This window comes from Mycobacterium lentiflavum, from assembly GCF_022374895.2.
Classification (GTDB): Bacteria; Actinomycetota; Actinomycetes; order Mycobacteriales; family Mycobacteriaceae; genus Mycobacterium; species Mycobacterium lentiflavum.
On sequence record NZ_CP092423.2, the window covers coordinates 1533608 to 1646785 of the forward strand.

A 113178-nucleotide genomic window follows, 5' to 3' on the forward strand; every position below is an offset into this window, starting at 1 on the left:
CGGCGTCGACGATGGGTGTCAACCGCTTGGTGAACCATGGCTTGAGCGCGTAGAGGCCAGACATTCGTGATCCCCGGCGCGTCGTCGACGGGGGTGGGGTGTGGGTGGCGACGTTCGTACTGATGGCTGGCTCCCTTCGCGTTGTGCCGTTTCCTGCGCATTTGGCCGCCTCAGCGGCGGCGTGATTGCGACGAGTAGATCGAGCTGGAGCGTCTACCGATCCCAACAACGGTCGACGAGACAGCGGCGCCGGCGTGTAGGAAGATGAAGCGATGCGAGGGGTTATCTTTTTTGCCAGTTTTGCTGCCGTCATCGCCGTTGCTGCACCGGCACAGGCCGATCCGGGGCCGGATACGGACTTTTTGACCGAGCTGAAGAACGCCGGCATCACCTACCAGACGCCGAGCGTCGCCATCGGGGTTGGCAAGGGCGAATGCAAATTAATGGATGAAGGCATGCCCGAGGCCGAGGTCATCAAGGACCTGGAGGAGAGCAATCCCGCATTCAAGGGGGACAGCCCCGTCCAGTTCACCACGATCGCGGTGAAGGCCTACTGCCCCCAACACGCAGGGGAACTGACTACCCAGCCGCCGGCGTCATCGTAAATCGATGGCCTGCGCGTCTCCCCGCAAAGCGACGGGTAGGCGTCTGAAGCCGTGCAAGGTGACCAGCTCGAGTGGTTCGGGCTGCTCGCGCAGGCTCAGGCTGGGGAATCGCTCGAATAGGGTGCGCAGGGCGATCACGCCCTCGATCCGTGCCAAGGCCGCGCCGAGGCAGCCGTGAATTCCTGAGCCGAATGCCACGTGGTCTCGCGCATTGGGTCTGGTGATGTCGAACTGATCGGGCTGGCTGAAAACCCGTGGGTCGCGGTTGGCGCCGCCCATCAGCAACACGAACATCGAGCCGGCGCGGATGTGCGTCCCGGCGATCTCAGCGTCGCGGCGTGCACTGCGCACCAGCATCTGGACCGGGCTTTCGAATCGCAGGATCTCTTCGATCGCCGCCGGCCAGAGCCCCGGGTCGTCGCGCAACAGGGCCAGCTGGTGCGGATGCTGAAGCAACAGGACGATTCCGTTGCCGATCAGGTTCACCGTCGTCTCGAACCCGGCTCCGACCAGAAGCGCGGCGTTGGCGGCGAATTCACGGTGGGTCAGTTCGCCGCCGGCGGCCACGCGGCCGAACGGGTCGTCGCGCGAGTCACCGTCACGTGCCCGCTGGATGAATTGGGCGGCGTAGCTGTCGACCTCCTGCAGACGCTCTACGGCGTGCCGAAACGTCGTCCAGCTGGTGCCGAAATCCAAAAGCGGGGCCAAGCCGTAGCCCCATTCGCGCACCTGCGGGCGCGCATCGGCTGGTAACCCCAGGATCTCGGTGATCACGGCGACCGGCAGTTCCGTCGCGAAGTCGGCCACCAGGTCGGGCCGCGGGTTGCGCTCCAACGCGTCCAGCAGTTCCGCCGTGATCTCTTCGACTCGCGTGCCGAGTCGGTCGATGGCTCGTGGTGTGAAGCTCTGCGCGAACAAGCGCCGATAGCGAGTGTGTTCCGGCGGATTGGACATCACCATCGCGGGGCGCTCCACCGGATTGGGCAGCCCCGGATCAGTGCGCTCCAGCAGTGCCGGAAATGGTTGTGGCAGAGGCGCATTCACGATGTTTGTGACCCCGAAGCGGTCATCGCGCAACACCGTCCGGCAGATTTCGTGGTCGGCGCTCACCCACACGAAGGGCCGGCGCACCAGACGGCCCTGTTGCCTGATGTCCTCGACCAGGCGATACATCTCGTCTCCACGGGCGCGGCCCAGCAGAAACCGAGCCAAGGGTTGTCCGCGGCGGGCCTGCACCGCCAAGAACGCGCGCGGCGCACCGTACCTCGCCATCCAGCGAATCCAGATGCTCGTCCGGATAACGATCCTCCTTGTGCGGCGGCGACGGCGTGGCCGGAACATATCACCGGGGTTCCGGTCACGCGCGGTTCAGGTAATTGATAGGCGCGACATAACCATTGCCCACGGTACGGCAGCGCTGGCCCGACCCGTGGCCGAGGACATTCGGCTATCACGCGGATCTTCCACGCGTGCACCGCGGTCGCGCCGATCTGCCAGTACGTCGCTATGTGGTTTCGTCTTCTAACAGGCGCTAGTAGCGCATGCGAAATCGCGCTTCAGATGTGCTCTACCCCAACCCTTTTTGGTGCTGATATGACGGGCGCTTGCGCGCAGATGTCGTTGGGCCCGGGAGGTCGTTAGGGTCCGCTGCCCACCAAGCTGCTGTTCTGCGGGCAGTAGGCGTGGACCGAGGTGGTCACATACGCTTCGGCATGGCTACCGAGCGCGGGGTTGCTCGACCGGAAGTCCGCGATGATCTGCTGCACCGTCATGCCCAGCCGGATGTTCTCGCACACCATCTTGCCGTTGTAGATGGCGGCATCCGGATTGGCGAAGGAGATTCCCTGGTCGTTGAGGTCCTGAACGTACTTATTGTCCTGACCGGGTGTCGAGACAATCGACGACGGCGCGGCGGTCGGCGCCGTTCCCGGAGCCGGGGCCGCTTTGGATGTCGGGGCGGCGGTCGGTGCGGGCGCTGCGGCCGTGGGATGCGAGGTCAGCAGCGCACGCCCAAGGACGATCGCACCGGCGACCACCAGCCCGGCCGCGAGCACGGCGGCGGCGATACGCCAGGTAGCACTCCATGATTGACGCGGATTCGCCGCGTCGCTAGGGGCATCGGCGTCGTCATCGTCGCGAGACCACGCCAGCCCGGCCGAGTTCGCCGAAGTGGACGCCTCGGGTTCCGCGGCAGTAGGCGCCGCAACCGTCTCGCCACCGTTGAGCTCGGCAGTCTTGTCGGTAGCTGGTCCCGGCTCGGACATGACGGCCATGGTACGGGCCGCGAACGACGAGTCGGGGTGTTAGTCGGGCGCCCGCGTGCCGAGCAGTGCACGCACCATCGGGCGGGGTCCCTCGGACCGAAGCAGGTAACTGGCCGGTCGCGGCCGCACCTTCAACGGCCACCAGAACCAGCGTCGCAGCAGCGCGGCAATCGATGGCGTCATGAACGCGCGCACGATCAGGGTGTCGAACAGTAGACCCAAACCGATCGTGGTCCCGATTTGGCCGATCACCGTCAGGTCGCTGACCACCATGGAGGCCATCGTGACGGCGAATACCAGGCCCGCGGCCGTGACGACCTTTCCGGTACCGCCCATCGCCCGAATAATGCCGGTGTTGATACCGGCGCCGACTTCTTCTTTCATTCGCGAGACGAGCAACAGGTTGTAATCGGACCCGACCGCCAACAGAATGATGACCGACATCGGCAACACGAGCCATTCCAACCCGAGCCCGATAATGTGCTGCCAGAGCAGCACGGACAATCCGATGGACGCCCCCAGCGAAGTCACCACGGTACCCACGATCACCATCGCAGCCACGAAACTCCGCGTGATCATCAGCATGATCGCGAAAATCAGGCAGAGCGAAGCAATTCCGGCGATCATCAGGTCGTATCGAGAACCGTCATGCAGGTCTTTGTACGTCGCAGAGACGCCGCCGACGTAAATGCTGGTGTTCTCCAGCGGGGTCGACTTCAGGGCCTCCTCGGCCGCGGTCTTAATCGCTTGGACGCGCGCGATGCCTTCGGGAGTTGCGGGATCGCCCCGGTCCGAAATGGTCATGCGTGCTGCTTTTCCATCCGGTGACATGAACAGTCCCATGACGCGCTGGAAGGTGGGGTTCCCGAAAACCTCCGGCGGGAGGTAGAACGTGTCGTCGTTTTTGGCCGCGTCGAAAGCCTCGCCCATCTCGGTCGAGATATTGCCCTGAGAGTCCGCCTGGCCGATGACCCCGCTCATGGTCGAATGCATGGTCAGCATCATGGTGCGCATGCTTCTCATGGTTTCGATCTGAATCGGAAGCTCGGCGGCCAGTTTCGGCATCAGCACATCGATCTTGTCGATGTTCACCACCAGTTCGCCCAGCTTGTCGTTGATCTCGTCGATACCGTCGAACGAATCGAAAAGCGACCTGATCGCGAAGCACACGGGAATGTCATAGCAGTGTTTTTCCCAGTAGAAGTAGCTGCGGATCGGCCTCAGGAAATCCTCGAAGTTCGATATCTGATCCCGTAGTTCGCCGGTGATGGTCTGAACGTCATGCGTTTTGCCGGCCAGGTCGTGGGTAACGGCGTTGAGCTGCAGAATCAGGTGATACAGCGTGGTCGTGATCCCGATCGTTTTGTTCAGCTCATCGGCCTGCGTGAGCATGTCGTTCATGCGAGCTTTTTGATATTCCATGTTGACCAGCTGGCTCGCGTTCATGACGCCGAACCTGAACGGAATCGTCGTATGGGCCATCGCGGTTCCCGAGGGCCGGGTGACTGATTGCACCCTGGAGACGCCCGGAACCGCGAGCACACCCTTGGCCAGTCGCTCCAATATCAGAAAATCGGACGGGTTGCGCATATCGTGATCGGCTTCGATCAATACGAATTCGGGCAACATCCGGCCGAGCGGGAAGTGTCGATTCGCGGCCGCGTAACCCTGGTTGGTCGGAAGGTCTTCAGGCAGATACACCCGGTCGTGGTAGTTGGTCGTGTACCCGGGCAGGGCGAGCAATCCGACGAGAGTGACCGCGCACGCCGCGGCGAAAATGGGCCCCGGCCAGCGGACGACCGCCGTGCCGATCCGTCGCCAGCGTCGGTCAGAGATCCTTCGGTGCGGCTCCAACAGGCCGAATCGGCCACCGATCGCGAGAACCGCCGGAACCAGCGTGAGCGCGATCGCCACCGCAACGAGCATGCCTATCGCGCAGGGAATACCGATCGTTTGGAAGTACGGCATTCGGGTGAAGCTGAGGCAGAAAACCGAGCCGGCGATCGTCAAACCGGAAGCCAAGACAACCTTCGCCGTGCTGCGGTAGGTCGTGTAGAAGGCCGCTTCCACATCGTCACCGGCCTGGCGGGCCTCTTGATACCGGCCGACGAAGAATATGCCGTAGTCGGTTCCGGCGGCCAGTGCGAGAGTGATCAGCAGATTGACGGCGAAAGTGGAAAGGCTGATGGCGCCGATATTGCCAAAAAATGCGACGATTTGGCGCGCCACCTGCAGTTCTATTCCGACCATCAGCAACAGCAGAATGACGGTGGTGAGCGACCGATAGACCATCAGCAGCATCAGGAAGATCACCGCCAGGCTCACCAGGGTGACCTTGAGGATTGTCTTCTGACCACTGTGATTCAGGTCCGAAATGAGCGGTGCCGGGCCGGTGACGTAAACCTTGACCCCGGGCGGTGGAGGAACCCGGTTGACGAGGTCGCGGACGGCGTCCGCTGATTCGTTCGCCAGGCTGGTGCCCTGGTTACCGGCCAGCTTGAGCTGTACGTACGCGGCCTTACCGTCCTCACTTTGCGCACCGCTGGCCGTGACCGGATTTCCCCACAGGTCCTGAATATGCTGAATATGCTCCGGTTCGCTTTCCAATTGCTTGAGCAACTGGTTGTAGTAATGGTGAGCATCGTCGCGCAGTGGCTGCTGACTCTCCAGGACGATCATCGCCAAGGCGTCGGAATTGGACTCCTTGAAGTCCTGGCCCAGGCGCTGCATGGCCTGGATTGACGGCGCATCTCTGGGGCTCAGCGACACCGCCCGCTGTTGCTCCACCTTCTCGAGCGAGGGGACGGCCATCGTCACGATGACGGTCAGGGCCAGCCACGCCAAGACGATGGGCACAGACAACACATGGATCGTCCGTGCGACGAAGGGCGTGCGGCGTTCGCCGGCCACGCGTGGATCGCTCATGCGGCCCTCGGGCAGCAGAAGTTGTCGGCGTTCACATCAGGCGTGGTCCCCCATGACCACCCCGTCCACCCCGGTGCGCCAGCAGCTGCTGTCACTATTGCTCGTCTCCTCTGGTGATGCGATCGACCCGCCGCGAGAGCAGGTGACTTCCAGGCAAGGCTTCCAAAGTCTCTCACTGATGCATCGGTGGCGACAGGAAACCTATTACAGGTGACGGTAGCGGCCCACCGACCCGGGCGCTCGCCGGGGCGATGAGCTGCGGTAACGGGTTCGATTTCGCGCATCAGATGGCGGTGCCCCTGATGGGCAAGTAAGTTCGCGAGGGGGTTAATCGGGCAGTTTCAGCGCGGAATTTCGCGCGAGGACGGGTGTCAATGCATTGGGCGATCACGGGCGCGACCGGTTTTCTCGGGATTCACATCCTGGGTGAACTCCTCCGCGGGGACGAAACGTTCACCCTGCTGACCCGGCCGCAGTCGGATCCCATCACGCGCATCAGCAAGGCCCTGCCGCTGGCGGTCATCGACGGGCGGCTGTGGACGGAGGAGGAGCTGCGCGACCGGCTCACCGTCGTGCCGGTGGACCTCACCGCGCCCCAACTGGGGTTATCCGATGACCGATTCCAGGAACTTGCCGACCGTGCTGATGCGATCTTGCACTGCGCCGGCAGCATCGAGCTGGACGCCGACCTTGCTGACCTTCGCCTGACCAACGTCGGTGGAACCACCCGGATCCTCGAACTCGCCGAGGCCGGGGCGCGGGAGCCGGACCTGTTCCACGTATCGACCGCGTTTGTCGCCGGGAAGCGGCGCTCGGGTCTGATCTACGAGACCGAGCTAAGCGGCGACCACGGCTTCGAGAACAACTACGAGCAGTCCAAATTCGAGTCCGAATCGCTGGTGCGGGACTGGGCGCACCGCACCGGACGCCGGGTAGTGGTGCTGCGGCCGAGCGCCCTGATCGTCGATCGCCCACCACATCCGGACTTCCCGCTGCATCCGCTCTCCTTTCTGTCGACGTCGGCGGACAGCGGCATGCGCCTGTTCTCGGTCTCCGGGCGGCCGATGCGCACCAAAATGTCGATCAGGCTCAGCGGCGACCCCAACGGTCATCTGAACTACATGCCAGCCGACGAGGCCGCCGACGAGATGGTCCGGCTGATGCGGCTGGCTCCCGAAGGCCTGAATACCTACCACGTCGTCCACCACCAGGACGTTGCGGTGCAGACGTTGGTGGACCTGTTCAATGCGCTCTCACCGATTCCCCTCACGCTGGTCGAGGGTCCGATCGAGGACCCGAATCTGCTGGAACGGCGGTTGCGGTGGGCCAGCGGATTCTTTCCCTACCTTGCGCACAGCCGGACGTACGACACGAGCGGTACGCGAGCGGTCATTGGCGAGCCGCATCGCCGCACCATCGTCGACTTCGACTATCTGCTGGGCAGCGTGGGACGGTACAAGCGCTACCTCACGTTCAAACCCGAGAAGCACGAACCTCGGGAGTCGGCGTCGACGGTCGCACCATTGGTCTCGGTCGAGGGTCCATTCGATGTCAGTGCCCGTAGCGCTGACGCGCCTCGCCCGGTGCGAGGGCTGATATTCATCGTCACGGTGGGACGAAGCGGATCGACCGCGCTGTCGAGAATCCTCACCGCTCACCCAGATGTGCTCAGCCTCAACGAGTTCTACCTATCGGTGCGCACGTCGTCGGCGGCCGACCAGGAGCTGTCGGGCGAGCAATTCTGGCGGATGCTCGCCGAACCCCACCCGATCTTCGACTCGATGGTCCGGGGTGGTTCGGCCATGCCGGAATTCATCTATCCGCGATTGCGGGGAACCCGTTTCGACGCGAGCACAACCGGGATCCCCGCGATTTCGATGATGACCCTGCCGCATCTGTCGTCGGACCCCGACGGAGTGTTCGATGCCCTTGCCGCGGAGGTTCCGACGTGGCCGGAGCAGACGCCGCGACTGCATTATGATCGGCTATTCGCTTGGCTTGCAAGGCATTTCGGCGGGACCGTCGTAGTGGAGCGCTCGGCCATGTCGTTGAGTAGTGTCCCGTGGCTGCGCGAGACGTTCCCGGACGCGAAGTTCGTGCACCTGTACCGCAACGGTCCGGATACGGCGGTCTCGATGAGTGAGCACACCGGATTTCGCTTGATGGCGCTGATTCAAGATGCGCTGGAGCTGCTCGATCTCGACCCGGAGCGTCGACACCCCGGCCTGCGGCTGGATCCGACGGCGATACCGATCGAGCTCGCGTCCCTGGTCGGTGACACCTGCGAGGTTGACACCTTGATGGGCCAGAACCTGCCCATCACCCGCTTCGGCCGGATGTGGAGCGAGCTGATCGTCACCGGTGAATCCGAGCTCGCCGGCCTGCCCGCAGACCGCTACCTCCCGTTGTCTTACGCGGACCTGGTCGCTGACACCCGCTCGTCGCTGGTGCGGTTGGCGAGTTTCCTCGAGGTCGAGGCGGATCCGAAGTGGCTGGAGCTCGGCACCGGCGTTATCGACCCGAAGTTCACCGGCGCCTCTGCTCGGTTGTCCGCCGACGAGCTGCAGGCAGTCATCGAAAGCTGTGCTCCCGGCGCGGCCTGCCTTGCCAAGCACGCCGTTGGTGCCGGAGCGGACGGGGTTATCGCGGCCCGCTGAGACAGGGATAGGCTGCGGCCATGCCGATCGATCGTGCCGCGCTCGTCGCGGGCAGTATCCGACTCGCCTCAGGCGTTCATTTTCTCGTCGATCCCCTCGGTGCGAACAAGCTCTGGGGCGACCCCGGGGAGCCGCCCCCGGCGGCGCGACTGCTGCTGCGATCGATGGGTTACCGCGACGCTTTGATCGGCGGACTGCTGTTGTCGGCGGCGTTGCGCGGCAAGAACACTCGCGGCTGGTTCCTGGCATCCGGGGGCGCCGACGCGGCGGATCTGCTGGGCGGGCTCAGTGTCCACAACGAGCTCAAGCGCTCACAGCAGCTGATCGGCCTCGGCGGCGCCGTCGTCGGAATCGGCGTCGGGTTGTGGGGCGCGGCGCGGCCCGGGCCTAAATCGGTGGAGGATCCGGCGGGCTGAGCCCCGGCATTGCGTTGGCGGCTCGAACCCGCGACCAACTGTCCCGTTCGCGCTCGGTCATGTCGTTTGATGTGATCGCACCGAAACAGGCGGCATCGCGGGTGAACCGCTCGGCCGCGTCGGGCAAGGCGTCGGGGCCCTCTAGACGGAAACAGCTCGGCGCCAGCGGACCGAACAGCAGCGCGCGGCGCAGCTGCGGCCAGTTATTCAGGTCGGGCTCGACCCCGGCGGCTCGGGCGAAGGTCATCGCCGCGAGGTCCATCCGGGTTTTCTGCGGCGTTCCTCGATTGGCGCGATACGCATCGATCGCTGACCGTTGGTCGCCGGCGCTGATTGGCGGGACCGCGCCGCCCCATGTATACGCGATCCACCTGGCCTGAAGTTCCAGCGGCACGAAGTATCCGCCTGACTGGTCCCACAGACCCATGAACGCCAGGCCGGGAAGGTCGGGATGAAAGGTGTAGCGGTCGGCATCCATGTGCACCGCGTCCAGGTCGAGGATCGCCCGGATGTCGTCACTGAGGAACGGCAGACACAGTCGGTAGCCGGTGCCGAACACGATTCCGTCGAAGTCCTCGGCACGCTCGTCGACGAAGGTGACGGTTGGGCCAGCGACAGATTTCATCCACGGGCGCACGGAGATTCGGCCCTCCGCCACGAGAGGCAGGTAGTGCTGACTCAGCGTCACACCGGCCACGGACAACGAGGGATCGGGCGCGGGCGCGCCGTACTGATCCGGGCTGCCCGCGGCGCCGACGACGATCTGCTTGAGGAATTGGTCGACGTCGGCCGGGGTGAGAGCCTCGGTTGCCAGGGCGCCGTACCGGGTATAGAGCCTGTTGTCGGACGGGACTCCGGCAGCGAACTTCGGCGCGATGTAACGTTGCCGCCGCTGAGTTACGACGACGCGTGCCGCGCCCAATTCAGCGACTTCTGAGGCGATTTCCAGGGCACTGATCGCGCAACCCGCGACCAGAACTCGCTTGCCGCGATACGTCAATCCGCCCCGGTAGTGATAAGTGGAGATGGCTCCCGCCGAGCCGGAGAAGGTCTCGAGTCCCGGCACGGCGGGGATGGCGGGGGCATGAAATCGTCCGCTGGCTACCACAATTCGGTCAAAACTTTCGTCGGTGCCAGCGTGGGTCACGATCCAGCCGACTCCGTTCCTCCTGACCAGTTCGACCCGGGTGCTTAGCCGGATGCGCGGCGTGAGCCCGAACGTGTGGGCGTAGCGGTGCAGGTAGTCGAGAACCTCGCGGTTGGACAGGTAGACGTGGTCGGTCGTGTGATCGAGGTCGCTGAAGGCCGTGACGGTGCGGCTGCTGTTGGTGTGCATGCTCGGCCACACACCACTACGGCCATCGAGGGCCGTCCATTGCCCGCCCAGCATTGGGCCTTGCTCGAAGATGGTCGGCTCAAATCCCTGCTGCGCCAGCCAACGCGCGGCGACCAGTCCGCTCGGTCCGGCGCCGATCACCGCAACGTTTTCCGTCATCGGAGAAACTGTCGCACGAGTGCGGCCCACCCGGGATCTGATCCGATGACATGCGAGCGTCCATGCGGTTGACTAGTAACGGTCAGTCGGGAAGGGAGCAAGACGTGGGGTTCGGTGTCCTGACTTTTGTGACCGACGAGGGAATCGGCCCCGTCGAGCTGGCCGGCGCACTCGAGGAGCGGGGCTTTGAGTCGCTGTATTTGGCCGAGCACTCGCACATCCCGGTCGACCCGCAAACCCCGTACCCGAGCGGTGGCCCGATTCCGCGAAAGTATTACCGCACGCTGGATCCGTTTGTGGCGCTGACGGCAGCGGCAGTCGCGACCCGGAATCTGCTGTTGGGCACCGGAATCGCGCTGGTGGTGCAACGCGATCCGATTCACACGGCCAAAGAAGTCGCATCGCTTGATCTGGTGTCGCAGGGGCGCGTCCGCTTCGGCGTCGGTGTGGGCTGGCTGCGCGAAGAGATTGCGAACCACGGCGTCGACCCCTCCGTGCGCGGCCGCGTCGTCGACGAACGACTGGACGCAATGATCCAAATCTGGACGCAGGAGAAAGCGGAATACCATGGAAAATTCGTCGACTTCGACCCGATCTACAGCTGGCCCAAGCCGATTCAGCAACCGTATCCGCCGCTATACCTGGGCGGGGGACCGGCGGGCTTCAAGCGGATGGCCCGGCTCAATGCGGGCTGGCTCTCGATGACGCCGTCCGCTAAGGAGCTCGCGCCCCAGCTCGACCAGTTGCGTGAGGTGGCGGGCCAGGACGTACCGATCGTCCACTTCCACGGCGGTGAGCCCACCGCGAAAGAGTTAGCCGGCTGCCGCGATCTCGGATTGGAGCACATCTTGCTGGACCTGCCCACCGCGCCGCGAGACGAGACGCTTCGGCTGTTGGATGGGCTGCGGGCCGAGATCGCCAAGCTAGCGTAAAGCTAAGTACCGCAGAAGGTTTGGTAGTTGCCGAAGTCCTCGGGGGCCGGACTGGTATAGCGCTCGAGGCCCGGCCGTTCGTCGTACGGGGCGGCGACGGCGTCCAGCAGCTGGCGCACCGGGCCGAGATCGCCCGCCGTCGCGGCAGTCAGGGCTTCCTCGACCAGATGGTTACGCGGAATATAGACCGGGTTGGCGCGATCCATCGATTCGGCGTCCGGGCCCAACCGGTGCCAGCGCGACATCCATGCGTCGAAGCCGGCGAGGTCGATGAAGAGGCCGCGTGCGGGTTCGGCATCCCCTCGGGCTGCTCGGCCCAGCTGGCGGAAGAAGGAGGTGTAGTCGACTCGGCTTTGCCTGAGCAGGCGCAGCAACTCGGCGACCAATGACGCGAGGGTCGCGGCGTCGACGTCGGCGGGCAAGCCGAGTTTGGTGCGCATGCCGGACGACCAGGTGGCGTCGTATTCGGTTTGAAATGCCCCGAATGCCTGCTCGGCGAACGCGATTCCCTCGTCGACGTCGTCGGCAAGTAAGGGAAGCAGGGCCTCGGCGAACCGGGCCAGATTCCACCCGACAATGGCGGCCTGATTGCCGTACGCGTAGCGGCCCCAGTGGTCGATCGAACTGAAGACAGTGTCGGGGTCGTAGGCTTCCATGAACGCGCACGGGCCATAGTCGATCGTCTCGCCGGAGATCGTGGTGTTGTCGGTGTTCATCACCCCATGGACGAATCCGATCAGCATCCATTGCGCGACCAGGGAGGCCTGGACACCGACCACCGATTCGAACAGCGCGCGATAAGGGTGTTCGGCGTCGGCTGCCGCGGGGTAGTGGCGCGCGATCGCATGGTCGGCGAGGCGGCGCAGCAAGTCAGCGTCGCGGGTCAAAGCGGCGTATTGGAAGCTGCCGACGCGGAGGTGACTACTGGCGACGCGAACGAGCACGGCGCCCGGCAGCAGTGTCTCGCGCTGCACCGGGCGCCCGGTGGCGACCACGGCCAGGGAGCGCGTCGTCGGCACGCCCAGCGCATGCATCGCTTCGCTGATCACGTACTCGCGCAGCATGGGGCCCACCGCCGCGAGGCCGTCGCCGCCGCGGGCGAACGGCGTCGGGCCCGAGCCTTTGAGGTGGAGGTCGCGAATTCGCCCAAGCTCGTCGGACAGCTCACCTAGCAGCAACGCACGTCCGTCGCCCAGCCGCGGCTGAAGGCCGCCGAATTGGTGCCCGGCGTAGGCCTGTGCCACCGGCACCGCGCCAGGCGGCAGCAGGTTGCCAACGAGGAATCGCAGGCCGTCGGGGCTGGCCAGCCACGACGCGTCGAGGCCGAGCCCGGCGGCCAGCGGCTCGTTGAGCACGAGCAGCTGCGGGTCCGGGATGGTCTCGGACTGCCAGCGGACACCCATCTCGGGCAGCTCGCGGGCGAAGCGGTCTTGCAGGGGGACGCGGATCTCCGATGCAACACTCACGTCGTCCACACTACGAGCATTGACTTAGCCGATGACTTGGCGGAGCGCATCGCGAGCGCGGTCGAGCATCGACGCGAATGGTCCGATCGCGAAATTCAACTTCGCCGACTCCACGCCGGGGTGCGGGTGCGTCGGGGCGATCGCCTGGGCTGCCTTAACCGCTGTGGTCATCCGCTTGAGATCATCTGCGTCAAGAACCATTTCCAGATAAGGGAATTCGTTGTTCTCCTCGTTCGCCGCATGATCGAGAACTGCCTCTCGCAGCTTGGTGAGTTCGTCGATGAACTCTTGCGAAGTAATGTCCAGCTTTTCGATTCGCGACAGCAGCTCTTTGGCTTCGTGCTCTTCTTCGAGTCGGGCGTCGACGACGGCGTCGCCCGCATCGGCCTCGCGCCGGACGCGAGGATGTACCACCATTTCCTCGGCGGTCTCATGAACGGCCAGCAATTGACGCAAGGCCGCGAACGGTTTCTCACGTGCTTGGGGGTCGGACGCGAACAGCACCTCGTCGAACATGTCCTCGATCAGGTTGTGTTGCGCTTTGAGAAATGCGACCACTTCGTCGGGGGATTCGATGATCATCTCGGTCACGGGTACCTCCGGAATCAGGGCGATAGAAAACTTTCGGCCGTCGGGCTGGGCGCCATCTGTTAACGCGTACCCGGGTTGGGCCTACGTAAACGCCCGCGCGCTGATCAGCAACCTTTTCTGGCCGGTAGCCATGCGCAGGTCTTGGTGGAGTTGCTCAGAGACCGCCGAAACTCGGCGTGAGACCATCGTGCGATGCAGCTCGGATTGCACGCACTGGGGATCGGGGCCGGCGCAGACCGGGCGGTAATCGATGCCGTCGCCTCGTGTGCGGACGAATGCGGCTTCGCCACGCTCTGGGCGGGCGAGCACGTCGTGATGGTGGACCGATCCGCCTCGCCCTACCCATACTCCGACGACGGTGTCATTGCCGTTCCGGCACAAGCGGATTGGCTTGACCCGATGATCGCCCTGGCGTTCGCCGCGGCGGCGTCTTCGCGGATCACGATCGCGACAGGCGTCTTACTGCTGCCCGAGCATAATCCGGTGGTAGTGGCCAAGCAGGCCGCGAGCCTGGATCGGCTGAGCGGTGGGCGGCTGACCCTCGGTGTGGGGATCGGGTGGTCCAAAGATGAATTCGCCGCTCTTGGAGTGCCTTTCGAGAATCGAGCGGCCCGCACGGCTGAATACGTTGCCGCGATGCGCGCGTTGTGGCGCGACGACGTGTCTACGTTCGACGGGAACTTCGTCGGCTTCGACTCGATCCGGGTGAATCCCAAACCGGTTCGTGATCGCAGTATCCCGATTGTGTTGGGGGGCAACAGCGACCCCGCACTACGACGGATCGCGAGCTGGGGCGACGGCTGGTACGGGTTCAACCTCGACGACGTGGCGGCGGTGCGTGAGTGCGTCGACAAGCTGAATCGATGGTGTGCCGAGGCAGGTCGCGACCGTGCCGAACTGCGGCTGGCGGTGGCGCTGCGCAGTCCGTGCGAGAACGACGTCGACGCGCTAGCTGAATTAGGCGTCGACGAACTGGTGCTGGTGGCAACCCCGCCCGAGCGCGCAGACGCGGTCGCCGGCTGGGTTGCCGCGCTTGCCGATCGGTGGATCAACAATCGCAGCTAGACCTGCGGCGATGGGGGTAGGCTGCGCGACAGACATGACAGAAGTGATCCTGCCCCGCCAGCTCACCGACATCAGCGCTGAGGTCCGCAATGTCGCGCCGCCGCCGATGCCGCAACTGCCGCAGCCATACGGCTTGCGACTCGTCGATGCGGACGCCGACGCCGAGATGATCTCGGAGTGGATGAACCGACCGCATCTGGCCGAATCGTGGGAGTATCCGTGGCCGGCCGAGCGCTGGCGTCGTTACCTGCGTGCGCAACTCGAGAGCAGCTTCTCTCGCCCCCTGTTGGCCAGCCTGGAGGGGATAGACCGCGGGTACCTCGAACTCTATAGGGCAGCAAAGGATTCCATTGCGGGCAGATATGAGTACGACCCCTACGATTTGGGCCTACACGTCGCGGTGGCCGATTTGGATCATATAAGCCGGGGACACGTCAGTTACTTGCTGCCGCACTTGGTGGTCAGCATCTTCAATCTCGAACCACAATGTCGCCGAATCATGTTCGATCCGGACCACCGCAACGTCGCGGCGCGCAAGTTCTGTGAGCGGGGCGGCTGCGCTTTTCTCGGCGAGCACGACATGTCCAACCGGCGGATGGCGCTGTACGTTTTGCCCCGCACGCCCGACGACGTGCCCCGGGCCCGCGAGCGCTGAGTTGTCTCTGCGAAAGTGAGTAGCGATGTGGGCTCGGCTTGTGGTGGCGCCATGGTGGGTGCTGTGGCTGGTGAATGCGGCAACGTTCACGATCACGCTGTCGGTGATCTGCGGCCTGGGGCTGCCCGGGTTTGCGGCATCCGGCTGGGCCTGGCCGTTGTTGTCGGTGCTGCTGTTCAGCGTGATCGTGACCGCGCTGCTGACGCGTGCCCGGCGGCCGATTCAGCAAAGCTACGCGCGGACCGTGACCGGACTGGACCTGGCGCAACGATCCCAAGCCGTCAAGGCGCTGCGTCGCGGTGAGGTTCCGACGGACCCGGCAGTTTTGGCGGCTGCCGTCCGCATCGGTGAGCTTTCGATGGCTTACCAGCGTCGGGTGCCGGTGTGGCAGCGCAGGGTGGCGTGGATCGTCCCCGTCCTCTGGGGGGTCGCCGCGGTGCTGGAATTCCTCGGCAACGACGCGAGGGCCGGGCTGACCTGGAGCGCGTTGGCGTCGCTGGTGGCGGCCCGAATGGCCTGGGCGACGCACAAAGCACGCCAGTTGCCAACACGTGTCGCGATCCTGCGCTCGGCGGCCGACTCCAGCCCCCAAACACTCTCGGTGCTGGCCGGGGCGCACGACTGCGCCGCGCCGCCGCCCGACCGGCGGTTTCGGCTGTCCTTTGCCGTCGTTGTCGTCATCGCGGTCGCGGGAGCAGTTTTCGCGGTGTATGAGCAGGGCGGGCCGAGCCGGGACTGCCGTACCGCCGACGCGGTCGTGGGGTTCATTCACGAACACCCCGGCATGCTCGATGCGTCTTTGATCACGCCCGGCGGCCCCGGCCTCGACAAGTACCAGGACTGGTCGGATCGGCTCGTCGCTTACTCGCAGCAGGCGTCAGCACCCGACATCGCACAACATCTGCAGCGCATCGCGAAGATCTCCACCGATGCGGTAGCGGTGGTGACCGAGGCGCGACGTGACTCGTTCGCGTCCCAGTCCACCGACGAAATGCTCGCTCGCCAAGCTACTTACCACGGCCTCGTCAGTCAGCTGGTCGATGAGGACAAAGCCCTCATCCCGCCGTGTCATCCGCACCGCTAAGGCGCTGTCCGTCAACAGATTTCGCATCAGTAATCGTGACTAGCCAACGAGATGTCGCCTAGCCGTTGCGTCTCGTCGAGTGACAGCACCGCCGGAACCATTTCGCTGGTGACCAACCCGTGGTGGTCGGTCAGCTCGTCGACGATATCGAAACTACGCGCGATCGATTCCGGCGTGTCGACGACGATGGTCGTAACCGGCACCCGTCGCGCGACCTGAAAAAACTTGTCCCCGTGCGGTTTATGGTCACCGTGAAATCCCCACATGCCGCGCAGCACCGTCGCCCCCCGCGCCGTTCCCGACCGCATCAGGCGTTGCACGAGGGCACGATGGATCGGCAGCGCGTCGTACCGGGTGGCTTCGGCGGTGTACACCATCAGCTTTTGCCACAGGGTGCGTCCCTGGTCGTCCGTCATCGGCAGCTGCTGTGGGCGGGCGAACATCTCACCGTCGCGTTTGCACAAGCGCACCCGTTCGACCGTCAACAGCGGTGCGGCCAGCACATCGGCCAATTCCGTTGCGGCAGCGCAAACCTGCTCAGTCGAGCCGATGCCGATGATCATCATCGGGACATTGACATTGCGGCCGAAGAAGTGCGCCCGGCGGCGTTGTCCGTGGACGGTGCCGTCGACGCCGAGAAGCGCTATGGCACCTGCGAATCCGTGCCGATACATCCGTTCGCAGACCGCGTAGTACGCTGCTCTCCCGGCGACGCGCTCTTGCCGGCCGACATACACCGTCAGTTTTGCGGCATCGCCGTTGTGCGTATCGAAGTCGCCGAGCGCGTCGATACCTCGTTGCCGGGTGACCAGTCGCGCCCGCTCCAGCGTCAGCAGTCCGCGCCCGGTCTGCGCGGCGACTTCGTCGACCAGGGAACGGATCTTCGGCTCGATGTCGACCGCGGCGATCGCGATCGCCGGATCCTCGGACAGGCTCAACGACACGTCGCTGCGCAGCTCATGGCTCGCCCCGAAACTGGCGATGCCGCGCAGCATCACGCTGGTCGCAACATCGTTGGCGCCGAACAGATCGAACATCGCGTCGGCCAGGAAGCGCCTCTCGTCGCCGACCGCGCGCTGGCGTTCGCCGAAGTACGCGGTCAACTTCAGGCAGGGTTGGTTCATAGCTGCTCCGCCAACCATTGTCCGAGTAGTGCCGCGGCGACGCCGAGCACGACGCTGACCACGATGTTGGCGATCGCAGCCCACGTGCGGCGCTCCTCGCCGAGTCGCTGAGTCTCTAGCATCCAGGTGGAAAAGGTGGTGTAGGCACCGACGAACGCGGTGCCGGCCAGCAACGCCGCATCCTTGCTCAACGCCAGGCCGCCGAGAAACCCGAGCAGCGCCGCGCCGCTGATGTTCACCGCCAGCGTGCCAACCGGAAAAGGTCGTGCCACCCGGCGGGTGACCGTGCGGTCCACCAGGAAGCGAGAGACCGAACCGATGCCGCCGATCAGCGCGACCCCGGCCCAGACCAAGAACGTCGTCACGAGCGCACCCGCACCCGGCGCACCAAAGCGGTCGCCAGGTGTGCGGCGAGCAACCCGAGCGCGATGCTGGTGACGGTGTAGGCCAGCGCCAGCAGCCAGTGCCCGTGTTCGAGCATCTTCAGCGTCTCGACTAGCATGGTCGAAAAAGTCGTTAAGCCGCCGCATAATCCGGTGCCCAGCAGCGGTCGTCGATAACTCGACAGCGGCAATCGTTCCAGCAGGCGGGTGGTGAAGTAACCCACCAGGAAGGCGCCAACGATGTTGACGACGAACGTCGGCCACGGCCACGTCGACGGGTCAGGATGAGCAAGAGTGCTGAGCGCCGCGCGGGCGACCGAGCCCACCGCTCCGCCGGCAAAAACCGCGCCCAACTCGCGATAGTCAGGTCGTGCCACCGGTTGGTTCCCTTTCGTTTGCCAATGCGCTACGCAGCGTAGAGCGACGTGCGCGTCCGACACGGGCACAATCTGTAGACATGGCCAACCCGCGAGCCGGTCAGCCGGCCCAGCCCGAAGACCTCGTCGACCTATCCCATTTAGTCACGGCGTACTACACCATCCAACCCGACCCCGACGACGTGGCGCAGCAGGTGGCCTTTGGGACGTCGGGTCACCGTGGCTCGGCCCTGGGTGGCGCGTTCAACGAGGCCCATATCTTGGCGATCACCCAGGCGATCGTCGAGTACCGGGCAGCGCACGGCACCACCGGTCCGTTGTTCATCGGCCGCGACACCCACGGCCTCTCCGAACCGGCGTGGGCGTCGGCGCTCGAGGTGCTGGCCGCCAACGACGTGGTCGCCATGATCGACTCGGCCGACCGCTACACGCCGACTCCCGCGGTCAGCCACGCCATCCTCAGCTACAACCGCGGCCGCTCCGATGCGCTGGCCGACGGGATCGTTGTGACGCCGTCGCACAACCCACCGTATGACGGGGGTTTCAAGTACAACCCACCCAACGGCGGCCCGGCGGATACCGATGCGACGAACGCAATTGCCAAGCGCGCCAACGAGATTCTTAGCAGCGGCGAGGGAGTCAAGCGGGTACCGCTAGCGCGCGCACTGCCGACCACCCAGCGCCACGACTATATGGACGCCTACGTCGCCGACCTGCCGAACGTGGTCGATCTCGACGTTATTCGTAAGGCGGGCATACGGATTGGGGCGGACCCGCTGGGCGGGGCCAGCGTGGATTACTGGGCCGCCATCGCCGAACGGCACAATCTCGACCTGACCGTGGTCAATCCGCTCGTCGACGCGACGTGGCGGTTCATGACGCTTGACCACGACGGCAAGATCCGGATGGACTGCAGTTCCCCGAATGCGATGGCCGGGCTGATCGCCAACCGGGACCGCTACCAGATCGCCACCGGAAATGACGCCGACTCGGACCGCCACGGCATCGTCACTCCCGACGCGGGGCTGATGAACCCCAACCACTATCTGGCCGCGGCCATCGACTACCTCTACACCCATCGGCCGTCCTGGCCGGCGGGCATCGCGGTCGGCAAGACCGCGGTCAGCTCGTCGATCATCGACCGGGTGGTCGCCGGCATCGAACGCAAACTCGTCGAAGTACCGGTCGGATTCAAGTGGTTCGTCGACGGCCTGATCGGCGGGACCATCGGCTTCGGCGGCGAGGAGTCGGCGGGGGCGTCGTTCCTGCGGCGCGACGGATCGGTGTGGACCACCGACAAGGACGGCATCACCCTGGCGCTGTTGGCTTCCGAGATCCTGGCCGTCACCGGATCCACGCCGTCGCAGCGGTACCAAGAGCTGGCCGACAAGTACGGCACTCCGTACTACGCGCGGGTCGACGCTCCCGCTGACCGCGAGCAAAAAGCCCAGCTTTCCAAGCTCTCGCCAGACCAGGTGACCGCGACGGAGTTGGCCGGAGAGCCGATCATCGCCAAGCTGACCACTGCGCCCGGCAATGGCGCCGCACTGGGCGGACTGAAAGTGACGACGGCCAATGCGTGGTTTGCTGCGCGGCCTTCGGGCACCGAGGACGTCTACAAAATCTACGCGGAGTCCTTCAACGGGCCCGAGCATTTGAGCCAGGTGCAAGAAAGTGCGCGCGAGGTAGTTAATAAAGTCATTGGGTGACCTTTACCCTCTGTCGTGTCCGCGCAGGGGGGCGCGGATCACGTTCTGTTCAGCTGCCGCGCGAAGTCTGGATTCTCAGCTGGGCGAATATCATGATCGCGCTGGGCTACGGCGTGGTTTCACCGGCGCTACCGACCTTCGCGCGAACTTTCGGGGTCAGCATCAACGCGGTGACTTTCCTGGTCACCGTGTTTTCGTTGAGTCGGCTGTGTTTCGCACCGGTAAGCGGGTTACTGGCACAGCGGTTGGGTGAGCGGCGCGTCTATATAGGCGGTTTGCTGATCGTGGCATTTTCCACCGCCGCGTGTGCCTATTCCCAGGCGTATTGGCAACTGCTGCTCTGCCGTGCCCTCAGCGGCATCGGGTCGACAATGTTTTATGTCTCGGCGCTGGGTTTGATGATCCACATCAGCCCGGCCGATGCGCGCGGGCGGATCGCGGGCCTGTTCACCACCTCGTTCATGATCGGGGCCGTCGGTGGGCCGGCGGTCGGCGGCCTGGCGGCGGGCTGGGGGCTGACGGCTCCGTTTGTCGTGTACGGCGTTGCATTACTAGGTGTGGCGGTGGTGCTGTTCTACAGCCTGCGGAACTCGGCGCTGGCCGCGCCCCCGCCCCCGACCCGATCGACGGTGACGATGCGAGAGGCGCTGCGGGTTCGCGCGTATCGGTCGGCCCTGCTGTCCAATTTCGCGACGGGCTGGTCGGCATTTGGGCTGCGCATCGCGCTGGTCCCGCTGTTCCTCTCGGACGTGATGCACTGCAGCGTCGGTGTCATCGGCTGGACGCTCGCCGCGTTCGCGGGCGGTAATGCGCTGGCCGTCGTACCCAGCGGCTACCTGTCGGACCGGATGGGACGGCGCACGCTGTTGATCATCGGCCTGACGACGTCCGGGGTGGCGACCGTGTGGCTCGGCCTGGTGTCGTCACTGCCGGCGTTCATGGTCGCGGCGTTTGTCAGCGGCGCGACGACGGGCATCTTCATGTCGCCGTTGCAGGCCGCGGTCGCCGACATCCTGGGCAGTGAGGCCCGCGCGGGCCTTCCCGTGGCTGCGGTGCAGATGGTGACGGATCTGGGCGCGATCGTCGGGTCTATGGCGGTTGGCTGGGTCGCCGAGCAGCTGAACTACGGGTGGGGCTTCACGATCAGCGGAATTGTGTTGGTGATCGCGGCCTTCGGTTGGGTGGTGTCGCCGGAAACGCGACCGGTGCTGGATCTCTTGCCGGCTGAGCCCGAGCTTGATGCTGCCTGACCAGCAACTTTGATGGACAGTGGCCAGTGGTGTAGCTTCGATTGGCACGACTTGGGGCTATGGCGCAGTTGGTAGCGCACCACACTGGCAGTGTGGGGGTCAGGGGTTCGAATCCCCTTAGCTCCACCAGTGTGATGAGTCGAGTCATCGGTGACAGATGAGTCGGGTCATGGGTTACAGATTCCCCGGCCATCGGCCGGGGTTTTTGTTTTGGTTGCGCCAGTAGTTTGCGGCGGGGTCGATGTGGTGGCTGCTGAGGACTCGGTGCTGGCTTTTGCTGATGACCGTGACGGTGTTGGTGGTCACCAAGATGAGCACGGCGATGCCGGCGTGGGTGCGGCCGATGCCCAGGTGGTGCAGGTGGCTGCCGTGGCGCAGGGTGAGTTTGCCGAATTGGTCGACGGTGTCGTGGCGGATGCGGAAGTGTCCGGTGGGACTGTGCGGTGGGCTGGCTTTGGGGCGAGCGGTGTAGGCCTGGGCGGGAGTGGTGGCCGCGGGTAAGGCGCGGTGCGTGCGTTGGGTGTTGTAGATGACGGTGAAGTCGTCGAGCAGGGTTTGCATGGCGGCTACGGTGGCTGGCCGGGGTCGAGGGGCTAGCCAGCGTTTGAGGGTTTGGTGGAAGCGTTCGATTTTGCCTTGGGTTTGGGGATGTCCGGGGTGACCGTTTTTCTGGGTGATGCCCAGGCTGGCCAGGAGGCGTTCGAAGTCGTTGTAGCCGTGGGTGAATCGTGAGGTGTAAACCGATCCGTTGTCGGTCAAGGTGGAGGCCGGCAGACCATAGTGTGTGGCGGTGGTGGTGAAGCTGGCCACGACGTCGGAGCCACCCACGCGCCGATAAGCGGTGGTCGCCAGCAGAAATCGGGAGTGATCATCGAGCCAGTTGAGGATTTCCACACCACTGCCATCGGCCAGGCTCCAATGGGTGAAATCCGATTGCCAGCATTCGTTGGGCTGCTCAGCGGCAAAGCGGTGATAGGAGCTTTTGGGGCGTTTACGCGGCGCCGGGACGATCAGGCCATGGTGATGCAGGATGCGTCGGATGGTCGAGGTCGACGGCGATGCAAAGCCCTGTTGCGTCAGATGCCACTGCAGAGTCAGCGGGCCGGCGTCGAGGCCTTCGATGGTGAGCTTTTCTCGCAGTAACACGATCGCCGCGATCACTTCATCAGACACGGCGCGAGGGTTGCTGGCCGGGCGTCGAGACCGCGGATCCACCGCTTCCAAACCGCCCCGCTGGTAGCGACCGACCAGCCGATAAATATGTTGCCGCGACATGCCATAGACCCGGGCTGCCGCGCTCACCGACAGATGACCACTAACGACTTCAAGGACGACCACACGCGCTTTGGACATCCACCATGACTGTCACCTATGACGCGACTCATCAGGTATCGACACAGGTGTAACCCATGACGCGACTCATCTGTCACCTATGTCGTGAACTCACACACCCTTAGTGGTCTCGCCCGTAAGTTCGTCGGGGGTTATGTCCAGGCGGTTGGGTCCCCGAGGTAGAGGCCGCAGGCGGTGTCGAGGGCATCTTCGGGGGCGCCGGCGAAGTCGCCGGTGGGCAGCACAGAATCTTGGTAGCCGTCCTTGGAGGCCAGATACATCGCGAAGCCCCAGCGGGCGGCGGATCCGCCGTAGCGCAGCCGCATCAGCGGCAGCGTGTCGCCGTCGACGGTGTGCCCGGTGACGTAGGCGAACGCGCCGCGAAAGCGCACATCGACACCGGCCAGTTGCGGCCATCGTTCGCAGGCGCGGGCGGACAGCCGCTGTTGCAGGGACGTTTTCGTCGACGTCGGCGGTGCGGCCATGCTCACCGATCCTGCCGGATCGGCGTGTCGTTGACCACCATTCATCCCGTGGCGGGTGAGGCTGAAGTGGCTAATGGGAACTCGTCATGGAGCGCCAGAATGTCACCGACCAGCACTGACCGGATCACGTTGACCGGTTCACAGCGCCGTGAACTGAACCGGATGACCCGGGCGGGGCGCACCGAGCAACGGCTCGTGACGCGGGCCAAGATCGTGCTCGCGGCTGCTGCGGGAGAGTCGAACGCACAGATCGCACGGCGCCTTCAGATATGTGAAGATACCGTCCGCAAGTGGCGTTGCCGCTGGTGCGCGGCACCGGGTGCGGCGTCACTGGCCGATGCGAAGCGATCGGGTCGCCGACCCAAGTTCACTGCTGTCCAAGTCGCCCGGGTCAAAGCGATGGCCTGCACACCACTGCGAGACAAGGGGATACCGCTGTCGCGGTGGTCGTGCCCGGAGCTGGCTCAACAGGCGATCACCGACGGGATTTGCGGGTCGATATCGCCAGCGACCATCCGCCGGTGGCTGTCGGAGGACGCGCTTAAACCGTGGCAGTACCGGTCGTGGATCTTCATCACCGACCCCGGCTTCGCTACCAAGGCGCAGCGGGTACTCGACCTCTACAACCGGACATGGGACGGCAAACCTCTGGGGGACAACGATTATGTGATCTCCGCCGACGAGAAGACCTCCATTCAGGCCCGCTGCCGCTGCCACCCCACCCTCGCGCCCGGTGTGTCTCGGGCGATGCGGGTCAACCACGACTACGACCGTGGCGGCGCCCTGGCCTACCTGGCCGCCTACGACGTGCACCACGCGCAGGTGTTCGGCCGCTGTGAGGACACCACCGGCATCGAACCCTTCGCTCGCCTCGTGACCCAGGTCATGACCCAGCAGCCCTACGCCTCCGCGGACCGGGTGTTCTGGATCGTCGACAACGGCTCCTCCCACCGCGGACAGGCTGCGATGGACCGGCTCGCCGCGCAGTTTCCCAACGCCATCATGGTGCACACCCCGGTGCATGCGTCCTGGCTGAACCAGATCGAGATCTACTTCTCCATCGTCCAACGAAAAGCGCTCTCGCCCAACGACTTCACCGATATCGAGGCCGTCTCCGACCGCCTGTCCGCGTTCGAGGACCGCTACAACGCCACCGCCCGACCGTTCAAGTGGAAGTTCACCACCAGCGACCTCGCTAACCTCCTGGACCGACTCGACCAGCATCAACCCATGCACGCCGGAAACCCCGCACAGCCATGCGCCGCCTGACCCCCGACGAACTTACGGGCGAGACCACTTAGCTCCACCAGGGGAGACGCGTCCAAGGCGTCACGCTAGGCGACGTACGTATGTCGGATCGGCCAGGAGTCGTCCAGACCATGCGGTAGTTATTAAAGTTGGCCATCACGACGACCGCTCAATACTGCCGCCACCGTCGCGAAGACTCCTGGACGCCGTCTCGATCTCGAAGTCGACATATTGCCGCGCTCTGGCCCCACCAGATGAGAACCGTCGTCGATTCGAATAAGCATTCGCAATGCCATCTCGCGACAACGATATCGTGCTTGACATCGAGAGAAATCGGCTCGCTGGCCGGGAAGTGGCCCAGAGTGGCGACTATCCGAGCATCTTTATGGCGCGATTGACTCCTCCAATGCGCTAATACGAAATCAGGTGTCCACAAACAACTTCGGGCACCGGTTCTCACTCACCGGTCTCGAAACGGTGGGTGCTGCCACACCCCAAGCTGGCTGGTCCGACAACCGAACCATAACTGACCTCTGGCATCGCTACGCTGCTGCCAGTCGTGGTGCCTACCTTCGTGAGATTCTCGCCCGAGTGGGCAACCAGTTCGATATCCCCGCGTCAAAATGCCCGGCGTTTCGGCGGTGCGATTCCTGGCCGCGATAAGTGCCGAGGCGGACCTGCCGAAAACGGTACGCGAGATCGCAATCCTCACCGTCGGAGCAGCTTTCACGTACGCTACGAACTCTATGCCCACGAAATCATGGGATGTCGCTACCTATGAGTACGCCTGACGACTTGGCAGTTGCGCGGATCGCATTCGAGCGCGGGGACTGGAATGTGAGTTACGCGGCGTTCGTCCGCGCCGACGCAGCGGGCAGCATGGCGCTCGACGACTTAGATGCCTACGCGACGGCGGCGTGGCGGCTCGGTCAAGGCCGGGAGGCGGTGCGGCTGGCGGAGCGAGTGTACGTCCTCATGGTGCGCTCCGATCCTCGCGCCGCGGCAATGAAGGCACTACATATCGCGTTGGAGTGGGTGGTCCGCGGCGATCCGAACATCGCCAACGGGTGGATGGCGCGGACCCGCCGCTTGATCGCGGAAACTCCCGGCAGCCCCACTCACGGATACCTTGCCTACCTCGATGCGATCATCGCGATGGCGATGCGCGATGCCGACGAGCTCTCCCGCCGCGCGGCGGCGATGCGCGATATCTGTGCCCGGCTGGATGATCCGGCGCTTGCGTCGTTGTCGCTCGTCGTTCAGGGGCTCGCGGCGATCTATGAAGCCCGGGTGAGCGATGGGTACACCCTCATCGACGAAGCGATCTTGTTTTTGTTGGCTGGGGAGGTAGGCCTGGAGTGGGCGGGCCACGTCTACTGCGTCGTTTTGCATGTGTGCCACAAGCTTGCCGACCGGCCCCGGATGCAGGCCTGGATCGATGCCATGGAGCGGTGGTGCGACGTGAATAGGATGACGCCCTATTACGGAGTGTGTGATGTGCATCGCCTCCAGTTGGCCGCTGCGGACGCCGACTACGGCCAACTGGAGGACCAATTGCTCACCGCCAGTGTGGCATTGGAGGGCATTAACTCGTGGGTGTGCGCTGCGGGTTACTACGAAACGGGCGAGGTGCGTCGGCTGCGCGGAAATTCCGACGGCGCGATGGTGGCCTTCGCCAAGACGCGGGGCCTGGGCGTGGACCCGCAACCCGGCGAGGCGCTGCTGAAATGCAAATTGGGTCAGCCCGAGGCGGCGTGGACGGACTTGCGCCTCGCCCTGTCGGGGGCGGACACATTGGATCGGATGCGGCTGCTGTGGGCCGCCGCTGGAGTAGCCCTGACCCGCGACACGCTCGACGAAGCCGAACAGCACTGCCGTGAGCTCGCCGACGGGGCTGTCGCGTTCGACACTCCCGGTTTCCGGGGATGGGCCGCCCATGCGCGCGGGGCAGTGCTGGTACGCCGCGGCGACGATGCCGCCGCCCTGGTGAGCCTGAAGACTGCCCTGCGCGAGTACCGCACCCAACAGTGGCGCTACGAGATGGCCGAGGTCTACGAGTGGATGGCACTCGCGCACCGCGGTCTCGGCCTCGACGACATGGCCGCCGCCGACATGTCGACGGCGGAGAATGTCTATCGCCAACTAGGCGTGAAACCCAGCGGCGTTTGCGACAGGGGGGCGCTGGGTGGATTGACCCGTCGCGAGCTCGAGGTCCTGCGGGCGATCGCGCGTGGCGCCACCAACCGGCAGGTGGCCCAGCAGATCTTCATCAGCGAGATGACGGTCCGCAGGCACCTAGCCAACATCTATGCGAAGTTGGGGGTCTCCTCGCGCACCGCAGCGGTGGCCTGGGCCTATCAGAACCACATCGTCGCTAACACGCACTGAACTACACCATTTGGATCATGAGGTCCTGGTGGAAACGCATCATTCGGTCGATGTCGGCCACCCCGTCTGCGACCTAACGTGGTGTCCCTGACCACTAAGGGAGACCGTTCATCGCGGCTCTTGCCACAGCCGGTGAGTTCGGCACGCGCGTCGTGGTTAGTGACGGGAGCGCACCGCGATGGCAGACATCATCCTGATTCATGGACTGTGGCTTTCACACAGGTCGTGGCTGCCCTGGATCGAACACTTCGCAGCCGCTGGGCACGATGCCATTGCACCGTGCTGGCCCGGTGAAGCCCAGACCCTCGCCGCGACGCGGGAGAACCCAGGCGCCCAAAACGGCATGGGCATCGCCGAGCTCACCGCCCACTTCGCCGACATCGCCGACTCATTCGACACACCCCCAATAGCCATCGGACATTCCTGCGGCGGGTTGATCGCTCAACGACTGCTTGGAGAGAACAAGCTAGCCGCCGCGGTAGCGATCGACCCTGCGCCGATCAAGGGCGTCAGAACACTGCCTTTTGAACAACTCCGCTCGGCCTTCCCGGTATTGGGTAATCCACTTAATCGCTGGCGCACAAAAGCCCTCACCCGGGCGCAGTTCCAGTACGGCTTCGGAAATGCCTTAGCCCAAGCCGAATCCGACGAGCTTTGGGAGCAATGGTCGATTCCCTCACCCGGTAAGCCGTTATTCGAAGGAGCATTTGCCGGCCTCTCACCGAACTCGCCCGCAAAGGTCGACACCGCCAACAACTCCCGTGGGCCACTCCTGATCACCGCAGGCACACTGGACCACACGGTGCCGCTGGTCAGCGCTCGAGCTGCGTACAACCGCTACTCAAAATCGTCTGCTACCACCGACTTCCACCAATTCGACGGGCGTGGGCATTCCCTGACGATCGACCACGGCTGGCGCGCCGTCGCCGACACAATACTGACCTGGCTTGTCAGCCGAACCGCCTGGGGCGTTCGCCGATAGCGTCCGAGGACCTCCCCGGTAGATCATCAAACCCACTGTCAGACAACCGATCTAGGAGAACCACATGAAGTTCAGTCACCAGGCCGTCATCCATGCCCCCGCTGACGAGGTGGACCTTGAGCAGTGGCTATTTTCGCTCTCGGACAGCGACTATCAGGCGGCCGCTCATGGTCACCGCGCGGCGGGAACCTTCACTGAGGGCGGTCGGCGTGGCAGCGTCAACGTCGAAGCGATCGGTTCCCTGTTGATGATTCAGCACTATCTGGAGCGTGAGGCCGGACCTGCGCGAGTCGAGATGCTGTCCGAGCGTTCGCAGGCGTACCTCTTTCATCTCATCCCTGTGCACGTCCTCGTCCGCTGGATTATGACTGCGACTCCGCAGACCGCGAACACGACGACTTTTGCCTGCGACGTGGAGATCGAGATGCCGTTCATTTTGCGGCTGGCCGGAGTGTTGATCGGCAACCCTTTCTTCGTGCGCAAGCACGTCGAGGAGGAGACCCCGGGCTTCGTCGCCGACATCGAACGCAAACTGTCCAACGCGCGCGCGAAGACCTCGGGAGGATCGGCATGACGGACCTTCCGGACTTGCGCGCCTACGTCAGTTGAATCATGGGAGAGAACAAATGTCGGCAGCATTCCGGCGGGTCGTCACCGGCCATGACGAAGCAGGCAGCGCGGTCATCGTCTCCGATGGGCCACCGACGCATGTGGTGCAGGTGGGCGGAACAATCGGTCCGACGTTCTATGAGGTATGGAATACCCGCCGAACCCCGGCGGTGATTGATCGGCAGTCGCGCGAACCCGAGGACGATGGTCTGGTGCTGGCTCCTCCGAAGGGAGGCACCAGGATTCGGGTTATCGACTTCCCACCCGAAGATTATGACATCCGACACCTCAGCGAGGCCGACGCGCGCGCGGGATTCAGAGCCATGGGGGGAGCCGACGCGTCGACACCGGGCGCCCGGCACCCGTTGATGCATCGCACGGAAACCGTCGACTACGGGATCGTGCTGCAGGGGGAAATCACGTTGATCACCGACGTGGACGAAACGACGATCCGCGCCGGCGACATCGTCATCCAGCGCGGCACGAACCACGCCTGGGCCAACAGGTCTGAGCGCAACTGCCGTGTCGTGTTCGTCCTGATCGACGGTGAATTCACCGATGGTCTCTGACCCACGTGAGAGGAACGCTGCTATGCGATTACCCCCGTTGCTGCCCGAAGACCTTAATCCCGAACTCCGCGAGGTGCACGACACCATCGTCGACCTGGTGGCGCGGAGCATGCCCCGTGTCGTTTCGCTCGACCAGCAGGCTGCGTTGGTCGGCCCGTACCCGGCCATGCTTCATTTCCCGACGTTCGGAGTTCCTGCGCTGCGCTTCCTGGCCGCGATCGGCTCGCAAGCGCAGTTGCCGAAAACGGTGCGCGAGACCACAATCCTGACTGTCGGAGCGGTATTCAATGCCCGCTATGAACTCTATGCCCACGAAATCATGGGGGAAGTCGCCGGCTTATCACCTGCGCAGATCGCGACGCTCGCTGCAGGAAATCGTCCCGCCGATCTGAGCGACGACGATGCGATCGCTCACGACATCGCCCGCACCTTGGCCACCGGTCACATCCTGCCCGACTCCACCTATCGCCGAGCAGTGGCAGCGTTCGGGCGCGACGGAGTCGGCGAGCTGGTGTTTCTGGTCGGCGGGTATTGCCTAATTTCGATGGTGCTCAACTGTTTTGACGTGCCGGTACCGGGTGTTGATCAATGAGGGTAGTGGGAGAGGTTGACCATCTCACAGTTGGCGCAAGCGCCTGGGCGGGTTATCAGCCGCGCAAGTTCCGGTTTCGGTGCGTTGCGACGTGCGTGGACAGCCTGCCGGACGTTCCTGGCTATTAGCCTGGATTTTGCGCGCAACTTGGGATGACACGGTGCGGGGTTAGCGAAAGTGCCTGTCCTGCAAGGGATAATGAGACTGCTGAAGGTCCATGATTCCGAGCGGGAGGGCACTTTCTAGGTGAAGGGTAGCGCAGCGGTTTCTCGGGTGAAAGTGTCGGCGGACGGGCACGGCGTGGTGTCGCATGCGGGGATGGGGTTGTTGCGTGAGTTGGCCGACCTGACCGGGTTGTCGTCGCAGGTCACGGCCTCATTAGCCGATACGTACCAGGGCCCATGGGTCTACGCACCGGGTGCGGTGTTCGCTGATTTGGCGGCGGCGGTGGCCGACGGCGCGGACTGTATCGACGGGATCGGGCAACTCTGCAGGGACCGCGAGCATGTATTCGGTGCGGCGGCCTCGACGACCACCATGTGGCGCCTGGTTGACCAGCGCGTCGATGCGGCGCACCTGGCGGGAGTGCGCGCTGCCCGCGCGGCGGCCAGAGCGGCGGCCTGGGCCGCAGGAGCCAACCCGCCACCTGGCAAGTGGCTGCATATCGATATTGACGCCACGTTGGTCATCGACCACTCCGACAACAAGGAGAGCGCGGCTTCTACCTGGAAAAAGTCGTTCGGACACCACCCGTTGTTAGCGTTTCTGGACCGCCCAGAGATCGCCGGCGGTGAGGCGCTGGCCGGGCTGCTGCGCAAAGGCAACGCGGGCAGCAACACTGCGGCCGACCACGTCACGGTCCTTGAGCAGGCATTGGCGTCGCTGCCGGCCGATTGGCGTCACGGCCCGCACAATCCCGAGGCGCCCAAGGTCGTGGTGCGCTCGGACTCGGCCGGTGCCACCCATGCCTTCGCCAACGCCTGCCGCGATCACGACGCCGGATTCTCCTTCGGCTTCCCGGTCGATGCCCGCGTGCAGGATGCCGTGGACACCCTCAATCTCGGTAATGCCTGGTACCCGGCGATCGAGGCCACCGGCGACATCCGCGACGGGGCCTGGGTGGCCGAGGCCACCGACCTGGTCAACCTGTCCGCGTGGCCTGCCGGAACCCGGTTGGTCCTGCGCAAGGAGCGCCCGCACCCCGGCGCCCAGCTGCGGTTCACCGATGCCGACGGCATGCGGGTGACCGCTTTTATCACCGACACACCCCCAGGTGTCATCCCGGGGCAGTTGGCCGGACTCGAGCTGCGACACCGCCAACATGCCCGCGTCGAGGACCGCATCCGCGAAGGCAAGGCCACCGGGCTGGCCAACCTGCCCTGCCACGGCTTCGACGCGAACGCCGCCTGGCTGGAAATCGTCTTGACTGCAAACGATCTCGTGACCTGGGCGAAACTACTCGGGTTCGCCGACCAACCCAAGATCGCCCGCTGCGAGATCGCCACGTTCCGCTACCGTGTGCTACACGTTGCCGCCCGCATCACCCGCGGCGCCCGACAACTGCGGCTCCGCATCGACTCCACCTGGCGCTGGGCCACAACGATCACCAACGCCTGGCACCGCATCCGCGCAGCCTTCCCCTGACCCGCCCAACCACCCCGTCCCAACGACCACGAAAGGCCCAAGGCCCTGGAAACCTCGCACACCCCGCGACACGGGGCGAGTAAACATGTCAAAACCCGAAAATACTGAATGCACAAGCCAATCCGCGGCCAACCCGCACCCCGGCCTACCGGTATGCAAAATCGAGGTTAGCGCTCAGTGGATCAGTGCGCCGGAGGACGAGCGCTTCGATAGTGTGATCGGGGAGGCTACCGGTGCAATGTCCGATCTCGACGAGATCTCAGCGCGATTGCGCAGTTGGGAGCTACCACGACGGCTGAGCTGCCGGGCGACGGGATATGCGCAGGCTTCGACCCCAAGAAAATCGCCGTTACTCAGCACCCACGACCACGCCTTTCGACCGGTGAGGGTGTAGGCTGAGCGTTGCTGGTACTCCCAGCCGATCCGGAACGGCTCAGCTTCTGACGCTGATCTGCCCGAGCATCCGCTCACGCCGGCCACATGTTTTCTAACCGCTCAGTCGGGATAATTTTGAATGCTCGATCGTTGTTTCAGCCATTGATCGCACCCTTTGGGATGCAGCACTTCTCGTACGTGCCGAGCTTTGGCGTCCTCGGCACCTACTCGCCGACGCCATGCGGCCTGGCGACCTTCAGCGCTGCCCTGGTGAACGGACTCACAGCCAGAGGCGCCGACGTCAATGTCGTGCGCATCGCCGACGGTGACGTCTGTGAGAACGCCCACGTCACAGGCGAACTCGTCAACGGCTCGGCGGCGTCGGTCGCGGCAACCGCCGAGCTCCTCAACCAGAGCGACGTCGCCGTCATCCAGCACGAGTACGGCATCTATGGCGGTCCCGACGGAGACGAGGTCGTCCAGATCATGGCCGGATTGCGTGTCCCGTCGATCGTCGTCGTTCACACGGTGCTCAAAAATCCTACACCACAACAACTTTCGGTGCTCGAATCGGTGATGGCTTTGGCCGATGAAGTGATCGTGATGTCGCAGGTCGCCCGCCAACGCCTGTACGCGGGCTTCGCCGTCGACCAGCACAAGGTCACCGTCATCCCGCACGGCGCAGCACTCCCCAGGACCAATGGCATGCAGCATCCTGACCGGCCGACCATGTTGACCTGGGGTCTGCTGGGGCCGGGCAAGGGCATCGAGCGGGTCATCGACGCCATGGCTTCGCTGACGGACCTGCCCAATCCGCCCCGGTACATCATTGCCGGCCGCACTCACCCCAAGGTCCTCGCCGCGCAGGGGGAAAGATATCGCGAAGCACTTGTCGCGCAGGCGAAACGCCTCGGCGTCACCGATTCGGTTTCCTTCGACGCCGTGTACCGCACCCCCGAAGAGCTCACCGCGCTCCTGCAGGCGGCTACCGTTGTAGTCCTGCCCTACGACTCGAAGGACCAGGTTACCTCCGGTGTGCTGGTCGACTCCGTCGCGAGTGGCCGCCCGATCGTCGCAACCGCTTTCCCGCACGCGGTCGAGCTTCTCAGCAGCGGCGCGGGCGCCGTCGTCGCTCACGACGAACCCGACGCACTCCTCGCAGCGCTGCGAGGAGTGCTGACCGACCCGGACGCCGCCGAGTCCATGGCCGCTAATGCCCGCGAACTGGCCCCGAGCATCGCCTGGCCCGTCGTCGCCAACACCTACCTCGGCGTGGCGCAACGGCTGCTTGCTAACCAGTCCGCGCTGACGTGACCGACACCGCTCCCACCCCGGTGTTCGCACACCTGCTGCACATGACGGACCATCGCGCCACCTTCGAGCACGCCTGCATGACCGAGCCCCGCCGTGAGCACGGATACTGCACCGACGACATGGCAAGAGTGCTCGTGGTCAGCACCCGCGAGCCCGACGCGCCGGGGGCCGTGAAGGGCCTCACCCGCAAGGCCCTGCAGTTCTTGAACGACGCCCAGTCCTACGACGGCTCCTGCCGCAACCGGATGGACCACGCCGGACGGTGGACGGACCAGCCCACCACCGACGACCACTGGGGCCGCTGCATCTGGGGGCTCGGCACCGCCGCCGGCCACAGCGGTGTCAATCTGGTGCGCCGAATGGCCGTGATTCAGTTCGAGCGCGCCGCCAAGGGCAGGTCACCGTGGCCGCGGGCGATGGCGTTCGCCGCCGTCGGCGCCGCCGAACTCCTCCGCTTCGAGCCCGGTAATTTTGCGGCCCTGCGACTCCTCACCGACTATGCCGCCACTGTCGCGAGACCCGAGACCACGTCCGACTGGCCATGGCCCGAGCCAAGGCTCACCTACGCGAATGCGATTCTCCCCGAGGCGATGATCGCTGCCGGCGTCGCGCTGGACGACCCGGACCTGAAACAGCGTGGCCTGGATCTGCTGGAATGGCTGCTCGACTACGAAACGGTTGACGGCCACCTGTCGCCCACCGCCGTGGGCGGCCGGGGACCGCAGGACAGCCTGCCCGCCTTCGACCAGCAGCCGATCGAGGTGGCCACTCTCGCCGATGCCTGCGCACGCGCCGTAGCCGCCGATCCGCGCGCCCTCTGGCCGGAAGGAATCCGGTCGGCCGTCGCCTGGTTCCAGGGCGCCAACGACTCCGGGTTGGTCATGTGGGACACGGAGACTGGCGGTGGCTTCGACGGATTGCTCGCCGGATGCGTCAACCTCAACCAGGGCGCCGAATCGACCCTTGCGGTGATCTCGACCCTGCAGCACGCACAGCGCTTTTCGCCGGTCCCACAATGACTTTGATGCGCACCGGGCTCGTCACCCGCAGCCCCGACCGCATTGCGGCCAACTCGGCGCGGGTGATCACCCGGCTCTTCGTCCCCGGCCAGGAGGGCTTCGAGCTTCAGGAGTCACGAGCAGGAGTGGTGCTCAAGCGCATTCTCGCGCTGACCGACGACGACGTTCGGTCGTCCCTGGACGACATCATGACCCGCTTCGACGGACGCCACCGTGACCTCGTGGGTACGTTCCGTCGGCACGCCCGCGAGCTCGCCGACCGCCTGGATCCCGATGCGCACCTCTCGGATGCGCGAATACTGTTGCTAGGAGCGGCCTTTACCAGCGAGTACGCCATCGAGGGGGCGGCGCTGTGCAATCCCAGCATTGTGGCCCACCCCGACCAGACCGACACCGCGGCAGGCAGCCTGAGATTCGTGATGAGCGTGCGGGGGATCGGGGAAGGACACCGCTCGTCAATCGGGTTCCGCACCGGTGTCGTCGACGCCGCGGGCCGGGCCACAATCGACGAGCCGGCTCACTTCGCCACTACCGGCGGCGTGTCGGACGCGCTGCTCGAGGCCGCGGTGTTCCGCGCCGAACTCGACTGCCTCGGCGATGCCGGGGAGGCCGCGAACTACGTCCTAGATGAGCTCGGCGACCGCTTCACGCGATCCGACCTCAACGCGCGACTCGACAATCTCCGGGCCCACCTGAGCACCCGCGGGCATGGGGAGCGCACCGTCGCCCTGATGCACGCTATCGCCGCTCGGTGCTATGCGATCGAATTCCCCAGCGAAGTACCGGTTTCCGAGCGCGTGCTGTGGCCGTCGATGGAGGCCGAGCAGGCCGGGATGGAAGACGCCCGCTTCGTTCGCTTCGTCGACGACGACGGCTCGGTCACCTACTACGCCACTTATACGGCCTATAGCGGGTCCCACATCAGCCAACAACTGCTCAAGACCAAGGACTTTCGGTCCTTCACGTCTGGGCCGCTCGTCGGGAAGGCCGCGGCCAACAAGGGTTTGGCATTGTTCCCCCGGCGAATACACGGTCGCTACGCCGCCATGTCACGATCGGACCGCGAGTCCAACACCGTCGCCTTCGCCGACCATCTTGCGGTCTGGACGAGCGCCTCGCCCTGCCAGCAACCGGCCGAGGCATGGGAAGCATTACAACTCGGAAATTGCGGCCCGCCAATCGAAACCGACGCTGGGTGGCTGGTGCTCACCCACGGCGTCGGACCCATGCGCACATATCGCATCGGCGCGATTCTGCTTGACCTCGACGACCCGACCCGGGTGCTCGGCCGGTTACGGCGCCCACTACTGGGCCCCGCTCACGACGAACAAAACGGCTACGTGCCCAACGTCGTCTACTCCTGCGGCGCGCTCGTTCACGCCGACACCCTGGTGCTCCCGTACGGGATTGCCGACGGCGCCATCGGCATTGCCACCGCGCAACTTCCGCAGCTGCTGGACACGATCGTTCAGCAGTCAGATCGCACGAGATGAGGTCACAATCAGCATGATGAAAAGGTCCACCGCCAAAGCGCGCAATCCGCTCGGCGAGTACGTCCTGCACATGGGTGCGGGATTCGTAGCCAAGGAACGTCCGCACGTCCTGGGGGCGTTGGCGACGCTCGAGCCGCATCTGGGCCGCTGGGACGCGCTTGACGTCAGCCTGGAAGTCTCGTTGCAGAACCGCGGCCGCAAGGAGCAGCGCGTCACGTTGCGAACGACGTTGCCTGGTCTCCCGCCGCTGGTGGCCGTCGCCGACAACCCCGACATCACGCGCGCCCTGCACGAAGCCAAGCATGAGTTGATCCGGCAGCTCGAACACCAGAAGTCGGCGCGCGAACCCATGCACAATCGCAAGCTCGGGCGCCATACGATCCGCCACCCGGGCTCCTCGCTGCAGGGGCATCGCATCCCGCCTATGCCGTAGTTACGTGAATCTCCTGCTGAGTGTGGGCAGAGTTATCGTCACGAATTGAAGGCAGTCGCACCCGGCGGATCCGGATCACCAATCCTGCTCACCCGCAACACTTTTGGTTAGGTCATAGCGGCCCTAAATGCTTGGACGCATATTGACCAAGGCTGGCTAACGTGCCCTGCCAGCCGGCCGCTAGGTGCCCAGATCTCCCGACGCGACAACTGAGCCGACCGAGAATACGACGCGACGTCCCACGCCGCCGTCGTCACCGTCGGCGCCGGGGCTGGTCCACTCCACCTCGGCGCTGCCGGACAGCTGCAGGCTGGCGCCGGTGGCGACGTCAACGAACAACAGCGCGGCCTCGTCGTCGACCGCCAGGTTGCCGAAGCTGTTGAACATGTTGTTGCCCGGGTAATCCGGCCACCACAGCCTGTTGGGGGAGTCGACCCGAACAAATCCGGGCGGACCTCCGCGATGTGATGCATCACTGCCCCGGGAAGGATGCGTGGTACCGAGGAAGAACGTGTTCGAGGCTTGTATGATCGCTCGATCCACTGCGCTCAAAGATGTTGTTTGCTGTGGAGTTTCGGAAGGGGCGGTGACGGCGGCGACGTTGATGTCGCGGCGGTGGATGTATTGGGGACAGTTCCCGTACGCCTGGTCGACGTGCACCAGCAGGCCGGCGCCGTCGCTTTCGGTGAGGCTGCCGTTGATGCGCATTCTGCGCCGGGCGGCGAAATCGATGGCGATCAGGCCCACCTGTTGGCCGGCCGGCATCCGGTGCAGGGGATCGCCCTCGCGCGGAACGGCCGAGATCTGCACGGTGTCTTCGGCGCCGCGCAGGAACCCCGGCTGCCCCGACAACGGGGAGACCCAGAGCACTCCCTCGCGGTCACGTCCGGTGATCGCGGCAAACCGCTGCGTTGCCAGGAATTGCGCAGCACCCCCGGATAAGCCATGCGCGCCGAGCATGTTTTCCAGGCGTTGTGCGGCCCTTTCGACGCCGGCCCGACGTTGGGTCGCAACCTCACCCTCATGGAAACCCGTTAACGCCACGGTTGGGTAACGTCGCCGGCGCTGCAGAACTTCCCGATGCTTCGTGCCAATCGGCTCGACGCGGTGCGCTGGCGGCTTTCGGTGTGCGCTGCGGGCAGGCCGCCCCGGCACGTCGTCGCCCTGGCGTCGTACTCAACGCCGTCACCGCGCACGAGTCTTAATCGGCAAGACGATGCGCGGTCATCAGTGCACGGTCGAAAATGGTTCGATCGACTATTGCGCTCGGCGCGGCTGCCCGCAAAGAAACACCGATTTTTTCGGCCAGGACGCGCAATTTGACGTTGCTTTTCTGGGACAGCCAACTGAGTAACTCGAACGCGGCGTTGTCGTCGAGGTTATAGACGAGCATGAGCATGCCTTTGACGTGCTCGATCGGCGCACGTTTGTCCGCAATCTCGCCCAACCGTGCGGTGATCGTGTCCTCCACTGAATGCATTGAATGATGCGTGGGGGTGACGTCGAGGTAGAAGCCGTGGGTGCCGATCGGTTTGCCGTGGTGATCCGAAAACTGATCGCCGACGACGATCACCCAGCGCACCACGCCGCCGGTGTCGATGATGCGGTGCCGGCCGGTCAATGCACCACGGGTGTGCGTGATCGCGTCGAGGGTCGCGGCGACTTGGTCGCGGTCATCCGGATGCTGATGCGAAAGCAGTAGCTCTGTCGTCGGGGTCACGGCTCCCGGCTCATACCCGTACAACCGTTGCGCCTGCTCAGACCACTCCCAGCGTTGATCATCGAAGTAGAAGCGGAACCATCCCACCCCCTGCGGAGAAAGTGCGGCGAGCCCGTCGACGTCGCCGGGGTCATCAGCCTTTCGGGGCGCCGGACGAAGGTCGACGCGACTGACGATTCGCCTGGTCATCGGCGAAGCCTCGCTTGCTGGTGCGCGTTGCCGGCGTCCTCGGGCTTCGCCACGCTGTCCGGGGTGCGGAGCGAGGACATCAACAACGCTGCGGATCTCGACTCGGCCATCTCTTCATCCGTGGGGGATCGGTGGCCGAACCAGTGGTCGCCGGGGAACCAAAAGTCCCGCACCGCCAGGTCGTCGGCGCGCTGCAGTTGACTCATACTTCGGTGTTCGGAGCCGATCACCCCACGGATGGGTGATTCAGGTCACGATCCGTGGGAGCCGACGTGGTATCGACTCAGTGCCGGTGGGGCTTGTGGCTGTTCACGGCGTCGTGAATCAGCAATCCCACCAAGGCCGCCACGCACAGGGGCACGTACAGCCTGAAGTTGGTTGAGGCTTGCTCGTAAAGCGCGATGTAGGCGATCGTTATGAGGGCCACCATCGTAAGCAAGATGCCGCGATTGACTTTGTCAGTGCTCATGCTTCGACCTAACTTTTCGGTCGGCACTACGCCGCGAGTACCAGCATAAACCTCTCAACGCCGATTCTCACCGCCCTAATTTCGCGCGTCGCGACATTGACGCGAATGGTGCGACGAAATCGCGGCATTTCACGATGCCGATCACGATGCCGATCACGATGCCGATCACGATGCCGACCGCCACCACTTTCTCGGGCAGCCAGCCAAGCGCTCTACGCTAACCGCATGGCACCGACGCCGCGCCCGCGCCGATCCGCTCTGTATCTCCCCGGCAACAAAGATCGAGCAATCGAAAAGGGGAAATCGCTCCCCGCCGATGTGCTGATTTTCGATCTCGAGGATGCGGTCGGCCCCGACGCCAAAGTTGGTTCCAGAGCGAAGGTGTGCGACGCGCTCTCGTCAGACGGCTATCGACCTCGCGAGGTTGTGGTGCGTATCAACGGCGCGGGAACCGATTGGCACGACGACGATCTCGCCGCTGTCGCCGGTTCGGCCGCCGATGGGGTGCTCGTGCCGAAGATTGAGACCGGAAAAGAAGTCCGAAGGCTGGCCGATGCGCTCGATGCGCTCGATGCGCCGCAGTCTTTGCAGCTGTGGGCGATGATCGAAACGCCGCGAGCCATCCTGCGGGCGGAGGAGATCGCGGCTGCCAGCGATCGGTTGACCGTGCTGGTGGTCGGTACCAACGACCTGGTCAACGACCTGCATGGCCTGCATGTACCTGGACGTGCACCGGTGGTACCCGCGTTGGCGCTTGCCGTGTTGGGCGCGCGAGCGGCGGGCAAGGCCATCTTGGACGGCGTATACAACACCATCGACGACGAAGCGGGGTTCCGGGCCGAGGCACAGCAGGGCCGCGAGATGGGTTTCGACGGCAAGACCTTGATCCATCCGTCCCAGGTTGCCCCCGCCAACGAATTGTTTGGGCCCTCGGACAAAGAGCTGGCCGATGCTCGCGAGATCGTTACGGCGTACGAGCAGGCCCAGGCCGCGGGGAACAGCGTTATCACCGTGAACGGCCGCATGATCGAAAACCTGCACGTGCGTGACGCGCAGCGGATCCTCGCTCTGGCCGACCTCATCTCCGAACTGGAATCCCAATGACGGTCCGCCCGAGCCCATTCCGGGTGGATCTGCTGCAAGGGAAGGCGGCGCTGGTTACCGGCGGGGCCACCGGACTGGGTTTGGAGATCGCCCGGGTACTGGGCAGCCATGGCGCTCGCGTGGCCATCTGCAGCCGAAAGGAACCCAATCTTCAGGCCGCGGTTAGGACGTTGCGGGAAGAGGGGATTGAGGCTGTGTACGGCGTCTGCGACGTCCGGAGCAGTGACGAGGTCACGGTCGTCGTCGAGGACGTGCTGGCCGCATTCGGTCGACTCGACATTGTCGTCAACAACGCCGCCGGGAATTTCCCGGTCCCGATCAGCGACCTGAGCGCGGGCGGATTCAAGGCGGTGGTCGACATCGATCTGCTGGGCACGTTCAACGTATCCAAAGCGGCGTACGACCTTTGGCTGCGTGAGCACGGTGGCGCCGTCGTGAACATCAGCGCGGCAATCCAGTACCGGGGCATGGCGCTGCAGGCGCACGTCGTGTCGGCCAAGGCGGGCGTTGACGCGTTCAGCCGTGCCTGTGCGATCGAATGGGGGCCCGATGGGGTTCGGGTCAATGTCATTGCCCCCGGGGCGATGTCGGGGACCGAGGGTGTCCGCAGAATCGCCGGCGACGACCAGCACCGAGCCATCCAGAATCCGTTGCGGCGCCCCGGCTCGACCACCGAGGTCGCCGAGACGGTGTTGTTCCTGGTCAGCGATGCCGCGTCCTATGTGACGGGTGCCGTGCTGGTGGTCGACGGCGGCGGCTGGCTGACGGCCAGCGGCGTACCGGATCTGCCGGGCTATCGCTGATTAACGGTCACACAACGGTGAGGTCACGGGTGAGGTCCCAGCTGGCCATGCCGATTAGGTGTTTGGCGCGGTTTCGCATTATTCTTGCGCGCGGCCCATTGTCGACTCAGGAAAAGCAGATGCTTATTCAGCCCACCCTGCGACGTGCGCAATCGCCGCGCAGCGCTGCGCGTGTGACCTTCCCAAAGGTCGGTCAGTGCTTCGACATCGAGATCACTCGCGACAGCGACGGGTGGATCGTCCGGGTCCCGGAGATCGCCGCGGTCGCGCGCGCTAGCCGCCGCTCCGCGGTCGATTCGGTGGCGCGCGAATGCATCGCCGCCCGTACCGGCATCCCGGTCGGTTACATCATCGTTTACGTCTCGAAAGAGACCCGCTAGCGCCGCAATCCGCGCTGCGACGCTAGCGGTCGAACGGCTTAGATCTTCACCGTCAGCGGCCAGACTTTCCAGATGTCGTCGCAGTACTCGGCGATGGCGCGATCCGACGAGAACTTGCCGCTGCGCGCGGTATTAAGGATCGACATCTTGGTCCACGACTCCCCATCCAGCCACGCGGCACTCACCCGGCCCTGGCACTCCACATAGGAGGCGTAGTCGGCGCACACCAGGAAGGGGTCGTCGTAACGCAGGTTGTCCACCAGCGGCTTGAACACCTCGGTGTCGCCGTGCGAGAACGTGCCGTCGGCAATCAGATTGAGCACCGCGGCCAGCTCGTCATTGCTGTCGATGTAATCCGACGGGCGGTAACCGCTTGCCTTGAGCGCCTCGACCTCGTCGACCGTCAGGCCGAACAGGAAGAAGTTCTCCGCTCCGGCCTCTTCGCGAATCTCGACGTTGGCTCCGTCGAGCGTGCCTACCGTCAGGGCGCCGTTGATCATGAACTTCATGTTGCCGGTGCCTGAAGCTTCCTTGCCTGCGGTGGAAATCTGCTCGGACACGTTGGCGGCCGGGTAGATCAGGTGCGCGTTCTGGACGTTGAAGTTCGGGATGAACGCGACCTTCAGGAACTTGTTGACCACCGGGTCGTTGTTGATTGTCTCCCCGACGGCGTTGATCAACTTGATGATCCGCTTGGCCAGGAAGTAGCCCGGCGCTGCCTTACCGCCAAAGATGAAGGCGCGCGGCGGAATCGAGAGCTCGGGGTTCTGCTTGAGCCGGTAGTACAGCGCAATGATGTGCAAGACATTGAGGTGCTGGCGCTTGTACTCGTGAATCCGCTTGACCTGGATGTCGAAAATCCACTGGGGGTTCAGTTCGACACCGGTCGTGTCGTGGATGAAGTTGGCCAGCCGCGCTTTGTTGGTGCGTTTGATGTCGCGCCATTGCTCCCGGAAGGACGAGTCGTCGATGAACGGTTCCAGCCCGCGCAGCTTGCCCAGGTCCTTCAGCCAGCCGTCCCCGATGGTGCGGTCGAGCAGCTCGCGCAGCCCGGGGTTGGACAGCGCGAGGAATCGCCGCGGCGTCACGCCATTCGTCTTGTTGCTAAACCGTTCTGGCCACATCTCGTAGAAGTCTTTGAGCACACTTTCTTTCAGCAGCTCCGAGTGCAGAGCGGCGACGCCGTTGATGGCGTGGCTGCCGACGGTGGCCAGGTGAGCCATCCGTACGTTCTTGCCGCCGTCCTCGCCGATGAGCGACATCCGGCGGACGCGGTCCGCGTCGCCGAGAAATCGGGTGCGTACCTCGTTGAGGAACCGCCGGTTGATCTCGTAAATGATCTCCAGGTGGCGCGGCAGCGAGTCGCCGAACATCTGCAGCGGCCAGGTCTCGAGCGCTTCGGGCAGCAGGGTGTGGTTGGTGTAGGCGAAGGTCGCGACGGTGATGTCCCACGCCTCTTCCCACTCCAGGTGTCGCTCGTCGATCAGCAGCCGCATCAACTCGGCGACGCCGATAGACGGGTGAGTGTCGTTGAGCTGCAGGGCGAATCGCTGGGGCAGCTCCCGGACGCCCGCGTCGGCGAGATCGTCCATGATGTGCAGCACGTGCTGCAGCGAGCAGGACACGAAGAAGTGCTGCTGTAGCAGACGAAGGCGCTTGCCGGCCTCCGGCTCGTCGTTGGGGTAGAGGACCTTGGTGACCGTTTCCGAGGTCACCTCGTCTTCGACCGCTTTGTAGTAGTCGCCAGTGTTGAAGGCATCCAGCGCAAAAGATTTGACCGCCCGCGCGCTCCACAACGTCAGCACGTTGCAGGTGTTGACGCCGTAGCCCTGGATGGGGGTGTCGTACGCGACGCCTTTGAGCATCAATCCGGGCACCCACCGGGCGCGCTCCCGCCCCGCCTCGTCGGTGTAGTGCTCGACGTGACCACCCCACTTGACGACATAGTTAACGTCGGGTTTGGCGATCTCCCAAGGGTTTCCGCGATCCAGCCAGTTGTCGGTCTGCTCGACCTGCCAGCCGTCGTGGATCTCCTGGTCGAAAATGCCGAATTCGTACCGGATTCCGTAGCCGATTGCCGGACGTTCGAGGGTGGCCAGCGAGTCCAGGTAGCAGGCCGCGAGCCGGCCGAGGCCGCCGTTGCCCAACCCCGGTTCTTCCTCGCAGGCCAGCACCTCGTCAAGCCGCTGTCCCATCGCGGCCAAGGCGGACTTCGCGGCGCCCTCCAGGCCCAGGTTCAGCAGGTTGTTGCCCAGCTGCGGGCCCATCAGGAATTCGGCCGACAGGTAGCAGGTCACCTTGCGTCCGAGGTCGAGCGAGGTCTGCGTCGACGCCACCCGGCGGTCCTGCATGCGGTCGCGCACGGCCAGCGCCAGCGCCCGATAGTAGTGCTCGGGCCGCAGGGCCGCGGCCGGACGGCCGATCGAGTAGCGCAGGTGGTCGGTGATCGCGCGCTGCAGCGCGGGGGCGCCCATCCCGGTGCGAGAGTGCTCGGCCAGGTCGGCGGGCCGGGAAGGGGCGGCAGACAATCCGTCCGAGGGGTTCTGATCGAGATCGGTCATCGTGATTCCTACTCCCTAGAGGTGGTGGCAGTATCGCACCGATCTGCCCAGCTTCGCGCAGTTCGTCAGTCTGGCAGCGGTGTTTGCACACCAGGCGCGAAACTGACGACCGTCACGTGAACGCAACCTCACGCACTGGCGACGAAACGGCGTTGGTGGCGCGCGGGAAGGTCAGCGGCTCGAAGTCCTCAGCTCAGCTGGATGTCGCTGACGTCGATCGACACCATGAGCTCGTCTGGCATCGGCTGGCCGTCCGCGTCGCAGCGATACGCCCGGCGCTTGGACGGCACCTTGATACCGTCAGCCTCAACCATGTCGTAGAGGTACTGGATCGCGGCGAATCCGCCGGCGACGTCCACTCGGTAGTCGTGGCGGCGCAGCAGGTGGTCATCGCCGAAGTAAAACTCTTGCTTGCTGCTGTGGCTGGCGAACTGCGCTGGGAAATGCACTTCTAATCCGGACCACCGCTCGTCGTCGTGCTCGACCGGATCGATTTCGTTGACGGCGAAGTCGGGCAGCGTCATGAAGAACGGCGTGGTCAGATAAGTCCACAGGGCGTAGCCGTTGAAGTAGGCGCGCTGCAATGGGTCCCACGGTGTGGTCAAGCTGTGGCCGTTGAATGAATCTCGCGGATTCGATCGCTCGGCGACCACGCGGCCGTCTAACTTCTCGATCGCGATGCGTTCTGGCGTGAAATCGGTTTTCTGGTCTGTGGCACCGAACGGCCGAATCGATGCCCATTCGCGGTGTAAAGCAATGGTCATCCGCCGCGGCGAAGGATCTTGCGGTTGGCCCTTGATCGCCCACAGCTTGCCGCCGCTGACGATGGTCACCTCCATAAAGCTGAATTTGCGCCAGCGGTCAACTCCTCCGTGCGCCGCGAGCACGGCTTTAAGCAGGCCAGACATCACTTGAGGATAGGCCGAGAATGACGACCTAAGGTGTCCCCGTCGGTACCACGTATCAGTTGGGAGTGGCTGCCGCTGGGTCGATTGGAATTTGCGAACACGTCCAGCGTGCTGATTGGCGTAGACGATGCAGCGATGCCGCGTCCAATGTCATCAAGAAAGGAATGTGTCATGTCTGTCATCCACTTTCACGCGTCGACAACATCGACTCCAGCGCAGTTCATAGCCGGGCTCACTGACTTCGGGCCCGGACGGTCGGAGATTTTTGTCAACAGTGCCGATGCCTATCTGACGGTGCACCACAAGGGATCTCGGGAGGCCGACGTCACGGAGGGCTCGAGCGGAATTTGGGAGAGACTGCATTACGATTGGTCTGACCCGAGCCATGTCAAGCTCACGACCGTTGATTCCAACGTGTTTGGCGGAGCTTCCGGCTACACCTACGCCCTTCAGCAGCGGCCCGACGGAACGACCGACGTGGACGTAGTCATCGTTCGAGAAGGCAAGAACTTCAAGGGGCGAGTGTTGTCGCGCGTGCTCGCAACCATCGCCAAGCGCTCGTTGGGCAAGGCGTTTTCCAGCAGCGTCAGGGCGATTGAAGCTCGCAGCGTGGCGAGCGCTCCTGGGGCTTGATCCCGCACAGCGCTACCAGCGCCTCGGCTGCAATCACTCGCAGCCGAGGCGCTGTCTCGGTCATCGGCGCCAAGCGGTTGGGCTCTGAATACCTCATGCCTCAAGCGTCTCTGCGCTTCGCGCATGAGGTATTCGCTTCTAGGCCAGCACGTTTCGAGGTTCTTGTGGGGCGCGGTGTACGGCTTTTCGCTCCCACGGCCAGGTCATCAGCGCCCAGATCGCACCAACAATGGCGACTTCGGCCAGCACGTAGAAGGGCCAGGGCCCTAGAAAGTCCAGGGCTGAGGCGTTGGCGGGTTTCCGGTTGAGAAAGCCGTAGTCGGTTCCCGCGATTGTGTTGAAGACCAAGGTGAACGCTCCCCACGCGAGGGTCGTGAGGATCGCGAAACGATAATTGCGCCAACCCGGCCGAATCCCGTAGCCCCAAGTCAGATAGATGGCCGCCCATACCACGAGCAGGTGCAGCGCAAAGAAGGTAAGGAAGCTATGGCTAGGGAAGTCCGCTGCGTTGAGATCCGGTGTGATCAACGCCTGTGAGCTCAGGGGGAGACCCCAGTAATAGACAAGTGTGGCGGCCCATGTGTGTTGCGACCACAGCGCGTAGGCCGCCGTGAGTTCGGCGATATCGCACAGTTGCAGCGGCACCGACTGGGCAATGGTTGGCTGGACGAGTTTGTACGCCAGGGCCACACCGAAAATCGCCATGATCGCGACACCCAGGACGCGGCCGAAATGCCGAGCCTGCGGTCCGGTCTGCCGGTGCCCAGTCCACACCAACGCGGCGGACCCGATCGCGAAGACCACGAGCACCGCCAAATGTGACGGGCCGTAGGCGCAGAACTGCTGCGTCGCAGGAATCGTGGCCAAATCTGCCGTCGCCACTATCGCCAAAGTTGCGATCAGACAAGCGACCACGCGCCTTCTGCCGGACTGGGACATAGTGATCGGGCTGAAGTTGAGTTCAGACATCACGTCTCTCCCTAGATCAGTGTTTCGGTGTCCACGCGGTTGCGTCTGTATCCACCATGAGGCCCGCGCCGGCCGCGCAGAAGGCTCTGTTAGGCCTGGGTACTGGCAGGGACAGGATTGGCCCTTCGAATCGCGGTCTGGGCCCGCGCTGGGCGATGATCTGCGCGCTCAGAGGTTGACGATCACTTGCGGTTCTCCGCTCGCAGCGGACAGAGCTTCGCTAGGGTTGGAACACCAGCAGCCGTTTGCCGTCGAGTCGCTCATGACGTCGGGAATGGGCAAGACCTGACCTACATCTGCGACGACATACTCCTGCCCCGTCCCGTTGCCCGACGGTCAAACCGTCTGTGTCGCTGCCTAGTTCGTCGATCACGGATTCGATTCCGGGTACGCGGGGAATTCCGGGACAAATCCATATCGGACCCGGGTGGTTGCAGATCACTGGCATGAACGGGCACAGCTGTTAAGCGAATCCCGGACCTGGCCGGGACGGGCCGGTGGTATCGGGCGGGTCTGCAGGTCATAGCGGGTCGGGGTATACAGCCTCAGCCCTACCTGCTGGCCCTAATCCATTGCGGGCTCGCGTCCCCGTTCGGCATCGGCCCCGATTTGCCTCCGGAAGGCAGGGACGCTGTAGCCGGTTACCACCGCGTCGGTGCGGGCGCGCACGGTGGCGGAGCGCGGCAGACCGAACAGCGGTCCGATCTCGCCGAAGTAGTCGCCGGACTTGGCGATTCGGAGTACTTCTTGGCTGCCGTCCGCCGGTTGGCGGATCATCTCGAGCTCTCCTTCAGAGACTGTGTAAATCAGATCGGATAGCGCGCCTTGGTCGAACAGCACTGTTCCCGCCTTGAGCTGAATCGTCTCGTGGGCGCGGTTGACCAAGGTCGTCGTCGGCACCATCTCGATCACACGGTCGGCCATCGGGAGTAACCGAGGGTCATGGGTGGCCACGACGACCATGCGATCGCCGGTCGCAAGTTCGCGAATCAGGCGGAGTATCTCCTCGACCTGGAGGTAGTCGAGATGTGCTGTCGGTTCGTCAGCCAGGATCAGCGGCGGATCGAGGGCGATCGCGCGCGCGACCGCTACCCGTTGTTGCTGGCCGCCGCTGAGATCGCCCGGTCGATGGGACATCCTGTCCCGCAACCCGACACGGGTCAGCAGCTCCTCGGCGCGCAGGCGCGCCTGGCCGCGTGACCTTCCTGCTGCGCGCAGCGGCACCATAACGTTCTCGAGCGCCGTCAAGCTTGGCACCAGGTTGAACGCCTGGAACACGATGCCGACGTCGCGCCGTCGGTATTGCGTCATCGCACGGCGGCTAAGCCCGGTCACTCCCACGTCACCGACGGTGATCCGGCCGGCCGTGGGTGTCAGGAGTCCACCGAGGCACGAGAGCAGTGTCGTTTTCCCGCAGCCGCTGGGGCCGAGCAGGATGGTCAACGAGCCGGCGTCCAGTTCAAGGTTCAGCCCGTCGATCGGGCGGATGGCATTGCCGCCGCTTGAGTATTCGACGACGAGGTCATCGATGCGTAAACCGACCATGATTAGGGACCTCCGAATGCGTGTGCGGGATCGACGGCGGCAGCCCGTCGGACTGCCGTGGCGCTGGCCAGCACGCCGACCCCGCCGGCGATGACCGCCAGTAGTGGGTAGGCCGCTGGGGGTTCGATGACGTTCATCGGGAACAGCGGTGCGAGCAAGCGGGCAAGCCCGGCGCCGAAGGCCGCAGCGAGGGTGGCGACGACGATCGCTTGCAGCACAAGGCCGGCCAGTACCGATCGCGTCGCGACGCCGATCGCCTTGAATACCGCGAAGTCACGCATGCGCTCAAGGGCGGACAGATAGACGACACCGCCCACAATCAACGCCGCCACGATCCACAGCAGAATGGCAACAATCCTGATTGCTTGGACGGCAATCCTGGTGGGCCGCATGAGGTCGTCGACCGCGACCGTCCGGTTGACAACCCGGTAGCCGTCGGGAACCTGCGAGAGTGTGCCCCGAACTCCGATCGAGGAGATGAGCGGCTGGCCGCCGAACTCCAGTTGTTGAACCCCCTCGGTCGTCACGAAGAGGTTGGGTGTCTTTGCGAGCGAGGTGGAATCGTTGACGATGCCGACGATCAGCAGCTTGCGCGAACCGACCTCGAGCTCTTCGCCAATCCGGCGGCCAATCGTGCTTGAAACCGCCAGTTCGTCGGGGCTTTCTGGTGCCCTGCCCTCGGACATCGCCGGCATACCCGGACCATATGCCGGTGCCCCGAACATGGCAGCTGGGTGCGTGGAGTCGCCATTCTTGAACGTCGCACCCTTGTACGTGAGGGGAGCCGCGGCAACGACTCCCGGCTCGCTGGCGACCATCTTCAGTTCCGCCTGCGGGAACGGTGCGGAACCCAGGAAGGGTCCGGTCGCACCGGATTTGATCAGGAACACGTCAACGCCCAGGGACTCGACGGTGCGCTCATCCTCCACTCGGAACCCGTTCGCGAGCCCGGTGAGGATGAGCGTCATCGCGAATACGAGCCCGGTAACGATGATCGCGATCACGAAGCGCCATTTGCGCCACTGCATGTCGCGCAATGCGGTGAATAGCATGGTTACCACCTTCCGTCGCGCATGCGGGCCTGAGCGGCAACATGTTTGGCATACAGCGCGATAAGCAAACCAAGGGTGATCAGTGCAGCCGCCGTCGTGGGTATGGGGTGAAACCAGAGCGATGCTTGGTTGTGAACTTGTGCCGTGCCTCGCGCGGCAAAGCGCATCACAAACGTAAGTGCGTCAACAGCATTCATCTCCGAATGCTTGAGCGCCCGTGTCGCGGTCAGCCGAGCGAGACCCGAACCGGTGGACACAATCCCATGCCGCCGGTCGGGCGCCTGCTCCGCACGGGGCCGTGCGCTCAACATCACTGTGGCAGTCACGGCATCCTCCCTCCCGTCTGATGTTCGAAAAAGGCCGCACTAAGGGCCGTGTGTCCACCATCGCCGCCCCGGCGATCGGCTGGGGATGCCGCATTTATCCCCAGTAGTGGCAGGGACAGGATCGGGTTTGTGGACAGATTTCGCTCTGGGCGAATCGGCGAAGTGGTTGTAGGCTCTGCAAACACACCGACTGGGTGGCAGCAACGGCGCTGGGACTACGGTGCTGGCCTAGCGCGGCACCTCGTCGGCGGTCATACCCGGGTCGAAAGGTATTGGCTGTGGAGACGAGGCGGCCCAAGCGGCGAAATATCGGCCAAATCTTCAGCAAGCTGTGGCTTCTAGCGGTCATCCTCGTTGTCGCCACCGTCGTCGTTTACGGCGTGAACATGGTTCGACGCTCGTCCGACGCGATCAGCAACCCGCCCGCCACACCCACCATTCCCGCGACCATCGTGCAGATCAACCCAAAGAACGTCACCTACGAGGTCTTTGGAGCCCTCGGCGGCGGCGGGAAAGTGACGTACGCGGATCTCGACAGTCGGCCGATCGAGGTGACGCTTGCGTCGCTGCCCTGGTCTCATTCGGAAACCACGATGGCGTCCTCGGCCACGTTGAGTCTTGTCGCACAGGTCGAGGGCGATTCGGTGGGTTGTCGGATTCTTGTCGACGGCCAGGTCCGCGATGAGCACTCGGTTGCCCATGACTCGGCGGCGGTCGCATGCACGGTGACCGCGGCATGAGCACCGCTGTGCCCCACCCGCGCCCGGATGCCGAAGAGGTGGAGCGGCCTCGCGTCGCGAAAGCACTTCGCGCGCTCGCAATTCCGATACTCGTCTTCTGGATACTGGCCGCCATCGTGACGAACGTGTTCGTACCGTCCATCGAAGTGAATACCGCAGCCAATGCCGAGGCCGAAGTCCCTCGCGATGCGCCGTCGTCGCAGGCGGCCATCCTGCAAGGCAGGGCATTTCACGAATCTGATTACACCAGCGCCGCCGTCATACTGTTCGAGACCAAGGGCCGCAAGCTCGGTGAACAAGACCACCAGTATTACAACGAAGTGGTCCGCCGGTTGCAGCAAGACAAACAGCACGTGCAGTCGCTGTTGAACCTATGGGGCAAGCCGGTGACGATGTCGGGGCAGCAAAGCGCCGATGCCGAAGCCGCGACGCTAACAGTGCGACCCACCGGCGATTTGGGCGATGCCAGCTCGAATCACTCGATTAACGCAATTCGAGACATCGTGGCCAAGGTTCCAAAACCAAGCGGACTCAATGTCTATGTCAGCGGCCCCTCTCCGCTCGCTTCAGATACTCTGCACGCCGCAGACGAGAGCCTGACCACGCTGACGATCGTGACGATCATCCTCATCATCGTGATGCTGCTCATCGCGTACCGCTCGGCTACGCGAGCATTGATACCCCTGGCCGGAGTCCTCATTACGTTGGCGACCGCACGAGGTGTCGTCTCGTTCTTCGTGGGGCTGCACGTACTTGGTATCTCGTCGTTCGCGACGAACATGGTCGTGGCTTTGGTGCTCGGTGTCAGTACCGACTACGGCATCTTTTATCTTGGTCGATACCACGAGGCACGGCGAGCAGGCTTCGACAAAGAAGCCGCCTACTACACGTCGGTCGCTAACACGTCGCATGTGGTCATGGGATCCGGCATGGCGATCTCAGGGGCGACGCTCTGCCTCAGCCTTACCAAGCTGAACTACTTCCGCACGCTGGGGCCGCCTTGCTTTGTGGCGATGGTGGTCGCCGTTGCCGGTGCGCTCACCCTCGGCCCCGCCCTGCTTACCTTGGGCAGCAAGATCAAATACTTAGAGGCACCGCGGCCGACGGGCCCCATGTGGCGCAGGCTGGGGACTGCTATCGCTCGGTGGCCGGCGGCGGTGCTGGCGATAGCGATCCTGGTGATCCCCTTAGCCATCCTCAATCTCGCGTCCTACAAGGTGAGTTACAACGACCGGGATTTCGCGCCCGCGACCGTCGAGTCGAGCAAAGGTTATGCCGCCTCCGACAGACACTTCCCCAAAAGTGAACTGTCCACCGACGTTCTCTACGTGCAAGCCGATCACGACATGCGCAACACCACCGACATGATCACCCTGGACCGAATCGCCAAGAGCCTCATCCGTCTTCCGGGTATCGCGCTGGTGCAAGGCATCACCAGACCCAACGGCCGAGCGATCGAACACGCGTCACTTCCGTATTCCTTGGGCGCCATGGGAACCAAACTCGGCGAGAATATCGGGTTCCTCCGTGATCGCGTAGCCGACATCGACACGTTGGCGGCCAAGACAGGCAGCGTGATCGAAATAACCAGGCGATTGGAAGACATCACCCAAGAGTTGAGCGTTGGCACCCACATATCGCGCGAATCCGCAGAGAGGCTAAAGTCTTTCAGCGAGGAGGCCCGCGATCACCTCGCCGATTACGACGACTTCTCCAGGCCTATGCGCAGCTACTTCTACTGGGAGAAACACTGCTTCGATGTCCCGATATGCTGGGCACTGCGTTCCCTGCTGGAGTCCGTCGACAGCGTCGACGAGATAACCAACGAGCTGGGGAATGAGGTGCACGGCCTCACGATCATCGACGCGGTCACCCCGCGGATCATCACCCAGATACACGCCGTGGCAACCAATCTGGAGTCAATACGGTCGTTGACTCTCACGTTGCAAAGCACGTTGCATGCACTCATTCCGCAGCTGGACGTTTTTATTAACCCCTTGGTCGACATGGCCCAGGCCTTCGATGCCGCAAAGAATGACGACTTTTTCTTCCTGCCGCCAGACGCGCTCACCACACCCGACTTCAAGGTCGGCATGGACTTCTTCATGACGCCCGATGGCAGGGGTGCCCGCACCATCGTCTATCACCAGGGTGAAGCGATGAGCCCGGAGGGAATCAAACAGATCAGGGACGTGTCCGCAGCAGCGCAAGAATCCATCAAGGGCACGCCGCTATCGAATGCACAGCTCTACGTAGCAGGTGCCTCGTCGAATTACCGTGACGTGGAAGACTTCTCGTACAACGACCTGATTATTATGATGCTTGCGACGTTCGGGCTGGTGTTCATCATCGTCTTGATGATCACCCGGGCGCTGGCTGGCTCAATCGTCGTGCTTATCACCGTAATCCTTTCTTTCGCAGGAAGTTTGGGATTGGCCACCTTTGTATGGGAGACACTCCTGGGCATACAACTGCATTGGCTGACGATTCCGATTTCTTTCATCGTCCTTGTCGGAGTGGGCTGCGACTACAACCTGCTGCTGTTGTCACGTTACAAAGAGGAGATTGACGCCGGATTCGGGACCGGCCTGATTCGGGCGATGGCGGGTTCGGGAAACGTCGTGGTGACCGCGGCCCTCGTCCTTGCCGGCACGATGCTTGCGCTGCTTTCCAGCGACGTCGTGAACATCGGCCAAGCGGGCTCTACGATCTGTATCGGGTTGATTTTCGACATGATGATCGTGCGTCTTTTCTTGGTGATGCCGCTTGCCCGGATACTCGGTCCGTGGTTCTGGTGGCCCCAAAAGATTCGAAGGAGCCCCGGCCTTGGCGTGGCGCGCTAGCCAGCCGGGGTCGACCGGCGCCGGAGTTCGTCGAGTGCCTGCGCCGAGACGCTGCCCGCCTCGGCGCGATACATCACCACGTGCTCACCCCCTGGATACGGAGCGTTCAACCTGCTCCGGTGCAGATAAAGCTCGCCGACGAGCGGATGACGGTAATGATGGATACCCAAGCGGTAACCCACATCCGCGCGTGGCCATAGTTCGCGGAAACGATCACTGGCAGAACATAATTCATCAACCAGAGCCCGCATGCGAGGTTCCTCCGGCCAGCGACCGCCAAGGTCGCGCAAACCAGAGACCGCACTTGCTGTTGCGTCGTCCCAATTGACATAGAGCTGCCGGGCGGCGGGGTCTAGCAGGCGCCAGCGCAGGAAATTCTGTCCGGGTGTGAACTCAGGCGACAGCGCGCGCGCCATCGGATTTGCCGCCATGACATCCAGGTACCTGTTGACCAGGGCGGCCGGTATCAAAAACTCGTTGATTACCTCTGGGAATGCGTAGGCCGGTGCTGCTTCCACATGACACAGATCCGACCCGGTCGGAGCGGCCAGGTACTGCAGATGCTGCCTGGCCAGGGGTTCGAGGCGCAACGCCTGGGCGAGCGCGTCGATAACCTGCTGCGATGGGTTCTTGTCGCGGCCCACTTCCAATCGCAAGTAGTACTCGGCACTGATTCCGGCCAGCATTGCCAGCTCTTCGCGGCGCAAACCCTCGACACGGCGCCGCGCCCCCGGCACCAGGCCGACGTCCTCGGGCCGCACCTGCTGGCGCCGGGCGCGCAGGTAATCACCCAGCGCGTTGGCTTTCGTCGCCACCGTTCGAGTCTAAACCTGCCCGCTGGTGAACTGTTGATACTTTGCTACCGACGCTTCAGCTCAGCCGATGGCGTCGGCCTGGTCGCGTCTCACCCGCCCGCGTCGAGGATGAGGCGGTTGCGGCGGTTGCACCCATTCCGCTCCGCTGGCTTCGAACAACCGTCCGATCTCGTCGATGTGCATGTCGGCGAGGTCCCACACATCGGGCACCAGGTCACGGTCGGCGATGAAGCCGAAATCGAGTCTGTCGAGGTAACTCACCACGGTGATATTGAGTCCCTGTCCGTCGGTGACGATTGACACCGGGAACTGATGGCAAAGTCGGGCGCCCGCGATATACCTGGGCTGGCGCGGCCCCGGCACGTTGGAGATCACCAGGTTGAACGGCTGTGCGAAACGATCAGCCAACCGCAGCCGCGACGCGAGTCGCACCGCCGAGGTGGTCAGCACCGGAGTGGAGAGCTGGGTCAGGTCGACCAGTTCATCGGCCGGCACCATGTCGAGGGTGCGCTTCGCGTTTTGCATCGCCTCGCGGCATCGAGCGATGCGTTCCAGCGGGTCGGCACAATTGGTCGGCAACTCGGCGACGAGGGCCGAGACACGGTTGGTCCATGGGTCGTCCTCGTCACCGGTGCGGGTCGACACCGGCACCATGGCGCGCAGCGGCCGCTCGGGCAGCGCGTCATGAGACAGCAGATACTGGCGGAGCCCGCCCGCGCAGATTGCCATCACGATGTCATTCACGGTGCCTCCGGTGGCGTTCTTGAGCGCCTTGACATTCGCCAAAGATGTTGTGCGCATCGCGAATCGGCGATGACTTGTGATCGACTTGTTCCACGGGGTCGGTGGCGCCTGCGTCGTCGGGAAGATGCGGGGCCCGTCGGGGCGACCGAGCCGGGCGACGGCCTTGACCGCTGCCCCGGCCTGCCCGGCCGCGCCGCTGACGCTGTTGACACCTGCGGCGTGGGCGACCTTGCCAACTAGACGTGCTTGAATCCGCATGGCCTTGAACGGATTTCGAGCAAGTTGGACCGCGGTGCGCCGCAACAGCTCCACGGTGCTCGGCACCGGCTCGGTCACCCAAAGGGGGCCACTGCCCGGCGCTGGCGCGTCGGCGTCGGGATCGGTGAGGATCTTCAGCATGAGCTGCCCGGCGGCCCCGTCGATGGTGGCGTGGTGATACTTGGTGAGCAGCGCCCACCGTCCGCTGTGCAGGCCGTCGACGACATAGACCTCCCACAGCGGACGCGTCCGATCCATGGGGCGACCGACAATCCGGGAAACCTGATCGGCCAGTTGATCGACCATGCCCGGATTGGCCAGATGGATTTCCCTGATATGGAAGTCGAGGTCGAGTTTAGGGTCGGTTACCCAGTACGGATGGTCCAGTCCGAATGGCACCTCGACAAGGCGGCGGCGCAGTGGCTCGAGCTGTCCGACGAGGGAGGCGTACTTGGCGTAGACAGCCGCGAATGGGTCGTAGTCTGCGCTGGGCCGCTCGAAGATCATCAATCCCGTGACGTGCCCGAAGGTCGTCGGCGTCTCCATGTACAGAAACGTCGCGTCCAGGCCGCTGAGTTGCTTCACGCATGGTTCCTTACGTGGTGAGCATTCCGCCTTCAACGGGCAGCGTGATTCCGGTGATGTAGCTGCTGGCGTCGCTGGCGAGGAACAGCAGTGCGGCGCTGAGTTCTTCGGGCTCACCGAGACGCCCGCATAGTGTGCGCGGCAGGATCGCTGAGTCGAAGTATTCGGTCTCGAATTGGTCGGTCATCTCGGATGCGAAATAGCCCGGCGCGATTGCGTTTACGCGGATACCCCGGCGCCCGGTCCATTGCTGGGCAAGGTCGCGGGTCAGGCCGATCAACCCGGCTTTGGACGACGCATAGGCGGCCTGCGGCAGCCCCGCGGTGGTCAAGCCGAGCACGCTGCTGACGTTGATGATCGAGCTGCCCGGTTGCATCACGCGACCACATTCCTGGGCCATCCAGTAGCAGCCGTTGAGATTGAGGTCGATGACCGATCGGAACTGGTCCGGAGTCTCGCGAGTCGCCGGCACTGCGGTTCCCACCCCGGCGTTGTTCACCAGAATGTCCACCCGCCCAAATTCATCCAGCGCGGCGCGCACCAAAGCGCGGCAGTCGCCGGGGTCGGTCACATCCGTTGGGACCGCCACAGCTTTTCCGCCGGCTGCCTCGACCCGCGCACGTGTCTGCTGCAACCGGTCGACGCGCCGGGCGCCGAGCGCCACATGGGCGCCCGCCTCGGCCAGGGCCTGCGCGAACGCAACTCCGAGGCCGCTGGACGCGCCGGTGACGACGGCCACCCGGTCGTCAATACGAAAGCGGTCAAGCACGGGCATCGCGACACTCCTCTAGGTCCGAACGGGGCCCACGCCCGTTCTCCAACACTATGCATCATATTTGTATCTGTTGCACACATGCATCTAATGCGACATCTATCACACTCCGGTGTTCCGGTCGACCGCCCCGCCTGAGTCCGAAGGCTCGCGTAATACGTTCGTAAATAACGGAGTTCGTGAACTCATACGTCGTCATGGCCACTATTTCACACTTGGTTGGCCCAACGGTGGGCAACATTTGGTAGTCTGGTGCATATGCCGCATGCCGAAACGCCCCTCTCCCGCATGTTGGCGGAGGAGCGCAAGCCTGATGCCTTGACCGCCTTCCGGGTTGCCCGGCGGTGGTTCACGGCCGGGCGCCGCATCGAGATGCAGGAACTGGCCCATGAACTCGGCGTAAACCGTGCCACCCTGTTTCGCTGGGTCGGCGGGCGCAATGACCTGCTCGGCGAGATTCTGTGGTCGCTGGCAGAGCCGGCGCTTACTGCCGCGGTCGAGGCCTCCGACGGCAACGGGGCGCAGCGCATCACCGGGGCGATCGGCCACTTTGCGGCCATGCTCGACCGAGCCGATTTCCTTCGCGAATTTCTGCGACGAGAGCCGGAACGTGCGCTGAGAATTCTCACCACCCGCGCCGGCCCAGTGCAGGGGGGCCTGGTGGCCGCCATCGAGACCCTACTGAAGGACGAGGTCTCACAGGGCAACCTGCATTCAAGACTTCCGCTGCATGATTTGGCCTACCTCATCCTCCGGATCGTCGAGTCGTTCCTGTACGCCGAATACATCACCGGCGAGGAACCTGATATCGCAATGGCGGAATTAGCGGTTGGGGCACTTCTCGGACACCACGACTCCGATACCAATTGACCCTCTCGCTGCGGTTAACGCTCACTGCCACAACACTTGTGCAAATTCGGCGTCTGCGTACGCGCCCCGATTGTGGCCGGTGCGCAGATCTGATGAAGCGGCGTAGTAAGAACCAGCCCGCCTGGTAATGCCTCGCCGCGCGACCAGCGCGTAAGCCTGTCCCTGTCAGTACCGGGGATAAAGGCGGCATCCCCAGCTCATTCGCAGAGCGCGGATGGTGAACGTATGGGCTAGTGGCCAGCAAGCAAATCGGCCGGACCCACGCAAACACCAAGCGAGAGAGGATGCCATGACCACCACAGTGACGCTGCCTTCGACTCCCCAGCCGTATCTGGAGCGCGGACTGCTGCCGGCCGATTTTTACTCCTACGAGGAGCTGCTGTCAGATGCGGAGCGGGAGAAGGTCGCCCGCATCCGCGAATTCTTCCGCACGGAGGCCGCCCCGATCGTCGAAAGCTACTGGGCGCGGGCCGAGTTCCCGCACGAGCTGGTCAAGGGGTTCGCGAAGCTGGGCCTACTGGACTGGGCCGATCCTAATTCCTCGGATCCCGCGCCGAGCAACCTGATGACGGGCATCACCGCGATGGAGATGGCGCACGCAGACCCATCGCTCTCGGTGTTCTTCGGGGTGCACTCGGGGCTGGCGATAGGCTCCATCCTCACCTGCGGATCCGACGAACAGAAGCGTCGCTGGCTGCCCGCAATGAGTCGTTTCGAGAAGATCGGCGCGTTCGCGTTGACCGAGCCACACGGCGGCTCCGACGTGGCGGGCGGGATGGAGACTACCGCCCGCCGCGACGGTGACGAATGGGTGCTCAACGGCGCCAAGCGCTGGATCGGCAACGCCACCTTCGCCGATCTGGTGGTGGTGTGGGCCCGCGACGTCGAGACCAGCAAGGTGTTGGGCTTCGTGGTGGAGAAGGGCACTCCCGGTTTCACCGCGACGAAGATCGAAAACAAGTTCGCGCTGCGCATCGTGCAGAACGCCGACATCGTGCTCGACGAGTGCCGGGTTCCCGAAGCCAACCGGATGCCGAACGCGAAATCGTTCCGCGACACCGCAGAAATCCTGCGCCGCACGCGCAGCGGTGTGGCGTGGCAGGCGGTCGGAGTCCAGTTCGCGGCCTATGAGCTCGCATTGGCCTACGCCACGAAACGCACCCAATTCGGTCGCCCGATCGGCAAATTCCAGATGGTCCAGGACCTGTTGGTCAAGATGCTCGGTAACGCCACGGCGTGCGCCGGGATGATGGTGCGCCTGGCCCAGCTCCAGCACGAGGGTGTGTACCGCGATGAGCAGTCCGCGCTGGCCAAGGCCTACTGCACGACGCGCATGCGCGAGACCGTGCATTGGGCGCGGGAGTTGTTTGGCGGCAACGGCATTGTGCTCGACTACAACATCGGCCGGTTCGTTGCGGACTCCGAGGCCCTCTACTCCTATGAGGGCACCCGCGAGATGCAGACGCTGATCGTCGGCAAGTCGGTCACCGGCCTGAGCGCGTTCGTTTAAGGAGACGACAAAATGACAACGCAACCAACGCAATCCGTCTTTTCTGGTCTGAAAGTTGTTGAACTGGCGAGCTTTATCGCAGCGCCAGCCGCAGCAACGATGCTGTCAGATTTCGGGGCAGACGTCATCAAGGTCGAGGCTCCGGGGATGGGTGACCCGCAGCGCCTGCTGAGCTCGGTCCCGCCGAGCCCGGCGGCACTGGGGAACTACAGCTGGCACTTGGCCAACCGCAACAAGCGCGGAATGTCGATCAACCTGAAGTCCGAGGGCGGGACGCAAATCCTCAAGCGTCTCGTCGAATGGGCTGACGTGCTGATCACCAACTTCCCGCACGGCACTCGCGAGGGCCTGCACCTGGGCTACGACGAGGTGTCGTCCTGGAACCCGCGGATCATCTACGCCGACATCACCGGGTTCGGCGATGCCGGCCCGGACGCCAAGCTGCCTGGGTTCGACCTGACCGCGTTCTGGTCACGCAGTGGGCTGCTCGCCGCGACCCGCGATGCCGGTGCACCGCCGACGTCTCCACCTTGGGGCAGCGGCGATTACACCACCGCCGTCGCGATTTACGCAGCGATCACCACCGCGCTGTATCACCGTGAACGCACGGGCCGGGGCGCCAACGTCGGCACCTCGCTGCTGGCCACCGGGGTGTGGGCGACCGGAACGCTGGTATCGGCGGCCCTAGCCGGCGGTAAGCCCTACGAACTGAATGACCGCAACAAGCCGGTGAACGCGCTGACGAATCCGTATGAGTGCGGTGACGGCCGCTGGATCATGCTGGCCGCCAAGCGATCAGCGTTTTCAGTATTGGCCAGCGCCATCGGGCGCTCGGACCTACAGTCCGATCCGCGCTTCAGCGACGTTCAGGCTATCAGCAAGCACGCCGGTGAATTGGCGGCTCTGCTCGACACCGAATTCCGTGCCCAACCCCTGGCGCATTGGAAAGAGGTCCTCGACAAGGCTCGCGTTCCCTACGGCATCATCCAGACGCCCGAGGAAGCGGCCGGGGACCCGCAGCTGCGTGCCGCCGAGATCGTCGTGCCGATCGAGGGTGCGGCGGACCTGGAGTACACCGTCAACAACCCGATCACACTCCGCGGGCTGCCCAGAGTTCGTTCCCGGCGAGCACCCGAGCACGCAGAGCACAACGCCGAAATCCTCGCACAGCTGGGATTCAGTGCGGATGACATCAGCCAACTGCAAGTTGCGGGAGCGATTCCCGTTGCCTCAGAACAGGAGACAGTGAAATGACCACCATAGAGCGGGCGACGGAGCTGGTGCTTACCGAGCGTCGAGACGGCGTCCTGACGATCACCGTCAACCGTCCTGCACAACGCAACGCGATCAGCCGTGAGGTCGCCGTCCAACTGGCATCCGCGCTTGACCTGCTGGATTCCGATCCGTCGCTGTCGGTCGGCGTGCTCACCGGCGCCGGCGCGACATTCAGCGCGGGCATGGACCTAAAGGCATTCGCAAACGGGCAGACTCCGATCCTTCCTGGCCGTGGCTTCGGCGGAATCACCCGAGCCGAGGTGCGCAAGCCGCTGATCGCCGCGGTCGAAGGATGGGCGCTGGGCGGTGGCTTCGAAATGGCCCTGGCCTGCGATCTGATCGTCGCGGCGCGGGACGCCAAATTCGGCCTACCTGAGGTGAAACGGGGACTCATCGCCGGCGAAGGTGGCGTGATACGGCTGCCGCGGCGTATCCCTTACCACGTTGCGGTCAAGGTGCTGCTCACCGGCGAGCCGATTTGGGCGGTCGAAGCCAAGGCGTACGGGCTGGTCAGCGAGCTGACCGAATCCGGGGCCGCATTGGCCGGGGCGCAATCACTCGCGGCGCGCGTCGCCGTCAACGCGCCGCTCGCGTTGGCGAGGGTCAAGAAGGTCCTGCGAGAAACCCAAGGCCTCGATGACGCCGCAGCTTTCAAGCGACAGGACATAGATGCCCACGGCCTGCTCGCCACCGAGGACGCCCACGAAGGAGCGCTGGCGTTCGCCGAAAAACGTGCACCCGTATGGCGCGGGCGCTGAGACCAACAGCAGTTGAGGAGCAGCAATCATGAGTTCGCAAAAGCCTGTGCAACACATCGCAATTGTCGGTACCGGCACCATCGGTGCAAGTTGGGCGACGCACTACCTCGCCCGCGGCTTCGATGTCACGGCCACCGATCCGGCGCCGGGCGCAGAGACCGCGCTTCGGTCCTACGTGGCGGGTGCTTGGGAGGGTGCCCAGATTTTGGGAGTGTCGCCCGGTGCCTCACCGGACCGGCTGAAGTTCACCTCCGACCTGAAGTCTGCCCTTGCGGACGCCGACTTCGTGCAGGAGAACGCGCCAGAGCGCCCGGAGCTGAAGGTCAAGCTGTTCGCCGACATCGACGAGGCTACCCCGCCCGAGTCGATCATCGCCTCGAGCTCGTCGGGCATCACGATGACCGTCATGCAGGCCGAATGCCGGCGCCCAGAGCGCACGGTGATAGGTCACCCGTTCAACCCACCGCACATCATCCCGCTGGTAGAGGTCGTTGGTGGTACAAAGACGGCTCCCCAAACCATCCAGGACGCAATGGTTTTCTACGCCTCGATTGGCAAGAAGCCCATTCACCTGAAGAAGGAGCTGCCCGGTCACGTCGCCAACCGGCTGCAATCCGCGCTCTACCGGGAGGTGGTCTACCTGATCAGCCAAGGTGTCCTCGACGTCAACGACGCCGACGACGCGGTGTCGTGGGGTCCCGGCCTGCGCTGGGGCGTGATGGGACCCAACCTGCTGTGGCACCTCGGCGGCGGCGAAGGCGGCATCGAACACTTCATGGAACACCTGATGCCGCGCATGGCCGCCGGCTGGCCCGGGCTCGGTAATCCCGAACTCACCCCGGAGCTGGCCCACCAGATCGTCAAAGGCGTCCTCGAAGAAGCCGACGGCCGATCAATCGACGAACTGGCCGCTGAACGCGACGACATGCTGTTCGGGCTGCTCGCGGTGCGCGCCGAATGCGGGTCATCTCCCGTCCAGAAATCATGAAAAGTACTGTGCTGTAAGGAGACAACGATGTTGAGCGCGATGTGTGAGGTGTCGGCGATGATACCGATAACCTTCGGTCTCGCGGGTTACGCGTTGGTGTCGCGAGACGGCGCTAAGCCGGACCGCAGCATCACGCAGCAGCGTCCAACGACAACGGGATATGCCGAATAGTGCGCCAAAGACATTGACAGGCACTCAGATTGAAAGGACAAATCATGACTGCGAACGGAAAATTGTTCGTGCTGGAAGCCAGCGGTGACGGACGGCTGTTCTGCATCAACCCCGACGGCTCCGACAAGACGTTTATCGTCACCGGGTGCCCCATCCCCGATGGTGTCGCGGTCGATGTGCAGGCCGGCCACATCTATTGGACCAACATGGGGGCCCCGTCGGCCAACGACGGGTCGATCGAACGTGTCGATCTCGATGGAGGCAACCGCATCACGATCGTTCCCCGCGGCGGAACTTACACCCCCAAGCAGCTCCATCTCGACGCCGCCGACCGCAAGCTGTACTGGTCGGATCGGGAAGGTATGCGGGTGATGCGCTGCGACCTCGATGGTTCCAACGTTGAGACTCTGGTGCAGTCCGGGCACGGCGACGAAGACCGTCGCGATGAAACTAACTGGTGCGTCGGGGTCGCAGTCGATCACGTCGGCGGCCATCTGTACTGGACGCAGAAGGGCCCCAGCGACGCCGGCCTCGGCAGAATCCTGCGGGCCGGAATCGATCTCCCCGCGGGCGAATTCGCGTTCAGCCGCAGCGATATCGAGGTGGTGTGCAAAGACCTACCCGAGCCAATCGATCTCGAAATCGACCACACCAGCCGGACGCTGTACTGGACCGACCGGGGTGACCCGCCGAACGGCAACACCGTCAACCGGGCGCACTTGGACACCATCGGCATCACCGAACCCGAAATCGTGTTGACCCACCTGATGGAAGGCATCGGTATCGCACTCGATCCAGCCAACAACCGCATGTTCGTCACCGACCTCGGCGGCAACGTGTGGGCGGCCGCCCTCGACGGAACCGGCAGCCGACCCCTCCGGGCCGTCCAGGGCAACCTCACCGGCATCGCCTACGCCGAACTACCCGAGGGGAGAAAGCCATGACCTTCACAGTGCCGAAGGACGTTCCGAACCGGCCAGTAGCCGTCATTGGCGCCGGTACGCTCGGTCGCCGTATCGCGTTGATGTTCGCCGCGCACGGCGCTGACGTGCGGATCTACGACCTCGCGGAGGGGCAGCGCCGCGCCGCAGTCGATTTCGTCACGCAGAGTCTTCCGGCACTGGTAGAGAAGTTGAACAGCGATGTACCAGGACAGGTTTCGGTCAACTCGGACCTTGGCGATGCGGTGCGCAACGCGTGGCTGATCATCGAAGCGATCCCCGAGCGGCTCGAGCTGAAACGGCAGATGTTCGGACAACTCGACGAACTGTCAGCCGTCGACGCGATCCTGGCCAGCAATTCTTCGTCCTACCCGAGCCGGCTGTTTTTGGAAAAGGTACTCAACTCGGAACGCGTCCTGAATATCCATTTCTACATGCCGCCGAAACAGAACGCTGTGGACGTCATGTCGTGCGGCCGGACCGACCGCGACGTCATTGACTTCGTGCTGGCGACGTTGCCTCGGTTTGGGCTCTACCCCTTCGAAGCACGAAGGGAGAGTACCGGATTCATCTACAACCGAATCTGGGCGGCAATCAAACGAGAGGCGCTCGAGGTCGTGGCCGAAGGTGTGTCCACACCCGAGGAGGTCGACCAGATGTACCAAATCAACAACGGTTCGGCCGTCGGTCCATTTCGTATGATGGATCAAGTCGGCCTCGATGTTGTGCTGGATATCGAAGAGCACTATTGCGCTGAACATCCGGAGTACCCCGAAGGACCTCGCCAGGTGTTGCGACGGTATCTGGAGCAAGGTCGGTTGGGGGTCAAGTCCGGCGCCGGATTTTACGAAGACTATCGCCGGTGACGCCCTGCTGTGCACGATCACCTCGACTTCGGTCCCGCTAGCACGCGCGGCGGAGATACCGCGCAAAATTCACTGCTGTGGAGCAACTGCCGTTGGCGTCGCCCGGTGCACGCTGGCTGATCGCGGCAGCGGTCCTCGGCTCGGGCCTGGCCATGCTGGACGGCACCGTCGTCAACGTTGCGCTGCCGACGATCGGGCGGGAGCTGAGCGCGGATCTAGCCGGCCAGCAGTGGGTGCTGGATGGCTACCTGCTGACCCTGAGCGCTCTGCTTGTCTCCGGGGGCGCGGCCGGCGACCGCTACGGCCGCCGCCGTGTCTTTCTGATCGGGCTGGCCGTTTTCACCGCGGCGTCATTGGCCTGCGGTCTCGCCCCGACCATCGGCTGGTTGATCGTCGCCCGGCTGGTCCAAGGTGTCGGCGCGGCCGCACTGGTTCCGGGCAGTCTTGCCCTGATCGACGCCGGAATCAGCGATGACGACCGAGGTCGCGCGGTGGGAATCTGGGCGGGGATGTCCGGCGTGACGACGGCGCTGGGCCCGTTCATCGGTGGCTGGTTGGTGGACTCGGTGTCGTGGCGCTGGGTGTTCTTGCTCAACGTTCCGCTCGCCGTCGCGGTGGCATGGATCGCCGTGCGCCACGTCCCGGAATCCCGGAATCCGACCGCCTCTGGGGGCCCGGACATACTCGGCACCGCGGCTGTCGCCGTCGGCCTGGCCGGGATGGTCTACGCGTTGATCGAAACTCCTTCCCGCGGTTGGACTGTGACGACGGTGGCCGGCGCCGTCCTCGGCGCGGCCGGGTTGGCCGCCTTCCCCCTGATCGAACAGCGGGTGCGGTCACCGTTCTTGCCGCTCAAGCTCTTTCGTTCCCGACAATTCACCGGCGCCAACCTCACCACTTTGGCCGTATACACGGCAGTGGGTGGCGCGTTGTTCCTGTTGGTCCTGCAGCTTCAACAAAGCCTGCACTACACGGCGTTGAGGAGTGGGCTGGCGACGCTACCCATGACGATCATCATGCTGATCGGCTCCCCGTGGATAGGCGGGCTCGCGCAGCGAACCGGCCCGCGAATCCCGATGACGGTCGGACCGTTCATCGCCGCCCTCGGCGTGGCTCTGATGGCACGCATCGTGCCCGGGACGACGTACCTGGGTGCGGTGCTGCCCGCCGTGGTCGCGTTCGGCCTCGGGCTCGCGATCACCGTCGCGCCACTGACCGCGGCTGTCCTCGCCGCCGTCCCCGACGACTACGCGGGCACCGCATCCGGCGTCAACAACGCCATTTCGCGCATCGCCGGACTCCTCGCCGTCGCCGTGCTCCCGGTCGCGGCCGGCATCAGCGCGGGCCCCGGCCAACCCCTCGGCCCCGGCTTCTCGCTGGCGATGCTCATCAGCGCGGGTGTCTGCCTGATCGGCGGAATCGCCGCGTGGCTGACCATTCGCACCGGTGCCGACGTCGCACACCAGGTGCTGCCGGGAATCAACCACGCCTGCCAAGACCCGTCCACCAGGCACCCGAGACACGACCAGGATGCCGCGTAGTTCAGTCGAAGATGACGACCGCGCGTCCGACCACGTCGCCGCACCCCAACTCATCCAAACGCTCGTTGATGTCGTCCAAATTGACTTCGACAATGTGGTGTTTGATCAGACCCTGGCTGGCGAGCGCAAGAACCTCGGTCAGGTCGTTGTGGTTGCCCCAGAACGATCCGCAGTATGACTTCTCTCCGCTCACGAATGGAAAAATGGGTACCTGCGCACCGCTCTGTCCGATCAAGCCAGCACAGGTGAGCGCACCTTCCTTGCCCAAGATCGAAAACCCAAGCTCCAAAGACTCTTTGGCGCCGGCGCAGTCCAGCACCGCATCGACCTCCCGGCGGCCGGTCAGGTCTTCCAGTTCGTTACCGCGCCAGCAAACAATCGCGCTGGCAACAGCAGCTTGCGTTGTCCTTAATGGAGCGCCGCCCGTCTCGATGTGCGGGCTCGGGCAACGTCGGATTCGAATACGTTGTAGCGATGTGGAATGTCGACGGGCGCAAGGTGTTCGGAGTGTCCGCGGGCAGCGGGGAACCGGTGCTGCTGCTGCACGGCTATCCGCAGAGCTCGTCCTGCTGGCGCCACCAGATCAAGGCGCTGGCCGACAGCCATCACGTTGTGGCGCCGGACTGGCCGGGCTTCGGCCGGTCCGATCCACCGTCGACGGCACCCACCTATGACAACGAACTGGAGCGGATCGAGCGGTTCGTGGAGCAGTTGGGGTGGCAACGATTCAATCTGTGTGCGCATGATTACGGTGGCTTCATCGGACTCGGCTACACCATTCGCCATCCCGAACGCGTGCTGCGACTCGCGCTCTTGAATACCCGCGCGCACGGCATCTTCCGACCGTGGTTCTACCGCTTCTCGCAGGGCCAACATTGGATTGCCGCCCGCCCATTACTATCCGCCATCGCGCGACATCTGCCGCTGGCCGCGATCCACCATCGGGCGCTGGCCCGCTACCGCGAGACCGGCTGCTTCGACGCCGCACTGGAAGCCGAATACCTGGGCTGGATGAACACGGCGCAAGGCAAGCGCACGTTTTGGGAATTCTTCGCACACTATCGGGTGTCCGCGGTCCCATGGCTCGCCGACGGCCTCGGGGCCATCGCCTGCCCGGTCTCCGTCATCTGGGGCGACCGCGATCCTTATGTGCCGTTGCGCACCGCACACGAACTGGCCGAGCGCATCCCGAACGCCGAATTGATCCGGCTGCGGGGCGCCGACCACTACATCATGGAGGAACGCCCTGCTGAGGTGACCGACGCCCTGACCCGCCTGCTGAGCGTGCCGCTGACCTGTCGCGCCTAGCTGGTGACCGTCATCTGTTCGTCGCTGCCATCCCACGAGCGGATGAAGACGTCGATCGGCACCTGCTCGTCGCGGCCCTGCTCGCTGCCGCTGTCGTTGAGGTGCACGATGCCGGCCGCGGTGTCGACACCGGTGACCACCACGGCGTGGTTGGCCAGCGGTTGCCCACTCGAGTCTTTGTCCTCGACGGGTTCGCCCCAGATGATTTCGGCGTTGACTCCGGCAATGACCTTGCGGCCCTTGGCCAGATCCTGCTCGAGTGCCAACATGCCGGTCGGGACGTGGGTCGATGCGGCGCTTGACTTGTCGGTGCTCACGGCACGGATTCCATAGTGCGCCAGCAGGACCGGCTCATCGTCGAACGAGGTCCCCTCGCCGCTCTTGCGTCTCTTCGGCTTCTGGTAGATCGGCCCAGGGTGCACGCTGCTGGGCGTTGATTGAGCCAGCTTGACGACCTCGCGCTCGGACGGCTGCGTGCCGGTCAGTTCCCCGACCACGTCGGCGACCGCCATCTCGACGCAGTCGTCGTCGTATTGCTGATAACGCCAGAATGGGGCGGCCGCCGCTGGGTCGCCGTAAAGCGTCCCGACACCATTGGGTGGATTGCCGGGTGCGGCCTGGGCTGTGCCCACCGTCAACCCGAGTGCGGCCGCGCCGGTCAGCACCGCAACGGCAACAGCGCGGGCCACGGTCGCAATCCTGATCATGAGAGAAGGCTCTCGCCGGGGCCTCTACGAATTCTTGGAGTCCTGATCGGGATGCCGACGCGCGCGTCGAGGCCGCCCTGCAGCGCTTGCTCGCGTGGACGAAATTGGTCGTCAATGGGCCCCGGACAGGTTCAACGTGACCACCCCCACGATGATCAGCCCGACGCCGACGACTTTCGTTACCGAAATGGGAGAACCTAAAAACAGCACCGCGATCAGCACGATGGCCGCAGTCCCGATCGCCGACCACAACGCGTAGGCGACGTCAGTCTGCATGCCTCGCTGGATCGACCACGCCAGCAGTGCGAAAGAGGCGCCGTAGCCGACCAAGCACATCACGGTAGGCCACAGACGGCTGAAACCTTCGGTGCTCTTGAGCAGGCTGGTCGACACCACTTCCGCGATGATCGCGCCGAACAGGAGCAGGTACGTGACAGCGCCTCCTTGCATACGGATGTGTCTACACCACGCTTCGACGACGGCCGTAACGTTGGCTGGGTGATGACGACGAATCTCGATCGCCGCCTCGACAGTTACGCACCGGCGGTGGTAAGCCTGTTCCGGTTGGTCTACGGCTTGCTGTTCGCCGGATACGGCTCGATGATCCTGTTCGGCTGGCCCGTGGCCACGCCGGGTCCCGTTGAGTTCGGGTCGTGGCCCGGCTGGTACGCGGGGCTCCTCGAATTCGTTACTGGCCTGCTGATCGGCGCCGGATTATTCACTCGCGCTGCGGCATTCGTCGCCTCGGGCACCATGGCGGTCGCCTACTTCTGGATGCATCAGCCGCACGCGCTGTGGCCGATCGGTGATCCACCGGGCGGCAACGCCGGAACGCCGGCGATTCTGTTCTGCTTCGGCTTCTTCCTGCTGGTCTTCGTCGGCGGCGGCCGCTATTCGGTCGACGCCCGGCGCCGCCGCTAAGGATCAGTCGCCCCAACGGCCATGCGTGGCCGCCAGTTCCAGCAGGGTGATGCCGTCGGTCTGGCGTTCGCGCAGCACCTGGTTGGGAAACGTGTAGGGCGGTGCCGCCCCGGGGCTGCGTTGCGCATGCGCCACGATCGCATCCATCAACGTGCGCGCCATGGACAACCGCGGGTAGCGGGCGTGGATTCCGGCGGCGATTTCCTCGTCGATGAATTCGGCGTCGCGGCCGAAATCCGCACCCACACCGCTGCGCACCAGATGACACAGCGCTCCGCGCCGGTCGGCGATGCCCATCGACGTGTGCAAGGCAATGGCCTCCCACACGCCGTCCACGAGTGGGCGCTCGCAGCCGTGCTCGGTCAGCAGGGCCGCCGCGAGGTCGGCGCCTTCGACCTCGAACCTTTCCTTACCCGGCGCCGCGGAGCCGGCACCGAGATCGTGGAGCACGCATCCAAGGAACAGGGCGTCGGCATCGTAATCGGCACCGGCGCGCATGCCCTCGTGCGCGGCGACCAGCTCACCGAACAGGTAGCTGCGCACACTGTGGTTGAACACTGACGGCGCCTCGGTCGACTGTGCCAGTCGGACGGCGGCTTGCGCGACGGAGGTGTCCGGGAGAGCGGATATGACCTGCATGAACAGCACGTTAGACCCGCGGCAGCCATCCGGTGAGCGGCTAAAAAGACACGAGCCCCACGGTTTAGGCCACGAGGTCCCGGGGCGCCTTGCTGGTACCCCGCGGATGGATCAGTGATAATGGCATTCTCTAGTTTGGAGAAGCCATTTCCGTTTACGGACCGCCCCGAGGAGCGTCGACGATGACCGCGAACCAACGATGCGACGGATTGGTGGCCCTCGTCACCGGGAGTAGCCGAGGTTTGGGCAAGGCGATCGCCGCCCGGTTCGCGGCCCGAGGTGCCACGGTCGCGCTGACCGCGCGCACGATGGACCCCGACCCTAAATACCACGGGTCGCTGCGCGAGACCGTCGACGAGATCGTCGCCGCGGGAGGTCGGGCCATCGCCGTGCAGGCAGATCTGTCCCAGGCCGAGGAACGCGCGCGGTTGTTCGGTGAAGTCGTCGACGCCGTCGGCGCTCCGGACATCCTGGTGAACAATGCCGCGGTCACCTTCCTGCGGCCCCTCGACGGGTTTCCCGAGCGACGTGCGCGGCTGATGATGGAAATGCATGTGCTCGGGCCCTTGCATCTGAGCCAGTTGGCGATTCCCGCGATGCGCGAGTGCGGCCGAGGCTGGATCCTGAACCTGACCTCAGTCGGCGGCGACCTACCGCCCGGCCCGCCCTTCTCCGAATTCGACCGAACCGCGGGCTTCGGCATTTACGGGACGGCCAAGGCCGCACTCAACCGGCTCACCAAAAGCCTTGCCGCAGAACTGTATGACGACGGAATCGCCGTCAACGCCGCCGCTCCGTCCAATCCCGTGGCCACCCCGGGCGCGGGCACCCTCGACCTGGCGAAGACGGACACCGAAAACATCGAGCTGATCACCGAGACGGCGTTCCGGTTGTGTACGGGAGATCCGAAGACCCTGACCGGCCGCATCGCGCATACCCAGACCTTCCTCGCGGAGGTCGGCTGGTTTCAGCCCGCCGGCTGATGGTGGAGGTCGATCTCGCCGAGCTGCGCCGCCGACTCGCGGCTGCCGACGTCACCGACGTCACCGCGCTGGCAGGAGGTGCCTCCAGCCTCACCTTTCGCGGCACGCGATCCGGCCGACCCGTGGTGATCAAGCTCGCCCCGCCGGGGGTTGAGCCTATCGCGCACCGCGATGTGCTGCGGCAGGCCCGCATTCTCAAAGCGCTTGCCGCGACTCGGGTTCCGGTACCCGAGGTGCTGTGGGAGGACTCGGGAGATCCGCCGCTGAACCCGCCGCTGTTCGTGATGTCGCACGTCGACGGTGACTGCGTCGAGCCGCTGTTCGACGGTTGCGCGCCCACACCGGAGCTGGCCGAGCGCTACCGCAACGCGTGCCGGGCCATGGCCGCCCTGCACAGCCTGTCACCCGGTGACCTCGGGCTGGGCTCCGAACCGGTCATCGATGCGGTCTCGGAAGTCGAGCGCTGGTGTCAGACGTTGCAGACCGTCGATGCGTCACTGGTTCCCGGCTGGCCGGGGGTACGCGACGCGTTATTGCGTTGCGCCCCAAACGCTATCGCGCCCGGCGTGGTACACGGTGACTTTCGGCTGGGCAATCTGATGGCGGCCGGGGCGAGTGTCAACGCGGTGATCGATTGGGAGATTGAGCCGTCCCGGTGAGTCCGGAGACTGCATTCGTTGAATCACCCTGCCTTTGGTGGGGTGCGTTTGTGATCGTAGTAGAGCGTCTCGACGGCCTCGGGAGTGAAGTCGTCGAGGTACTCGTGGGGGCGTTCGGTGTTGAACCAGACCACCCATTCAGCGGTCGCCAGCTCGACCTGGTTGACGTCGCGCCACGGGCCTTGCCGGCGGATAAGTTCGTTCTTGAACGAGCCGACGGTGGTCTCGGCCAGCGCATTGTCCAGCGCATCGCCAACCGAGCCGACGGAGGGATCCACGCCCTCATCGATGAGCCGCTGGGTGAAGGCCACCGAGGTGTATTGACTGCCCGCGTCGCTGTGCGCAATCAGCCCGTGCAGACTGGTGGTGCCGTCCTGGGCGCGAGTGAAGAACGCATGCTCGATAGCGTCGAGGACCAGATCGGTGGTCATGGATCTGGCGGCCCGCCAGCCTAGGATCCGGCGGCTGTAGGCGTCGATGACGAATGCGACGTAGACGAATCCCATCCAGGTCGACACATACGTAAAGTCGGCCACCCACAACCGATTTGGCGCCGCGGCATAAAAGCGGCGGTCCACCAGATCCGGGTATCGCCGATGAGTGTCGTCGGCGATGGTGGTCTTGTGCTTGGATCCGTACCGCGCGCCCTCCCAACCGTTCTCGCGCATGATCCGCTCCACCGTGCACCGGGCGACATCGTGACCCTGGCTGCGTAGCCAGATCCACAACTTGCGTGACCCCAGCGTCTGGACGAACTTGCCCTTTTTCTTGTCTTCCCGCGCCGCGGTGATGATCTCGACCAGCTCGGCGTCATGGATCTGCCGTCGTGTCGGGGTCTTGTTGATCCACTCGTAGTAGGTCGACGGGCTGATCGGCACGCCATGCTCAGACAGCACCGCACACATGGGCTCGACACCCCAGCGCAGCCCGGCCCCGCCGTTGGGGCCGGCCACCTGGTGGTCCTTGTGTTCGGCGATGAACCGGATCACCGTCTCCCGGGCCGGTCGAGCTCGGCCCCGAAGAAAATCGCCGCTGCTTTCAAGATCTCGTTGGTTATCTGAGGCCGTGAGGAAGCTGTTCACCATGTAGACGACACGCGTTCGGAGATGCCGGGAAATGCGTTGTGGACCAGTTATCTTCGGTGTCTGTGACGAGTCCTGGGCTGCGGGTGCAGTCGGTGGTGATGCCGTTCGGCGACCGCGAATCGTGGACGCTGGTGGATCAGGATGCGGTGGTGGTGGAGCCGGTCGAGGCGTTCTTGTCGCATCTGCACGCGATCGAGCGCTCACCGAACACGGTCAAGGCCTATGCCCATGATCTGCGGGATTGGTTCGAGTTCCTCGATCGGGGCGGCCTGGTGTGGTCGCGGGTGCGACTGGAGGAGGTGGGCCGGTTCGTGGCGTGGCTGCGACTACCCGCGGCGGGGCGAGTGGGCAATGTGTCAGCGCTGCCGACGGCGGAGAGCATGTGCTCGGAGGCCACGGTGAACCGCAAGCTATCGGCAATCTCGGCGTTTTATGAATTCCATCAGCGCCACGGAGTGGACCTGGGTGATCTGTTGACGACCTGGCAGCGGCATAAGGGACATGGTGGATCGTGGCGACCACTGCTGGCGCACCTGGGATCTCGACCGGAGCGCAGCAGGCGGATCCGGTTACGGGCCCAGCGGCGCATCCCGGACACGCTGGACACGGAACTGGTCGCGGCGATCGTGGCGGCCTGTGATCGGCTGCGGGATCGGTTCCTGTTTTCTCTGCTGGCTGCATCCGGGCTGCGGGTTGGTGAGGCGTTGGGGTTGCGGCACAGCGACATCGATGCGGCTGCTCGGCTGGTGACGGTGGTGCCGAGGGTGAATACGAATCGTGCCCGAGCCAAGGGCGGGGGTCGCCAGGTGCCGGTGCCGGGCGCGGTGATCCGGCTGTATGCGGATTATCTGCATGGCGAGTACGGCGAGCTGGACAGCGATTACGTATTCGTCAACTTGTGGTCCGGTCCTATTGGGTATCCGTTGACGTATGCCAGCGTCTACGATTTGGTCTGCCGATTGCGGGAGCGGACCGGAATCATGTTCGGGCCGCATACTTTTCGCCACTCGTATGCGACAGAGTTGTTGCGCCGCCAGGTGCCGGTCGAGGTGGTGGCCCATCTGTTGGGGCACGCGTCGATCGCGACGACCAGTGACGCGTACGCGCATCTGAAGGTCGAGGACACCCGCCGCGCGTTGGTGGCCGCGGGGTGGCTGGCGGACCGGGATGGGTCGTGGTGAGCGTCGAGGTGCTGGCGCCGCCGATTGAGCCCGGCTGGGTTGCGCGTTTGGGCGCAGCGGTGCGTGCGGAGTTCCGGGTCGAGGTGCTGGTGCCCGCCGTCGCGGATCCGATTCTCGGGTCGCCGGCATGCGCGGTGCCCGGGTGTGTGCGTTCGAGTCGCTACGCCGGGCTCTGCCCGGCCCATCTGGGCCGGTGGAGAAAGGCGGGTCGCCCGGATGACCGACGGGCGTGGGCGGCGACCGCTGATCCAGAGGTGATGGGGTACCGGCCGCTGCAATCGTGCCTGGTGCCCGGTTGCGGCTTCGGGCAGCATCGGTATCGGTTGTGCTACACGCATTCCCACGCCTGGGACAAGGCCGGACGCCCAGTGGTGGATCGGTGGAAGCCGGACGTGGCCGGCACGCCGGCAGCGGTGTGCGCCATCCCGGGGTGCATGTTGTGGGCCGAACTGGACGCCGGGTGGTGTCATTCCCACCACCGGCGGTGGCGGCTGCGTGGTCGCCCGTCGGCGGCGGAGTTCATCGCCTACTGCGCCAGCTACGGCGAGGATCGCTTCGACTTGCGGCCGCTGCGGCCGCAGTTGCGGCTGGAGATCGGCTACGCGCTGCAATGCCGCGTCGACCTGAACCGAACCCGCACCACACCGCGATCGATCAAGCCGCTGCTGGACCACTTGTCGGCAACCGGGGCCGAGTCGCTGCTGGATCGTCCGCTGGCCGACTGGCTGGCCGGGCTGCCGGCCGCGGCGTCGGTCAACACCCCGCGCGCGTTCCTCGGTTACGCGATCGAGTGCGTGCTCGATTTGCGCGACGGGACCGGCTGGGACAGCGAATACCAGCGTGACGTGTGGCGGCTACGGCGGCTCGGTGTTTCCGGCCATGACGGGGCCAAACTGGATTTCACTGCGGTGCACCCAGTCTGGCTTCGAGAGCTGGCCAAACGATGGTGCCGGTGGCGCATGTCGTGCGGAGTCGGGCTGGGGCAGCTACGCAGTGATCGCCTCGCGCTCGTTCGTTTGTCGCAGTTCATGCCCGGACTAGCGAGCTCGTCGGGCCCGGGTGCGCTCGAGCGGGCAGCGCTGGAGGCCTACCTGGCTCGACTGGCCGTTGAGATCCCACAACCGAAGACCCGCAGCGCCGAGATCGGCTGTGTGACCGGGTTTCTGAATGCCGTTCGCCAGCACCGGTGGGCATCGCTGCCGGCCGAGGCGCAGCTGTATCCCAGCGACCAGCCCCGCCGTGACGAGACACCGGCACCGCGGGCGATTCCCGAGTTCGTCATGGGCCAGTTGGAAAGCCCGGCCAACCTCGACCGGATCAGCGACCCGCGGATCCGGCTGCTGGTGGAGGTCCTCATCCGCACCGGCCTGCGCATTGGCGACGCCACCCGGCTGGCGCTGGACTGTCTGGTTCGCGACCCGCAGGGCGCGGTCTATTTGCGCTACCGCAACCATAAGATGCGCCGCGACGCGGTGGTGCCCATCGACGACGAACTCACCGCCATGATCCAGACGCAGCAGGAGCGCACCCGGCAGCGGTTTCCAACCACCGCCGTGTTGCTGCCGCGCAGCAGCGCCAACCCCGACGGACGGCTGCCCATTCCCACCGTGACGTTCCACCTCCAGCTCGGGCAGTGGCTCGAAACATGTGGTGTCACAGATGAACTCGGTCAGCCAGCGCATATCACCGCTCATCAGTTCCGGCACACGGCGGCCACACGATGGATCAACCATGAGGTGCCGCAGGAAGTGGTCCGACGCCTGCTCGACCACACCAGCCACACCATGACCGCCGTGTATGCCCGATTGGCCGACACCACCATACGAGAGCAGTGGGAACGCGCCCAGAAGATCAACATCCACGGTGAGCCGGTCGACATCACCGTCGACGGGCCCCTCGCCGATGGCGAGTGGATGAAGCAGAACCTTGCACGCGCGAAAATAGCGCTGCCCAACGGCTATTGTGGTCTGCCACTACAGAAATCGTGCCCGCACGCCAACGCATGTTTGACTTGTCCGCTGTTCATCACGACCGCCGAATTCCTACCCCAACACCGCAAGCAGCTCGATGACACCCGCACGTTGATCTCGCGTGCTCAAACCGACGGCCACACCCGCCTGGCCGAGATGAACCACACCGTCGAAACCAACCTGCTTACCATCATCGCCACCCTCGAAACCGACCAACGCGACTGCCGGTGCGCTGCAGCGGGCAGCGAAACATGCTGCGGAAAGGAACCATCCGATGCGCCATGACAACAGCCACTACCTCCTCGCCGCTGCCCAACGCCGCCGCGCCGACACCCTCCAACGCGCCCGGCAAGCCCTGCAGGAACTCGGCGAAACCGGCCAGCGGCGCACTATCACACAGATCGCCGCCCTCGCCGGCGTCTCCCGCTCATGGCTGTATGCCCAGCCCGCACTGCGCGACCAACTCCGCCGACTGACCGCCATATCGGAGACGCCCGAGCCGGCACCACCTGCCCCAGTCGAGCGCGGCTCCGACGCCTCCCTGCGCCAACGCCTCACCCTCGCACACGAACGCATCCGCGAACTCGACAACGAAAACCGTCAACTACGAAACCAGATCGCACTCCTGCACGGACAGCTCCGCGCCAACCGCATCGCCGACACCCACATCACGGACACCGTCCACGACACAAACACCCAGATCACGCCCCCAAACAGTCGAGCCCGCCCAAGATAACATTGGCCCGGCGCAGCTCGGCAATCTCCTTGCGCAGCGCCTTGTTCTCCTCGGCCATCGCGGAGGTCACACCCGGCCGCTGGCCGGTATCGACCTCCGAGCGGCGGATCCAGGTCCGCAACGTCTCCGGTGTGCCGATCCCCAACATGCCCGTGACCGCCGTGATCGCCGCCCACTGCGACGGGTACTGCGGGCGCACCTCAGCGACCATGCGCACCGCACGTTCACGAAGCTCGTCGGGGTACTTGCTGACACGTCCCATAACCCAGATCCTCCCAAGATCGGGAGTCTCCGGAAACGCCGGGACGGCTCAGATCTGGTCGATCGGTGATCCGCGGATCGATGCCGGCTGGTTTCTGATCAACTGCGATCCCGGGACTTACCAACGTGTTTCGGACGCCGCCGGCATGGCGCCCCCGATCGACGAGCTCGCCGAGATCTATCAGGATGAGCTGGGGCACGAAGTCGCCGGCCTGACCTGGTTTCGCGCACTGGCCTGTTTCAAGTCGGCGGCGACCTGGTCGCTGATCGTCAAACACAACCGCCGAAGGAAGACGCCGCGGGACGAATGGGAAGCCATGGCGCCGACGTTGCCGCGACTACTGGAGCGGGCGCGGTCGATGGTGGAGTAGGCCTCGGTTAGCGGCACTTGATAAAGACGTTCTGGCAATAGTTTCCGACGCCGTCCCAGTTTTTCTCCCGTGGGATGCCTCGATTGGCGGGGTTCGTAAAGAACGATGGAGCGTCGACCGTGTTGAATTGGCTGATCTCTGGGAGCATCGGCGGCTCGGGGTCGGGATCGGTATCGTCCGCGCGCGCCAGCCCGATGCCGCCCCACAAGGCCACGACGCTGACCGCACCGGCAAACAGTCCGCGAGCGTACGAACGAGCTTTCATCGCCGCCCTCTCGGGTTCGTTGCCGTGTGCCACACCCGCAATTCTAGCGGCCGGCCGGCCGGGCCAACGCCAGCCTGCCGCAGCCACATCGCGTATCAGTTACGAACGCGCAACGACTCTGCCGGGGCGACCAGCAAATGCCGCTATGCGCACGGCGCGGTATTTACGGTTTCGCCCGTGGGGACAAAAGCCGGGGTCGTCCGCAACGCTGCGGTCGTCGCGATGTGCTTTCTAATGACGCTGACCATGGCCCCGTCTACGGCCGCCGATCCCGACGTTCAGCCCGCTGGTGCCGCTACGCCACCGAATGACGGGCTGGTGCCCTCGAATCCTCCCCAAATCGTCAATACCCCGGATGGCTGGCGATTGGGGCTTGGCGCGAAGGACGAGGCTCAGACTCCGGTCGCGCCGTTGACAACCGCGCTCTCGTCCCGCGAGTACATCGCGACCGGAACATTTGTCGGAGACCTGAGCGGGCCGGGACAGCCGCAAGGCATTCTCGAGGCGGGTTACGAGATCGGCTGTGGCATCGACATGAGCACGTCCAACGGCGTCGACCTCGGCGGCAACATGGGCATCGCCCCCGGTCTCAGCCCGACGTTTGACACCAGCGGCGCGTTGCCGCCTCTTCTGCCGTTCCTCACCGTCCCGGTGGGCGGCTCGATCAATGTGGGGCTCAAGCCCGGCTTCGTGATTGTGGTGCCGGTGGCGAAGAAGCAATTCAAGGGCCCGCACCCGTGGATCATGATCGCCAACTTCCACGTCAGGATCGACGGCTGCGTGGGCCAGTCGTTCATTCGCTCCTACGCGACGCTGACCCGGGTGACTGACCAGTCCGACGTGGTGGTGTCCTACGTCGGCGTCACCAAAGCCGTCTGATCGGGTTCTCGTCGCCGGCCGAGGGCAGGGATACAATCGAAGAACTCAATGGGTGGGAGGCACCATGTCCGACGACGATTTCAATCGTCGCAATATCGAGGAGTTCCGCGCCAACCACGGCCGGCTCGGCGGACAGTTCGAGGGCGCACCGGTATTGCTGTTGCACAGCAAGGGAGCTCGCAGTGGCGAGGAACGAGTGAGTCCGATGATGTATCTGGCCGAAGGTCAGCGCTATCTGGTGTTCGCATCAGCGGCGGGTGCCGACCGCAACCCCGCGTGGTACCACAATCTGGTGGCTCACCCCGATGCGCAGATCGAAGTCGGGGACGACCTCATCGACGTTCGGGCCGTCGAGCTGCACGGCGACGAACGCGACCAGAAGTACGCCATTCAAGCCTCGCGCTATCCGGGCTTCGCCGACTACGAACGCAAAACCACCCGAACGATTCCCGTTCTCGCACTGATCCCGCGGCAAGCGTCGTGACGGCGCCCTCACGAGCTTAGCGGGGGATACCCGCCAGCTTGTCGGCGAACTTCGCCTCGGCTGCGGCACGCAGCCGCGGCAGGTGTTCGGAGGGAAACAGATCGGGCGCGGGCTCGCGGTCTTTGAGCAGCATGCGTGCCAGCGTCACCTTGTGCACCTCGGTCGGGCCGTCGGCCAGGCCCAACACGAAGGACTCCACCAGATATTGGACGAACGGCATCTCATGCGTGGTGCCCAACGATCCGTGTAGTTGTAGCGCCCGCGCCGACACGTCATGCAGCACCTTCTGCATCATCGCCTTGACGGCGGAAATATCGGCCCGCACCGCCTTGTAGTCGTTGAATTGGTCTATTTTCCAAGCGGTTTGAAGTGTCAGCAGCCGGAACGCCTCGATCTCCATCCATGAGTCGGCGATCATCTCCTGTACGAGTTGCTTGTTGGCGAGCACCTCGCCCTGGGTGTGGCGCGACACGGCTCGCTCACAGAGCATGTCGAAGATCCGGCGGACCAAGCCGACCGTGCGCATTGCGTGATGAATGCGACCGCCGCCGAGACGGGTCTGCGCGACGACGAACGCGCCACCCCGCGGGCCCAGCATGTGGTCGGCCGGCACCCGGACATTCTCGTAGCGGACGTAACCCTCGCGGCCACCGCCCAGGGGCTGATAGCCCAGTCCGACATCGCGGATCACATTGATTCCGGGGGTGTCGCCGGGGACGACGAACATCGAATACCGTTGGTACGGTGGCGCATCGGGATCGGTCATGGCCATCACGATGATGAACGACGCCATCGAGGCAAACGACGAGAACCATTTCTCCCCGTTGATGATCCAGTGCTCACCGTCGGGCACCGCGGACGTGGTGAACACTTTCGGGTCCGCGCCGCCCTGCGGTTCGGTCATCGAGAAGCAGGACACGATCCGGTTATCCAGCAGTGGTTCAAGATACCGCGATTTGAGCTCGGGTGTGCCGTAGTGCGCGAGGATCTCGCTGTTGCCGGAATCGGGTGCCTGCGAGCCGAATACGATCGGTGCGCACTCCGAGCGGCCCAGAATCTCATTGAGCAGGGCCAGTTTCACCTGGCCGTAGCCCGGGCCACCGAGATGTGGACCGAGGTGCGTGGCCCACAGCCCGCGCTCCTTCACGACCTGCTGCAGAGGCGGGATCAGCGCCTGGCGTACCGGATCGCCCAGATCGTGCGACTCCTTGACGATCAGGTCGATGGGCTCACACTCGGTGCGCACGAAGTCCTCTACCCATTCGAGTTGCTGTGCCCACTGCCGATCAGTGGAGAAATCCCACGACATCTGTCATCCCTTTCGTTCGTCAGCACTTTGCGTCACGCTCTGTTTCACGACGCCGGCGTCGACGAGTTCGGTGATGGCATGCTCGTCGAATCCCAATTCGCGCAGCAGGGCACGCGAGTGGTCGCCGGGCAACGACGGCGACGACGGCGCATCGGGCCTGGTGCGCGAGAAGCGCGGAGCCGGTGCGGGCTGGGTGATCCCGTCGACGGCGATGAAGGTGTCGCGTGCGGCAAGATGCGGATGCCGCGGCGCTTCCGATAGCGAAAGTACCGGTGTCGCACAACATCCCGGTGAGTCGAGGAGCCGTTCCCAATCCTCGCGCGACTTCTCGGCGAAACGAGCAGCCAGTGCCGCGCGGTGTGCGGGCCAGGTGGCCGGCTCGGCTTCGTCATGCGGCACGTCGACGTCAAGACGATCGCAGAGTTCGGCGTAGAACTTCGGTTCCATCGCACCGACCGCAACGTGGCGTCCGTCCGCGGTGGCGTAGGCGCCGTAGAAGTGCGCCGCGCCGTCGAGCAGGTTGTCCTGGCGGCGGTCGCGCCAGGTGCCGGCGGGCACCATCCCGAAGTACGGTGCCAGCAGGGTCGCGACGCCGTCGACCATCGCGACGTCGAGCACCTGGCCTTCGCCCGACTCGCGGGCCTCGAGAATCGCACTGAGCAGGCCCACCGCCAGCAGCATTCCGCCGCCGCCGTAGTCGCCGACCAAATTGAGCGGCGGAACGGGTGATTCGGCGGTGCCGATGCCGTGCAGGGCACCCGCGAGCGCGAGGTAGTTGATGTCGTGGCCGGCGTGTCCGGCCAGCGGGCCGTCCTGCCCGTAGCCGGTCATGCGGGCGTAAACGAGACGAGGATTGAGCGGCTGCAGTGCGTCGGGGCCGATGCCCAGTCGTTCGGCCACGCCCGGTCGGTACACGTCGACGAAGGCGTCAGCGTTGGCGACGAGCCGGTGAACGAGCTCACGGCCGCGGGAATCCTTGACGTCGACGGCGACGGACCGCTGGCTACGGCGAACCGTGTAATCGATGGGCAGCGGACCGTCCACGCCAGCAAGAGCATCGACGCGGACGACGTCGGCGCCCAAGTCTCCCAACAACATCCCGCAGAACGGGGCCGGTCCCAGGCCGCCCATCATCACGATGCGGACCCCGCGCAGCGGACCGCTCACCGGGTCTGTCCCGAAGACCACTGTTGCCTGCGTGCGGCCGCTTCGTCGGTGGCGTGCGAGATCACCTGATTGCGGTTCTCCAGTTCCAGCGCGGCGGAGAGGCTCGCGGCGTCGGTGTTGTGTTGCAACGCACGCTTGGTCAGCTGTACACCTAGCGGCGACAGGTCCGCGATCAGCGACGCCAACTCAACGCCACGGTCGGTCAGCCGGTCCGGCTCGACAAGCTCGCTGACCAGCCCGCGCCGATCCGCTTCCGTCGCCGACACGGTGCGTCCGGTGAGCATCCAGTCGGCGGCCACACTGGTCCCAACGATGCGGGGCAGGTGGTAGCTCATGCCCATCTCGGCGCCGGACAAGCCGAGCAGGATCGCGGCGTTGCCGAATGATGCTGTCGCCGAACAGATCCGGATGTCGGAGGCGAGGCACAGCGCGAACCCAGCGCCTACGCACGGGCCGTTGACCGCAGCGATGACGGGCTGGGGCAGCGCACGCAGCCCCTTGGCCAGCGCGGCCATCCTCTCCTGAAAACGCATCCGGTCCAGCGCGGGTGCGCTGGCCTCGAGCATGCCGGGGCCGAAATCGCGCATGTCGATGCCCGCGCAAAAGCCCCGGCCGGCGCCGGTCAGCACGATGGCGCGCGCTGTGCTGTCACCACCCAAATCGCTTAACGTCTGCGTCAAGTCGGTTTGCATGGCCTCGTTGATCGCGTTGAGCCGCTCGGGTCGATTCAGCCGCAGGACGACGACGCCGTCGCGCGGCCGGTCGAGATCGAGCGTGCTCGGCTTAGTCATATCCGGGTCACACCCGCTCGACGATCGTCGCGGTGCCCATGCCGCCACCGGTACACATCGTCACCAATCCCGTTGTCAGGTCCCGACGTTCGAGTTCATCGAGGACGGTCCCGATCAACATCGCGCCCGTCGCACCGATCGGGTGGCCCAGGGCGATCGCGCCTCCGTTGACATTGACTCGGTCCGGATCGAGGTCGAGGTCGCGCATCGTCTTGAGTGGGACGGCGGCGAATGCTTCGTTGATCTCCCACAGGTCGATGTCCGCCACGGTCATGCCGGCGCGCTGCAGGCAACGTTGCGCGGCCGGCCCGGGTGCGGTGAGCATGATGATCGGTTCGCTGCCGATCGCGGCGGCGGCCCGGATCTGACCACGCGGCCTTACGCCGTTGGAGCGCGCCCAGGTCGGCGATCCGAGCAATACCGCTGCCGCGCCGTCGACCACCCCCGAGGAGTTTCCCGCGTGGTGAACATGGTCGACGTGGTCGATGCTGGGGTAGCGCTCCAGGCAGATCTCGTCGAATGTGCGGTGCTCACCGTCGACACCTGTCGCGCCCATCGTCGCGAACGCCGGCCGCAGCCGCGCCAGCGACTCAGGGGAGGTCCCGGGGCGCGGGTGCTCGTCGCGGGTGAATGGACCGTCGGGCGTCACGATTTCGACCAGGGACCGATCGAATCGTCCCTCGTCGATGGCGGCGGCAGCGCGGTTCTGGCTAAGTGCGGCGTAGGTGTCGACGACCTCGCGGGTGAAGCCCTCCAGGGTCGCGATGAGATCTGCCGAAATACCTTGCGGGACAGTCGGATACAGTGCGCGCAAGTCCGCGTTGTCGCCGTCGATCGTCGGCACTCCGGCCGTGACGTCCCAACGCGACATCGATTCGACTCCGCCGGCGATCACCAGATCGTCGGCGCCCGCGGCGATCGAGGACGCCGCGACGGTGACCGCCTGCTGGCCTGAACCGCAGAAGCGGTTCAGCGTCATCCCCGGCACGGTCTGCGGCCAGCCCGCCAACAGAACCGACAGGCGCGCGACGTCATCACCGTGATCACCGGACAGGATGCCGTTGCCGGCGATTACGTCATCGACGTTCGCGGGGTCGAAACCGGTGCGATTGACCAGGGCCGTCAGGCAGGTGGCGAACAGCGCCTGCGGATGTACGTTGTGCAGTCCGCCGTCGGGGCGGCCCCGCCCGCGCGGCGTGCGTACCGCGTCGAGAATCCAGGCGTCGATGTTGGGCTCCGATCGTTGGGCGAGGGGTTCCGATACGGCGGATCCTTAGCGATCGTAATCCGTCTCTCGACTTTGGAGAATAACCCTCTCCAAAATAGCGAAGCCATTCTCGGAACATGTCGGCGATCACTATCGTCGGCGTTGACGCGCGCCTTCAATCGAAGTTGGTGCCGCTGGTCAGTTGCTCCCATTTCGCGATCTCGCTGGCGCGGGCGTCTGCCGTGTAGCGGTAGAACGCGAGCGCGTCGGGACCCAGGAGCAGGAATGCGGGTGGCTCGCTTGATTCGACGGCGGTAACGATCGCCGCGCCGGCTTTGGCGGGATCGCCGGCCTGAGTGCCGTCCATCGTGTCGTTTTCCTTGCGACGCTGCCCGGCGGTCCCTGCGTAGTCGTCGATGACAGTGGCCGACTGGACCAGCGAGCGTCCGGCGAAGTCGGTGCGAAATGCGCCCGGCTCGACGACCGTCACCGAAATGCCCAGTGGGGCCAACTCGCCGCGGAGCGCGCCACTCATCCCCTCGAGCGCTGCTTTCGCGGCGGCGTAGTAGCCGGACCCCACCGGCGTCAATTGAGCACCGATCGAGGAGATGTTCACGATCGCGCCGCTGCGGCGCGACCGCATACCGGGCAGGACCGCCTTGATCATCGCGACGGCGCCGAAGAAGTGCGTCTCGAACAGGGTCCGGACTTCGTCGTCGTCGCCTTCTTCGACCGCGGCGCGATAGCCGTAGCCGGCGTTGTTGACGAGCACATCGACGCCGCCGAATCGCTCTCGCGCCTGCCGTACGGCCGCGTCGATCTGGCCCTGCTTGGTGACGTCGAGTGCGACGGGCAGCACTCTCTCGGGCGCGATGTCCGCCAAGTCGGCGACCTTTGCGGCATCGCGTGCGGTGACGACGGCATGGTGGCCGGTTTCGATGACAGCTTCGGCGAGCGCTCGGCCGAGTCCGGTTGAGCAGCCGGTGATGAGCCAGGTGGGCATGGGCGGTCCTCTTCGGTGTCGTGGGGCAATCAGCACCGCTAGCGGCTATGACGGCTAGGCGGAGTCGCACCGCTCCAGGCGGAACGTGCGCACGAAGCCGCCCGGTTGCGTCGTGAGCGTCACCTCCACGGCGCCGCTGGGCGCGACGACGTAACGCTCCTCGACATCCGGGCCATCCGTCCATCGGCCGACCGGCTGGCGCCCAAGATCGTCGCGGTCGTAGAGCGCGGGGTCGAAGGGAAAGAGAACGGGATCGTAGGGCGTCACGTCGCCGTCGGGGCGGCCGTTGACCAGCCGGCTGCACTCCACGAAGCGGAAGTGCCCGATGTTGTGCGCTGCCCGATAGGTCCGACGGACGATCAGCGGCGTCTCGCCGTCGGCGGGCAGTGAGACGTCTTTGCCCACGATCGGATCGAAGACGACGCCGGCGCCGGCTTCGGCCTCGCGGAACACCCCGAAGTGTCGCGAAAAGCGTTCCGACAACGCAAAACCCGACTCTTTGTCCAGGAACACGGCAAGACCGATGGCCGTGGCGGCGAACGGATGAGGGGAGCGTTTCACTCGCTTCTCGCCGAAGGTGCTGCGCAGCATCCGGGAGATCAGCGGAAAGCCGCCGGCCCCGCCCACCACGTAGATGCCGGCAACCTCTGACCACGCCACGTCCCCGCTGCCGTCGTGCAGGATGCGGTTGAGCAGATCGATCGTGGGTTTGACGAGCGGCGCACATGCCGAGTAGACGTCATCGATGCCACACGAAAACGGCGCCCGGTCGGCCCCGTCATTGATCCCGGACAGGTCGACCAGGAAGCGCCGCGTCTGCGGCCCCACGGCCTCCTTGCGAACCGCACACTCCTCACGGAGCAGGGCGAGCGCGGCGGAGTCCACCTCGAACAGTTTCGCGCGGTCGCTGACGAGTCGCACAATCGCCTCGTCGAAATCGTCACCGCCGAGCCGCTGGATGCCCTCGCTGATCACGACCTCGTTGGAGTGCCCGGTCATTTTGAGCAGTGACGCGTCGAAGGTGCCGCCGCCGAGGTCGTAGATGAGGACGTATTCGCGTTTGGCGGTGATGGTGGAGCGGTATCGGTGCGCGTATTCGAGGCTGGCTGCGGACGGCTCGTTCAGCAGTGCGACGACGTGAAAACCCGCCGCTACGAAGGCATCCAGTGTCAGCAGGCGCTGGGCACTGGATGCGTTGGCGGGCACGCTGATGGCCGCCTCGATGGTGTCAGCCGGAGTCAGGCTGCCATTCGAGCGCTGCAGCAGATCGTTCTTGAGCTGGGCCAAAAATCCGGTGAGCAAGTCGGTCAACCGGTAGCTACGGCCGGCCAGCGTCACCTCGGTCTGGGGTCCGGCATCGTTGAGCAGGCGTTTGATCGACCGAAGCACCGACCATTCCGGATCGTGGCGAACGGCCGCGGCGTCCACTCCGTAGCGCAGTTCTCCGGCCGCGTTGGCGGCGATGAGCGACGGCCAGGCATCGACGCCATCGAACGAGACGACCGGGTAGTTACCCCGGTCGACGAGCGCGACGACAGTGTGGGTGGTGCCGAAGTCGATACCGACTCTCATTCCGCACAATCTTAGGGCGGTGCAGCGAAATTCGGGACCTTGATTATCCGGCGTGGCGCTCGCCGGTCGCCACTGTCCGCGGTGCTTGCCACTGCTGTTGCACCTCCCGCTCCGCGGGCGTGGCGATCAGGCCCGAGGGTGCGAACATCTTCGACGGGACCGGATCATCTTCGGTCAACGGCCGCCCGCCGCCGCGAATTGCGTTGAGCGCGGCCGCAATTCCGATGACCAACACGATGATCACCACGGCCGCGAAAAGAATCGACAGGGTGCCCTGGATGAAGGTGTTCCTGACGACTTCGTCGATCTGATGGGCATTCTTGGCCGAGCCGAAGGTGGTCTTGCCCGCGTCCTTGGCGGCCAGGTACTGGAAATGTTGAGCCCAGTAGCCGATCGCCGGGTCCGCCGAGAAGATCTTCTGCCACGACGCGGTCAGCGTGACCGTCAAATCCCACAGCAGCGGGGCACCCGGGATCCACGCCCAGATCAGCAAGCCCTTCTTAATGACGATCACGGTGATGACGGTGAGTGCGATCGCCGCGAGCAGCTGGTTGGCGATACCGAACAGCGGGAACAGTGTGTTGATGCCGCCGAGGGGATCGGTCACGCCCATCAGCAGGATGCCGCCCCAACCCGCGGCGACGGCAACACTGCAACCCCATACGCCCGGGCGCCAGCTCGGATTCTGCAGCTTGGAAAGCGGACCACCCAGGTTGCCCAGCGCATCGGACAACATGAATCGCGCGACCCGGGTGCCCGCGTCGACGGCCGTCAGGATGAACAGCGCCTCGAACATGATCGCGAAGTGGTACCAGAACGACTTGAGGCCGGCACCGCCGAACACCCGTTGCAAGATCTCCGACATGCCCACTGCCAGTGTCGGGGCTCCGCCGGTGCGCGACACGATCGATTTTTCGCCGACACCGGCGGCGGCCTGGTTCAGCTGGTCGGCCGTCGCCGAGGGCCCCGACAATCCGAGCCCGTTGACGTAGTGCGCGGCCGTGGCGGCGGTGCCGCCGGTTTGCGCGGTCGGGGCGTTGAGGGCGAAGTACAGATGCTGGTCCAGGATTGACGCACTGATCAGCGCCATGATGGCGACGAACGATTCGGTGAGCATCCCGCCGTAGCCGATGAAGCGCATCTGGCTTTCCTTCTCCAGCAGCTTCGGTGTGGTCCCCGACGAAATCAGCGCGTGAAATCCGGATAGCGCGCCGCACGCGATGGTGATGAACAAGAACGGGAATAGCGCGCCGGGGAACACCGGGCCGTCGCCGCTGGATGCGAACCGCGAGACCGCGGGGGCTTGCATGAGTGGGTGTGCGATGAAGATGCCGACGGCCAGCAAGGCGATGGCGCCGACCTTCATGAAGGTCGACAGGTAATCGCGTGGAGCGAGCAACAACCACACCGGTAGCACCGACGCCACGAAGCCGTAGCCGATGATCAACCAGGAGACGGTGACCGCGGACAGAGTGAACCAGGATGCGCCCCACGAGGTTTCGCTGACCCAGTTACCCGAAGCGACGGCGGCCATCAGCAGCACGAAGCCGATTACCGACACCTCGGCCACCCGGCCCGGGCGCAGGAACCGCAGATAGCAGCCCATGAAGAGGGCGATTGGGATGGTCATCGCTATCGAGAACACGCCCCACGGACTCTGGGCCAGACCCCGAACCACCACCAGCGCCAGCACCGCGATGATGATCACCATGATGACGAACGCGCCGACCAGCGCGGCGGCGCCACCGGCCGCACCGAGTTCGTCGCGGGCCATCTGGCCCAGGGACCGGCCCCGGCGCCGGGTCGAGATCCACAGCACCAAGTAGTCCTGGACGGCGCCGGCGAACACCGCGCCGAGAATGATCCAGATGCTGCAGGGTAAGTAGCCCATCTGGGTGGCAAGCACCGGACCCACAAGTGGTCCCGCTCCGGCGATCGCGGCGAAATGGTGGCCGAACAGCACCCGACGGTCGGTCGGCACGTAGTCGGCGCCGTCGTCGAAAATCTCGGCGGGTGTGGCGTGGTCGTCGCGGGGGCGGACGATCTTCATTTCGATCAACCGCGCATAGAAGCGGAACCCGATGATGTAGGTGCAGATCGCCGCGACCACGATCCAGACGGCGTTGACTGTCTCGCCGCGTGCGAACGCGATGAGGGCCCAGGCGACGGTACCGATCACCGCGATGATCCCGAAGACGATTTTGTGCCGAAGGCTGATGGGGGAGCGGTCGATGATGGCGACGGGCGGCAAGTCATCGTCGGTGCGGATATAGCTGACATCTTTGTCGTGCACAGTCACGGTCAAACCCTACGACGACGCGCGCCGCGTCGCCCGGCCGAATTAGTACAGCGCACGGACGTTGTCGATGGTGTCGGCCTCGGCCGGACTCTTGTCGTCGCGGTAGCGCACCACCCGGGCAAACCGCAGCGCCAGACCGCCCGGGTAGCGTGTCGAGCGCTGCACGCCGTCGAGCGCGATTTCGACGACTTGCTCGGGACGCAATGCGACGACATAGCCGTCCATCGATCCGACCGCAAGCTCGCTGAACCGCGCCGTCTGCCAGTCCAGCATGGCGTCGGTCATGCCCTTGAAAGTCTTTCCCACCATGATGAATTCGCCGGTTGTCGAATCGCGGGCACCCAGATGGATGTTGGACAGTTTGCCGCTTCGGCGTCCCGAACCCCATTCGACGGCCAGCACCACCAGGTCGAGGGTGTGAACCGGCTTGACCTTGAGCCAGCCCGCCCCGCGACGCCCGGCCAGGTAGGGCGCGCCCGGCGCCTTCGCCATCACACCTTCGTGCCCGGCGGCCAGCGTCGCCTCCAGGAAGGCCGCGGCGGCATCGGCGTCGGAGGTAAACAGCCGGTCGACCCGCTGCTCGTCCGGCACCAGCGCGTCCAGGGCGGCCAGCCGTTCGGCGGTCGGTGCGTCGAGCAGATCGACGCCGTCGCGGTGCAGGATGTCGAAGAAGAACACCGAAAGTGGTTGCGCTGCCTGGGCTCCCGCTTGTTTCGAGGCCACGTCGACCGATCGGCCGAACCGCGAGGCGGTGACCTGAAAGCGGTGCGGCCGATTATCCGGCCGCAGCGCGATCGCCTCACCATCGGCGATCAGGTCGGTGACGGGCAGCGCGAGCGTCGCCTCCACCACCTCGGGCAGCCGGGCGGTGACGTCGTCGAGGCTTCGCGTGTAGACCGTGACCGTGTCCCCGGCGCGATGGATCTGCACCCGCGCGCCGTCCAGCTTCGCCTCGAAAATCGTTGTGCCGCCGTGACGTTCGAGCGCATCGGCCACGCTGGTCGCGGTCTGTGCGAGCATCGGGCCGACCGGTTGGCCCACTCGCAGGGTGAATGCCTGCAGCGCGACCGCCCCGCCGGACAGGGCGGCCGCCGCCGCCGCGGGCAGATCGCCGCCCAGCATCGCCGCGCGCTGCACCGCGGCAGCCGGGATGTCGGCGGCCCTGGCGACTGCGTCGGCCATGATTCCGACCAGTGCCCCCTGGCGCAGTTCGCCCGTTAGCAGCCGCACCAGAAACGTCTGCTCGGATTCGGTCGCGGCGGCGAACAGCGTGGTGAGCAGTTGGGCGCGGCGCGCCTGCGATCCCTTACCCGAGACGGCGCCGATCTCGGTGAAGGTGGCGTGCACGCCGGTCACGGTGAGCTGCGCCTCGGCCGCCGCCGCCGGTCGCGACCGCAACGATGCCCGGCCCACCCCGATCTGACGCTGTGGGAGCTCGCCGGAGAGCCACGACACTACGATCGCTACCAGTTGGGGGTCCGGCGCGGCGCGGGTCAGCAGCTCGGCGAGGCGCGCGACCTTGGTCAGCCGGGACGACGTGGCGCCGACCTCAACCGACGTGGCTACCACCTCGAGAAGGAGCACGATCGCCAGCTTGACATGGCTCGGTGACAACGCGGCAGGGCGGACACGCTAGCGTTCCTACGTAACGTTACAGATTGCACAGGATCTGACAACCCAAAAAGGAGACGTCCGGATGGAGATCAATGGGAAGAAGGCCGTCGTCATCGGCGGTGCGTCGGGGATGGGTCGGGCCACGGCCGAACTGTTCGCGGAGCGTGGTGCGGATGTCGCCATCTTCGACCGCGAGGGTTCCGACGGTAAAGCGGTGGCCGAGGGCATCAGCGGCGCGTTCTACCCGGTCGACGTCACCGACTTCACCGGCACCGAGGAGACCTTGCAGACCGCGGTCGACAAGCTGGGCGGCCTGCATGTCGTGGTCACCACGGCCGGCGGCGGCATCGCCAAGCGCACGCTGACCAAGTCCGGCCCCCACGACCTCGAATCCTTCCAATCGGTTATCGATCTCAACCTGATCGCCACCTTCAACATCAGCCGGCTGGCCGCCGCGCACATGGCCAAGAACGAGCCCGAAGACGAGGAACGCGGCGTCATCATCAATACCGCTTCGATCGCCGCTTTCGAGGGCCAGATCGGGCAGGTCGCCTACACCGCGGCCAAGGCGGCGATCGCCGGCATGTGTCTGACGATGGCTCGCGACCTGGGCTCGATGGGAATCCGGGCGCTGGCGATCGCGCCGAGCCTGTTCCTGACCGGCCTGACGTCGATGGTGCCCGACGAGATGGCGGCGACGCTGACCCGCGACGCGGCCTTCCCAAAGCGGATGGGCCGGCCCGAGGAGTACGCCAAGCTGGCGTTGGCCATCGTCGACAACCCGATGCTCAACGGCCAGTGCCTGCGCCTGGACGCGGGACAGCGCTTCGCACCCAAGTAGCGACCCCACGCTGGGGGCCTGTTAGCAGCCCGAGCGCAATAAGTACACTCTTTAGTCAGCCGCCCCGCTCCCCCTCGGAGCGGGGCGGCTGACCACCCGCTACGCCGCGGGACGGGTACTGGCGCGAGGAGGCCCCCATGGGTATCGCACTTACCGACGACCATCGCGAGCTCGCCGAGGTCGCTCGCGGATTCCTGACGTCACAGAAGGCGCGGCCGGCGGCGCGTGCGCTGCTGGACAGCCCCGACGAGAGCCGGCCCACCTTCTGGCCTGACCTCGCGCAACTCGGCTGGCTCGGCCTGCACGTCGACGAGGAACACGGCGGCTCTGGTTATGGATTGCCCGAACTGGTCGTGGTGATCGAAGAGCTTGGTCGCGCGGTCGCCCCGGGCCCGTTCGTCCCGACCGTGATCGCGTCGGCCGTGATCGCCAAAGACGGCTCAGCCGAACAGAAGTCACGATTACTACCCAGCCTGATCGATGGATCCGTCACCGCGGGCATCGGCCTGGACAGCCGGGTGCAGGTCAAAGAGGGCTCGAACGGTCTCACAGCCGACGGCGAGGCCGGCGTCGTGTTGGGCGCGGGGTTGGCCGAGCTGCTGCTGATCGCCGCCGGCGACGACGTGCTGCTGCTGGACCGCGGCCGCTCGGGAGTGTCGGTCGAGGGAACAGGGGGAGCGCCCGACAACCTCGACCCGACTCGCCGGTCCGGGCGGGTACGCCTGAACAACGTCAGCGTCGGTTCCGACGACATCATCGCGGGCGCACGGGAATCGGCGCTGGCCCGGGCGCGGACCCTGCTGGCCGCCGAGGCGGTGGGCGGAGCATCCGACTGCGTCGACGCTGCCGTCGACTACGCCAAGGTGCGCCAGCAGTTCGGCCGCACCATCGCAACGTTCCAGGCGGTCAAGCACCACTGCGCGAACATGCTGGTAGCCGTGGAGTCGGCGACGGCCGCGGTCTGGGACGCCTCGCGTGCGGCGTCCGAAGACGAGGAGCAGTTCCGGCTGATCGCGGCAGTCGCTGCGGCACTGGCGTTTCCGGCCTACGCGCGTAACGCCGAACTCAACATCCAGGTGCACGGCGGCATCGGGTTCACCTGGGAGCATGACGCGCACCTGCATCTGCGCCGGGCACTCGTGGCGTCAGCGCTGTTCGGCGGCGACACCCCGTCCCGCGATGTATTCGATCGCACCGCGGCGGGCGCCGTCCGGGAGAACAGCCTGGATCTGCCTCCCGAGGCCGAGGAACTGCGCACCCGGATCCAGGCCGACGCCGCCGAACTCGCCGCACTGGACAAGCAGGCGCAACGCGACAAGCTGATCGCGACCGGCTACGTGATGCCGCACTGGCCCAAGCCGTGGGGTCTGGGCGCCGATGCGGTCGAGCAGTTGGTCATCGAGGAAGAGTTCAAGGCGGCCGGCATCAAGCGCCCGGACTACGGCATCACCGGATGGGTGATTCTGACCCTGATCCAGCACGGAACTGATTGGCAGATCGAAAGATTCGTCGAGAAGGCGTTACGCAAAGACGAGATCTGGTGCCAGCTGTTCTCCGAACCCGATGCCGGGTCGGACGCGGCGTCCATCAAGACCAAGGCCACGCGCGTCGACGGTGGCTGGAAGATCAATGGGCAAAAGGTGTGGACCAGCGGAGCCCACTACTGCGCGCGCGGCCTGGCCACGGTGCGCACCGATCCCGATGCGCCGAAGCACGCCGGCATCACCACGGTGATCGTCGACATGAAAGCGCCCGAGGTCGAGGTGCGGCCGCTGCGGCAGATCACCGGCGGCTCGGACTTCAACGAGGTGTTCTTCAACGACCTGTTCGTTCCCGACGAAGACGTGGTCGGCACCCCCAACTCGGGGTGGACGGTCGCGCGGGCGACGCTGGGCAACGAGCGGGTCAGCATCGGCGGCAGCGGGTCGTTCTACGAGGGATTGGCGACCGCACTGGTCGAGCTGGCCAAGCAGCACGCAGATCGATTGGCGGGCGCGGATATCCGGGTCGGGTCCTATCTCGCCAACGAGACCGCGTTGCGGCTGCTCAACCTGCGACGAGTGGCCCGCAGCGTCGAAGGCGCGGGACCGGGGCCGGAAGGCAACGTCACCAAGCTGAAGTTGGCCGAGCACATGGTGGAGGGCGCCGCGATCATGGCGGCATTGACCGGCCCGGAGGTCGCGCTGGTGGACGGCGCCGGAGCCGCGCCGGGCCGGCTGATCATGGGCGCACGCGGCATGGCGATCGCCGGCGGCACCTCGGAAGTCACCCGGAACCAAATCGCCGAGCGGATTCTCGGCATGCCGCGCGACCCGCTGATCAACTAGTCGGTGCGAACAACGGCGCCCCGCCGGCGCCCTTCTCGGGCTTCATGCTGACCGGCATCCCGCACGTCACCGAATCCGGTTCGCAGTCAACGATGTTGGCGGCAACCCGCAGGCCGGCCTGTTCGGCGAGCTCGACGATGGCGATCACATAGGGGACCGGGATCTCCGGGTTGTACGGATGATGGTTGACCGTGAAGGTGAACACCGTGCCCTGTCCGGAAATCGGGCGAGCGACCAGCGTGGCGCCGCACTCGCGGCATTCGCCGGCCGCGGGATGCACCCAGCGCGAGCAATCGGCGCAATGCTCGATGAGCAGCTGGGACGTCGACTCGGCTGACACGGGCAATACAGTACACTCTATTGGTTCGGTGTGGGTGGTTCGATGGGTTCTCCTCTGGCGGACGGTGCAGATGACGTATTTCGAAAAAGAGGCGATCGTGTCCGGTATCGGCATTTCCCGGATCGGCCGACGGACCGGTATCCCGGGGCGAGACCTGACCATGGAGGCGGTGCGCGGTGCCATCGCCGACGCCGGCCTGGCGCCCGCCGACATCGACGGCATCGCGACGTTGGGCGACACGCCGGCCGAAGAGGTCAATACCGAACTGGGTATCGAAGCCGCCGACTGTGGCAGCGGTTTCGGTACCGGCGGACTGCTCAGTCCGGTGATGTCGGCATGCCGTGCGGTGTCCGAGCGACGCGCCCGGCACGTGGTGGTGTATCGGACCATCCAGATGCTCGGTGGCACGGTGCCGGTCAAGCAGGAGGAAAACGCGCCCGCACCCCCGCTGGCGCGGATGTTCGAAACACCCGAGGGCGAACCGAAGCCGGCTGTCGGTGCGATGGACGATGTCAACGATCTGGTTGCGGCCCAGGCTTATTCGGCAGCGAACTGGTTGGCACTGAACTGCCGTCGTCACATGGAGTTGTACGGAACCACCAAGGAACAGCTCGGTTGGCTGGCGCTCAACGGCAGGCGCAACGCCGCACTGAACCCGCTTGCGGTCTACCGCGAGCCGATGACGATGGCCGACTACCTGGGGGCGCGACCGGTGTCGACGCCGTTCGGGTTGCTGGATTGCGACGTGCCGATCGACGGATCGATCGCGGTGGTGGTCTCCAACGCCGAATACGGGCCCGATTGCCCGCACCGGCCCGTGCGGGTGGAGGCGATCGGCGGGTCCAGCGGTGCCGGTGGCTGGTTCCACCGCGACGACTATCCGAAGATGGCGATGTCGGATGCGACCGCGCAGATGTGGTCACGCACCGAGTTGAAACCCACCGACCTCGCGGTTGCCGAGCTGTACGACGGTTTCACCTATCTGACCATCGCGTGGCTGGAAGCTCTGGGCGTCTGCGGCGACGGCGAGGCCGGCCCGTTCGTCGAGGGCGGTGCGCGGATCGCCCGCGACGGGCAATTGCCGCTGAACACCTACGGCGGCCAACTCTCGGCCGGGCGGATGCACGGCTACTGGGCACTGCACGAAGGATGCCTGCAGTTGCGCGGCGAGGCGGGGGAGCGGCAGGTGTCGCGACGTCCCGAGGTCGGCGTGGTGTCCGTGGGTGGGGGTCCGGTCGCGGGTTGCATGCTGCTCACCTGCTGAAAAGGCTTGTAGGAGTGCAGTATTGAGCTTCAAGTAAGCATCACGCCGCCCGTGAGCGGGACGAAGAAGCTGGCTTCGACGATCGCCCGCGATATCGAGGCGGACATCGTGCGGCGCGGCTGGCCGGTCGGGGAATCGCTGGGCTCCGAAAATGCGCTGCAACAACGTTTTGGCGTGAGCCGGTCGGTGCTGCGGGAGGCCGTTCGGCTCGTTGAGCACCATCGGGTGGCCCGAATGCGGCGCGGACCGGGCGGCGGGCTGCTGATCACTGAGCCCGACGCGGGGCCTGCGACCCGCGCCATCGTCATCTATCTCGAACACCTGGGCACCACGCTGACCGATCTGCTCAATGCGCGGCTGGTTCTTGAGCCGCTGGCGGCCGCGCTCGCGGCCGAACACATCGACGAGGCCGGCATCGAACGGTTGCGTGCCGTGCTGCACGCGGAGCAGCAATGGCGGCCGGGGCTGCCGGCACCACGCGACGAGTTTCACATCGCCCTGGCGGAGCAGTCGAAAAACCCTGTCCTGCAACTCTTTATCGACGTGTTGATGAGGCTCACCACCCGGTACGCCCTGCGGTCGCGGACCGAGTCGGCCAGCGAGGCCATCGAGGCGCTCGACTACATGCACAACGACCACTCCGACCTCGTTGCCGCGGTGACCGCTGGCGATTCCGCCCGGGCCAAGACGCTGTCCGAGCGACACGTCGAAGCGGTGAATGCCTGGCTGCAGGAGCATCATCCGGGGCGCGCCAGCCGCCCCGCGCGACCCGCCCGCAGACGCGAGCCGGCCGGCGGCGGCGTCCCGCGCGGGAAGATGGCGGAGGTGCTGGCGGCCACCATCGGCGACGAGATCGGCTCCGGCGGCTGGCAGGTCGGTTCGGTGTTCGGCACGGAGACGGCCCTGGTGGAGCGCTACCGGGTGAGCCGCGCGGTGTTACGCGAAGCGGTGCGCCTGCTCGAATATCACTCGGTCGCCCAGATGCGCCGCGGACCCGGCGGCGGGCTGGTCGTCACCACGCCCCATGCACAGGCGAGCATCGACACCATCGCGCTGTACCTGCAATTCCGAAAACCGGGCCGCGAAGACCTGCGTTGCGTGCGCGACGCCATCGAGATCGACAACGTCGCCAAGGTCGTCAAACGACGCGCCGAACCCGAGGTGGCGGCCTTCCTGCACACCCACCGGTCCGCGCTCGACGGCACGCTGCACGCCGCCGACGATGCGCGGCAGGCGTCATCCGAGGAGTTGCGGTTCCACATCGGACTGGCGCAACTGGCCGGCAACGCGCTGTTGGACCTGTTCTTGAGGATCATCGTCGAGTTGATTCGCCGGCACTGGTCCAGCACCGGGCAGGAGCCACCCGCCCGGGATGACTTCGTCGCCGTCGAGCACGCGCACTCGCGGATTCTCGACGCGATCACAGCGGGCGACGATAGCTTGGCGCGCTACCGCATTCGGCGTCATCTCGATGCCGCCGCCTCGTGGTGGCTGTGACGAACCTCCGCTGATCCGAGGCGGGTTCGTGATCACTTTCCTGCGTAGGGAACGCGACCGCTGGGTACTGGCATGGGTAATGGGGCGCGGGGATACGAAAAGGAGAGCCGGTCCGGCAGGGGGTTGGCATTGGTAATGGAAAGCGGGAGCGCCGAAATGATCAGGGGTACGGAGAACGGGCGTCAAGGCTTCGTTCATTCCGCGCTCCTCTACCACTCGCGACGGGAATACCTGGACGCCGTGGTTCCCTTCGTGCTCGAAGGTTTGGCGATGGACGAGCCCGTACTGGTGGCCGTGCCCGGCGACCAGTTGGGCTTGCTGCGCGACGCGCTCGGTGGCGAGGGTTCGACGACCGGGTTGCAACTGGTCGACATCGTCGAGGCGGCGCGCAATCCGAGCCGGTTTCTGGCGCTGGAGGGTTCCTTCGTAGAGGTGAACGCCGACCGGCGCGCCCGCATCGTCAGCCAGGTCTGCTGGCCGGATCGCACTGCCGACGAGTTTTCGGCCTGCAAACAGCACGAGGCGCTGGTCAACAGCGCTTTCGAAGGTCGCCAGCTGACCGCGCTGTGCCTCTACGACGCGGAACGGCTGGCCGATGACGTGCTGACAAGCGCGTGTGCGACCCATCCGGTGCTGTGGAAAGGCGGTTCGCTGCAACCCAGCGCCGACTACTCGCCGGACGACGTCTTGGCACAGTGCAATCAGCCGCTACCGGCTAATCCGGGCGCGGTGACGTACATGGTCCGCAAATCCTCGGACCTGCGCCCGGCGCGGTCGTTCGCCGTCAACTACGCCGGCTGGGTCGGACTGTCCCAGGACGGCATCGAAGATCTGCAACTGGTCGCCACCGAGCTGGCTACCAACAGCTTGATGTACACCGACGGAGCCTGCCGACTGGCCTTTTGGCGCGACGACGATCACCTGGTGTGCGAGGCGCGCGACAATGGCCGACTCGACGATCCGTTGGTGGGACGCCTGGACCCGGGCCCGACCGGTCCGGCCAGCCGAGGATTGTTCCTGGTCAACGCCATTTCGGACTTGGTACGCACGCACACCGCCAGCACCGGAACGACCATTCAGGCATTTCTCCGGCTGGATTCTTCGACCGGGCCCATCAGCTGAAAAGGAAGGCGGCCCGCCGGGAACCGAGTTCCCGGCGGGCCGCCTGCCCGAACGGTTATAGACCCAGGCCGCCAAGTACTCCGCCCAAGAGCCCGCCGCTGGAGCCACCCACCAGACCGCCGCCGCCCGCGCCGCCCGCTGCGGTCGAGCAACCTGTCGGCAGGACCACTACTGCCGCCACCCCGAGGGCGGCCGCGGCGGCTTTGAGCGTTTTCTTAGTGGATTGCGACTTCATCGTCTTACCTTTCCGAGAGGGGACAAATAGCCGTATGGCAACCCGGCACATACCCCGTGTTAAACACACGTAAACCACGTTTTGTGACTTTTCTCACGGCAAAGTTTTGTCACACGCCTGCTAGCACACCGCAATCGAAGAACATCCCGTGGCTAGGGGCCCGAACGGTGAATGAGCTGCGTTCACGCAATGGAAATCTGCCGACGTCAACGCAGTGATCGCCGTCGGCGCACCGGTCTAACCAGCTAGAGGGATGCAAGCCGATTACGGCTGAGGCACGACGACATGGTCGCTGTTCGACGGGGGTAAGCCTTGTGATCGATCAGTTTTGCGCGGCAGCTACCTGTTCCCACGCAGACGACAACCTCGTCGGCACCAGCAACACTTCGATCAGTCCTCTCGCCACCGCCGCCGCGTCAAGCGCCTTCTCGGCTGCCGTCGACTTCATCGTCGTTGCCTTTCGTTGGGGAACGGTCTGAGGCGACGACGGGATAGCCGCTGTTCGACACGTGTAAACCTGCTTACGTCCGTAATGCGGGACACGTTGCCCGAAATGAAGTTGCACCATCCGGCGAACGGCGTCTACTGTCGCGGTCGTGCGTCTTCTGAAGAGTGCCGTAGTAGCCAGCACCCGCAGCGGGGTCTGATCCAGACCGACCCCCCGCTGTGGGTCGGAAGCTACTACCGTCGGTCGCTCCTTTGACCAGAGAAGACCGACACCGTGCCTCTTGCCCAGCCCCGTACGAAGCCCTCCTCCGAGCCTACTTTCGAGCCCTTTTCCGAGCCCTTTTCTAGGCCGCTCTCCCGTTCAGAGCGCAATCCCAGCAGCGTTTCCGCGTGCCGGCGCGACGCCAACGCGTGGTTTGGTGATCACTTCGGGGTCGCCCTGCCGCGCGGCCTGCGGGAACAGGCCGGCGCAATGACGTGGGAAAAGTTCGTGACCGCCTATGGTCACACCGCCGGTCCGCTGCGACTTGGGCACTGGGTGTGCACCGACACCGATCGGCCGACCGGGCGGCTCGGTCCGCAGGCCCGCAATTTCCGGGCGATGATTACCGTCGGTGATCGCATCCGCGCCTCGACCGCCGCCGCCAGCGGGCCGATCGCCGCGCTCACCGCGATGCTGCACGAGCGCGGCATCGCGATCGAGACATTGAAGTTTCATCAGATGGCATCGGACGGGTGCACTGCCACGTTCATCTGCGGCAGCGACGGCATCCGTGCCGAATGGGCCGTGGGCCTATCCGAGGATCCGACGCAGTCGGCGTTGCGCGCGCTGATCGCATGCGCCAATCGGCTGCTGGCCTGAGTTCGCCGCCGAACTCCCCGCCTTCCGGCGCATCGGGTCGCCCCTTTAGGCGCCGAGCCGTACCAGCACCCACCACGTCGGCGTCCGCGTCACGGGATCATGGCGGGGGGAATCACGCCGCCGCCACCACCGCCGGTGGCGCCACCGCCGACGGCGCCACCACCAGCGGTGCCGCCCGCAGTTACAGAACCACATCCCGCCGGCAGCGTCACCGCGATCAGCGCTGCGGCCAATGTTGCCAGTATCTTCTTGCTACGCGTGTTCATCGGAGGTGCCTTTCGACTGCGGTTTGCTGCACAGGTGTGCAATATTAGCTGCAGCCCGAATGAACTACGCACGAACAATATTCGAACGCTCACGGAACCGTTGCTTAACGCCGGTCGATTCTCAATGTAATTCCCACTGTGCCAGTACTTTTGAGAACTCTCCGCGCCGACGCGTCGCTGGAACGGGTCCGACGTCTACCGATGAATCAGCCTCCTAGACTCAGTTGCTGCGTTCGGATTGATATGCGCAGCGAAGTCGCCACCGAGTCACCCGGGATCGACGGTCAGACAGGGTGATTCGCAATGCCGCCGATCGACCCGGGCGCCCTGCGTCGTTCAGCGTGCGCCAATCGGCTGCCGGCCTGATTTCGCGAGTTCAGAGCGGGCGCAACATAATTGGCATGCCGTCTTTCGGCACCGGCATGCCACCGTAGTCCCATTCGCATTTGTAACCCGGGCGGGGCGGCTCCAACCGGTAGCGGCGCAGCAGGCGGTGCAGGATCGTCTTGATCTCCAACTGCCCGAACGTCATTCCGATGCACTTGTGCGCGCCCCCGCCGAACGGCGTGAACGCATAACGGTGCCGCTTGTGCTCATTGCGGGGCTCGGTGAACCGCTCCGGGTCGAACTTCAGTGGGTCCGTCCACAATTCGGGTAGCCGGTGATTCATTCCCGGGTAGGCGATGACGTTGGTGCCCTTGGGGATGTAGTAGCCCAGCAGGTCGGTGTCGCGCACCGTCTGCCGCATGGCCCACTGCACCGGGGTCACCAGCCGGATCGACTCGTTCATCACCAGGTCGAGTGACTCCAGCTTCTCCAGCGACTCGATGTCGACCGGGCCGTCGCCCAGCCGGTCCGACTCCTCGCGGCAGCGCTGTTGCCACTCGGGGTGCCGGGCCAGGTTGTAGGTCATCGTCGTCACCGTCGATGTCGACGTGTCGTGTGCGGCCATCATCAGGAAGATCATGTGGTTGACGATGTCTTCGTCGGAGAACTTGTTGCCGTCCTCGTCTTCGGTGCGGCACAACACCGACAGCAGGTCGTCGCCCTGGGTGGCCCGCTGTTCCTTGACCCGCTCCCGGAAGTAGTTCTCCAGCAGCTCGCGCGCCTTGAGTCCGCGCCACCAGGTGAACGGCGGGACGGGGGTGCGGATGATCGCGTTGCCCGCCCGGGTGGTGATCGCGAACGCGTTGTTGACCTTGGTCACCAGCTCGTGGTCGGTGCCCGGCTCGTGTCCCATGAACACCATCGATGCGATGTCGAGCGTGAGCTCCTTCATCGCCGGGTAGAGCAGGAAGCGCGCGTCGTTGGCCACCCAGTCGTTGGCGATCGTCTGCGAGACGACCTTGTCCATCTGCTCGACGTAGCTGACCAGCCGGGAGCGGATGAAGGCCTCCTGCATGATGCGCCGGTGGAACATGTGCTCTTCGAAGTCGAGCAGCATCAGGCCACGGTTGAAGAATGGGCCGATTACCGGCACCCATCCCTGCTGTGAGTAGTCCTTGTTGCGGTTGGAGTAGATGACCTGGGCGGCGTCCGGGCCCAGGGCGGCGATGCCCGGCAGCACCGGAGAATCCCCGAAGACCACCGGCCCCTTGGTGTTATAGAGGTGCATTAGATAGTCGGGCCCGCCCCGCAGCATCTCGATAATGTGCCCGATCACGGGCAGACCCGCGTCGCCGACGGCCGCCTTGAGGCCGCTGCCCGGCGGGGGGTCGGCCAGCTTCCGCTCGGGGAACTGGGTGTTCAGCAGCTTGCGCTCGACCATCCCCATGCCGGGGAAGTTGTTGATCGACGGCGTGAACCGGCGTTTTGCCTGGTCGAGCAGGTAGTGCGGCGTGCTGATGGTGGCGGGCATGGACGCTCCTTTGCGGACCCGGGGCGGGTGACGTCGGTCACTGCATTTAACCTTCGGCAAAAAGTTGACGGCTGTCAAGTTTGCTTTTGGGGCGGTGTGGTGCAAGGTCAGGGGATGAGCAGCCACGCGGAGCCGGGCGAGCCGGCCACGCGTCGACGCGGCGACAAACACCGGCAGGCGATCATGCAAGCGGTGCGGGAACTGCTGCAGGAGCGCCCATTTGCGGAGCTGTCCGTCAGCACCATCAGCCTGCGAGCCGGGGTGGGTCGATCCGGGTTCTACTTCTACTTCGACTCCAAGTACGCGGTGCTCGCGCAGATCGTCGCCGAGGCAACCCAGGAGCTCGAAGAACTCACCCAGTTTTTCGCTCCCCGGCGGCCCGACGAGTCGCCCGAGCAGTTCGCGAAGCGGATGGTGGGCAGCGCTGCCGCCGTCTACGCGCACAACGACCCGGTGATGGCGGCCTGTAACGCCGCCCGGTACACCGACGTCGAGATCCGCGGCATCCTGGAGCAGCAGTTCGAGGTGGTCGTCGGTGAGATCGTCGCGATCGTCGACGCCGAGATGAAGGCGGGTACTGCCAATCCGATCAGCGACGACATCCCGACACTGGTGCGCACCCTGACCGGTACGACGGCGCTGATGCTCACCGGCGACCCGGCCTTTATCGGCCGAGCCGACGACGACATCGACCGTCGCGTCCGGCTGCTCGAGCAGTTGTGGCTGAACTCGTTGTGGGGCGGCCGCCGCGGATAAACGCGGGCGAGCCGTTACCGACGGTATCGTCACCGTCATGGCGCAGAGGGGATCCGCGCGGTATTTCGCGGGGAAGCGCAGTCTGGTCACCGGCGCGGCCAGCGGCATCGGCCGGGCGACCGCGTTGCGGCTCGCTGCGCAGGGGGCCGAGTTGTTCCTGACGGATCGCGACGCCGACGGGCTGGCCCAGACCGTGGCCGACGCCCGTGCTCTCGGCGCGCAAGTGTCGGCGCATCGGGTGCTGGATATCTCGGACTACGACGAGGTGGCCGCGTTCGCCACCGATGTCCACGCCGCGCATCCGAGCATGGACGTCGTGATGAACATAGCCGGAGTCTCGGCCTGGGGGACCGTCGACCGGTTGAGCCACGAACAGTGGACCAGGATGGTCGCGATCAATCTGATGGGTCCAATCCACGTCATCGAGACGTTCGTGCCGTCGATGGTGGCGGCCCGCCGCGGTGGGCATGTCGTCAATGTGTCGTCGGCCGCCGGGCTGGTCGCGTTGCCATGGCACGCCGCCTACAGCGCCAGCAAGTATGGATTGCGCGGCCTGTCAGAGGTATTGCGATTCGACCTGGCCCAGCACCGCATCGGGGTGTCCGTCGTGGTGCCCGGGGCGGTGAAGACGCCGCTGGTCGACACGGTCGAGATCGCCGGCGTCGACCGCGAAGACCCGCGGGTGAGCCGCTGGGTCGACCGCTTCAGCGGTCACGCGGTGTCGCCGGAAAGGGCCGCCGAGAAGATCCTTGCCGGAGTGTCGAAGAACAGGTACCTGATCTACACATCGCAGGACATCCGCGCGTTGTACGCGTTCAAACGACTGGCGTGGTGGCCCTATAGCGTGGCGATGCGCGTGGCGAACGTCATCTTCACCCGGGCGCTGCGGCCGGCCCCGGCTCAATTAGGCCGGCATCACCAATTCGAGTCGGACCCCGAGTAGCCGGACCGGGCGGTCGAGTTCGAACAGATCCAGGACGCGCAGTGCCGCGGCGACGATGACGTCGGCATCGGTGGTGGGCGCCGGCAGCTTGCGAATTTTGGTGCGGGTGTAGAACGTCGCGGTGCGCACGGTGACCGCTACCCGCGTGACGACGCGTCCCGCCGCGACGATTTCATCCAGCGCACGTCTCGCCAATTCTGTTACCGCTGAGTTCATTTCGGATCGGTCGGTCAGGTCGCGCGGGAATGTGACGACGTGGCTGCGCGAGCGGGGGACCCACGGCTGCGCGCTGACCTCGGCGTCGCCACCGCCCTTGGCGAGCAGCAGCAGCCACAGGCCGGTACGCGGTCCGAAGGTGGCCGTCAAGAGCTCGGCATCGCAATTGGCCAGCGCTCGTACTGTGGTGATATCAAGCGCCGCAAGCTTTTTCGCCGTCTTCGGGCCGACGCCCCACAGTGCGTCGACGGGCCGATCGGCCATTACGTCCATCCAGTTCGCGTCGGTCAGGGTGAAGACGCCGCCGGGTTTCCCGAAGCCGGTGGCTACCTTGGCTCGTTGTTTGTTGTCGCTGATGCCGACCGAACAGGACAGCCCGGTTTCCGTAAAGACAACGGTGCGAATCTGTTCCGCGACTTCGACGGGATCGGCCGCCGTGACTGACACGTACGCCTCGTCCCAGCCCCACACCTCGACGGGGTGCCCCAGATCGCGCAGCAGAGCCATCACCTCGTCGGAGGCCTCGTCATAGGCGGCGGGGTCCGACGGCAAGAAGGTGGCGTCCGGGCAGCGCCGAGCCGCGGTGCGCAACGGCATGCCCGCATGTACCCCGAACTCGCGCGCTTGATACGAGGCGCAGGTGACGACCTTGCGCGGTTCGGTGGGATCGCCACTGCCGCCGACGATGACGGGCAACCCGTCGAGCTCGGGATGGCGGCGCAGCTCGACCGAGGCCAGAAATTGGTCGAGATCGACGTGCAGGACCCAGCGCGTCGGCGGCGAGGCCATGTTGGTCAGCTCACCGCCCACACAGCTTGCGCGCCAGGCTTTCCCAGGCATCGCCCAGGCTTTCAAGCGTGTGGCCGCCGTAATTCAGTTGGTGCTCAACGTAGTCCACGTCGAGCAGGGCCAATAACGCATCGGTCTGCACATCGAGATCGCCGCTGGTGTCGGCCGTCTGCAACAGCACTCGCACGTGGGTGCGCTGCACCGCCGCGGCGCCCACGTGGCGGGTCAGCGGATCACCCTTGGCCGCGGACAGCAGCGCGTGGTGGGTGTGCACGAAGCACAGGCGCTCGCGGCCGAACGCCACCAGTCGGTCCATCGGCGCGGCGTCGGGACCCAGCGGCGGCGGCCCGAACAGGAAGGCCTGCTGGCTGGCGCGTTCGTCCTCGTCGAGCAGCACCATCATCAGGCCGGCCCGACTGCCGAACCGGCGGAACAGCGTGCCCTTGCCGACGCCGGCGGCCGCCGCGACGTCGTCCATCGTGACCGCGTCCGCGCCGCGTTTGGCCACCAGGCGGCGTGCTGCCTGCAACAACAGCTCCCGGTTGCGTGCCGCGTCGCCGCGCTCGGGTGGCAGCTCGCGCGGAGCCGACACGGGCAACGCGCCCAACCTTTCGACTCCGCTCACCCCTGCACTTTAACGCGGCCGGAATAAAACGGACTATAGTCCGATTAAGGCGTGGAAGGATGTAGACCATCAACCGGAGGGAATTGAAACAGTGGCAGAGATCAAAGTCTTGGCGTTGGTAGGCAGCTTGCGGGCGGCGTCGATCAACCGCCAGATCGCCGAGCTGGCGGTTGAGGTGGCTCCGGACGATGTCACGGTGACCGTGTTCGAGGGGCTGGGCGAGCTGCCGTTCTACAACGAGGAAATCGACGACGCGATGAACACCGAGGCGGCCGCGCTGGCCCCGGTGGTCGCGTTGCGTGCCGCAGCCGCGGATGCGGATGCGGCGTTGATCGTCACTCCCGAGTACAACGGCAGCTACCCGGCAGTGGTCAAGAACGCGATCGACTGGCTGTCGCGCCCGTTCGGCGACGGCGCGCTGAAGGACAAGCCGCTGGCGGTGATTGGCGGGGCTTTCGGCCGCTACGGCGGCGTGTGGGCGCACGACGACACCCGCAAGTCATTCGGTATCGCCGGCGCGCGGGTAGTCGAGGCGATCAAACTGTCGGTTCCGTTCGGAACTTTGGAGGGCAAAGCGCCCGCCGAGCACGCCGAGCTGGTAGCCAATGTGCGCGACGCGGTCGGCAAGCTCGCGGCCGAAGTCGGCTGAAGTTGGCGTTATCCGACCAGCCGTTCACCCGGTGACCAGCAGCGTTCGAGCAAGTTAATAGCTAAAGCCGCCAGCCTTGTGCTGGCGGCTTTGCTAGCGGCGGGTGAGCGCCCCGCCGGCGCCCTGGTTGTCGGTGGGCGCTGCTATATCTCTACCCATGGGTGTCCCAGGCGGGGTTTGTGATCTGCGACACGCCGGAGCGTGTCCGTTCGACAGGGCTTACGACCAGGGAATTTCAGAATTGTTATTCAGAACATCTTGTATCTGCAGATCTTGTCAGCCACTAGGTGTAGTGTTTGGCGAGCCGGCAGATCCCAGGTTTACCAAGCCCGCCCGGCACGGTGAACCTCTCGGAATCGGCTTCGTCAGCTCGTCAGAGCTGACCGCCGCAGACGGGAATCTTGGGGCTTGACGGATCGCTGAACAGATCGGCGATGCAGTGCCCCAAGTAGTTGCCAGTCCATAGCAAATTTTCCGACCTTCGTCCCCGCAGAGGAGCGGCTTCAATGAGCATCACCGTGTACACCAAGCCGGCATGTGTGCAGTGCAGCGCCACCTACAAGGCTCTCGAGAAGCAGGGCCTCGCGTACGAGAAGGTCGACATCAGCCTGGACGCTGAGGCGCGCGACTATGTGATGGCATTGGGTTATCTGCAGGCCCCCGTGGTGGTGGCAGGAAACGACCACTGGTCGGGCTTCCGGCCCGACCGCATCAAGGCGCTTGCCGGAGCTGCGCTCAGCGCCTGATGCGGTAGATGAGCAAGTAAGGAGGTTGCGGTGCCATGGATAGCACGCAGCGCAACCTGGACTGGCTGAGTGACGACCCGCAGCGCCCGGCCGCGCCGGGCTTGCGATCGTCACTGGACTGGCTGAGTGATGACCCGCAGCGCCCGGCCGCGCCGGGCTTGCGATCGTCACTGGTCTATTTTTCGTCGGTGTCGGAGAACACCCACCGCTTCGTGCAGAAGCTGGGTGTCCCCGCCACGCGAATCCCGCTGCACGGCCGCATCGAGGTCGACGAACCGTACGTATTGATACTGCCCACGTACGGCGGCGGGAAGGCCACGCCTGACATCAACAACGGTGGCTATGTCCCTAAGCAGGTCATCGCGTTTTTGAACAACGAGCACAACAGGTCGTTGATCCGCGGCGTCATCGCCGCCGGCAACAACAACTTCGGTGCCGAATTCGCCTATGCGGGCAACGTGGTTTCCCGCAAATGTGGCGTGCCCTACCTCTACCGCTTCGAACTGATGGGTACCCCGGACGACGTGGACGCCGTTCGCGCGGGCTTGGAAGAATTCTGGAAGGACCAGACGTGCCACCAACCGTCACTGCAGAGCCTGTAACCAGCGGATCCCACGCCCATTTTCCTGGCGGGCCGGGGGAGACCGACTACCACGCGCTCAACGCGATGCTGAATCTGTACGACAAAGACGGCAAGATTCAGTTCGACAAGGACCACGAGGCCGCGCATCAGTACTTCCTGCAGCACGTCAACCAGAACACGGTCTTCTTCCACAATCAGGACGAGAAACTCGACTACCTGATCAAGGAGAACTACTACGAGCGCGAGGTGCTCGACCAGTACAGCCGCAACTTCGTCAAGACGCTGCTGGACCGGGCTTATGCCAAGAAGTTCCGGTTCCCGACCTTCCTCGGGGCCTTCAAGTACTACACCTCGTACACGCTGAAGACGTTCGACGGCAAGCGCTACCTCGAGCGCTTCGAGGACCGCGTCGTCATGGTCGCGCTCACGCTGGCCGCCGGCGACAACGCGCTTGCCGAGAAGCTCGTCGATGAGATCATCGACGGCCGGTTCCAGCCGGCAACCCCGACGTTTTTGAACTCGGGGAAGAAGCAGCGCGGCGAGCCGGTGAGCTGCTTTTTGCTGCGCATCGAGGACAACATGGAGTCAATCGGACGCTCGATCAACTCCGCGCTGCAACTGTCCAAGCGCGGTGGGGGAGTTGCGTTGTTGCTGAGCAACATTCGCGAACATGGCGCACCGATCAAGAACATCGAGAACCAATCGTCGGGTGTCATCCCGATCATGAAGCTGCTCGAGGACTCGTTCTCCTACGCCAACCAGCTCGGGGCCCGTCAGGGCGCGGGTGCGGTGTACCTGCACGCGCACCACCCGGACATCTACCGGTTCCTGGACACCAAGCGCGAGAACGCCGACGAGAAGATCCGGATCAAGACGTTGAGCCTCGGCGTGGTGATTCCCGACATCACCTTCGAGCTGGCCAAGAAGAACGAGGACATGTACCTGTTCTCGCCGTACGACGTCGAGCGGGTTTACGGTGTGCCGTTCGCCGACATCTCGGTGACCGAGAAGTACTACGAGATGGTCGATGACGCGCGCATCCGCAAGACCAAGATCAAGGCGCGCGAGTTCTTCCAGACGCTGGCCGAGCTGCAGTTCGAGTCCGGCTACCCGTACATCATGTACGAGGACACGGTGAACCGGGCCAACCCGATCGAGGGCAAGATCACGCACTCGAACCTTTGCTCGGAGATTCTGCAGGTCTCCACGCCGTCGTTGTTCAACGAAGACTTGTCGTATGCCAAAGTGGGCAAGGATATTTCGTGCAACCTCGGTTCGCTGAACATCGCGAAGGCCATGGACTCGCCGGACTTCGCCCAGACCATCGAGGTAGCGATCCGGGCGTTGACCGCGGTGAGCGACCAGACACATATCTGGTCGGTGCCCTCAATCGAGCAGGGCAACAACGAATCCCACGCGATCGGGCTGGGACAGATGAACCTGCACGGCTACCTGGCTCGCGAGCGCATCCTGTACGGCTCCGAAGAAGGTATCGACTTCACCAACATGTACTTCTACACGGTGCTGTATCACGCGCTGCGGGCGTCGAATCGCATTGCGATCGAACGCGGCAGCAAGTTCGGTGGTTTCGAGCGCTCGAAGTACGCCTCGGGCGAGTTCTTCGACAAGTACACCGAGCAGGTGTGGGAGCCGGCCACTGCGCGGGTTCGGGAGCTCTTCGCCGAGGCGGGTATCCGCATTCCGACGCAAGAGGATTGGCAGCGACTCAAGGAATCGGTGCAACAGCACGGCATCTACAACCAGAACCTGCAGGCCGTGCCGCCGACGGGGTCGATCTCCTACATCAACCACTCGACCAGCTCGATCCACCCGGTGGCGAGCAAGATCGAGATCCGCAAGGAAGGCAAGATCGGTCGCGTCTACTACCCGGCGCCGTACCTGACCAACGACAACCTGGAGTACTACCAGGACGCGTACGAGATCGGCTACGAGAAGATCATCGACACCTACGCGGCGGCCACCCAGCACGTGGACCAGGGTCTGAGTCTGACGCTGTTCTTCAAGGACACCGCCACCACCCGCGACGTCAACAAGGCGCAGATCTACGCCTGGCGCAAGGGAATCAAGACGCTGTACTACATCCGGCTGCGGCAGATGGCATTGGAAGGAACCGAGGTCGAAGGCTGCGTGTCCTGCATGCTGTAGGCGCTTGGCTGGGAGTCTGCCCAGGTCAGCGCTGTACGACGGGGTAATGTGCTTTAGGTGGTGAGAATGCCCCGACCTGCTAGACCCCATCCGAGCGTGAAGCCGGGGGCGAAGGTCGACGCGCGCAGCGAGCGTTGGCGGGAGCACCGCAAGAAGGTGCGCGGCGAAATCGTCGAGGCGGCGTTCCGCGCGATCGACCGCCTGGGACCCGAGCTGAGTGTGCGGGAGATCGCCGAAGAGGCCGGCACCGCCAAGCCGAAGATCTACCGCCACTTCCACGACAAGTCCGACCTGTTCCAGGCGATCGGCGAGCGGCTGCGCGACATGTTGTGGGCGGCGATCTTCCCCTCGATCAACCTGGCCACCGACTCGGCCCGCGAGATCGTCCGGCGCAGCGTCGACGAGTACGTCAACCTGGTCGACAAGCATCCCAACGTGCTGCGCGTGTTCATTTCGGCGCGCTCGGGAGCGACTACCGAGTCGACGGTGCGCACCCTTAATGAGGGCCGCCAGATCACGCTGACCATGGCCGACATGTTCGACAACGAGCTTAAGGACTTCAAGCTCGACCACGCCGCCTTCGAACTGGCCGCTCACGCGGCCTTCGGATCGGCCGCGTCGTCCACCGAGTGGTGGTTGGGCGAACCCGGCAGCCCGCGACGCATGCCGCGTGATCAGTTCGTCGCCCACCTGACCACGATCATGATGGGGGTCATCGTCGGCACGGCCGAGGCGCTGGGCATCGCGGTCGACCCCGACCAGCCGGTGCACAGCGCAGTGCGCAGTAACCCCGCGGCAAGTTGAGGACTAACGGCCCGTTGACATCACCCGGGCGTTCGTCAAGACTCGGTGCTATCCGATACCGTGGGTACCGGGTATTTGCGTTTAGCCGGCCCGGGTTTGACATGACGCGCGCCGGCTAACGCGCGAGCTGACAGGCAAATAGAAGGACCGATCCGCCGTGACCGATGCATTGACACAAGCAAACCCAGTTTCCGGGCACGATGCCCCGGCGCCGGTGCATACCCGCGCGCTGATCATCGGAACCGGGTTCTCCGGCCTGGGCATGGGCATCAAGCTGCAGCAGCAGGGTGTCGACTTCGTGATCCTGGAGAAGGCCGACGACGTCGGCGGCACCTGGCGCGACAACAGCTACCCCGGCTGCGCCTGCGATATCCCGTCGCACCTGTACTCGTTCTCGTTCGAGCCCAAGCCGGACTGGAAGAACCCCTTCTCCTACCAGCCCGAGATCTGGGACTACCTCAAGGGCGTCACCGAGAAATACGGGTTGCGCCGCTACATCGAATTCAATTCACTGGTCGATCGCGGACACTGGGACGACGACGAGCATCGCTGGCACGTGTTCACCACGGACGGCCGCGAATACATCGCGCAGTTCCTAATCTCGGGTGCGGGCGCGTTGCACATCCCGTCGATCCCCGACATCGAGGGCCGCGACGAGTTCCGTGGTCCCGCTTTCCATTCCGCGCAGTGGGACCACAGCGTCGATCTCACGGGAAAGCGGGTCGCGATGATCGGCACCGGCGCCAGCGCGATCCAGATCGTGCCCGAGATCGTCGGCCAGGTCGGCGAACTCCAGCTCTACCAACGCACCCCGCCGTGGGTGGTCCCGCGCTCGAACCCGGATCTTCCGATTGCGCTGCGCCGGGCCATGGAGAACGTTCCCGGACTGCGGGCGCTGGTGCGGCTGGTCATCTACTGGGGACAGGAGGCGCTGGCATTCGGCATGACGAAGCGGCCGAACGCGCTGAAATTCATTGAGGCGTACTGCAAATACAACATCCGCCGCTCGATCAAGGACCGCGAGCTGCGCCGCAAGCTGATCCCGAACTACCGCATCGGCTGCAAGCGAATCCTGAACTCGTCGACGTACTACCGTGCGGTCGCCGACCCGAAGACCGAACTGATCACCGACGCCATCACCCGGATCACGCCCGACGGGATCGTGACAGCGGACGGCACCGAACGCCCGGTCGACGTAATCGTCTATGGCACCGGCTTTCACGTCACCGACTCCTACACCTATGTCCAGATCAAGGGACGCCACGGTGAGGACCTGGTCGACCGCTGGAACCGGGAGGGCATCGGTGCGCATCGGGGGATCACCGTCGCCGACATGCCCAACCTGTTCTTCCTGTTGGGTCCCAACACCGGACTGGGGCACAACTCGGTGGTGTTCATGATCGAGTCCCAGATTCGCTACGTCGCCGACGCGATCAAGAAGTGCGACAAATTCGGCGCCCAGGCATTGGCGCCGACCCGCGCGGCGCAGGACAAGTTCAACGACGAGCTGCAGGAGCAGCTCAAGGGATCGGTGTGGAACACCGGGGGATGCAGCAGCTGGTATCTCGACGAGCACGGTAAAAACACTGTGCTGTGGGGCGGCTACACCTGGCAGTACTGGCGTTGCACCCGCTCGGTCAAACCCGACGAATATCAGTTCTTCGGCGTGCGCAGCGGCTCACCCGCCAAGCGCTCAGCGGTCACCGCGCAGGGCTGAGCCCGGCCCGTTAGGCATAACCGCGGTTCAGGACTCCCGAAAGCAGCGGGCAGGCTTAGGCTCGCGGGTTTATGGGCACGTATCAGACCGTCGTGGTGGGCACCGACGGCTCGGACTCGCCACTGCGTGCGGTGGAGCGCGCAGCCGCGATCGCCGCGGAGGATGGTGCGAAATTGATCATTGCGCCGGCCGACTGCTGGTATAGGTCCCCTCCGAAGTCTCCCGCAAAGCCAAGACGGACGTCTTGATCGTCCACAGACTAGAGCGTCGTTCGACCTTAACCGCCGACCGAAGTCTTTGCGGCGCTTGACTTTTCGCTCAACTGCGCACCTTTGAAGGATCGAAGGTTCAAGCGCACGATCCGGTCCAGGACCCGGTCCGAGACGACGCGGCTGACCCGCAGCAGGATCGCGGCGTCACGCCCGATCGTGTAGCGAGTCCGCGGGCGCGCAGCGGTAGCCGCCTTGGCGATGACTTTCGCGGCATGTTCGGCCGAAACGCCGACCTCCCCGAACGATCGGGCCTGCGCCGTGACGGCCGCAACGAGATCGCCGTACCGGGCGAGTTGGGTGTCGGTCATGTTCGCCTTCAACCCTTCGGCGGTGGCGATGCCGCGCTCGGCCATTTCGGTCTTGACCGCGCCGGGTTCGACGACGACCACTTTGATGCCCAGCTCTGCGACCTCACGGCGCAGCGCATCGCTGACCGCTTCGAGGGCGAACTTCGAACCGGCGTAGGCGCCGTAAGTCGGCAAGACCACCTTTCCGCCAACGGAACTGATGTTCACGACGGTTCCGGAGCTGAGCAGCAGGGCCGGCAACAGCGCCTGGGTGATCGCGATGTGGCCGAACAGGTTCACCTCGAATTGCTGGCGCCACTGCTCCAGGGGCAGCGCTTCGACCGGCGCGTTGATCGCAATGCCGGCATTGTTGATCAACGCTCGTAGCGGACGATGCAGTGGATCGTGGGCGACCCGGTCGGCGATCGCGGTCACGTCGGCCTCAACGGTGATGTCGAGGATGTGCGGCTCCAGGCTCTGCAGGCCCTCGGCTTTCAGTGCGTCGGCGTCGGCCTTGCGTCGTACGCCGGCGAGAACTTGAAAACCCTTGCGGGCCAACTCTTTAGCTGTAGCAGCGCCGATTCCTGTCGAGGCGCCGGTCACGATGATCAGCTGGTCATGATGCGGGCGGTTCGTGGAATTCATGGCGTTCTCCATTCAGGGTGTGCCTTGAGTTGACGGTGTCATCTCAAACTAGCAGTTAAGTTGACAATGTCAACTCAAGCGGCGGCTTATGCTCTGCACGTGACGACACGAGCGGAGAGTGCGGCGGCCACCCGCCGTTCGCTGATTGAGGCGGCGGGGGTGCTGCTCGACCTCGGTGGCGTCGAGGCGGTGACGCTGCGCGAGGTGGGCGCTCGCAGTGGTGTGTCGCGGTCGGCGGCGTATCGCCACTTCGCCGATAAGGAATCTCTGCTGGCGGTGGTGGCCATGAACGCGTTGAGCGAATTGGGTGACGCGCTAGAGGCATTGGTCAGCAGCGACGATTCTCCTGAAGAGTCGTTGCGCACGGGGCTGCTGTCGTTGATCGATATCGGCCGCACCCGTCCGCATCTGTATCGGCTGATGTTCACCCCGCCGGCGGGTGACCCGACCGAAGTGATGCGGGTAGCCCAACGCGCGCAGGATTTGTTTCTGGACATCGTGGGTCGCATCACCGGTCCGCAGCAGGCGGCCCGTTATGCGGCCTTGTTGTTGACCAGCGCCCACGGGATCACCGGTTTGGACCTGAGCGGTCACATGGATTTGGACAAGTGGCACACCAATGCCGAGGAGCTTGTCGACACGCTCATCTCGGTGTTGCCTAAAGCGAAGTAATCTCGCCTCAGCGGCGCAGCAGGATTGCGAAGGCGTTCGCGGCCGCAGCCACGCCGGCGTCGTCGTTGGTCGCCACCAGATCCAGCAGCAGCCCCCGCGTGACGGCCAGGCCGAGCCGCGCCATTGCCGGATCGAATGCCTCGCCGGCCACTGCCGCGACCGCGGACAGCCAACCGTCGACGGCGCTGGGAATCATTCGGGCGAAGGGCTTTTCGCCCTGGGCGGCGCGTGCGTAGCACTCGAAAAACAGGCGCTCCAGCCGGCGCTGCTCGGGCCGCTGCAGGTCGGCCCACATCGCGTTAAAGCCTTCGGCGGCGTCCGCCGGTAACTCGGGGAGCAGGCCCATCTGGCGTTGCTCGACCTCCTCGACGACCGCGAGCAGCAGGTCCTCTCGAGACCCGAAGTGGTGCAGCAACATTCGATGGCTGGTGCCGACGGCGCCGGCTATCTCGCGCAGGGAGCGGTCGCCGATGCCGCCATCGGCGAACTCGTCGATCAGTGCGTCGAGGAGCTGCCGGCGCCGCCCAAGCTCAGGCCTGCGGGCCATGGGCTCGGCTGAGCTGCTCCGAGCGGGCCTTGAGTCCTTGGGCTTCCAGTTCCAGAAAGCGCTTGGTCTTCTTTGTCATCAGCCGCCCGACGAGCGCGCCCAGGACGCCGCCCTGATCGAGTTGCTGGCGAACCAGGGTGCGGCCGTCCGATTGGCCGATGACATGGTGGCGGGCGCTGATCAGCACGCCGGGAGAGCGTTGTACCCACGTCCAGGATGACCCCGGGTCGAGTTCGGTAACCTGCCAGACCAGCCTCTGCATGCCGGGCTGCTTGATCGCGAACCGGCTGCCGATGGCGAGTCCGGGTCCATCCAGCCCGACGAGCGATGTCACGGACGCGGTCCATTCGGGCCAGTGCTCGACATCGGTGAAGACATCCCATACCAATTGCGGCGCGGCATCGATCTCGATGCTGTCTTCGCTAATCATGTACCAAATGGTACATGATTAGCAACTCCGTGCAAAGAGGCCTCGGCCGCGATTGTTGCGGATGAAGTAGCGAACTACGCTATTGCGCTTTCCGGCCGCGAGATAAATCTTTTCGGGACAAGGGATTACACGTCACGAGAGGAGCAAGGAAAATGTCGAACCTGATTGCGGCGGCTTCGTTGCCGAAGACACTGGTTGCTCGCCTGCGAGAGCTGCAGGAGCAGCCGGGCATGCGGGTGAATCGCATTCCGGTGTTGACCACGCCAGTCGGTCAGCCCGAGATTCTCGACACCGTGGGCGACGCGGTGCCGGGATTGGATGTCGGCTCCCTCACGACACTTGCCGTGCTGAGCCCGCGTCGGCCTGAGGTCGACGGAGTCGCGTGGCTCGATTTCGAGACCGTCACCTACTACACGGCCGGCGCCAATGCGTTCGCCTCGGTCGGGACGTTCTCGGGCAACGCGCAGTTTCAGCCGTATCTGCGGCTCACGCTGGCGAAGGCGCCGACGGGTGCCGGGGTCCTGGTGACCTGTCGGGCAACCAGCATCGCGGTCGGACCGCACTACCCGGGGTTTTACCGCGTTGAAGGGCCCGGCGTGGCCGCGAGTTTCGAGGACAACGCCCGACCCACCACGTTCACTTTCGTCGTTCCGGCCGGCGGTAACGGTCCTGTCGAGATCAAGATTTACACCGACCCCGACAGAATCCAGTTGTGGGCGTTCCACGACTGCACGATCACCAAGATCTAACCGCGCGGCTTCGGTCACGGCGGGAAGGATTACGCCTTCACGCGCGCGTTGAGGTGCTTGAGCGCCGCCTCGGCGCCGTTCCACCCGGGGATGCCGGTGACTCCCGGTCCCGGGTGGGTGCACTGCCCGCACAGGTAGAGCCCGTCGACCGGGGTGGCGAACTTGTCGGCTCCCTCGACGACGCGGCCGGTCCACAGCTGGTTGGGCTGTAACAACCCATGCGAGTAGTCGCCGGCGTGTGCGCTGAAGGTGCTGCCGAAGTAGCGATTGGAGAACACCACCCGGTTGGTCACCGAGTCGGCGAAGCCCGGCGCATACGTATCAAAAATTCTCACGCAGGTGTCCGCGTACTGCTCCTTCCAGCTTCGGTTTTCGTCGGCGTCCAGCCCGGTGGGGAAGTACGGCGTGAAAATCGTTGCGCTGTGCTTTCCTTCGGGCGCCAGCGACGAGTCGACCATGCTCGGTATGTACAGGTAGGTGGGAGGTGCATCGGGCAGCATGCCCTTGCGGTACTGCTCCCACGCGTCGCTGATGTATTCCGGTGACGGCGCGTAAGCGACTGTCGGACACCACTTCCCGTTGTCGTGCAGGTAGGGCTGCAGCCGCTCGATCCATTGCGGCGCTTGATCGATGGTGAGATGCGCCTGGATGTAGCCCAGGTTGAAGTTGATCTCCTTGATCTTGCGGATGTAGTCGGGCGGAAAGTTCTGCGCCCCGGCCAGATTCACAAACGTGGTGTAGGGGTCGAGCGACGACAGCACGGCGTCGGCGGAAATCGTTGAGCCATCACGTAATTGAACCCCGGTGGCGCGGCCGTTCTCGACCAGGATTTCCTTGACATGCTGCTTCATCTGCACCTCGGCGCCCAGCGACTCGGCGCGCCGGCACAGCGCGGTGCTCAGTGAGCCGATGCCGCCGCGCGGCATGATGTATTCGACGTTGCCGCCGCCAATCAGGTAGTGGTACAGCGTCGAGGCATTCGAGCCCGGGGTCCACGGCCCCCCGTCGAACGCGTCGATCGACATCGCGGCCAGCGAGCCCTGGATGCAGCGGCCTTGGTCGGGTGAAAGGAAGCGGCGGACCGTGTCCATCGTGCTGCCGTACCACATCTGGGCGAAGTCGTGCCGGTCCTCCGGCGTGGGCTGCGAAGCGATCACCTCGATGATGTCCAGCGGCGGACCGAACGCCGAGTCGACGAAGTAGGGCGCGAATCTTCCTATGTGCGCGAACAATCCGCCGAGCGCGGTCGCGACGTCGGCGCCGTGATCCTCGAGGAGATGGCGCCCCATCCGCTC

General features: G+C 64.7%; 106 protein-coding genes, 1 tRNA gene and 8 pseudogenes (2 of these 115 only partly in view). 64 read left to right on the top strand and 51 right to left on the bottom strand.

The window, feature by feature from the left end; translation table 11 throughout:
• Positions 1-64: the 5' portion of a CDP-alcohol phosphatidyltransferase family protein gene (locus tag MJO58_RS07450; protein WP_239722457.1), read on the bottom strand. The gene continues 686 nt to the left of window position 1, outside the view; 64 of the gene's 750 nt are visible here — the first part of the coding sequence; it begins with the start codon at positions 62-64; its stop codon lies beyond the left edge, outside the window.
• 208 nt (positions 65-272) lie between these two features.
• Between MJO58_RS07450 and MJO58_RS07455 the strand changes: the two genes are divergently transcribed.
• Complete coding sequence (locus MJO58_RS07455) at positions 273-605, top strand: DUF732 domain-containing protein (RefSeq protein ID WP_090600957.1); 333 nt, start codon at positions 273-275, stop codon at positions 603-605.
• Here MJO58_RS07455 and MJO58_RS07460 read toward each other — a convergent pair.
• Complete coding sequence (locus tag MJO58_RS07460) at positions 597-1904, bottom strand: cytochrome P450 (protein ID WP_420845410.1); 1308 nt, start codon at positions 1902-1904, stop codon at positions 597-599. The two genes, MJO58_RS07455 and MJO58_RS07460, sit on opposite strands and share 9 nt — an antisense overlap.
• Positions 1905-2020: 116 nt before the next feature.
• On the opposite strand from MJO58_RS07460, the pseudogene MJO58_RS07465 reads away from it, so the two are divergent.
• Positions 2021-2120: pseudogene (locus tag MJO58_RS07465) on the top strand (PAQR family membrane homeostasis protein TrhA); the annotation flags it as partial.
• Between the two features lie 122 nt (positions 2121-2242).
• On the opposite strand, the gene MJO58_RS07470 reads toward MJO58_RS07465, so the two are convergent.
• Both MJO58_RS07470 and MJO58_RS07475 read right to left on the bottom strand, forming a co-directional pair.
• A complete protein-coding gene (locus MJO58_RS07470) occupies positions 2243-2869 on the bottom strand; it encodes a DUF732 domain-containing protein (protein WP_239722459.1) in 627 nt (208 codons plus the stop codon).
• A 39-nt stretch (positions 2870-2908) separates the two neighbouring features.
• Complete coding sequence (locus tag MJO58_RS07475) at positions 2909-5794, bottom strand: MMPL/RND family transporter (protein WP_239722460.1); 2886 nt, start codon at positions 5792-5794, stop codon at positions 2909-2911.
• A 374-nt stretch (positions 5795-6168) separates the two neighbouring features.
• On the opposite strand from MJO58_RS07475, the gene MJO58_RS07480 reads away from it, so the two are divergent.
• On the top strand, positions 6169-8451 hold the full coding sequence (locus MJO58_RS07480; RefSeq protein ID WP_239722462.1) for an SDR family oxidoreductase: 2283 nt from the start codon (positions 6169-6171) through the stop codon (positions 8449-8451).
• A 20-nt stretch (positions 8452-8471) separates the two neighbouring features.
• Positions 8472-8867: a DUF4267 domain-containing protein gene (locus MJO58_RS07485; protein ID WP_239722464.1), complete on the top strand. Its 396-nt coding sequence runs from the start codon at positions 8472-8474 to the stop codon at positions 8865-8867.
• Here MJO58_RS07485 and MJO58_RS07490 read toward each other — a convergent pair.
• The gene (locus tag MJO58_RS07490; protein ID WP_239722466.1) at positions 8839-10362 is read right to left on the bottom strand and encodes a flavin-containing monooxygenase; all 1524 of its coding nucleotides are present in this window, start codon (positions 10360-10362) and stop codon (positions 8839-8841) included. The two genes, MJO58_RS07485 and MJO58_RS07490, sit on opposite strands and share 29 nt — an antisense overlap.
• Positions 10363-10466: 104 nt before the next feature.
• Here MJO58_RS07490 and MJO58_RS07495 point away from each other — a divergent pair, with 104 nt between their 5' ends.
• The gene (locus MJO58_RS07495; RefSeq protein WP_239722471.1) at positions 10467-11294 is read left to right on the top strand and encodes an LLM class F420-dependent oxidoreductase; all 828 of its coding nucleotides are present in this window, start codon (positions 10467-10469) and stop codon (positions 11292-11294) included.
• A 2-nt stretch (positions 11295-11296) separates the two neighbouring features.
• On the opposite strand, the gene MJO58_RS07500 is transcribed toward MJO58_RS07495, so the two are convergent.
• Both MJO58_RS07500 and MJO58_RS07505 read right to left on the bottom strand, forming a co-directional pair.
• The gene (locus MJO58_RS07500; protein ID WP_239722472.1) at positions 11297-12760 is read right to left on the bottom strand and encodes a protein adenylyltransferase SelO; all 1464 of its coding nucleotides are present in this window, start codon (positions 12758-12760) and stop codon (positions 11297-11299) included.
• 24 nt (positions 12761-12784) lie between these two features.
• The gene (locus tag MJO58_RS07505) at positions 12785-13342 is read right to left on the bottom strand and encodes a hemerythrin domain-containing protein (RefSeq protein WP_434086360.1); all 558 of its coding nucleotides are present in this window, start codon (positions 13340-13342) and stop codon (positions 12785-12787) included.
• Between the two features lie 201 nt (positions 13343-13543).
• Here MJO58_RS07505 and MJO58_RS07510 point away from each other — a divergent pair, with 201 nt between their 5' ends.
• Genes MJO58_RS07510 through MJO58_RS07520 form a run of 3 tightly spaced genes read left to right on the top strand, consistent with a single transcriptional unit; the run spans position 13544 to position 16155 of the window.
• Positions 13544-14416, top strand: coding sequence for an LLM class F420-dependent oxidoreductase (locus MJO58_RS07510; protein ID WP_090600966.1), 873 nt, complete (start codon positions 13544-13546; stop codon positions 14414-14416).
• Positions 14417-14450: 34 nt separating this feature from the next.
• Positions 14451-15071, top strand: a complete 621-nt coding sequence (locus tag MJO58_RS07515; protein WP_239722476.1) for a GNAT family N-acetyltransferase — start codon at positions 14451-14453, stop codon at positions 15069-15071.
• A 25-nt stretch (positions 15072-15096) separates the two neighbouring features.
• Positions 15097-16155 carry a hypothetical protein gene (locus MJO58_RS07520; protein ID WP_239722478.1) on the top strand — a complete coding sequence of 353 codons (1059 nt, stop codon included), beginning with the start codon at positions 15097-15099 and terminating at the stop codon, positions 16153-16155.
• A gap of 26 nt (positions 16156-16181) precedes the next feature.
• On the opposite strand, the gene MJO58_RS07525 is transcribed toward MJO58_RS07520, so the two are convergent.
• The 3 genes from MJO58_RS07525 to crcB (MJO58_RS07535) are packed head-to-tail and all read right to left on the bottom strand — an operon-like array spanning position 16182 to position 18039.
• Positions 16182-17279, bottom strand: coding sequence for a DUF190 domain-containing protein (locus MJO58_RS07525; protein WP_239722479.1), 1098 nt, complete (start codon positions 17277-17279; stop codon positions 16182-16184).
• Positions 17276-17644 carry a fluoride efflux transporter CrcB gene (crcB, locus tag MJO58_RS07530; RefSeq protein ID WP_090600970.1) on the bottom strand — a complete coding sequence of 123 codons (369 nt, stop codon included), beginning with the start codon at positions 17642-17644 and terminating at the stop codon, positions 17276-17278. Before crcB (MJO58_RS07530) ends, MJO58_RS07525 begins: the two co-directional genes overlap by 4 nt.
• Positions 17641-18039 (bottom strand): fluoride efflux transporter CrcB, encoded by a 399-nt coding sequence (gene crcB, locus MJO58_RS07535; RefSeq protein WP_239722480.1) that lies wholly within the window; start codon positions 18037-18039, stop codon positions 17641-17643. Before crcB (MJO58_RS07535) ends, crcB (MJO58_RS07530) begins: the two co-directional genes overlap by 4 nt.
• A gap of 80 nt (positions 18040-18119) precedes the next feature.
• Here crcB (MJO58_RS07535) and pgm point away from each other — a divergent pair, with 80 nt between their 5' ends.
• From pgm to MJO58_RS07550, 3 genes are all read left to right on the top strand, one after another.
• Complete coding sequence (pgm, locus tag MJO58_RS07540; RefSeq protein ID WP_239722481.1) at positions 18120-19748, top strand: phosphoglucomutase (alpha-D-glucose-1,6-bisphosphate-dependent); 1629 nt, start codon at positions 18120-18122, stop codon at positions 19746-19748.
• A gap of 92 nt (positions 19749-19840) precedes the next feature.
• Positions 19841-20998, top strand: coding sequence for an MFS transporter (locus MJO58_RS07545; protein WP_090600973.1), 1158 nt, complete (start codon positions 19841-19843; stop codon positions 20996-20998).
• Positions 20999-21051: 53 nt separating this feature from the next.
• Positions 21052-21127 (top strand) — tRNA-Ala (locus tag MJO58_RS07550).
• A gap of 45 nt (positions 21128-21172) precedes the next feature.
• Here MJO58_RS07550 and MJO58_RS07555 read toward each other — a convergent pair.
• Both MJO58_RS07555 and MJO58_RS07560 read right to left on the bottom strand, forming a co-directional pair.
• Positions 21173-22351: an IS481 family transposase gene (locus tag MJO58_RS07555; protein WP_090600974.1), complete on the bottom strand. Its 1179-nt coding sequence runs from the start codon at positions 22349-22351 to the stop codon at positions 21173-21175.
• Positions 22352-22482: 131 nt separating this feature from the next.
• Positions 22483-22815: a hypothetical protein gene (locus MJO58_RS07560; RefSeq protein ID WP_065133844.1), complete on the bottom strand. Its 333-nt coding sequence runs from the start codon at positions 22813-22815 to the stop codon at positions 22483-22485.
• A gap of 99 nt (positions 22816-22914) precedes the next feature.
• Here MJO58_RS07560 and MJO58_RS07565 point away from each other — a divergent pair, with 99 nt between their 5' ends.
• The 12 genes and pseudogenes from MJO58_RS07565 to MJO58_RS07615 all read left to right on the top strand — a co-directional run bounded on the left by MJO58_RS07565 (position 22915) and on the right by MJO58_RS07615 (position 35481).
• Positions 22915-24084, top strand: coding sequence for an IS630 family transposase (locus MJO58_RS07565; RefSeq protein ID WP_216640277.1), 1170 nt, complete (start codon positions 22915-22917; stop codon positions 24082-24084).
• A 756-nt stretch (positions 24085-24840) separates the two neighbouring features.
• The gene (locus MJO58_RS07570) at positions 24841-26451 is read left to right on the top strand and encodes a helix-turn-helix domain-containing protein (protein ID WP_239722483.1); all 1611 of its coding nucleotides are present in this window, start codon (positions 24841-24843) and stop codon (positions 26449-26451) included.
• Positions 26452-26629: 178 nt separating this feature from the next.
• Complete coding sequence (locus MJO58_RS07575; protein ID WP_090600976.1) at positions 26630-27433, top strand: alpha/beta hydrolase; 804 nt, start codon at positions 26630-26632, stop codon at positions 27431-27433.
• Positions 27434-27497: 64 nt separating this feature from the next.
• Positions 27498-28007 (top strand): hypothetical protein, encoded by a 510-nt coding sequence (locus MJO58_RS07580; protein WP_090600977.1) that lies wholly within the window; start codon positions 27498-27500, stop codon positions 28005-28007.
• A gap of 52 nt (positions 28008-28059) precedes the next feature.
• Positions 28060-28611, top strand: a complete 552-nt coding sequence (locus MJO58_RS07585; RefSeq protein ID WP_090600978.1) for a cupin domain-containing protein — start codon at positions 28060-28062, stop codon at positions 28609-28611.
• Between the two features lie 22 nt (positions 28612-28633).
• A complete protein-coding gene (locus tag MJO58_RS07590; protein WP_217493108.1) occupies positions 28634-29203 on the top strand; it encodes a carboxymuconolactone decarboxylase family protein in 570 nt (189 codons plus the stop codon).
• Positions 29204-29449: 246 nt separating this feature from the next.
• On the top strand, positions 29450-30847 hold the full coding sequence (locus MJO58_RS07595; RefSeq protein WP_065132487.1) for an IS1380 family transposase: 1398 nt from the start codon (positions 29450-29452) through the stop codon (positions 30845-30847).
• 172 nt (positions 30848-31019) lie between these two features.
• A pseudogene (locus tag MJO58_RS28910) lies at positions 31020-31127 on the top strand (type II toxin-antitoxin system death-on-curing family toxin); the annotation flags it as partial.
• 275 nt (positions 31128-31402) lie between these two features.
• Entirely contained in the window at positions 31403-32536 is a 1134-nt protein-coding gene (locus tag MJO58_RS07600; RefSeq protein WP_239723185.1) for a glycosyltransferase, read from the top strand.
• A complete protein-coding gene (locus tag MJO58_RS07605) occupies positions 32533-33555 on the top strand; it encodes a glycosyltransferase (protein WP_239722484.1) in 1023 nt (340 codons plus the stop codon). The genes MJO58_RS07600 and MJO58_RS07605 overlap by 4 nt, the downstream gene beginning before the upstream one ends.
• On the top strand, positions 33552-35048 hold the full coding sequence (locus MJO58_RS07610) for a glycoside hydrolase family 130 protein (protein ID WP_434086312.1): 1497 nt from the start codon (positions 33552-33554) through the stop codon (positions 35046-35048). The genes MJO58_RS07605 and MJO58_RS07610 overlap by 4 nt, the downstream gene beginning before the upstream one ends.
• Positions 35049-35064: 16 nt before the next feature.
• A complete protein-coding gene (locus tag MJO58_RS07615; RefSeq protein WP_239722486.1) occupies positions 35065-35481 on the top strand; it encodes a hypothetical protein in 417 nt (138 codons plus the stop codon).
• A 180-nt stretch (positions 35482-35661) separates the two neighbouring features.
• Here MJO58_RS07615 and MJO58_RS07620 read toward each other — a convergent pair whose 3' ends face one another.
• The 4 genes from MJO58_RS07620 to MJO58_RS07635 form a co-directional block, all read right to left on the bottom strand.
• A complete protein-coding gene (locus MJO58_RS07620; RefSeq protein WP_090600981.1) occupies positions 35662-36525 on the bottom strand; it encodes a pyridoxamine 5'-phosphate oxidase family protein in 864 nt (287 codons plus the stop codon).
• 157 nt (positions 36526-36682) lie between these two features.
• Positions 36683-37390 carry a PAS and ANTAR domain-containing protein gene (locus MJO58_RS07625; RefSeq protein WP_239722487.1) on the bottom strand — a complete coding sequence of 236 codons (708 nt, stop codon included), beginning with the start codon at positions 37388-37390 and terminating at the stop codon, positions 36683-36685.
• Positions 37387-37596, bottom strand: coding sequence for a hypothetical protein (locus tag MJO58_RS07630; RefSeq protein ID WP_239722488.1), 210 nt, complete (start codon positions 37594-37596; stop codon positions 37387-37389). Before MJO58_RS07630 ends, MJO58_RS07625 begins: the two co-directional genes overlap by 4 nt.
• A gap of 77 nt (positions 37597-37673) precedes the next feature.
• Complete coding sequence (locus MJO58_RS07635) at positions 37674-37859, bottom strand: hypothetical protein (RefSeq protein WP_090600984.1); 186 nt, start codon at positions 37857-37859, stop codon at positions 37674-37676.
• A 225-nt stretch (positions 37860-38084) separates the two neighbouring features.
• Between MJO58_RS07635 and MJO58_RS07640 the strand changes: the two genes are divergently transcribed.
• The 3 genes from MJO58_RS07640 (at position 38085) to MJO58_RS07650 (ending at position 40146) form a co-directional block, all read left to right on the top strand.
• Positions 38085-38963 carry an HpcH/HpaI aldolase/citrate lyase family protein gene (locus MJO58_RS07640; RefSeq protein ID WP_090600985.1) on the top strand — a complete coding sequence of 293 codons (879 nt, stop codon included), beginning with the start codon at positions 38085-38087 and terminating at the stop codon, positions 38961-38963.
• Positions 38960-39766, top strand: coding sequence for an SDR family oxidoreductase (locus MJO58_RS07645; protein WP_239722490.1), 807 nt, complete (start codon positions 38960-38962; stop codon positions 39764-39766). The genes MJO58_RS07640 and MJO58_RS07645 overlap by 4 nt, the downstream gene beginning before the upstream one ends.
• A 173-nt stretch (positions 39767-39939) precedes the next feature.
• Entirely contained in the window at positions 39940-40146 is a 207-nt protein-coding gene (locus tag MJO58_RS07650) for a long chain fatty acid-CoA synthetase Faa4p (protein WP_350355914.1), read from the top strand.
• Between the two features lie 38 nt (positions 40147-40184).
• Here the strand turns inward: MJO58_RS07650 and MJO58_RS07655 are convergent, their stop codons facing one another.
• Positions 40185-42620 carry a glycogen/starch/alpha-glucan phosphorylase gene (locus tag MJO58_RS07655; RefSeq protein WP_239723186.1) on the bottom strand — a complete coding sequence of 812 codons (2436 nt, stop codon included), beginning with the start codon at positions 42618-42620 and terminating at the stop codon, positions 40185-40187.
• A 275-nt stretch (positions 42621-42895) separates the two neighbouring features.
• Complete coding sequence (locus MJO58_RS07660; protein ID WP_090600988.1) at positions 42896-43615, bottom strand: hypothetical protein; 720 nt, start codon at positions 43613-43615, stop codon at positions 42896-42898.
• 171 nt (positions 43616-43786) lie between these two features.
• Between MJO58_RS07660 and MJO58_RS07665 the strand changes: the two genes are divergently transcribed.
• Positions 43787-44248, top strand: coding sequence for a hypothetical protein (locus MJO58_RS07665; protein ID WP_090600989.1), 462 nt, complete (start codon positions 43787-43789; stop codon positions 44246-44248).
• Positions 44249-44386: 138 nt separating this feature from the next.
• On the opposite strand, the gene MJO58_RS07670 is transcribed toward MJO58_RS07665, so the two are convergent.
• The 4 genes from MJO58_RS07670 to MJO58_RS07685 form a co-directional block, all read right to left on the bottom strand.
• On the bottom strand, positions 44387-45130 hold the full coding sequence (locus MJO58_RS07670) for a YwaF family protein (protein ID WP_239722492.1): 744 nt from the start codon (positions 45128-45130) through the stop codon (positions 44387-44389).
• Between the two features lie 651 nt (positions 45131-45781).
• Positions 45782-46762, bottom strand: coding sequence for an ABC transporter ATP-binding protein (locus MJO58_RS07675; RefSeq protein ID WP_239722494.1), 981 nt, complete (start codon positions 46760-46762; stop codon positions 45782-45784).
• A gap of 2 nt (positions 46763-46764) precedes the next feature.
• Positions 46765-47814 (bottom strand): ABC transporter permease, encoded by a 1050-nt coding sequence (locus MJO58_RS07680; protein ID WP_239722496.1) that lies wholly within the window; start codon positions 47812-47814, stop codon positions 46765-46767.
• A gap of 2 nt (positions 47815-47816) precedes the next feature.
• Positions 47817-48140, bottom strand: a complete 324-nt coding sequence (locus MJO58_RS07685; RefSeq protein ID WP_090600992.1) for a hypothetical protein — start codon at positions 48138-48140, stop codon at positions 47817-47819.
• A 278-nt stretch (positions 48141-48418) separates the two neighbouring features.
• Here MJO58_RS07685 and MJO58_RS07690 point away from each other — a divergent pair, with 278 nt between their 5' ends.
• Both MJO58_RS07690 and MJO58_RS07695 read left to right on the top strand, forming a co-directional pair.
• Positions 48419-48880: an MmpS family transport accessory protein gene (locus MJO58_RS07690; protein WP_434086313.1), complete on the top strand. Its 462-nt coding sequence runs from the start codon at positions 48419-48421 to the stop codon at positions 48878-48880.
• Positions 48877-51723: an MMPL/RND family transporter gene (locus tag MJO58_RS07695; protein WP_350355909.1), complete on the top strand. Its 2847-nt coding sequence runs from the start codon at positions 48877-48879 to the stop codon at positions 51721-51723. The genes MJO58_RS07690 and MJO58_RS07695 overlap by 4 nt, the downstream gene beginning before the upstream one ends.
• Here the strand turns inward: MJO58_RS07695 and MJO58_RS07700 are convergent.
• From MJO58_RS07700 to MJO58_RS07710, 3 genes are read right to left on the bottom strand one after another with little or no spacing between them, the layout of a single operon-like run.
• Positions 51720-52538: a helix-turn-helix domain-containing protein gene (locus MJO58_RS07700; RefSeq protein WP_239722498.1), complete on the bottom strand. Its 819-nt coding sequence runs from the start codon at positions 52536-52538 to the stop codon at positions 51720-51722. The genes MJO58_RS07695 and MJO58_RS07700 overlap by 4 nt on opposite strands.
• A gap of 60 nt (positions 52539-52598) precedes the next feature.
• The gene (locus tag MJO58_RS07705) at positions 52599-54125 is read right to left on the bottom strand and encodes a WS/DGAT/MGAT family O-acyltransferase (RefSeq protein WP_239722500.1); all 1527 of its coding nucleotides are present in this window, start codon (positions 54123-54125) and stop codon (positions 52599-52601) included.
• Positions 54126-54135: 10 nt separating this feature from the next.
• Complete coding sequence (locus MJO58_RS07710) at positions 54136-54900, bottom strand: SDR family NAD(P)-dependent oxidoreductase (RefSeq protein ID WP_239722501.1); 765 nt, start codon at positions 54898-54900, stop codon at positions 54136-54138.
• Between the two features lie 255 nt (positions 54901-55155).
• On the opposite strand from MJO58_RS07710, the gene MJO58_RS07715 reads away from it, so the two are divergent.
• The 8 genes from MJO58_RS07715 to MJO58_RS07750 all read left to right on the top strand — a co-directional run bounded on the left by MJO58_RS07715 (position 55156) and on the right by MJO58_RS07750 (position 63817).
• The gene (locus tag MJO58_RS07715; RefSeq protein WP_239722503.1) at positions 55156-55767 is read left to right on the top strand and encodes a QsdR family transcriptional regulator; all 612 of its coding nucleotides are present in this window, start codon (positions 55156-55158) and stop codon (positions 55765-55767) included.
• 289 nt (positions 55768-56056) lie between these two features.
• The gene (locus MJO58_RS07720) at positions 56057-57277 is read left to right on the top strand and encodes an acyl-CoA dehydrogenase family protein (RefSeq protein WP_175364376.1); all 1221 of its coding nucleotides are present in this window, start codon (positions 56057-56059) and stop codon (positions 57275-57277) included.
• Between the two features lie 12 nt (positions 57278-57289).
• Positions 57290-58531 carry a CaiB/BaiF CoA transferase family protein gene (locus MJO58_RS07725; protein WP_239722504.1) on the top strand — a complete coding sequence of 414 codons (1242 nt, stop codon included), beginning with the start codon at positions 57290-57292 and terminating at the stop codon, positions 58529-58531.
• On the top strand, positions 58528-59310 hold the full coding sequence (locus MJO58_RS07730) for a crotonase/enoyl-CoA hydratase family protein (protein ID WP_090600998.1): 783 nt from the start codon (positions 58528-58530) through the stop codon (positions 59308-59310). Before MJO58_RS07725 ends, MJO58_RS07730 begins: the two co-directional genes overlap by 4 nt.
• Positions 59311-59338: 28 nt before the next feature.
• A complete protein-coding gene (locus tag MJO58_RS07735) occupies positions 59339-60298 on the top strand; it encodes a 3-hydroxyacyl-CoA dehydrogenase NAD-binding domain-containing protein (RefSeq protein WP_090600999.1) in 960 nt (319 codons plus the stop codon).
• 215 nt (positions 60299-60513) lie between these two features.
• Positions 60514-61413: a 3-hydroxyacyl-CoA dehydrogenase gene (locus MJO58_RS07740; protein ID WP_239722506.1), complete on the top strand. Its 900-nt coding sequence runs from the start codon at positions 60514-60516 to the stop codon at positions 61411-61413.
• 8 nt (positions 61414-61421) lie between these two features.
• Positions 61422-62276, top strand: a complete 855-nt coding sequence (locus tag MJO58_RS07745) for a 3-hydroxyacyl-CoA dehydrogenase family protein (protein ID WP_350355910.1) — start codon at positions 61422-61424, stop codon at positions 62274-62276.
• 77 nt (positions 62277-62353) lie between these two features.
• Positions 62354-63817: an MFS transporter gene (locus MJO58_RS07750; RefSeq protein ID WP_090601001.1), complete on the top strand. Its 1464-nt coding sequence runs from the start codon at positions 62354-62356 to the stop codon at positions 63815-63817.
• 1 nt (position 63818) lies between these two features.
• On the opposite strand, the gene MJO58_RS07755 is transcribed toward MJO58_RS07750, so the two are convergent.
• Positions 63819-64280, bottom strand: coding sequence for a zinc-binding dehydrogenase (locus MJO58_RS07755; RefSeq protein WP_350355915.1), 462 nt, complete (start codon positions 64278-64280; stop codon positions 63819-63821).
• An 11-nt stretch (positions 64281-64291) separates the two neighbouring features.
• On the opposite strand from MJO58_RS07755, the gene MJO58_RS07760 reads away from it, so the two are divergent.
• On the top strand, positions 64292-65125 hold the full coding sequence (locus MJO58_RS07760) for an alpha/beta fold hydrolase (RefSeq protein WP_239722511.1): 834 nt from the start codon (positions 64292-64294) through the stop codon (positions 65123-65125).
• On the opposite strand, the gene MJO58_RS07765 is transcribed toward MJO58_RS07760, so the two are convergent.
• Entirely contained in the window at positions 65122-65832 is a 711-nt protein-coding gene (locus MJO58_RS07765; protein WP_239722512.1) for a C39 family peptidase, read from the bottom strand. The genes MJO58_RS07760 and MJO58_RS07765 overlap by 4 nt on opposite strands.
• A 111-nt stretch (positions 65833-65943) precedes the next feature.
• Positions 65944-66282: a DMT family transporter gene (locus tag MJO58_RS07770; protein WP_090601003.1), complete on the bottom strand. Its 339-nt coding sequence runs from the start codon at positions 66280-66282 to the stop codon at positions 65944-65946.
• Positions 66283-66333: 51 nt separating this feature from the next.
• Between MJO58_RS07770 and MJO58_RS07775 the strand changes: the two genes are divergently transcribed.
• Entirely contained in the window at positions 66334-66753 is a 420-nt protein-coding gene (locus MJO58_RS07775) for a DoxX family protein (protein ID WP_090601004.1), read from the top strand.
• 3 nt (positions 66754-66756) lie between these two features.
• Here the strand turns inward: MJO58_RS07775 and MJO58_RS07780 are convergent, their stop codons facing one another.
• Positions 66757-67392, bottom strand: coding sequence for an HD domain-containing protein (locus MJO58_RS07780; RefSeq protein ID WP_239722514.1), 636 nt, complete (start codon positions 67390-67392; stop codon positions 66757-66759).
• A gap of 182 nt (positions 67393-67574) precedes the next feature.
• Between MJO58_RS07780 and MJO58_RS07785 the strand changes: the two genes are divergently transcribed.
• Positions 67575-68375, top strand: a complete 801-nt coding sequence (locus tag MJO58_RS07785; RefSeq protein ID WP_239722516.1) for an SDR family NAD(P)-dependent oxidoreductase — start codon at positions 67575-67577, stop codon at positions 68373-68375.
• A pseudogene (locus MJO58_RS07790) lies at positions 68375-69019 on the top strand (phosphotransferase family protein); the annotation flags it as partial. The gene MJO58_RS07785 and the pseudogene MJO58_RS07790, both read left to right, overlap by 1 nt.
• Before the next feature lie 38 nt (positions 69020-69057).
• On the opposite strand, the pseudogene MJO58_RS07795 reads toward MJO58_RS07790, so the two are convergent.
• Positions 69058-70085, bottom strand: a pseudogene (locus MJO58_RS07795) (IS3 family transposase); the annotation flags it as partial.
• Positions 70086-70217: 132 nt separating this feature from the next.
• On the opposite strand from MJO58_RS07795, the gene MJO58_RS07800 reads away from it, so the two are divergent.
• From MJO58_RS07800 to MJO58_RS07810, 3 genes are read left to right on the top strand one after another with little or no spacing between them, the layout of a single operon-like run.
• Positions 70218-71300, top strand: a complete 1083-nt coding sequence (locus MJO58_RS07800) for a tyrosine-type recombinase/integrase (protein WP_033717226.1) — start codon at positions 70218-70220, stop codon at positions 71298-71300.
• On the top strand, positions 71270-73555 hold the full coding sequence (locus MJO58_RS07805; protein WP_225325992.1) for a tyrosine-type recombinase/integrase: 2286 nt from the start codon (positions 71270-71272) through the stop codon (positions 73553-73555). Before MJO58_RS07800 ends, MJO58_RS07805 begins: the two co-directional genes overlap by 31 nt.
• Positions 73545-74006 carry a DUF6262 family protein gene (locus tag MJO58_RS07810; RefSeq protein ID WP_007172469.1) on the top strand — a complete coding sequence of 154 codons (462 nt, stop codon included), beginning with the start codon at positions 73545-73547 and terminating at the stop codon, positions 74004-74006. The genes MJO58_RS07805 and MJO58_RS07810 overlap by 11 nt, the downstream gene beginning before the upstream one ends.
• On the opposite strand, the pseudogene MJO58_RS07815 reads toward MJO58_RS07810, so the two are convergent.
• Positions 73999-74268, bottom strand: a pseudogene (locus MJO58_RS07815) (transposase); the annotation flags it as partial. The gene MJO58_RS07810 and the pseudogene MJO58_RS07815 sit on opposite strands and share 8 nt — an antisense overlap.
• Positions 74269-74317: 49 nt before the next feature.
• Between MJO58_RS07815 and MJO58_RS07820 the strand changes: the two are divergent.
• Positions 74318-74638 (top strand): annotated as a pseudogene (locus tag MJO58_RS07820) (phosphotransferase family protein); the annotation flags it as partial.
• Between the two features lie 7 nt (positions 74639-74645).
• On the opposite strand, the gene MJO58_RS07825 reads toward MJO58_RS07820, so the two are convergent.
• Positions 74646-74936 carry a hypothetical protein gene (locus tag MJO58_RS07825; RefSeq protein ID WP_239722518.1) on the bottom strand — a complete coding sequence of 97 codons (291 nt, stop codon included), beginning with the start codon at positions 74934-74936 and terminating at the stop codon, positions 74646-74648.
• Positions 74937-75137: 201 nt separating this feature from the next.
• On the opposite strand from MJO58_RS07825, the gene MJO58_RS07830 reads away from it, so the two are divergent.
• Together MJO58_RS07830 and MJO58_RS07835 are read left to right on the top strand one after the other, a co-directional pair.
• Positions 75138-75782 (top strand): MspA family porin, encoded by a 645-nt coding sequence (locus MJO58_RS07830; protein ID WP_239723188.1) that lies wholly within the window; start codon positions 75138-75140, stop codon positions 75780-75782.
• A gap of 64 nt (positions 75783-75846) precedes the next feature.
• On the top strand, positions 75847-76266 hold the full coding sequence (locus tag MJO58_RS07835) for a nitroreductase family deazaflavin-dependent oxidoreductase (protein WP_239722520.1): 420 nt from the start codon (positions 75847-75849) through the stop codon (positions 76264-76266).
• 16 nt (positions 76267-76282) lie between these two features.
• Here MJO58_RS07835 and MJO58_RS07840 read toward each other — a convergent pair whose 3' ends face one another.
• The 8 genes from MJO58_RS07840 to MJO58_RS07875 all read right to left on the bottom strand — a co-directional run bounded on the left by MJO58_RS07840 (position 76283) and on the right by MJO58_RS07875 (position 87198).
• Entirely contained in the window at positions 76283-77575 is a 1293-nt protein-coding gene (locus MJO58_RS07840) for an acyl-CoA dehydrogenase family protein (RefSeq protein WP_239722525.1), read from the bottom strand.
• 3 nt (positions 77576-77578) lie between these two features.
• Positions 77579-78742: a CaiB/BaiF CoA transferase family protein gene (locus tag MJO58_RS07845; protein WP_239723189.1), complete on the bottom strand. Its 1164-nt coding sequence runs from the start codon at positions 78740-78742 to the stop codon at positions 77579-77581.
• Complete coding sequence (locus MJO58_RS07850; RefSeq protein WP_239722526.1) at positions 78739-79533, bottom strand: enoyl-CoA hydratase/isomerase family protein; 795 nt, start codon at positions 79531-79533, stop codon at positions 78739-78741. The genes MJO58_RS07845 and MJO58_RS07850 overlap by 4 nt, the downstream gene beginning before the upstream one ends.
• A gap of 7 nt (positions 79534-79540) precedes the next feature.
• Positions 79541-80749, bottom strand: coding sequence for an acetyl-CoA C-acetyltransferase (locus tag MJO58_RS07855; RefSeq protein ID WP_259608765.1), 1209 nt, complete (start codon positions 80747-80749; stop codon positions 79541-79543).
• Positions 80750-80915: 166 nt separating this feature from the next.
• Positions 80916-81743, bottom strand: coding sequence for an oxidoreductase (locus MJO58_RS07860; protein ID WP_090601012.1), 828 nt, complete (start codon positions 81741-81743; stop codon positions 80916-80918).
• Positions 81744-81797: 54 nt separating this feature from the next.
• On the bottom strand, positions 81798-83315 hold the full coding sequence (locus MJO58_RS07865; protein WP_239722527.1) for an Hsp70 family protein: 1518 nt from the start codon (positions 83313-83315) through the stop codon (positions 81798-81800).
• A gap of 43 nt (positions 83316-83358) precedes the next feature.
• Positions 83359-85620: a carbon starvation CstA family protein gene (locus MJO58_RS07870; RefSeq protein ID WP_239722528.1), complete on the bottom strand. Its 2262-nt coding sequence runs from the start codon at positions 85618-85620 to the stop codon at positions 83359-83361.
• Positions 85621-85656: 36 nt separating this feature from the next.
• Entirely contained in the window at positions 85657-87198 is a 1542-nt protein-coding gene (locus MJO58_RS07875; RefSeq protein WP_239723191.1) for an ATP-dependent DNA ligase, read from the bottom strand.
• Positions 87199-87310: 112 nt separating this feature from the next.
• Here MJO58_RS07875 and MJO58_RS07880 point away from each other — a divergent pair, with 112 nt between their 5' ends.
• Both MJO58_RS07880 and MJO58_RS07885 read left to right on the top strand, forming a co-directional pair.
• Entirely contained in the window at positions 87311-88069 is a 759-nt protein-coding gene (locus MJO58_RS07880; protein WP_239722529.1) for an SDR family NAD(P)-dependent oxidoreductase, read from the top strand.
• Positions 88070-88206: 137 nt separating this feature from the next.
• Positions 88207-90396, top strand: a complete 2190-nt coding sequence (locus tag MJO58_RS07885; protein WP_090601016.1) for an acyl-CoA dehydrogenase family protein — start codon at positions 88207-88209, stop codon at positions 90394-90396.
• On the opposite strand, the gene MJO58_RS07890 is transcribed toward MJO58_RS07885, so the two are convergent.
• Positions 90389-90736 (bottom strand): Zn-ribbon domain-containing OB-fold protein, encoded by a 348-nt coding sequence (locus MJO58_RS07890; protein WP_239722530.1) that lies wholly within the window; start codon positions 90734-90736, stop codon positions 90389-90391. The genes MJO58_RS07885 and MJO58_RS07890 overlap by 8 nt on opposite strands.
• 70 nt (positions 90737-90806) lie before the next feature.
• Here MJO58_RS07890 and MJO58_RS07895 point away from each other — a divergent pair, with 70 nt between their 5' ends.
• The 3 genes from MJO58_RS07895 to MJO58_RS07905 all read left to right on the top strand — a co-directional run bounded on the left by MJO58_RS07895 (position 90807) and on the right by MJO58_RS07905 (position 94619).
• A complete protein-coding gene (locus MJO58_RS07895; RefSeq protein ID WP_239722531.1) occupies positions 90807-92000 on the top strand; it encodes a thiolase family protein in 1194 nt (397 codons plus the stop codon).
• Positions 92001-92039: 39 nt separating this feature from the next.
• Positions 92040-93497, top strand: coding sequence for a FadR/GntR family transcriptional regulator (locus MJO58_RS07900; protein WP_434086361.1), 1458 nt, complete (start codon positions 92040-92042; stop codon positions 93495-93497).
• A 156-nt stretch (positions 93498-93653) separates the two neighbouring features.
• A complete protein-coding gene (locus MJO58_RS07905; RefSeq protein ID WP_090608613.1) occupies positions 93654-94619 on the top strand; it encodes a sensor histidine kinase in 966 nt (321 codons plus the stop codon).
• Between the two features lie 55 nt (positions 94620-94674).
• On the opposite strand, the gene MJO58_RS07910 is transcribed toward MJO58_RS07905, so the two are convergent.
• Together MJO58_RS07910 and MJO58_RS07915 are read right to left on the bottom strand one after the other, a co-directional pair.
• Positions 94675-94854 (bottom strand): hypothetical protein, encoded by a 180-nt coding sequence (locus tag MJO58_RS07910; RefSeq protein WP_090601020.1) that lies wholly within the window; start codon positions 94852-94854, stop codon positions 94675-94677.
• 322 nt (positions 94855-95176) lie between these two features.
• Positions 95177-95302, bottom strand: a complete 126-nt coding sequence (locus MJO58_RS07915; protein WP_259608749.1) for a hypothetical protein — start codon at positions 95300-95302, stop codon at positions 95177-95179.
• Between the two features lie 402 nt (positions 95303-95704).
• On the opposite strand from MJO58_RS07915, the pseudogene MJO58_RS07920 reads away from it, so the two are divergent.
• Positions 95705-96163: pseudogene (locus MJO58_RS07920) on the top strand (homocitrate synthase); the annotation flags it as partial.
• An 89-nt stretch (positions 96164-96252) separates the two neighbouring features.
• On the opposite strand, the gene MJO58_RS07925 reads toward MJO58_RS07920, so the two are convergent.
• On the bottom strand, positions 96253-96429 hold the full coding sequence (locus MJO58_RS07925; protein ID WP_175364378.1) for a hypothetical protein: 177 nt from the start codon (positions 96427-96429) through the stop codon (positions 96253-96255).
• 376 nt (positions 96430-96805) lie between these two features.
• Entirely contained in the window at positions 96806-98287 is a 1482-nt protein-coding gene (locus tag MJO58_RS07930; protein WP_090601021.1) for a cytochrome P450, read from the bottom strand.
• 114 nt (positions 98288-98401) lie between these two features.
• On the opposite strand from MJO58_RS07930, the gene MJO58_RS07935 reads away from it, so the two are divergent.
• Together MJO58_RS07935 and MJO58_RS07940 are read left to right on the top strand one after the other, a co-directional pair.
• On the top strand, positions 98402-99043 hold the full coding sequence (locus tag MJO58_RS07935) for a TetR/AcrR family transcriptional regulator (protein WP_090601022.1): 642 nt from the start codon (positions 98402-98404) through the stop codon (positions 99041-99043).
• Between the two features lie 37 nt (positions 99044-99080).
• Positions 99081-99986, top strand: a complete 906-nt coding sequence (locus tag MJO58_RS07940) for an SDR family oxidoreductase (protein ID WP_239722533.1) — start codon at positions 99081-99083, stop codon at positions 99984-99986.
• Here MJO58_RS07940 and MJO58_RS07945 read toward each other — a convergent pair.
• Together MJO58_RS07945 and MJO58_RS07950 are read right to left on the bottom strand one after the other, a co-directional pair.
• Positions 99948-100991, bottom strand: a complete 1044-nt coding sequence (locus MJO58_RS07945; RefSeq protein WP_239723192.1) for a DNA polymerase IV — start codon at positions 100989-100991, stop codon at positions 99948-99950. The two genes, MJO58_RS07940 and MJO58_RS07945, sit on opposite strands and share 39 nt — an antisense overlap.
• 10 nt (positions 100992-101001) lie before the next feature.
• Positions 101002-101616, bottom strand: a complete 615-nt coding sequence (locus MJO58_RS07950) for a TetR/AcrR family transcriptional regulator (protein ID WP_090601024.1) — start codon at positions 101614-101616, stop codon at positions 101002-101004.
• An 82-nt stretch (positions 101617-101698) separates the two neighbouring features.
• Between MJO58_RS07950 and MJO58_RS07955 the strand changes: the two genes are divergently transcribed.
• From MJO58_RS07955 to MJO58_RS07985, 7 genes and pseudogenes are all read left to right on the top strand, one after another.
• The gene (locus MJO58_RS07955) at positions 101699-102265 is read left to right on the top strand and encodes an NAD(P)H-dependent oxidoreductase (protein ID WP_239723193.1); all 567 of its coding nucleotides are present in this window, start codon (positions 101699-101701) and stop codon (positions 102263-102265) included.
• Between the two features lie 506 nt (positions 102266-102771).
• Positions 102772-103011: a redoxin NrdH gene (locus MJO58_RS07960; RefSeq protein ID WP_239722534.1), complete on the top strand. Its 240-nt coding sequence runs from the start codon at positions 102772-102774 to the stop codon at positions 103009-103011.
• Positions 103012-103169: 158 nt separating this feature from the next.
• Positions 103170-103613 (top strand): class Ib ribonucleoside-diphosphate reductase assembly flavoprotein NrdI, encoded by a 444-nt coding sequence (gene nrdI, locus MJO58_RS07965; protein WP_090608617.1) that lies wholly within the window; start codon positions 103170-103172, stop codon positions 103611-103613.
• Positions 103583-105760: a class 1b ribonucleoside-diphosphate reductase subunit alpha gene (gene nrdE, locus MJO58_RS07970; protein ID WP_090601030.1), complete on the top strand. Its 2178-nt coding sequence runs from the start codon at positions 103583-103585 to the stop codon at positions 105758-105760. The genes nrdI and nrdE overlap by 31 nt, the downstream gene beginning before the upstream one ends.
• Positions 105761-105826: 66 nt before the next feature.
• Positions 105827-106564: a TetR/AcrR family transcriptional regulator gene (locus tag MJO58_RS07975; RefSeq protein ID WP_434086314.1), complete on the top strand. Its 738-nt coding sequence runs from the start codon at positions 105827-105829 to the stop codon at positions 106562-106564.
• Between the two features lie 157 nt (positions 106565-106721).
• Complete coding sequence (locus tag MJO58_RS07980) at positions 106722-108281, top strand: flavin-containing monooxygenase (RefSeq protein ID WP_090601032.1); 1560 nt, start codon at positions 106722-106724, stop codon at positions 108279-108281.
• Positions 108282-108352: 71 nt separating this feature from the next.
• Positions 108353-108472 (top strand): annotated as a pseudogene (locus MJO58_RS07985) (universal stress protein); the annotation flags it as partial.
• Between the two features lie 86 nt (positions 108473-108558).
• Here MJO58_RS07985 and MJO58_RS07990 read toward each other — a convergent pair.
• Positions 108559-109485: an SDR family NAD(P)-dependent oxidoreductase gene (locus tag MJO58_RS07990; RefSeq protein ID WP_239722536.1), complete on the bottom strand. Its 927-nt coding sequence runs from the start codon at positions 109483-109485 to the stop codon at positions 108559-108561.
• A gap of 99 nt (positions 109486-109584) precedes the next feature.
• Here MJO58_RS07990 and MJO58_RS07995 point away from each other — a divergent pair, with 99 nt between their 5' ends.
• On the top strand, positions 109585-110157 hold the full coding sequence (locus MJO58_RS07995; protein ID WP_239722537.1) for a TetR/AcrR family transcriptional regulator: 573 nt from the start codon (positions 109585-109587) through the stop codon (positions 110155-110157).
• 7 nt (positions 110158-110164) lie between these two features.
• Here MJO58_RS07995 and MJO58_RS08000 read toward each other — a convergent pair whose 3' ends face one another.
• Both MJO58_RS08000 and MJO58_RS08005 read right to left on the bottom strand, forming a co-directional pair.
• Positions 110165-110704, bottom strand: coding sequence for a TetR family transcriptional regulator (locus MJO58_RS08000; RefSeq protein WP_239722538.1), 540 nt, complete (start codon positions 110702-110704; stop codon positions 110165-110167).
• Positions 110688-111134 carry an SRPBCC family protein gene (locus tag MJO58_RS08005; RefSeq protein ID WP_239722539.1) on the bottom strand — a complete coding sequence of 149 codons (447 nt, stop codon included), beginning with the start codon at positions 111132-111134 and terminating at the stop codon, positions 110688-110690. The genes MJO58_RS08000 and MJO58_RS08005 overlap by 17 nt, the downstream gene beginning before the upstream one ends.
• A gap of 152 nt (positions 111135-111286) precedes the next feature.
• Between MJO58_RS08005 and MJO58_RS08010 the strand changes: the two genes are divergently transcribed.
• Positions 111287-111883, top strand: coding sequence for a hypothetical protein (locus tag MJO58_RS08010; protein ID WP_239722540.1), 597 nt, complete (start codon positions 111287-111289; stop codon positions 111881-111883).
• Positions 111884-111912: 29 nt separating this feature from the next.
• Here MJO58_RS08010 and MJO58_RS08015 read toward each other — a convergent pair whose 3' ends face one another.
• A protein-coding gene (locus tag MJO58_RS08015) for a phytoene desaturase family protein (protein WP_239722541.1) crosses the window boundary here: on the bottom strand, positions 111913-113178 show its 3' portion. It continues 312 nt past the right edge of the window; the window shows 1266 of its 1578 coding nt (coding positions 313-1578); its start codon lies beyond the right edge, outside the window; it ends in the stop codon at positions 111913-111915.

Excerpts from the sequence above, each read along its gene's own strand:
- MJO58_RS07915 (WP_259608749.1), bottom strand. The coding sequence starts at position 95,302 with ATGAAGTCGACGGCAGCCGAGAAGGCGCTTGACGCGGCGGCGGTGGCG.
- MJO58_RS07610 (WP_434086312.1), top strand. The coding sequence starts at position 33,552 with ATGACTTTGATGCGCACCGGGCTCGTCACCCGCAGCCCCGACCGCATT.
- MJO58_RS07835 (WP_239722520.1), top strand. The coding sequence starts at position 75,847 with ATGTCCGACGACGATTTCAATCGTCGCAATATCGAGGAGTTCCGCGCC.
- MJO58_RS07505 (WP_434086360.1), bottom strand. The coding sequence starts at position 13,342 with ATGATCATCGAATCCCCCGACGAAGTGGTCGCATTTCTCAAAGCGCAA.
- MJO58_RS07975 (WP_434086314.1), top strand. The coding sequence starts at position 105,827 with ATGCCCCGACCTGCTAGACCCCATCCGAGCGTGAAGCCGGGGGCGAAG.
- MJO58_RS07555 (WP_090600974.1), bottom strand. The coding sequence starts at position 22,351 with ATGTCCAAAGCGCGTGTGGTCGTCCTTGAAGTCGTTAGTGGTCATCTG.
- MJO58_RS07925 (WP_175364378.1), bottom strand. The coding sequence starts at position 96,429 with ATGAACACGCGTAGCAAGAAGATACTGGCAACATTGGCCGCAGCGCTG.
- MJO58_RS07625 (WP_239722487.1), bottom strand. The coding sequence starts at position 37,390 with ATGACCAGGCGAATCGTCAGTCGCGTCGACCTTCGTCCGGCGCCCCGA.
- MJO58_RS07885 (WP_090601016.1), top strand. The coding sequence starts at position 88,207 with ATGGGTATCGCACTTACCGACGACCATCGCGAGCTCGCCGAGGTCGCT.
- MJO58_RS07710 (WP_239722501.1), bottom strand. The coding sequence starts at position 54,900 with ATGCCCGTGCTTGACCGCTTTCGTATTGACGACCGGGTGGCCGTCGTC.
- MJO58_RS07545 (WP_090600973.1), top strand. The coding sequence starts at position 19,841 with ATGATCGCGCTGGGCTACGGCGTGGTTTCACCGGCGCTACCGACCTTC.
- MJO58_RS07730 (WP_090600998.1), top strand. The coding sequence starts at position 58,528 with ATGACCACCATAGAGCGGGCGACGGAGCTGGTGCTTACCGAGCGTCGA.
- MJO58_RS07715 (WP_239722503.1), top strand. The coding sequence starts at position 55,156 with ATGCCGCATGCCGAAACGCCCCTCTCCCGCATGTTGGCGGAGGAGCGC.
- MJO58_RS07590 (WP_217493108.1), top strand. The coding sequence starts at position 28,634 with ATGCGATTACCCCCGTTGCTGCCCGAAGACCTTAATCCCGAACTCCGC.
- MJO58_RS07770 (WP_090601003.1), bottom strand. The coding sequence starts at position 66,282 with ATGCAAGGAGGCGCTGTCACGTACCTGCTCCTGTTCGGCGCGATCATC.
- MJO58_RS07865 (WP_239722527.1), bottom strand. The coding sequence starts at position 83,315 with ATGAGAGTCGGTATCGACTTCGGCACCACCCACACTGTCGTCGCGCTC.
- MJO58_RS07665 (WP_090600989.1), top strand. The coding sequence starts at position 43,787 with ATGTCTGTCATCCACTTTCACGCGTCGACAACATCGACTCCAGCGCAG.
- MJO58_RS07475 (WP_239722460.1), bottom strand. The coding sequence starts at position 5,794 with ATGAGCGATCCACGCGTGGCCGGCGAACGCCGCACGCCCTTCGTCGCA.
- MJO58_RS07455 (WP_090600957.1), top strand. The coding sequence starts at position 273 with ATGCGAGGGGTTATCTTTTTTGCCAGTTTTGCTGCCGTCATCGCCGTT.
- MJO58_RS08005 (WP_239722539.1), bottom strand. The coding sequence starts at position 111,134 with ATGATTAGCGAAGACAGCATCGAGATCGATGCCGCGCCGCAATTGGTA.
- MJO58_RS07525 (WP_239722479.1), bottom strand. The coding sequence starts at position 17,279 with ATGAACCAACCCTGCCTGAAGTTGACCGCGTACTTCGGCGAACGCCAG.
- MJO58_RS07565 (WP_216640277.1), top strand. The coding sequence starts at position 22,915 with ATGTCACCGACCAGCACTGACCGGATCACGTTGACCGGTTCACAGCGC.
- MJO58_RS07740 (WP_239722506.1), top strand. The coding sequence starts at position 60,514 with ATGACTGCGAACGGAAAATTGTTCGTGCTGGAAGCCAGCGGTGACGGA.
- MJO58_RS07675 (WP_239722494.1), bottom strand. The coding sequence starts at position 46,762 with ATGGTCGGTTTACGCATCGATGACCTCGTCGTCGAATACTCAAGCGGC.
- MJO58_RS07575 (WP_090600976.1), top strand. The coding sequence starts at position 26,630 with ATGGCAGACATCATCCTGATTCATGGACTGTGGCTTTCACACAGGTCG.
- MJO58_RS07520 (WP_239722478.1), top strand. The coding sequence starts at position 15,097 with ATGTGGGCTCGGCTTGTGGTGGCGCCATGGTGGGTGCTGTGGCTGGTG.
- MJO58_RS07735 (WP_090600999.1), top strand. The coding sequence starts at position 59,339 with ATGAGTTCGCAAAAGCCTGTGCAACACATCGCAATTGTCGGTACCGGC.
- MJO58_RS07810 (WP_007172469.1), top strand. The coding sequence starts at position 73,545 with ATGCGCCATGACAACAGCCACTACCTCCTCGCCGCTGCCCAACGCCGC.
- MJO58_RS07470 (WP_239722459.1), bottom strand. The coding sequence starts at position 2,869 with ATGTCCGAGCCGGGACCAGCTACCGACAAGACTGCCGAGCTCAACGGT.
- MJO58_RS07720 (WP_175364376.1), top strand. The coding sequence starts at position 56,057 with ATGACCACCACAGTGACGCTGCCTTCGACTCCCCAGCCGTATCTGGAG.
- MJO58_RS07695 (WP_350355909.1), top strand. The coding sequence starts at position 48,877 with ATGAGCACCGCTGTGCCCCACCCGCGCCCGGATGCCGAAGAGGTGGAG.
- MJO58_RS07880 (WP_239722529.1), top strand. The coding sequence starts at position 87,311 with ATGGAGATCAATGGGAAGAAGGCCGTCGTCATCGGCGGTGCGTCGGGG.
- MJO58_RS07930 (WP_090601021.1), bottom strand. The coding sequence starts at position 98,287 with ATGCCCGCCACCATCAGCACGCCGCACTACCTGCTCGACCAGGCAAAA.
- MJO58_RS07510 (WP_090600966.1), top strand. The coding sequence starts at position 13,544 with ATGCAGCTCGGATTGCACGCACTGGGGATCGGGGCCGGCGCAGACCGG.
- MJO58_RS07895 (WP_239722531.1), top strand. The coding sequence starts at position 90,807 with ATGACGTATTTCGAAAAAGAGGCGATCGTGTCCGGTATCGGCATTTCC.
- MJO58_RS07830 (WP_239723188.1), top strand. The coding sequence starts at position 75,138 with ATGACGCTGACCATGGCCCCGTCTACGGCCGCCGATCCCGACGTTCAG.
- MJO58_RS07585 (WP_090600978.1), top strand. The coding sequence starts at position 28,060 with ATGTCGGCAGCATTCCGGCGGGTCGTCACCGGCCATGACGAAGCAGGC.
- MJO58_RS07480 (WP_239722462.1), top strand. The coding sequence starts at position 6,169 with ATGCATTGGGCGATCACGGGCGCGACCGGTTTTCTCGGGATTCACATC.
- MJO58_RS07785 (WP_239722516.1), top strand. The coding sequence starts at position 67,575 with ATGACCGCGAACCAACGATGCGACGGATTGGTGGCCCTCGTCACCGGG.
- MJO58_RS07630 (WP_239722488.1), bottom strand. The coding sequence starts at position 37,596 with ATGAGTCAACTGCAGCGCGCCGACGACCTGGCGGTGCGGGACTTTTGG.
- MJO58_RS07515 (WP_239722476.1), top strand. The coding sequence starts at position 14,451 with ATGACAGAAGTGATCCTGCCCCGCCAGCTCACCGACATCAGCGCTGAG.
- MJO58_RS07680 (WP_239722496.1), bottom strand. The coding sequence starts at position 47,814 with ATGCTATTCACCGCATTGCGCGACATGCAGTGGCGCAAATGGCGCTTC.
- MJO58_RS07860 (WP_090601012.1), bottom strand. The coding sequence starts at position 81,743 with ATGCCCACCTGGCTCATCACCGGCTGCTCAACCGGACTCGGCCGAGCG.
- pgm (WP_239722481.1), top strand. The coding sequence starts at position 18,120 with ATGGCCAACCCGCGAGCCGGTCAGCCGGCCCAGCCCGAAGACCTCGTC.
- MJO58_RS07780 (WP_239722514.1), bottom strand. The coding sequence starts at position 67,392 with ATGCAGGTCATATCCGCTCTCCCGGACACCTCCGTCGCGCAAGCCGCC.
- MJO58_RS07850 (WP_239722526.1), bottom strand. The coding sequence starts at position 79,533 with ATGACTAAGCCGAGCACGCTCGATCTCGACCGGCCGCGCGACGGCGTC.
- MJO58_RS07570 (WP_239722483.1), top strand. The coding sequence starts at position 24,841 with ATGAGTACGCCTGACGACTTGGCAGTTGCGCGGATCGCATTCGAGCGC.
- MJO58_RS07560 (WP_065133844.1), bottom strand. The coding sequence starts at position 22,815 with ATGGCCGCACCGCCGACGTCGACGAAAACGTCCCTGCAACAGCGGCTG.
- MJO58_RS07940 (WP_239722533.1), top strand. The coding sequence starts at position 99,081 with ATGGCGCAGAGGGGATCCGCGCGGTATTTCGCGGGGAAGCGCAGTCTG.
- MJO58_RS07945 (WP_239723192.1), bottom strand. The coding sequence starts at position 100,991 with ATGGCCTCGCCGCCGACGCGCTGGGTCCTGCACGTCGATCTCGACCAA.
- MJO58_RS07990 (WP_239722536.1), bottom strand. The coding sequence starts at position 109,485 with ATGAATTCCACGAACCGCCCGCATCATGACCAGCTGATCATCGTGACC.
- MJO58_RS07960 (WP_239722534.1), top strand. The coding sequence starts at position 102,772 with ATGAGCATCACCGTGTACACCAAGCCGGCATGTGTGCAGTGCAGCGCC.
- MJO58_RS07910 (WP_090601020.1), bottom strand. The coding sequence starts at position 94,854 with ATGAAGTCGCAATCCACTAAGAAAACGCTCAAAGCCGCCGCGGCCGCC.
- MJO58_RS07485 (WP_239722464.1), top strand. The coding sequence starts at position 8,472 with ATGCCGATCGATCGTGCCGCGCTCGTCGCGGGCAGTATCCGACTCGCC.
- MJO58_RS07655 (WP_239723186.1), bottom strand. The coding sequence starts at position 42,620 with ATGGGCGCCCCCGCGCTGCAGCGCGCGATCACCGACCACCTGCGCTAC.
- MJO58_RS07760 (WP_239722511.1), top strand. The coding sequence starts at position 64,292 with ATGTGGAATGTCGACGGGCGCAAGGTGTTCGGAGTGTCCGCGGGCAGC.
- MJO58_RS07660 (WP_090600988.1), bottom strand. The coding sequence starts at position 43,615 with ATGTCTGGCCTGCTTAAAGCCGTGCTCGCGGCGCACGGAGGAGTTGAC.
- MJO58_RS07600 (WP_239723185.1), top strand. The coding sequence starts at position 31,403 with ATGCAGCACTTCTCGTACGTGCCGAGCTTTGGCGTCCTCGGCACCTAC.
- MJO58_RS07635 (WP_090600984.1), bottom strand. The coding sequence starts at position 37,859 with ATGAGCACTGACAAAGTCAATCGCGGCATCTTGCTTACGATGGTGGCC.
- MJO58_RS07765 (WP_239722512.1), bottom strand. The coding sequence starts at position 65,832 with ATGATCAGGATTGCGACCGTGGCCCGCGCTGTTGCCGTTGCGGTGCTG.
- MJO58_RS07800 (WP_033717226.1), top strand. The coding sequence starts at position 70,218 with ATGCCGTTCGGCGACCGCGAATCGTGGACGCTGGTGGATCAGGATGCG.
- MJO58_RS07615 (WP_239722486.1), top strand. The coding sequence starts at position 35,065 with ATGAAAAGGTCCACCGCCAAAGCGCGCAATCCGCTCGGCGAGTACGTC.
- MJO58_RS07490 (WP_239722466.1), bottom strand. The coding sequence starts at position 10,362 with ATGACGGAAAACGTTGCGGTGATCGGCGCCGGACCGAGCGGACTGGTC.
- MJO58_RS08000 (WP_239722538.1), bottom strand. The coding sequence starts at position 110,704 with ATGGCCCGCAGGCCTGAGCTTGGGCGGCGCCGGCAGCTCCTCGACGCA.
- MJO58_RS07725 (WP_239722504.1), top strand. The coding sequence starts at position 57,290 with ATGACAACGCAACCAACGCAATCCGTCTTTTCTGGTCTGAAAGTTGTT.
- MJO58_RS07580 (WP_090600977.1), top strand. The coding sequence starts at position 27,498 with ATGAAGTTCAGTCACCAGGCCGTCATCCATGCCCCCGCTGACGAGGTG.
- MJO58_RS07775 (WP_090601004.1), top strand. The coding sequence starts at position 66,334 with ATGACGACGAATCTCGATCGCCGCCTCGACAGTTACGCACCGGCGGTG.
- MJO58_RS07640 (WP_090600985.1), top strand. The coding sequence starts at position 38,085 with ATGGCACCGACGCCGCGCCCGCGCCGATCCGCTCTGTATCTCCCCGGC.
- MJO58_RS07935 (WP_090601022.1), top strand. The coding sequence starts at position 98,402 with ATGAGCAGCCACGCGGAGCCGGGCGAGCCGGCCACGCGTCGACGCGGC.
- MJO58_RS08010 (WP_239722540.1), top strand. The coding sequence starts at position 111,287 with ATGTCGAACCTGATTGCGGCGGCTTCGTTGCCGAAGACACTGGTTGCT.
- MJO58_RS07905 (WP_090608613.1), top strand. The coding sequence starts at position 93,654 with ATGATCAGGGGTACGGAGAACGGGCGTCAAGGCTTCGTTCATTCCGCG.
- MJO58_RS07645 (WP_239722490.1), top strand. The coding sequence starts at position 38,960 with ATGACGGTCCGCCCGAGCCCATTCCGGGTGGATCTGCTGCAAGGGAAG.
- MJO58_RS07840 (WP_239722525.1), bottom strand. The coding sequence starts at position 77,575 with ATGTCGTGGGATTTCTCCACTGATCGGCAGTGGGCACAGCAACTCGAA.